We start from the raw sequence: 82,999 nt of genomic DNA on the forward strand, positions 1-82,999 counted from the left end.
AGCTTGGCTTGTAGCCGACCTGCCTGCCACGGTTCCGCCTCAGCTCCCGAGAGATCGTTGATGGCGGGCGATCCAAAGCTGCCGCGATTTGCCCGACCGAGTTGCCATTGGCCGAAAGGCGGGCAATCTCGCATCGATCGTCAAGGGAGAGCTGTTTGTAAGTCCGCCCCATGGCAACACCTCCAGTTGGAAGTGTTGCACTTCGTTTGTGAACTCAGGGGACCCATAACCACGGGCCGGCGTGGTTGCGGGGACTGGTGGCTCGCACGTCGCCCTACAACTGCGCCTTGGGGTAATGGGTCCTGGCTTTCGCCAGGATGACCGCGGAGAGGACGCTCGAAACCCTCAATCCCGGCTTGCCGTCGGCGAAATTCGCGGCTATGTCGTGTCCCTCACGCTCCCTTCGTCTAGCGGTTAGGACGCGGCCCTCTCAAGGCTGAAACAGGGGTTCGATTCCCCTAGGGAGCGCCAAGTCCCCGATATTCTGCGACATAATGCGATGCGACTTCGCTCGGGGAGTGCTACCCCGCTCGACAACGGATCGATCGCACAGCCCGCCCAGCATTTCGCGCCATGTTGGCTTGCCAATTCGCGAAGGATCGCGTGAGGCCTCGCCGGTACAGCCAGTGATGGATTGGAACGGGAGTTTAGGTACTTCAATTGGTTAGAAGGCAGCTTGTGCACGAAGTGTACCGCGACGCCCCTGCGCTGGCGTTATCGCGTGGCCGGCATGGACGTGCTTTCGCGCTCCCTGATCTGGAACCCAACATCGATCCTGCTTGATGGAGGAGGCTCTCCATTGATCCGCTGCAACAACACTTCCGCGATCTTTCGCCCCATGCCGACGCGATCGACCTGAACGGTGGTCAGAGTGGGAATCACGGATGATGCGATCGGCAGATCGTCGAAGCCCGCGATCGCCAGCCGATTGGGTACCTCGATGCCGCGCCGCTGACATTCGAGAAGGCCTCCGACCGCCATCACATCGGTCGCAAAGAACAATGCATCGATGGCATTGGAGGACTCCAGCGCCCAGGCGATGGCATCGGCTCCGCCCGTGAAGCTGTTCTCACATTCGATCACCAGCTCAGGCTGAGCGCTCTGTTGTTCGTTGCACGCTGCACGATAGCCTACCAATCGATCTCCGATGCGATCATTGAGATCGCGCTTGACGGTCACGTGCCCGATACGCCGATAGCCGCGCAACGCGAGCAACAGGGTCAGCTCCCTGGCGGCTGCGAAATTCGAATAGCCAACGACTGTGTCGATCGGATCGTCGGTCAAATTGCTTCCTTCGATGACCGGTATGCCGCTCGCGCCCAGCAACTCGCGGGTTCTTTGGCTATGCCATGTGCCGGTCACGTAGAAGGCGTCGGGACGCCGCGCGAGGAATGCCGCGACGATTTTTTCCTCCATGTCCTGCGAGTAGCCCGATGAGCCGATCATGACCGTCGCTCCGTGCTCATGGAGGACTTCCGTCATTCCCTGAATGACCTCGGAGTGCTGGGAGTACCCGATCACCGGGATGATCGCCGCGATGACGCCGGTCCGGTTGGCAGCCAGGCTGCGGGCCACGAGATTGGGCACGTAGCCGAGCTCGCGGATCGTCGCCAAAACCCGGTCGCGCGTTTCTGCCGCGACGTTTTGCGAGCCGTTGAGGACACGGGATACGGTTCCGGCGCCGACCTTGGCGTGGCGCGCAACATCCGCGATGCGGATCGTGGCATTTCCGCCTTTGACGGTCTCCTGGGTCAAACTTCACCCTTCGTCCAATTTGCCCGCATGACGCGGGCCCTTCCTTGGGCGCTCACAATAGTTCATGGAAGCGCTTCCAAAAAGGCTTGACTCGGCTTGAGGGTGTGGATATTAGGGCATGGAAGCGCTTCCATCAAAGTAAAAGCAGCGCAAATATCTGCCAACCGGCACCTAAGGGAAGAAACGAAGTCATGGCGATTACTCCGACACGCAGGAGTCTCGAAGGACAGACCGCCATCGTGACTGGAGGTGCTCGCGGCCTCGGTTTGGCCATTGCCCAGCGCCTGTCGGCCGACGGGTGCCGGATCATCCTCTGGGATCTGGATTTCCCAGACCTCGATGGATCGGCAGCGGGCTTCACGCCGCTGCTCCAGCAATCCGTTAATGTTGCCGATCTGTCGGCGGTTCAGCTCGGCTTCCAGGATGCGCTGGCTGCCGCGGGCTCCGTTGAGATCCTGGTCAACAATGCCGGGATCAACGGCCCGATTGCCGCCGCCTGGGAGTACCCGATCGAAAGCTGGGATCGCGTCCTCGCGATCGATCTGACGGGCGTGTTCTATTGCTGCCGCACCGTGGTTCCTCACATGCGTGAACGGGCCTACGGCCGCATCGTCAACGTAGCTTCGATCGCGGGCAAGGAAGGTAACGCTGGCGGCAGCGCCTACGCAGCCGCCAAAGGCGGCGTGATCGCCTATACGAAGTCGATTTCTAAAGAGCTCGCGAAATCCGGCGTGCTGGTGAATTGCGTCGCGCCGACAATGGCGGAGACCGATTTGCTTCGCGAGATGACTCCCGAATTTATCTCCACGATCAAGGCAAAGATACCGATGGGGCGCTTCATAACGGCTCCCGAAGTTGCCGCGATGGTCGCGTTTGCCGCGGGCCCCGATTGCAGCTTCACCACCGGCTTTACCTTTGATCTGACCGGCGGTCGCGCGACCTATTAGCCGTGCGCGTTGATGTGCGGCTCAGCCGCAGTTTCAGTCGCCGCGGAGCGAATAACAGAGCGAAACACATCGAACTTCGTGACGCCGCAACGTGATGTCTCTCGCAACACGGATTGGAAGTGAGGCCGAACACAAGATGCCTTCCATCTCCACGATAGCGCAGCGGTCGGATTCAGGGCGAGGCCGAAAAGTCTTTGCGGCGACACCATCGCGCGTCCTCGCGCAGAGAGGCTGGCTGACGCTGTTCTGTGTGGTCCTGGCCGTTTTTGCGTTGATGCCGCTCGTGGCCCTCGTGCTCCGCGGCTTCCTTGAACCGCAGGATGGACGCACCGTCTTCTCCTTCGACGCGCTGCGCAACGTGCTGAGCCAGTCCGGCTATTGGATGGCGACGTGGAACACCGTCGTGATCTCTATCGGCGCCATGATGCTCGCGACGGTGATAGGTGTCGTCCTGGCCTGGTGTCTCGTGCGCACCAACGTTCCGTTCGCACGCACGCTCGAGCAACTGGCGACGTTGCCGATCTTCATCCCGCCGTTCATTGGTGCCTTTGCCTGGGTCCTGATCGGCGCACCGCGGGTGGGGCTGTTCAACCTCCCGGCGCGGGGCCTCGGGCTCGGCGAGCCGATGGACATCTATACCTACACCGGCATCATCTGGACGACAGGCATCTACATCGCGCCCTACGTCATGATGATCGTGGCGGCGGCGCTGCGGAACATGGATCCGAGCCTCGAGGAGGCCGCGCAGGTGTGCGGGCTCAGCCGCGTGCGCACCATGCTGAGCGTCACGCTGCCGGTGGTCGCACCGTCGATCCTTTCTGGAGCCGTGCTCGCCTTTGTCATCAGCATTGGGTTGTTTGGCACGCCTGTGCTCCTCGGCATGACCAAAGAAATCTACCTGATCACGTCGCGGATCTATCTGGAATTGCAGCATTTCCCGCCGAGCTTCGGGATCGTTGCCGTGCTCGCTATTTACCTGATGCTGATGTCGACGGTCGCGAACATGTTGCAAAGCATTGCACTGCGCGGCCGTTCCTTCGTCACCGTAACCGGCAAGGGATTCCGGCCCAAAATCATCGAGCTCGCTGGCGGTCGCCATGTCGTCTCTGCGATCATTTGGCTCTATCTGGCGCTAACTGTCGTCGGACCAATCGTCATCATCACCGCGGCGGCTTTTTCGACCTTCACGTGGTCAGGCAAGTTCACATGGGGCAACGTTGCCTATCTGTGGCAGTCAGAAGATGTGCGGGCGACAGTCGTCAACAGCCTGCTGATTACGGTGATCGCTGCAACGGCGGCGACCGTGCTGGGGCTGGCGGTCGCCTGGATCACGACACGGACCCGGATGTGGGGGCGTCGGCTCGTTGAACACGTGGTGCTCCTGCCGATGTCCGTTCCGAGCCTCGCGTTCGCGCTCGGAGTCAGCTTCTTTTGGCTTTGGATGCCGTTGAGCATCTACGGAACGATCTGGATCATCATTGTCGGCCTCATCGGTCGTTATGTGAGTTATTCCGTTCGCACCATTACCAGCAGCCTCGTTCAAATCCATCCCGAACTCGAGGAGAGCGCACGCATCTCCGGATTCGGCTGGGGCAACACGATGTTCCGCGTGACGTTGCCGCTGGTGATGCCGGCGATCATTTCGAGCTGGGTCATGGTCTACAGCATTTTCATCTCCGAGCTGTCGATGGTTCTTCCGCTCTATACGGCGGATTCGCGGACCTTATCCATCCTCAGCTTCGACACCTGGGCGGTCGGTGAATTCTCCACGGTTGCCGCACTTTCATTGCTGCAACTCGTCATGGGCGTGGGCGTCATGTGGACGGTGACACTCATCACAAAGCAGCGGCAGGTCGCAGCGATTTGAGCGTGGAGCTCCACGGGAGAGGTAAGAGATGAGCGTTCGAGTGGAAGGGCTGACGAAGGCATTCGGTCCGTTGCGCGCGATCGACGATCTGAGCGTCGGATTTCAAACCGGAAAGATCTCTGTGTTGCTGGGAGCCAGCGGCTGCGGCAAGACGACGACACTCCGCTGCATTGCCGGGCTGGAGCGACCGAACAGTGGCTCCATCAAGATCGACGACGATACTGTTTTCAATTCTGACCGCGGCGTTGATGTCCTGCCGGAGAAGCGACGTCTCGGCATGGTGTTTCAATCGTATGCCGTCTGGCCGCACCTGACCGTTGCCGGCAACGTCGCCATGCCGCTGCGAGCGCAAAAGCTGGCCAAAACTGAAATTCAAAAGCGTGTGCGCGACACACTCGGGATCGTCGGTTTGAGCGATCAGGCGGAAAAGAGCGCCATGAAATTGTCCGGCGGCCAGCAGCAACGGGTTTCGATTGCCCGGTGTCTGGTGGGCAACCCGCGACTCATCCTGATGGACGAGCCTTTGAGCAATCTTGATGCGCGGCTGCGTGTCGAGATGCGCCATGAGATTCGGCAGCTGCAGCAACGGATCGGCGCCACGATCCTGTTCGTTACGCACGACCAGGAAGAGGCGATGTCACTGGGCGACGAGATCTTTCTCTTCAATAAAGGGAAGGTGGTCCAGAAGGGGCCGCCAGAGGACCTGTATTTCCGGCCAACGGCACGCTATGTCGCGGAATTCCTGGGCAAGGCAAACCTGTTTCGGGTGGCGATACGCCCAAACAACGACGGCGCAAGTGTCGCCGCGTTGCCGTCCGGTGAAATCATTTCGCAGGGGCGGATGGCGAATGCGTCCTCGCAGCGTGATGCCTTGTGCATGGTGCGGCCGGAATCCTGGCGCGTCACGAAGGGCACCGGTTCCGGGCTCTCGGCCAACGTTCAAGAAGTCACGTTTGTCGGCGACCGGCGGGAGTTGCGCGTCGACACGCCAATCGGACCGCAATTGGTTGTGACTTACGGATACGAACGGTTCGCCGTCAACGACCAGCTCTCACTCTCCATCGCGCCCGAGCAAGTCCATCTGTTCGACAGCGAGGTGTAGCCCTACGAGGCTTTGGAGTGTTCCGCGCCAGAGCGTCGTCCGAGCCCAAATCGTAGCGGGATAAGGCAACAACCAACCAAATCAATGCACAGGGAGAAGAGCGATGGAATTGGAAAAGTCGCGCCGTAAGGTACTTCACGGTTTTGCTGTCGCGGGGATCCTCGGCGCATTGGCCGGATTGCCGACAGCCCAGTTGGCTCGCGCCGCCGATGCGACACTCGTTGCGGCAGCGGAAAAAGAAGGCCAACTGGTCGTCTACGGCGATCCATTCACCGTTCCGTTGTTGCTCAAGGCGTTCGGCGCCAAATACCCGAATATCAAAGTAACGTCTGCCACGGGCGATGCGTGGCAGATATACAATCGCTTCGTCGCCGAGAATACCGCCGGAAGGCCGTTGTTGGACGTGATGTACCAGGCTGAGGATACCGTCATCACGGCGAAGACGTCTGGTTATTTGGCAGACTTCACCAGCGGCGAAGCCGGGAGCTTGAGCAAGCTGGGTCTGCCACCAGGTGGCGGCTATGTTCGTGGCAATGGCAACCTCATTCTGTTTGCCTACAATCACGAATCCATGGCCAAGAAGCCATTGCCGAAGGACTGGACGGATTACATCACCCCGCCGGCCGATTGGGACGGCCTCGGCGCCATGTCCAACCCGGGCTCGTCCTCGGCGACATTCGCGACCGTTGCGGCAATCTATCAGACATTCGGCGCTGAAAAAGGCGGTGCAATCCTCAAAGGCTTCCGCAGTACCAAGGGTGAACTGAACCCGTCGATGGGCGTGATGGCCACGAAGCTGCAAACGGGCGAAAGGCCGCTCGACTTCTTCAACATCACGACCGCGGTGTCCGGCATCATTGCCAAGGGAGCGCCGGTCACGATGGCTGTGCCGGCGTCCGGTGGCGTCGCTCAGTTCAACGCGATCGGCATCAGCAAGAACGCGCCGCATCCGAACGCGGCCCGTCTGCTGGCCGATTTCGCACTGGGTCACGAGATGCAGACGATCTTCGCCGAAGCCGGTGTGTATCCGGTGCGCAATGGCGTCGCCTCGCCAAAGGGCATCCCCGTGCTGGCCGACGTTAAGCTCCTCGATCTGGATCTGGAGAAAGCACTCAAGGATCGTGACACCATCTTGAACTGGTGGGCGGCAAGCACCGGCTTCAGCTATCGCTAAGAGTTGGCGGTGAGGCAGCCTGTGACCGAGATCATCGAGCCGCAGAGGGAATTGTAGATGAAAAGCGAAGTTGCACTCAGTCAGGTCTCGATCGCCAATCTCACTGTTGGTCGCGTTGATCCGGTCGAATTCATAGAAGGGGCTGCAGCAAGCGGCTTCGGCGCGGTGGGTCTCTTGTTAATGAGCGCCACCCCGCAACCGCTGCAGCACGAGATTGTCGGACGGCCTGAGGTTATCCGCAAAGTCAAATCTGCGTTGAAGGCGCACAACATGCGCGTATTCGATGTTGAAGCGTTTATCCTTTCGCCAGCCACCAATCTTGAAAAGTTCCGTCCTGCGCTTGAAGTTGGGGCGGAATTAGGTGCCACGCATATTTCTTCCATCGGGACAGAGGTGATCGGGAACACCGCATTTCTCGAACCGGCGCAGCGCATCGATCTGTTCGGCCGCCTCTGCGACGAGGCGGCCCGGTTCGCCTTGCATGTCGGCGTCGAGTTCATGCTCTACCGCGACATCCGCACCTGGAAGGATGCTCTCGATATGATCGAGGCTGCGGGCCGTCCGAATGCCGGATTGATCATCGATACGCTGCATCTCTACCGTGGGGGTGGCACGCCGAACGACGTCGCTGGCATTCCGGCCAACCGTATAGCCTATGCGCAGCTCTCCGATGCGGTTCAAACCTCTCCCGAACTGAAGGACCTGCCGACCGAGGCTCGCGGCTCACGTCTGCATCTCGGCGAAGGGAGCATGCCGCTTCACGAACTCGTGGACGCGCTTCCCGGGGCAACGCAGCTCGTGATCGAGACGCCGCTTGCGGCGGAAGCGAATTGGTCGACCACGCGGCGTATCCATTCCGCTGCCGATGCGTCCGGAAGGTTCTTCGAACGGCATGCAGCGAGGTAGCGCCGCCGCGGTGATCGCCGGACTGAGTGATCGCGGTGTATTCTGGCGCAAACGCGCGCCGAAAAAGGACACCATCATGCCCTTGACGTCAGACGGAAGCAGTCCGGATGAGTGCGATGTTCTCGTCATCGGCTCAGGGGCTGGCGGTTTGTCGGCGGCGGTCACCGCCGCGTGGCATGGGCTGAAGGTGATCGTCGTCGAGAAGGAATCCGTGTTCGGTGGCGCGACGGCATGGTCGGGCGGCTGGATGTGGGTCCCGGGTAATCCGCTTGCCCGCCGTGCCGGCATCCACGAAGATCCGGAGGGCCCGCGCACCTATCTCCGCAACGAACTCGGCAATCAATACGACCCCGTCAAGGTGGATGCGTTTCTCGATGCAGCACCGCATATGGTCGCGTTCTTCGAGCGTCACACCAAGCTCCAGTTCGTGGACGGCAATGCCATCCCGGATATGCACGGCGCGACACCGGGCGCCGCGACAGGCGGCCACCAGGTCTGCGCGGCGCCTCTTGACGGACGGAAGCTCGGAGCGCTGTTCGGCAAGCTGCGGCGGCCGCTGCGCGAAACGGCGTTCCTGGGATTGCCGATCATGGCGGGCGCGGACCTCGCGGCGTTCATGAGCGTCACGCGCTCGGCCCGCTCCGCGCTCCATGTTGCGAAGCGGGTCGGTCGCCACCTCATCGACCTCGCACTGTTTGGCCGGGCGACCCAGCTTGTGAACGGCAATGCATTGGCGGCGCGGCTCGGGCTCTCTGCCGCGGAACTCGGCGTCGAGATCCGCGTGTCGGCGCCGGCCAGGCATCTCCTCGTCGAGGACGGCGTGGTGACAGGCGCGTTGGTCGGTGGTCCGAACGGCGAGCACGCTATCCGGGCCCGTCGCGGGACAATTCTGGCGAGCGGCGGCTTTCCGCATGATCGGGAGCGTCGGCGCGAGCTGTTCGGCTACACGCCTTCCGGAGAGGAGCATTGGTCGGTCACGCCGGACTCCGCCTCCGGCGACGGTCTGCGTCTCGGCGAAGGGGCGGGCGGTCAGGTAGACAAATCCCTCGCTTCTCCGGGCGCCTGGTGCCCGGTGTCGCTGGTTCCCTATTCGGATGGCACGGTGGGCCGCTTTCCCCACATCATCGAGCGGGCGAAGCCCGGCATTGTTGCGGTCTTGGCTGACGGCCGCCGTTTCGTGAACGAGGCCGCAGGCTACTACGATTATGTCAGTGCCATGATCCGTGAAACGCCACCAGGTCGGGAGGTCGCCTCCTGGCTCGTCTGCACACGCGCCTTCCAGCGCCGCTACGGTCTCGGCATCTCGCGGCCGGCGCCCTTGCCGGTCGCGCCCTATCTTCGCTCCGGCTACATCAAGGCGGGCCGTACCCCGGAAGAACTGGCGCGCGCCTGCGGCATCGATCCGGCAGGCCTGCGCCGGACGCTGGACGACTACAATCGTGATGCGCGGCTCGGCGAGGATCCCGCCTTCGGACGCGGCTCGACGCCCTTCAACCGCAAGGGGGGCGATCCAGACGTGAAGCCCAATCCCTGCGTCGCGCCGATCGAAATCGGACCATTCTACGCTGTGAAGGTGCTGCCCGGCAGCTTCGGCACTTTTGCCGGCCTGAAGACTGACGAACGCACCCGGGTTCTCGACGGTGACGGACGACCGATACCGGGGCTGCACGCGGTCGGCGCCGACATGGCCAGCGTGATGGGCGGCTATTACCCCTCAGGCGGTATCAATCTCGGCCCGGCGATGACCTTTGGCTATATCGCCGGCCGTCACATCGCGGGCGCAACTGGTGACGACGATGCCGCGACAACCGTTTGACAAGGCCCGTTGGCGACGTCCGGGAGCGCCATGTCGCGCAATATCGGCGAGGTTTGCTGCGTTGCGCCCGCCGATTGGCCAATTCGCAGACGGTCAGCCGGGCGACCTGAACCGCCGGATGACACGGGCAAATCGACGTGCGCCTGCATCGTCTCAGTGATGCGCCGAAACACTCCTGACGGTCTCGGTCAGCATATCATTTGGCGCGGAACGGCTCAGGTCACCCAGGCTGATGATGCCGATCATCCGCTTGCTCTTGTTGATCACCGGCAACCTGCGGACCTGCAGCTTCTCCATATGATGCATCGCCTTTGCGAGGTCATCGTCCTCCCGGCAGCAATGGATGCCTTCAGTCATCACATCGCGCGCCGTCGCGCGGCCGGGATCGAAGCCGTGGCTCGCAAGCCCTTTGCAGACGATATCGCGGTCGGTCACCATCCCGACCAGTTTGTCGTCCTCGCCAACCGGAATGCAGCCGATGTCATGCGCCCGCATCAATTTGGCAAGCTCGGTGAGAGGCGTGTCGGGGCTGACCCAGTCGACACCCTTGTGCATCACGTCTTTGACTTTCATGGCGAGCCTCCGTTGGTGGGTTTCAAGTGCATTGATGCAACGCAGCAGCCCCCGTTCTCTGGATAGTACAACCGATCTGGCGCGAGATCGCAGCAGAAGGCATCATTCCGCGGCCGTCCGACCAGACAAGCGCAGACGTTGTCGCCGTCACCCTCCCAAAGACCTAACAGCGACTTCGCGACCCGAGTTCCCGCCTGGGATCGCAAAGGCAATGGGCAGTCTCCAAAATTCTCAGTCGTGCGCGCTAAACCGCCCGTGCGGCGCATTGGCCGTCAGGCGCGCAAACTGCGCGTTCCCCATATGAAGCAGCGTCTCATGATCGCCGGCTTCCATGTAGATATCCGGCTGCGCCTTGATGCTGTCGTCGACGATGGTATCCAGCCCGTAGCATTTGCCGACGGCAGGTACTGCACCGTGCGCACAGTCGCTGAACAGCCGATTGATCTCGGTTTCATCGGCCATGTGGACGTTGTCGCCGAGTTCTGTCCTCAGTTCCGACAGGTGGAGGTGGTGCGATGCGGGCAAGACGGCCAGCACGTATTCGCCGTCGCGCCGCAACACGATGCCCTTGGCGAGGCGATCGCCAGGGATGTGGCATACCTCGGCCGTGCGAGCGGACGTCATGCTGAGTTCGTGCGGGATCAACTCGTATTGGATGTTCTCAGCGGCTAGGTATTTCTGGAGCGTGGGAGCAATGGCCATGACATCACCTCCGATGCTGGATGCAAACGATCCACCGTAGGCGCTCCCGGCAGGCTCTCGCCATACGATGGGCGGCTGCCTGACTATAGACCCAACTGGGTCTTCCATCCGCAATTATATGCGAGCTCGCAGTCTTATTCGGGATGGCGCGCCACCTTACGCCGTTCCGCGATCCCGGCGATGCAGGTTCGAGGACCCGCGTCCTCGCTGAGGCGCTCATCCCGGCCGTGAAATCGAGCGGCGGGCGTCGCTCATTTCCGCTATAATGAAACCATGACGATCGGGATTACCGGACCCGGACGCAAGGTACCAAGGCAAAGTGCCGTGGTCAGGCTCATCGTTGCGGCCATCGTCATTGGGACTTGCCTCATCCTGTTCGCGCTCGCGAGCGACCTCCTGGTCGGCTGGCTGTGGTTTTCCTCGATCGGCTATCTGCAGGTTTTTTGGACGACAGTCGGCGCCGAGGCCGTCGTCTTTCTTGCTGTCTGGACGACAACCGCCGTCATCCTTTGGTTGAACGGATGGCTCGCACTGCGCTTTGCCCGACGACAGCCGACGCAGCCTGCCGCCGCGCCGGCGCAAAGCGCCGCGGGCAGCGTGCAACCGGATCTGCTTGCGCTCGTGCGCGATCAACTGCCGTTGCCCCGGTTGATCGCAGGCGGTGCAGCGTTGCTCGCCCTTCTTGTTGCGGCGGAGGAAGCCGGCAACTGGGGCGTCTTCCTGCGATTTGTCTATCAGGTCCCCTACGGCGCAGACGATCCGCTCTACAACAAGGACATCGGCTTCTACCTCTTCTCGCTGCCCGCCTATATCGTCATCAGGAACTGGATGATGCTCACGCTCGTTCTGAGCGGGCTTTTCGCCGCGGCTGTCTACTGGCTGCATGGCGACATCGAATACGACGTTCGCCACCGGTCAATATCGCCGGCGGCGATCGCTCATGGTTCCGCTCTGCTTGGTTTTCTCTTCGCCGTGAAAGCCTGGTCCTACGTTCTCGATCGCTATCTGCTGCTCTATGGGGACAATAGCGTCGTCGTCGGCGCAAGTTACACCGACGTGCATGTGGGGCTGCCGGCGTTGTGGCTGATGATCGGAATTTCGATCATCGCGGCGCTGGCCGCCTGGGCGAACGTCCGGGTTCGCACCTACCGGCTTCCAGCCGTGGCGATCGTGCTCGTCGGCGTCGGCATGTTCGTGCTGTCCGCCGTCGTTCCCGGGTTCTTCCGGCAGTTCTTCGTCAAGCCGAGCGAGCTGGAACTGGAGAGGCCCTATATCGAACACAACATCGCGCTCACCCGGCAGGCATATAATCTCGATCAGATTGCAGCCAAGCCGTTTGCCGCCGAGCAGAAGCTTACCCCCGAGGTGCTCGAAGCCAACAAGGCGACAATCGAAAATATCAGGCTGTGGGACTGGCTGCCGCTGTCGGATACCTATGCGCAACTGCAGGAAATCCGCACCTATTACAAATTCCATGACCTCGACGTTGATCGCTACTGGCTCGATGGCTCCTACCAGAGCGTGATGCTCTCGGCCCGCGAACTGCGGTCTTCCCTGTTGCCGCCGAACGCCCAGACCTGGGTCAATCGCCACGTGCTGTTCACCCACGGCAATGGCGCGGTGATGAGTCCGGTCACACGCAAGAGTGCCGAAGGACTGCCGCTGTTCTATCTGCGCGATATTCCTCCTGTCGCAGACGTCGGTCCCAGGATCGACGAGCCGCGCATCTACTTCGGCGAGCAGACCGACGACTACGTCATCGTGAAGGGCAGCACGCCGGAGTTCGATTATCCCAAGGGGAAAGAGAACGCCTATGCGGCTTATGGCGGCGCCGGCGGCATCCCGATCGGGGGAATGGCCGCGAGAATGCTGTTTGCCTACTACTTCAACGACCCGAACCTGATTCTTTCAAACTACATCACGACCGACAGCCGGATCATGATCCGGCGCAATATCCAGACGCGGGTGAGCACGATCGCTCCGTTCCTCAGGCTCGATCATGATCCTTATCTGGTCGTCAGCGGTGGGCGCATGTTCTGGATGCAGGACGCCTACACGACGAACTCCTATTTCCCGTATGCAGAGCCGGCACAGGGGCTCGATCTCAACTACATTCGCAATTCGGTGAAGGTTGTCGTTGATGCGTATAACGGGACCGTCGACTTCTACCTGGTTGATTCCGGCGACCCGATTGCGGCGACCTACCAGCGCATCTTCCCGAGCCTGTTCAAGCCGTTCACGACGATGCCGCCGGACTTGCGGAAGCACGTTCGCTATCCGGAAGACCTGTTCCTGATTCAGGCCCGGATGTACCAGGCCTACCACATGGAGGCGGCCGACGTTTTCTACAACCGCGAGGATCTCTGGCAATTCCCGCGTCAGCCGGGCGGCGACGGCATCTCGATGATGACCCCCTATTACATCATCATGCGGTTGCCCGGCGAACCGCAGGCCGAATTCTTCCTCATGCTGCCCATGGTACCGAGCCGCCGCGACAACATGATCGCGTGGCTCGCCGCGCGCTGCGACGCACCCGATTACGGCAAATTGATCGTCTACGAATTCCCCAAGGAGAAGCTCGTCTACGGGCCGTTCCAGATCGAGGCGCGGATCAATCAAAATACAGAGATCTCGCAACAGCTCACGCTGTGGAATCAGATGGGCTCGCGGGTGATCCGCGGTGCCAATCTGCTCGCGATTCCGATCGAGAACTCGATCCTTTACATATCGCCGCTCTATCTGCGAGCGCAGCAAGGACACCTGCCGGAGCTGAAGCGCGTGATCGCAGCCTATGGTGAGCATGTCGTGATGAAGGAAACGCTCGCCGAGGCATTGGCCGCCCTGTTCACGGAATCCGGTCCGGCGCCGGTCGCCCCGAGCAGGATGGAAGAGGCGCCCCTCGCAGGCCCGACGGCCAATCAGTCCAGGGCGGCGCTTGATCGCTACAACCAGGCCGTGGAGCGATTGAAGGCCGGAGATTGGAAAGGTTTCGGCACGCAATTCGATGCCATGCGCGAACTCCTGGAGGACATGAACCGGCGCCCCGTCGACCGATGATGCCTCGGGCTTTCCGCATCCTTGGCCGAGGCACTTATGTGCGCGGACGCATGCCTCAAGGGTGTGCCGTTAGGAATTACGGCGCAGTTTCGATAGTATGAGATTCCTCTGAGCCCGTCGGGCTTCTCCACTTGGAGATTGATTGCCTGTGGCACTAGCCATCAACATCCGCGCCGACAACAGTTCTGCAACCGAGATCGAACGGCTGTGGGACCAGGTTGCTGCCTTTGAGGTCGAGCCGTCGATGCGCGCCCTCGGCTACCGACCGCATTTTACTTTTGCGATCTACGATTCCCCTTCGATCAGCGAGAAGACTGCATGGGATGCCATGCTGGCGGCCGTCACCGGCGAGGCGCAACTGCGTATCGAATTCAGACAAATTCGTTGGTTCGAAGGTTCGCCTCTCGTCCTCTGGGCCGACCCAACGTCCAATGGAGCCCTGACCCGCATCCACAGCGCCATCAGCGCAGCAATTGATCCGGTGCATTGTCGCCCTCACTATCGGCCCGGAACATGGACGCCACACTGCACGCTCGGCACGCGCATCGCCGACGAACGGCACGATGACGCCATTGCCTTTGCACGGTCATACGACCGCAGGATCGAAGTGCTGTTCGATGTGGTGGATTGCGTCGCCTTTCCGCCGGTGCGAATTATATCCGAGCAGAGATTGCCATCGTAGTCGGTCGTCAATCGGGGTGATGTGTTTCGCGAGAGCTCAGCCCATCCTGCGTACCAAGCGACGCTTCGGACCTGATCCGCTGCAGGCGCGCCATCTCGCGACTGCGCGGGTGTCGGACAAAACAGCCGAAACAGATTGTCAACCCCGTCCTCCAAATATATTCCACTTTACCGAAATTCGGATTTGTCGTATGTGTCGGCCATCCCAGCCCGGCAAAAGGGGCGGTCGTACGTCGTCACGAACGCGGGCTGGGTTGCGGTGGACGCGGGCGGCGTTAAGGCGGTCGGTAGCGTGCAGGGCGAGATGAACCTCGTGAGCGCGCTACGGACCGCGAAGACGGACGGCGCCCAAGCTTTGCGGAGCCTTTGACGGAGCAGGGCTGTGCCCTGCGAAGCCTCTTGGCGAAGCAGGGTCAGCTCGCGTACGGCGAAACCGTGTGGTCCTGGCCGTCGTTGCTACGGTCAAGCCTTGGCGAAGGCGTCAATCGCGTCAACCGGCGCGGTGCCGTGCATTTCGCGAGGGCGAGGGAGGCCAGAACGAACTCGGCTCCCGGGAGAGCGCGGCATAGGCCGTTAAACCATCGCGCAGGGAAGGCCGGGTTTCGGCTGCCCTGTGTCTCCCCTGTGCATTGCGTGTGCATCTGTTCAGCGCAGGGGTCTTAATGGGTGCCAGCCGGCGCCCGGTCTTCCCTGCGCCCTTTCTTTCGAGGGGGTGTGAAGCGAAGCACAGCTCGGGCAGATCATGCCGCGAGACTGCAGGCGCGCGCCCGGACCTCCCGCCCCGGACCTCGCATGTAAGCATGCTGCATCGGCATCCGCGGCGGTGGTCGTCGTCCCGAAAATCTGCCTCTATGCGCCCCGACGTGCCTCCAAAGCTGCTGCCGGGTCTTTGGAGGTTTTGGCAATAGCATGCGGAGCGACGATATGAGCGGTTTGGTGATCTCTGGCGGCCGGGTGGTGGATCCGGCGAGCGGGATGGATGCCATCGGCGATGTGGCGGTGGTGGACGGCAAGATCGCCGCCGTCGGCGCCTCGCTCGGCGGCGCCGAGCGGGTGATCGACGCCACCGGCCTCGTGGTGGCACCCGGCTTCATCGACCTGCACGCGCACGGCCAGTCGATCCCGGCCGACCGCATGCAGGCGTTCGACGGGGTGACGACGACGCTCGATCTCGAGGCCGGCGTGCTGCCGGTCGCATCCTGGTATGAGCGTCAGGCCAGGAAGGGACGCGTGCTGAACTACGGCGCCGCCACCAACTGGGCCTTTGCACGCATCGGCGCGATGACGGGCTCCAATGCGGAAAGCTCGCTGGAGGCGTTCGGCAACGCCATGCGCGACCGCCGCTGGATGGACAACGTCGCGAGCGATACGGAGGTCGCCGGCATCCTCGATCGCCTCGCGCGCGGCCTGAACGAAGGCGGCATCGGCATCGGCATCTTGAACGCCTACGCGCCGGGCGCCGGCGTGCAGGAGCTGACCGCGGTCTGCCAGCTTGCAGCCGCCAAGGACGTGCCGACCTTCACCCACGTCGCCTACATGTCGCGCATCGATCCCGAGAGCGCGGCGGAGGCCTATATCCGCCTGATCGGCTATGCCGGCGCCACCGGCGCGCACATGCACATCTGCCATTTCAACTCGTCGAGCAAGACCGATATCGAGCGCTGCCGCGTGCTGGTCGAAAAGGCGCAGGCGCAGGGCCTGCCCATTACGGTCGAGGCCTATCCTTACGGCACCGGCTCGACCGTGCTGGCGGCGGCGTTCTTCAGCGACCCCCAATTCGTCGAGCGCAATGGCACCGGTTACGATTCCGTGCAGCGCGTGACCGACGGCTATCGCTTCCACGACCGCGAGGAGCTGCTCAAGGCGCAGGCCGAAGAGCCGTCCTCGCTGGTGCTCTGGCACATCCTCGACACCGAGAACAATTCGCATCACCGCGACCTGCTCGACATGTCGGTGCTCTATCCCGGCGGCGCCATCGCATCCGATGCGATGCCGTGGACGACGTCGGACGGCAAGACTTACACCGGCGACGCCTGGCCGCTGCCTGATGATGCGACGTCGCATCCGCGCTCGGCCGGCTGCTTCACGAAGTTCATCCGCGAGTGGGTGCGCGAACGCAAAACGGTGTCGCTGCTGGAAGGCGTGCGCAAATGCGCGCTGATCCCGGCGGAGATCCTGTCGCAGAGCACGCCCGCGATGCGCGCCAAGGGCCGGCTCGCGAAGGACGCCGATGCCGACATCGTCGTGTTCGACTACGAGAAGCTCAGCGACCGCGCCACATTCACGGCGATGAACCGTCCATCCGAGGGCGTGCGGCATCTCGTCGTCAGCGGCCAGGTGCTGATCAGCGACGGCGTGCTGGACGTGGCGGCGCGGCCGGGCAAACCCGTGCGCCGCCCCGTCGTCGAGAGCTGACCCATGCCGGTCCCCATTCTCCTGGTCACGGGCTTTCTGGGGGCGGGCAAGACCACGGTCGTCAACCATCTGCTGGCGCATGCGGAGGGACGGCGCATCGCCGCAATCGTCAACGATTTCGGCGCGATCAACATCGACGCGGAGCTGATCGCGGGCGCGAGCGACGGCGTGGTGAGCCTCGCCAACGGTTGCATCTGCTGCTCGCTCGAAGGCGACCTGCTCCGCACGCTCGCGACGCTGCTGCGGCGCGATCCGAAGCCGGAGTACATCGTCATCGAGACCAGCGGCGTCGCCGATCCCTCCGATATCGTGCGCAACCTGATGGATCCGGTGATCCTGCGCGAGGCGCCGCTGGAAACCGTGCTCTGCGTGATGGACGCAGATACACCGCCGTCAGCCTTCGATGACGCGCTGATGCGCGCGCAGCTGCGCGTCGCCGATATCGTGGCGCTGAGCAAGCTGGATCTGGCGGACGAGGGCGCAGGTGCCCGGATGCGCGAGGCCATCCGCGCGCTGCGCGTCCCCGCCGTGGTGGTCGATGCGCGGCACGGCGAGATTCCGTCCGTGCTGCTGTTTCCCGCAGCCATCGATCGCGCGCCTGCGCCGCGTGAGCCGGGGCCGAAGCGCCCGGCAGAAGAACGCTTCGAGACGCTGAGCTGGACCTCGGATCAGCCAATCTCGCTGCCGCGCCTGCAGCAGGCCATCGGCCGGCTCGCGCCAAAGCTCGCCCGCGCCAAGGGCCTGTTCGAGACCGTCGAGCAGCCCGGCCGCCTGACCGTGTTCCAGTTTGCCGGCGGCCGCGCGACGCTGGCGCCGGGTGAGGCGCCGACACCGGGCGTGCCGCGGTCGCGGATCGTCTTCATCGCCGAGCTCGGGGTGCTCTCGAAGGCCGAGCTCGACGGGATCATGGCGGGGTGCGTTGCCGGCGGCTGAGGCGCGTGCCGGGTCGCGATCCGTGTCGTATGCCCTCGGTCCGGCTACGGCGTATCGTTCAGCTACAGCCGCCGCATCCACCACCACCGCCGCCGCCACCTCCGCAACCCCCACCGCCGCTGTCGCCGCCTCTGCTGCTCATCGTCTGCGACGCGCTGTAGACGGAGGCGTGCGCCGTCCCCGTCAGCACGACGGCGCCCGTCAGCGCGACGGCGAGGAGCAGCTCGTGGTCGAGCGGCGCACGCGACGCGCGCTCATTCGAGGCCTGATAGGTTTCGAGGACGTTGGTGCCGGCCCGCGTGCGTCGCGGCGTTGTCGCCAGCACGACACCGGCGACTGCGGTGACCAGGATCAGGAACAGCAGAAAATCCACGGGATGATGCCGCAACGAGCCGACCACGGCCTTGGTGAGGCCAAACAGCATCAGCAGCCCGACGAAGGGCAGGACCGTCATGCGGAAGGACGCCATCTGCTCGCGGCTCGGGCAATAGCCGGACCGTTGCAGGCGTTGCTGGATGCGCTCGACGACCGGCTGGATGGCCGTCTGGAATTGCTGCCGCGTCATGTCGGGCTGAAGCTGCATCCGCGGCGGTTGGCCGATCAGGGTCGCCAGCGGTGCCTGGTCGACGACGGTGATCTTGCGACCGTCGGACTCGATGATGGCGCCGTTTCCGGAGGTGAGCCTGAACAGCACGGCATCACCAAGTCTTTTGGCGCCGCCGGCGAGATAGGCCAACTCCAGGATGCCCAGCCGGCCGCTCGCCTGCGCGCCCGGACCGATCTCCGACTTGAGGCGGAAGCTCAGCCAGAAGATCGTGAAGGCAAGTGCCAGATAGAGGGTGAGGAAAGGGCCGGCCGTCCAGTTGAAAGGATTCCATACCATCGGTTCACCTTTTGGATAGACGTCGGATCCAGGCCATCGGTCTCGGAACGATCAGCCAGTTGCTGCGGTCCGTCACGTGATAGCGCGGGCGTCCGAAGCGGAGATGCGTCGCCGGCCACAACTCAGCGGCCGGCGGCCCGAAGAACTGCTCGTGCAGCACCAGCGTCTCGGCATATTGCCGGCGATAGACCATCTGGGCCTCCGGCCCGCCCGGCGTCGGATCGTGATGCAGCGGGGCCTGGAGCGCCTCGCCGCACCAGATCGTCCAATAGTCGCGTGAATAGATCAGGTGTTGATGCCAGACCTCGTCGACCACCTCGCTCGGCGTCACCGGCGTCGGCGAGACGACGGCGAGAAAGCAGAAGCGTCGATAGGCGTCGACGGCTGCACGGGCATCCTCGAGGCTCCAGCCATGATCGCGCGCAAGCCGGCGGGTGAAGTTCAGCGGCGTGTCGGGCTCGAGATCATGCTGCGCAATGCGCTGCCACAAGGCCTGTCGCGGAGGCGTCCAAACCGGGGCATTCGACTGAAGATCGACCTTGATTGGCGTCCCCTGCAACGAAAGCTCCGAATGCTCCTCCATATACCAAGAATAGCACGTGCGATGGACCTGTACGAGGGGTTGAACGAGGACTTTCCGACCCAACATAGAGGGGATGGCGGCAAGGTCGGGCTTCAGTCCTCCGTCGGCAGTCCATCCCCGTGCACATACCATTCCGCCCGCGACGCCCACTGCACGTGCCGGTCCGGCGTCGCGCCCCTCGCGCCAAAGCTCGCCCGCGCCAAGGGCCTGTTCGAGACCGTCGAGCAGCCCGGCCGCCTGACCGTGTTCCAGTTTGCCGGCGGCCGCGCGACGCTGGCGCCGGGTGAGGCGCCAAGCCCAGGCGTGCCGCGGTCGCGTATCGTCTTCATCGCCGAGCTCGGGGTGCTCTCGAAGGCCGAGCTCGACGGGATCATGGCGGGGTGCGTTGCGAGCTGCTGAGATGAGGCGGTAGGATGGATTGCAGTCACAGGGATCAGCCTTGCATGTCGCCCATAATCGCACCCGCAGACGCCGCTTCGCGCCGCGCCGCCAAGGCGACGATCGTCTATCCGGCCGGCACGATGCCCGGGCCCGACTTGGCCGCGCTCAAGCAAGCCCGCCGCACGATGGTCAAGACGCACGAGCTCACCGTGCCGCCACGCGATGCCAGAACATTTCGCGTGGCGCGCGGCCAGTTTTTCCGCATCGTCAGCATCGATGGCCCTCAGGTCGGCGACCTCAATCTCTGGAATGCAGAGGATCTCTCCGAGCGCTTCTTCAGCGGCAAGACGCGGGCGCTCCACGGCACGCATGTCGGCATCGGGGACCGGCTCTGGAGCAATATGCCCTACCTTCGGCCGATGGCGACCATCAGTCACGACACGCTCGGCTGGTACGGCTTCGATGAGGACGGCGCCGGCATTCACGATGTCATCGGCACGCGCTGCGATCCCTATACAAATCTCCTGTTGAACGGCACGGCTTACGATTTCTGCTGCCATTCCAACCTGTCCCGCGCGCTTGCCGCCGAGCTCAAAATGGAGCCCCGCGCAATCGAGCATCATGTCCACGACGTGCTCAACGTCTTCATGTGCACCGGCTTCACGAAGGACACGCACCAATATTTCATGAAGGCAAGTCCGGTCCGTCCCGGCGACTTCATCGAGTTTCTCGCGGAGATCGACCTGCTCGGCGCGTTGTCGGCCTGTCCCGGTGGAGACTGTAGCGCAACCCATTCCAGCGATGCTGCGGCATGCCATGCGCTCAAGATCGAGATCTTCGAGCCGGATCGAACGACGCTGAAGAACTGGAGCTGGCCGTCGCCAAGTGCGTATCACCGTCGCCATGGTGGGCATGCGCAAGGCTGAGCTTCAATCCTCCACCGGCAATCCGTTGCCGTGCACATACCAATCCGCGCGAGACGTCCAGTGCACGTGCCGGCCGGGCGTCGCGCCCAGCGGCTCGTCGAACGCGCCGGGGCGGGTAACTCCGCGCCGGGCAAATTCACGCGAACTGCGCGAGGCCGTGGCCGACCGACCAGTTCTCCCTGGGGGCATCGAGCACGTTCACGAACACGTCTTCGGGCCGGATGCCCGGATTCTCGCCGAGCAGGTCCGCGATCCGGCGGTACAGCGCCTTCTTCTGCTCAGGGGTGCGCGAGGCGAACACGGTGATCTGGATCAGCACGGCGTCCTCGCTTCGCGCGACGCCATAAGCATTGCCGCAGCGGAAGTTCGCGGGGTCATGCTCGCTGATGGTCATGAACTCGTCGCCCTCGGGCACGTTCAGCGCCTCCCGCATGGCACGGTAGAGGCCGTCGAGGATCGCCTGCCGGTAGGCGTCGGGCTTTCCGGCGCGCATCGAGATGTGAAGGAGAGGCATGAGCTGGTCCCTTTGCATGCGGGCCGATCGGCCAAGGCGCTTGGTGCGCGCCGGCGGTCCGGCTCATTGACGAAACGGGCTATCAATCCCAACTAGTTTTTGACACCATGTCGAGAAAACACGTTCTTGACACCGTGTCAAATACATTCAGGCCGAGGACCGACATTTGAGACCGCGCGAGTTCGACCACGACGACGTCCTGCGCATCGCGTTCGACCAGTTCTGGCGCAAGGGCGTGCGCGGCACCTCGCTGTCGGACATTGCGCGCGATGCCGGCGTCCAGCGCGGCAGCCTCTACAATGCCTTCGGCAGCAAGGAGGCACTGTTCCTCCAAGCCTATGAACGCTATGCGGGCGATTATCTCCTCGCCCTGCAAAAGGCGCTCAGTGCGGGCAGTTTGCGAAAACGCCTCACGGCGTTTTTCGATCTGACCATCGTGAATTTCCGCTCGGGCTCGCCGCCGCGCGGATGCCCGACCACGCGCGGCCTGATGGAGCTCGGCGCGGTCGAAGGCGAGGGGCTCGACGAGGAAGCGCGCCAGGCCTTTGCGAACCTCATCTCGCGCATCACCGCGCTGGTTCAGGACGCATTGTCGGCAGGCGCGAAACGCGGCGAGTTCAACGGCAATCCCGCGGTCGCAGCGCTGCACATCATCACGGTGACGCGCGGCCTCGCCGTGCTCGAACGGGCCTTCGGCGACGAGGCGCAGCTGCGCAAGATCGCTGCCCACACGATCGATCTCGTGCTCGGCAAGGCGGGCGGTTAGGCGTCAGCAGCAGGCAAGCGCGTTGACCGCCCGCGTTGCCGCATCCTCGTTCCCGGAGCCGACGAACTGGCAGACGACAGACTCGAGTTCACCCGGCTGCTCGCTGCGGGCGACCGCCAGCAGCCGCATCAATTCCGCCTCGTCCTTCGACAGGCGCCGGCACGATGGCGGCATGAAGCACAGCTCGCACGGCCGGCCGCTGCGCAGGATCCTGACGAGCGCCGCAGCCCGTGCAACCAGCAACGGGCTGTCGGCAATGCCGGGCGCTTCATCGGCAAAGCGATAGGCCGCCTCCCAGCAATCGGAGGCGCCGGTCGCATAGGCAGCTCCAATGAAGCGGAACAGCGAAAGCGCGACGCGGCAGAATGGATCGTAGCTTTCGATGCTCGGACGGGTCGCAAGCGCGGCCTGGAGCGGGCAGGGTCGCGACTGGCGGGCCGGGTCAGGCACAGGATTGCTCGTAGCCTCCATCATGAACGATCTCGTCAATGCAATGTGGGACTGCCGACAAGCCAGCTCTTCATCACCATCGTCCGGTCCTGGTCAAAAGGCTCGACGTGCCGGTCAGGGAGAATGAGGCCGGCCATGCGGAAGATGGTCGCAAGTCCCCGCACCGGCGCCAGCGCCCAATCCGCGCCCACCGGCGGCAGCCAGCACTCGAACTGCTCGCGCGCGACATCGTCGCGCTCCTTCTGCGCGGCGGCGATCGCCCGCAGGATTCCGTGCTCGCTCTCCGACATGCGCGGACAGGTGGGGCAATGCACTTCGATCGCCGTATGCGCCGTGCAGGCGAAGATCTCGATGATCGCTTCCAGTGATGGCACGGCATCGCCCACGCGGAAGTGATCGTATACCTGCTGGATATCCGCCGCGGTCGGAACGGCACTTCCGCTGCGCGCCTTGGCGCGAAAGCCCCAGATGAAGAGCCGCTCGGCCGCGGTCAGTGCGGGAAGGTCGATGGGCTTGGCGTATGTCGATTGATGCATTGAGCCTCTGGCCTTTCGCTGCGGGCACGCCGCGTCTGGCGCTGACTGTTTGCGCCGATCGTTCTGCCAGAGCCTGTCGCAAGTCAACGCGTCGAAGGCCGATATCGAGGTCTTCTAGATTTGAAGCGTTTGGATATCGGATGCGTCCGGCCCCGCAAACCTGCCGGGCCGCACGCGGCATGCCGGCTGCCTGCCCACGCGATCTCAAGGGATTTGGGGAACCCGAATGCTTAAAGCTTTGCTAAGGGGAACGGGATAAACAGGCATATCAGCCCTTCCAATTTTGCGAGCCCCGATGATTTTCTCCCGCATCAGTTTCAAGCTGGTCCTGATTGTCGGCATCAGCCTCCTCGGCATGATTGCGCTGGCGCCGATCGCGCTTTCGACCCTGCGCACGCAGATGGTCGCCGATCGCCAGGCCAAGACGCAGCAGATGGTGGATGTCGGCTACGGCATCCTGGCGCACTATCAGAAGCTCGAGAGCGAAGGAAAACTCCCGCGCGAACAGGCGCAGGCCGCCGCGATGGCGGAGATCAAGAGCCTGCGCTACGACAAGGTCGAGTATTTCTGGATCAATGACATGACCCCCAGGATGGTCATGCACCCGATCAAGCCCGAGCTTGACGGCAAGGACCTTTCGGGGATGAAGGACCCCGCCGGCAACGCGCTGTTCATGGGCTTCGTTGACGTCGTCAACAAGCAGGGCGCCGGCTTCTACAGCTATCTCTGGCCGAAGCCCGGCTTCGACCAGCCGGTCGGGAAGATCTCCTATGTGAAGGGCTTTGCGCCCTGGGGCTGGATCATCGGCACCGGCATCTATCTCGACGACGTCGATGCCGTGTTCCGCCAGAACGCGACGACGTTCGCGCTGGTCTGTCTTGCCGTGCTCGTGCTGGTGCTCGGTGCCTCCTTCGTGATTGGCCGCAGCGTCACGAAGCCGCTCGCGAAAATCACCGCGCTGACCGAGCGTCTCGCCGCCGGCGACACTGCGTTCGATGTACCCTACGCCGATCGCCGCGACGAAGTCGGCGGACTCGCCAAGGCACTTGCCGTGTTCAAGGACAATGCGTCGGCCGTGGGCCGGATGCATGCCGAGCAGCAGGAGGCGAAGCAGCGGGCCGACGGCGAGAAGCGCAAGACGATGGCCGATCTCGCCGGCAAATTCGAGGCGAGCGTCCAGGCCGTGGTCCGCGACGTGTTCGACGAGGCGCGCGCGATGCAGCAGGCCGCGCAGGGCATGTCGGAGACCGCGAACAAGGCGACCGATCGCGCGAGCTTCGTCGCGACTGCCTGCCAGCAAGCCTCGAGCAACGTGCAGACGGTGGCCTCCGCCGCCGGCCAGCTGTCGTCCTCGATCACCGAGATCAGCCAGCGCGTCGCGCAGGCCGCGACGGTGGCCGACAAGGCGGCCGCCGACGGCCAGCGCACCAACGACACCGTGCAGGGGCTTGCCGCCGCCGCGCACAAGATCGGCGAGGTCATCGACCTCATCAACCAGATCGCCTCGCAGACCAACCTGCTCGCTCTCAACGCCACCATCGAGGCGGCGCGCGCGGGCGAATCCGGCAGGGGTTTTGCTGTGGTCGCGAGCGAGGTGAAGTCGCTGGCGAGCCAGACCGCGAAGGCGACCGACGAGATCGGCGCGCAGATCACCGCGATCCAGGCCGAGACCAACCAGGTCGTCGGCAACATCGAGAGCATCCGCAAGACCATCATGGAGGTCAACGAGATCTCCTCGTCGATCGCAGCCGCCGTCGAGGAGCAGGGCGCGGCGACCCAGGCGATCGCGCACAGCGTGCAGGAGGCGGCCTCCGGCACCGACCAGGTCTCGCAAAACATCTCCGGCGTGACCGATGCGACCGCCGAAACCGGCCAGGCCGCCGGTCTCGTGCTGCAATCCAGCGGCCGGTTGACGCAGAAACTGCAATCGCTCGAGGACGAGGTCAGCGCCTTCGTTGCCGGCGTGCGGGCGGCCTAGTATATCGGCAGGATGGACCCAAACTCCGATCGGCGCGTGCGCATCCTCCTGATCAATCCGAACAGTCTTGAGGCGACCACGGCGATGATGGTCGCCATCGCGAAGTCGGCCGCCGCGACCGGTTTCGACATCGACGGCGCCACGGCAACGCGCGCGCCGTCTATGATCGTGTCGGCGGAGGCGCTGGAGGCGGCCGCCCCCGAGGTCGAGGAGATCGCGCGGGCGCATCAAGCTACCTCGGACGGCATCATCGTCGCGGCGTTCGGCGATCCGGGCCTTGCCGGAATCAGGGCGGCGATCAGGCTGCCTGCGGTGGGCATCGGCGAGTCGTCGATGCTGGAGGCCGCCGAAGGAGGCCGCCGCTTCGGTGTGGCGACCACGACGCCGCTGCTCAAAGCGAAGATCGACGCATTGCCGGACACGCTGAGATTGCGATCGTGCTACACCGGCACGCGCTTTGCCGAAGGCGATCCGAACGAGCTGATGCGCGATCCGGCGCGGCTGCGTGCAGCCCTTGCCGGCGCGGTCGAGGCCTGCATCGCGCAGGACGGGGCGGAGGCTGTCATCATCGGCGGCGGGCCGCTGGGGGAAGCCGCGCGCGAGCTTCAGCCGATGTTCACTGTCCCCGTCATCGCGCCGATCCCGTCGGCCTTAAGGCGGATCGTTCGCCTCGTCACGGCGTAATGCCTGCTTTTTTCCGCGCCGCGGCATCGGCCGTGATGCGGAAAACTGTTTTCCTTGACATGACGTCAGCCGTGCTCGACGTGTAACGACATCGAGTGATGGCACGCGCGTGCCCTCGCGAAAAGAAAAACAGCACCGGGATGACGTCATGAACGCGGGCATCAGCGAAAAGGACTACCTCGCCACCCTGCGCGGCCTGTGGGACAAGGCCTGGCCGAAGGGCATGCCGCGTTCGCCGAACTATCTGCACGGCGAAGTTCCCTTGACGGAATATCTGCGCGTCTGGGCGAAGCGGAGCCCGGATCGTCCCGCGGTGATCTTCTACGGGCACGTCACCACCTACGCCGATCTCGACCGGCAGAGCGACCGCTTCGCGGCGCTGTTGCAGGCCAAGGGCGTGCGCAAGGGCGATCGCGTCGCCGTCTTCCTGCCGAACTGCCCGCAATTCCACATCGTGTTCTTCGGCATCTTGAAGCTCGGCGCGGTCCATGTCCCCGTCAGTCCGCTGTCGCGCGCGTTCGAGCTGTCCTACGAGCTGAACGACACCCAGGCCGATGTGATCGTGGCGCTGGACCAGCTCATCCCCGTCGTCGAGCAGGTGCGGGGCGAGGTACGGCTGCGCGAGATCATCGTCACCAGCTTTACCGATGTCGTGCCGGCATCGCCCGCATTTCCCGCACCGGACTCGATCCGCGCGCCGCGCATCGCAGTCGCAGGCGCGACCGATCTGCTGCCCGCGCTTGCCGCGCTGCCCGCGCCTGCGCCGCTGCCGCCGCCCGGCCTCGACGAGGTCGCCGCGCTGAACTACACCGGCGGCACCACCGGCATGCCGAAGGGCTGCGTCCATACCCATCGCGACATGGTCTACACCGCCGCCGCCAATTACGGCATCTCGGTGCTGTCAGACGAGAGCAGCGTGTTCCTGTCGTTCTTCCCGGAGTTCTGGATCGCGGGTGAGAACCTTGGTTTGATCTTCCCGCTGTTCTCCGGCGCGACGCTGGTCCTGCTCGCGCGCTGGGATGCCATCGGCGCGATGGCCGCGATCGACAAGTACAAGGTCACGATCACCGCGATGCCCGTCGATGGCGCGGTGGAGTTGATGGATCATCCGCGCTGGAGCGAGTTCGACCTGTCGTCGTTGAAGCAGGTGCGCGTTGTCTCCTTCGTCAAGAAGCTCAACGCCGACTATCGCAAACGCTGGAAGGATCTCACCGGCACGATCCTGATGGAGGCGGCCTGGGGCATGACCGAGACCCACACCTCCAACACCTTCACATCAGGCTTCCAGGACGACGATTTCGATCTCAACAACCAGCCGATCTTCGTCGGCCTGCCCGTCCCCGGCGCCGAATTCAAGATCACCGATTTCGAGACCGGCGCGCTGCTGCCGCTCGGTGCCGAAGGCGAGATCCGCGTGCGGACGCCGTCGCTGCTCAAGAGCTACTGGAACAAGCCGGAGGCGACCGCCGAGTCTCTCGTTGACGGCTGGCTGCGCACCGGCGACATCGGCAGCATCGACAAGGACGGCTTCCTGCACTTCCTCGGCCGCCGCAAGGAGATGCTCAAGGTCAAGGGCATGAGCGTTTTCCCGCCGGAGATCGAGGCGCTGCTGGGGCAGCACCCGAAGGTGCTGGGCTCGGGCGTGGTCGGACGCGACGATCCCGAGAAGGGGCAGGTGCCGGTGGCCTATATCCAGCTCAAGCCGGAAGCGGTCGGTACCATCTCGGCGGAAAGCCTGCGCGCCTGGTGCGCCGAGCGCATGGCCGTCTACAAGGTCCCGGAGATCCGCATCATTGCAGCCCTGCCCCTGACGGCGACGGGCAAGGTGAAGAAGCAGGACCTCGATCCAAATCTGCCTGCCGCAGTCTGAGTGAGAGACATCATGTCGTTCAAGAAACTCCTGATCGCCAATCGCGGCGAGATCGCCATCCGCATCGCGCGCGCGGCGGCCGATGCCGGCATCGCGACGGTTGCGATCCACCCAGCGGACGACGCGCTGTCGCTGCATGTGCGTGTCGCCGACGAGGCGGTCGAAATCCCCGGCCGCGGCGCGCGGGCCTATCTCGACATCGAGGCGGTGGTGACGGCGGCGAAGAGTGCCGGCTGCGATGCGGTGCATCCCGGCTATGGCTTCCTCAGCGAGAACGCGGCGTTCGCCAAGGCTTGCGGCGATGCGGGCATTGTTTTCGTCGGGCCGAAGGCTGCGGCGCTCGAGCTGTTCGGCGACAAGGTCGCGGCGCGGCAATTGGCAAAACGCTGCGGCGTGCCGATCATCGCCGGCACCAGCGGGCCGTCGTCGCTGGAGGAGATCACGGCGTTCTTCACATCGCTTGGCAACAATGCGGCGATCGTGATCAAGGCAATGGCCGGCGGCGGTGGCCGCGGCATGCGCGTGGTCGAGAGCGCAGCCGACCTCGCGGAAGCCTATGCGCGCTGCCAGTCCGAGGCCAAGGCGGCGTTCGGCTTCGACGGCGTCTATGCCGAGCGGCTGATCCGCCAGGCGCGCCATATCGAGGTGCAGATCATCGGCGACCGCCACGGCGCGATCTCTCATCTCTGGGAACGCGAATGCACCATCCAGCGCCGGCACCAGAAGCTGATCGAGGTGGCGCCGAGCCCGTCACTGAGCGAGCCCCTGCGTGGTCGGATCATCGAGGCGGCAAGGCAGCTTGCGACCGCCGCGGCGTACGACAATCTCGGTACCTTCGAGTTCCTGGTCGACGGCACGGCGGAGGACAGCTTTGCCTTCATCGAGGCCAATCCGCGGCTCCAGGTCGAACACACCGTGACGGAAGCGGTGCTCGGCCTCGACCTCGTCCGCGCCCAGCTTGCGGTCGCTGCGGGCAGCACGCTGGTCTCGCTCGACCTTGCGCAGGGATCGATCCCGAAGCCGCGCGGCTACGCCATGCAGCTCCGCGTCAACATGGAGACGCTGGACGAGACAGGCGCGACGCATCCGACCGGCGGCGTGCTCGCCGTGTTCGAGCCGCCGTCGGGACCCGGCGTCCGCGTCGATAGCTTTGGCTATGCGGGCTACAAGACCAGCGCGGCCTTCGACTCGCTGCTCGCAAAGGTCATCGTGCATACGCCGGGCGAGGCCTGGCATGACGTGGTCGCCAAAGCCTCGCGCGCCTTGCGCGAATTCCGGATCGACGGCGTCGTCACCAACATCGCGTTTCTCCAGGCCGTGCTCGCGCATCCCGACTTCAGGACCAATCGCATTGCGACCGATTTCATCGACCGCAACATTGCGAAGCTCGTGGAGGCCGCCGACGGCGCGGCCAAGCCGCTCTATTTTGCCGCGACCGAGCGAAGCGGCGGTCACGGCACCGAGGCACAAGTCGCGCAGGTCGTGCCTGAAGGCGCGGTGATGGTCGCGGCACCCTTGCAGGGGACTATCGTCACCATCCAGGTGAAGGAAGGCGAGATCGTGCGCCCCGGCCAGCAGCTCGCCGTGATCGAGTCCATGAAGATGGAACATCTCGTCATGGCCGAGCAGGGCGGCCGCGTGATGAAGCTCGTCGCCGGCGACGGCGTCACGCTGATGCATGGCGAAGCGATCATGTATCTCGAGCCGCTCGACGTCGCAGCCGATCATTCCGCGGCGGAGACCGATGTCGATCTCGACCATATCCGCCCCGACCTCGCCGAGCTGATCGCGCGCCAGGCCAACACGCTCGATGCGAACCGGCCGGCCTCGGTCGAGCGCCGCCGCAACACCAATCAGCGCACGGCCCGCGAGAACGTCGCCCAGCTCGTCGACGACGGCTCCTTCATGGAGTACGGCAGCCTCGCGATTGCGGCGCAGCGCCGCCGGCGCAAGCTCGATGATCTCATCAAGAACACGCCGGCCGACGGCCTCGTGATGGGCGTTGCCACCGTCAATGCGGAGAATTTCGGCCCGGAGGGTGCGCGCTGCATCGTCGTGGCCTACGACTACACCGTGCTCGCGGGCACGCAGGGCCACATGAACCACAAGAAGATCGACCGCATGCTGACATTGGCGGAAGATTGGCGCGTGCCGCTGGTGTTCTACGCCGAAGGCGGCGGTGGCCGGCCCGGCGACACCGACCGGCTCGGCATGACAGGTCTCGACGGCCCGTCCTTCGTGCAGTTCGCAAGGCTCTCCGGCCTTGTGCCTGTGATCGGCGTCGTCTCCGGCTATTGCTTTGCCGGCAATGCCGCGATGCTCGGCTGCTGCGACGTGATCATCGCGACCAAGAACGCTTCGATCGGCATGGGCGGCCCCGCCATGATCGAGGGCGGTGGTCTCGGCGTCTACCATCCGGCCGAGGTCGGCCCGGTCTCGTTCCAGTCGCCGAACGGCGTGATCGATATCCTCGTCGAGGACGAGGAGGAGGCGACGTCCGTTGCTCAGAAATACCTGTCCTATTTCCAGGGCGCGGTGACGGAGTGGCAAGCCGCCGATCAGCGCCTGCTCCGCCGCGCCATCCCGGAGAACCGCCTGCGCGTCTACGACATCCGCAGCGTGATCGATCTCGTCGCCGACAAGGATTCCGTGCTGGAGTTGCGCCGCGACTACGGCGTCGGCATGATCACCGCGCTGATCCGCATCGAGGGCAAGCCGTTCGGCCTGATCGCCAACAATCCGCGCCATCTCGGCGGCGCGATCGATGCCGACGCTGGCGATAAGGCCGCGCGCTTTCTCCAGCTGTGCGACGCCTTCGATCTGCCGATCGTCTCGCTCTGCGACACGCCCGGCTTCATGGTCGGTCCGGAGGCGGAGAAGACCGCGATCGTGCGCCACGTCTCGCGCATGTTCGTGACTGGCGCCAGCCTCACCGTCCCGCTGTTCGGCATCGTGCTGCGCAAGGGCTATGGGCTGGGCGCGCAGTCGATGATCGGCGGCGGCTTCCATGCCTCGTTCTTCACCGCGGCCTGGCCGACGGGCGAGTTCGGCGGCATGGGCCTCGAAGGCTATGTCCGCCTCGGCTTCCGCAAGGAGATGGAGGCGATCGCCGATCCCGAAGAGCGCGAGACCTATTACCGCAACAAGGTCGCCGAGCTCTACGCCAACGGCAAGGCGGTCTCGATCGCGTCCGTGTTCGAGATCGACAACGTCATCGACCCCGCGGAGACGCGGCGCTGGATCATGGCGGGGCTTAGGTCGGTGCCGAAGCCCGAGCCGAGGACGACGAAGAAGCGGCCCTGCATCGATACGTGGTGAGGGCGGTGCAGCAATTTATGGACGACGTCATTCCGGGGCGATGCGAAGCATCGAACCCGGAATCTCGAGATTCCGGGCTCGCGCTTACGCGCGCCCCGGAATGACGAAGGACCCCCGTTTCCGGTTCCCGATTGACATCCCCACCCGTGCTGCCAGACTTTGCACAATAATACAGGGTGGAGACGTCCGCGATGGCCAGCCTTTCGGCCTCGAACCATGTCGCCCGTGTCTTGTCCGTCGCCAATCACGTGGCCGACGTCGATGCCTCTTCGCGGATTGCCAATTCCTGGCGGCGCTGCCTGATCAGCCACAAGCTCGATCCCGCCCGCCAGGGCCCGCCGCAGACGCTGACCGAGGCCGAGATCCGGCAGGTCGCCGAACCGATGGAGGAGACGATCCGGCTCGCAACGCCCGAGCTCGACGACCTCGCCCGCGTGCTGCGCGACGCCGGCTACTGCGTGAATCTGGCCGATGTGAACGCGACCATGCTGTTCAGCCGGCTTCCGGGCGAAGCCGATGCCAGGATGTTTCTGGACTGGAAGATCTACACCGGCTCGAATTTCGCCGAAACTTGTGAGGGCACCAACGGGCTCGGCACCGCACTCGCCGAGCAGAAGCCGATCCTGGTGCATCGCGACGAGCATTTTCGCGCGCAGTGGCACATGTTCTCCTGCGCCGTGGCGCCGCTGTTCGACCAGGCCGGGCGGCTCGCCGGTGCGATCAACATCACCTCCTGCCGCGAGGATCTCGAACGCGCCGCGCATCAGCTCGCGCTCGCGGTGACCATGGAGGCGACGCGGCGGATGGAGGGCGCGATCTTCCGCGGCCATTTCCGCAACGCCTGGATCGCGACGGTGCCGGGTGACGGCGGCAGCGGCCTGCTCGCCTATGACGACGACCGCCGCATCGTCGGCGCCTGTCGTTCCGCGCGTGCGCTGCTCGGCCTCACCGACGGCATGATCGCATCGGGCATCGATCTGTCGCGTTACATCAAGTTCGATCATCACGCCGCGCGCAGCGCGGACGATGTTGTTGACCTGCGCCGAGCCGATGGCAGTCCGTTGGGCCAGGGCCATGTCGCTCCGCCGCTGCGCGCGAGATCACACGCTCCGCGCCGCGATGCGCCTGTCGATCGCTTCGATACTCTGAGCCGGCTCGCCGGCCGCGATCCCGGCCTGATCAGAAGCGTGAAGCGGCTCAGGAGCATCGGCGATCACAATCTGCCGGTGCTGCTGCATGGCGAGACCGGCGTCGGCAAGGACGTGTTCGCGCGCGCCATTCACGCCGCCAGCAACCGCGCGCGCAGCCACTATGTCGCGCTGAACTGCGCGGCGATGCCGGAGAGCCTGATCGACGCCGAGCTGTTCGGCTACGAGGCCGGGGCCTTCACCGGCGCGCGGCGCGAGGGCTCGAAGGGCCTGATCGTGCAGGCCGACGGCGGCACGCTGTTCCTCGACGAGATCGGCGACATGCCGATCGCGCTGCAGACGCGCCTCTTGCGCGTGCTGGAAAACCGCGAGGTCTGGCCGCTCGGCGCGCTCAAGCCGGTGCCGGTCGACATCCGCCTGATCAGCGCCACCCATCGCGATCTCGGCCGCATGGCGGAGGAGGGCGCCTTCCGCGCCGATCTCTATTTTCGTCTCCGCGGCATGGAGGTGAAGCTGCCAAGCTTGCGCGAGCGCGCCGACCGCGACGACATCATTCGCCAGATCGCACGCGAGGAAGCGCCCAATTGCCGCCTGTCGGACGAAGCCTGGGCGTTGCTCTCGGCCTATCACTATCCCGGCAACATGCGCCAGCTCCGACACGTGCTGCGGCTTGCCGGCTGCACCGCGGAGAATGGCGTCATCGCCGATGCCGATCTCGATCTGCCGCCGTTCGGTGGCCGTGCGGCGGAACCGGACCTCGCTGCGGCCGAGCGCGCGACGATCATCGAGGCGCTGCGCAAGCATGGCGGCCGTGTGACAGAAGCGGCGCGTGCGCTGAAGCTCAGTCGTGCCACGCTGTATCGCAAGATCAAGCAGCTGAAGATCGAGACCGCGCAGTAGGCGCTCAATTGCATGTGGCGAACGTCTTCCCCACTCCCCTTGTGTGAGAGGGTGGCTCGCCGAAACAGCGGCGGGACGGGTGAGGGGTTCTCTCGGTGAGTCCGGATTCGTAGGGTGGGCAAAGGCGCGCTTTGCGCCGTGCCCACCATCGATCCAACTCTGCAACAGAAGTGTGGGCACGCTTCGCTTTGCCCACCCTACGATATCCGTGTTCGTGGATAGAACCCCTCATCCGTCGCTTCGCGCCACCTTCTCCCACAAGGGGAGAAGGAAGAGCAGCACGCTTGGAGCGTGGCTCCCTTACGAAAAATCCGTCCAGCTCAGATGCCGCGAATCGAGGTCGCCGACTGAAACGGTGCCGCGGATTTCGTGGGGAACGTGGAAGCTGCTGCGCAGATAGACGAGCGGTGCAGCCCCGTCGGAATGCGACACCCCGCGGACCTCGCCGACGAAGATCGAATGCGTCTTGGTCTCGAACTCCTGCGCCAGTTCGCAATCGAACGCGGCGACCGCATCCGTCAGCACCGGTGCGCCGGTGGCCCCGCGCGTCCATTGCCCGAACGCAAAGCGGTCGTCGCCATTGACGCCCTTCTGGCCGCTGAAGGTGAGCGCCAGCAGCGCGTGGTCCTCGTGCAGGAAGTTGATCGCGAAGGCGCCTTCCTCGCGGATCCGCGCATGCGCGCTGGCGTTGCGGTTGACGCAGACGATCAGCGACGGTGGATTGTCCGACAGCGAGCAGGCCGAGGTGACCGTGAGTCCCGTTCGCTTGCCGTGCTCGGCACCGACCGTGACCAGCGCGACGGCGCCGGCACATTGGCGCATCGCCTGCTTGAAATCCTTTGCGTCCACGCTCACGCGGAAATCTCCGAAACGGGTGCGGATGCGGCACGATCGCGCCGCATCCGCGTCGGGTCAAGCCGCCTTCTTCGCGGAGCCGAGATGCTTCAGGCGCGGCATCACCTCGTTGCTGAGCAGCGAGAGCGAATGATGCCAGGCCTCGGCCTTGTGCTTGTAGTCGAAGCCGAACACCAGCAGCACGCCGAAACCGCCGACCTCCTCGTAGATCTTCTCGATCTTCTCGGCGACGGTCGCGGGCGAGCCGACGATCCAGTTCCGCTTGGCGCAATATTCGACGGTGACGTCGCTGTCGGGCACGTCGGGCGCGTGCTTCAGGTAGTCCTTGAAGCCGAAATGGCCGAGCAGGGGCAGGAAGTACTCATGCATCATCCGGCCCATCATGTCGCCGGTCGAAAGCTTCCAGGCCTCCGCGTCGGTGTCGGCGACGAAGACCTCGCGCACCAGACGCCAGTCCTGCCGGTTCGGCTTGCGGCCGGTCTTGGCAGCACCGATCTCGACCGAATCCCAATGGCTGCCGACATAGGCGGGATTGAGGTTGAGGCTCATCGGGATGAAGCCGCGTTCGCCGGCGAGCTTCAGCGTGTCCGAGTTCTTCGACAGCCCGGCGACGCCGATCGGCGGATGCGGTGCCTGCAACGGCTTGATGTGGGGCTTGAGGAAGTCGAACATCGTGTCCGGCTTGGTCACCGTCCAGAATTTGCCCTTGTAGGTCCAGGGCGCGGGATCGGTCCACATCTTCAGGATGATTTCCAGCGCTTCGCGGGTCATGTCGCGGTTCTGCCCACTCATGCCGTCGACGTTGAACATCGCCCAGTCGCTCGGCAAGCCGCTCGCCGCGACGCCGAAATTGAGCCGGCCTTCGGACATGTGGTCGAGCATGGCGACGCGGTTGGCGAGTTCGGCCGGGTGGTGATAGGGCAGCAAGAAGCCGCCGGGCCCGATGCGCAGGCGCTTGGTCTGCATCAAGGCCTGCGCGATCAGGAGGTCCGGCGTGGGATTGGGTTCCCATGGTGCGGTGTGGTGCTCGCCGACCCAGGCCTCCTGATAGCCGAGCTCGTCGAGCCAGCGCATGACTTGCAGGTCCCAGTCATTTCCTTCCTTCAGGCCGCACTCCGGCGGATGCGAAGGCATCGTGAAATAGCCGATCTCCATGGGTTTCCTCTCCATAATTGACGCGTCTTGCTGCGCGGTTCACGGATGTGAGCGGGGAGGCATGAGCAAGCGGTGTGCCAGCGCGGCAGCGTCTCAGGCCTGCGAGAAAACGCTGGTTTGCGGCGGCAATAGCCGATATCCCGGGGCGAATTTGCTGGCCGTCGTCTCATTGTCGCGAGACGGCGTCTTGCCGCTGAGACGAGGACGAGACCTGAGATGACCGAACCCGCCTATGTCGCGGTGGACTGGGGCACCAGCAGCTTCCGCCTGTGGTTGATCGATCGGGCCGGCCGGGTCCTGGCCGAGCGCCGTAGCGATGAAGGCATGCTGGCGGCGGCCAAGGCCGGATTTGCCGGCGTGCTGCAATCGCATCTTGCGGCGATCGAAGCGCCGGATCATCTGCCCGTTCTGGTCTGCGGCATGGCCGGCGCCAAAACCGGCTGGGTCGAGGCCGGCTATGTCGACACGCCGGCGCCGCTTTCCGCCATCCTGAAGCGGGCCGTGCGCGTGCCGGGCGAGGCGCGCGACATCCGCATCCTGCCCGGCATCGCGCAGCGCGACGTCAAGGCACCGGATGTGATGCGCGGCGAGGAGACGCAATTGCTCGGCGCGCTCGGCCTCGAGGCCGCCGGCGAAGCGCTGGTCTGCATGCCCGGCACGCATTCGAAATGGGTGCGGGTGAAGGACGGCACGGTCGCGCATTTCTCCACCTTCATGACCGGCGAGCTGTTCAGCGTCGTGTCGCGCGAGACGATCCTGTCGCTCGCGGTCGCCGGTGCCGATGACGCCGAGGATGTCGCGAGCTTCAAGACGGCGGTGAAAGCTGCGTTTGAGGCGCCGGCCTTTGCGGCCAATCTCCTCTTCGGTGCGCGGTCGCGCCAGCTGCTGTTCGGCGGCACGCCGGCTGCGGCGCGCGAGACGCTGTCGGGCACCTTGATCGGTGTCGAGCTGGCGGCGGGTCTCTCCGGCGCCGTGCCGAAAGCCGGCGTCACGTTGATTGCCTCGGGGCGGCTCGCCATGCTGTACCGGCTCGCCTTCGACGCGCTGCCGGTGATCGTGACGCCGATCGATGCGGATGAAGCCGTCCGCCGCGGCCTGTCGATGGCAGCCGCGGCCATCTGGACGAGTTAAGAAGGATCCTTGAGATGAGCGTTCCCTTTCCCCCGATGCAGCGTCCGCTGGTCGCGATCCTCCGTGGCGTGAAGCCGGAGGAGGCCGAGGCGATCGTCAGCGTGTTGATCGAGGCCGGCATGACGGCGATCGAGATCCCGCTGAATTCGCCCGACCCGTTCCGCTCGATCGCCACGGCCGCGAAGCTCGCGCCGGCCGGCGTGCTGATCGGCGCCGGCACGGTGCTGACCACGGCAGATGTCGATCGTCTCAATGACGTCGGCGGCAAGCTGATGGTCTCGCCGAATGTGGATACGCAGGTGCTCGCGCGTGCGCATCAATACGCCATGGTGACCTTGCCGGGCGTGTTCTCGCCCACCGAGGCGCTGCTTGCCGCGCGCTCTGGCGCATCGGGGCTGAAATTCTTTCCGGCGAGCGTGCTCGGCGCGTCCGGCATCGCCGCGATTCGCGCGGTGCTGCCGGCCGGCGTGATGATCGCAGCCGTCGGCGGCGTCTCCGACCAGAATTTTGCGGAGTATATCAAGGGCGGCGTCACCGCATTCGGGCTCGGCTCCAGCCTCTACAAGCCCGGCATGAATGCGGCGGATGTCGCAGCTCGCGCAAAGGTGACGATCGCGGCCTACGATCGGGCGATTGCGAAAGACTGACCTCGCAATAAACCAGCCGTGATCCCGTCACGGTCGCGCATTATCCTATCTTGCCGTAGCAGGCGAGATCAGGAGACCGACATGGCGATCAACAACGTGGCCGATCTGTTCGTGGCAACGCTCGAACAGGCCGGCGTCAAGCGGATCTACGGTATCGTCGGCGACAGCCTGAATGCTTTTACGGAGGCGCTGCGGCGCCGCGGCACCATCGAATGGGTTCATGTCCGGCATGAGGAGGTTGCGGCGTTCGCAGCCGCCGGCGAAGCCGAGATGACCGGAAGCCTTGCGGTGTGCGCGGGTTCCTGTGGCCCGGGCAATCTGCATCTCATCAACGGCCTGTTCGACGCGCATCGCAGCCGCGTCCCCGTACTGGCGATCGCGGCGCAGATCCCGTCGGCCGAAATCGGCGGCGGCTATTTTCAGGAAACCCATCCGCAAAACCTGTTCCGGGAATGCAGTCATTATTGCGAGCTGGTCTCGGATGCGAGCCAGCTTCCTTTCGTGATCGAGAACGCCATCCGCGCGGCCGTGGGCCTGCGCGGCGTCGCCGTCATCGCCATGCCCGGCGACGTCGCTTTCCGCGCCCCGCCGAAGCGCGCGCTCTCGACGGCGCGGGGACTCGCGCTGTCGGCGCCGAGGGTCTCACCTGAGGCCGATGAGCTGAAGGCGCTGGCCGACCTCCTGAACGGCGCCGAGCGCATCACGCTGTTCTGCGGCCGTGGCTGCGCCGGCGCGCATGCCCCGTTGATGCAGCTTGCGGAAGCCTTGAAGAGCCCGATCGTGCATGCGCTCGGCGGCAAGGAGCACGTCGAATACGAAAATCCCTACGATGTCGGCATGACCGGCTTCATCGGCTTCTCCTCCGGCTATGCCGCCATGCATGCCTGCGACGCCCTGTTGATGCTCGGCACCGATTTCCCCTATAAGCAGTTCTTCCCGACCGACTGCCAGATTGCGCAGATCGACATCCGCCCGGAAAATCTGGGACGGCGGTGCAGGATCGACCTCGGCCTCGTCGGTGATGTCAAGCAGACCATCGAGGCGCTGCTGCCGCTGTTGAAGACGAAGACGCAGCGCAAGCATCTCGACGATGCCGCTGCGCATTACAGGAAGGCGCGCGAAGGGTTGGACTCGCTCGCCAGGGGTACCCCGGGCAGCAAACCGATCCATCCGCAATATCTCGCAAAGGTCATCAGCGACCATGCGTCCGAGGATGCCGTGTTCACCGCCGATGTCGGCACGCCCACGGTGTGGGCGGCGCGCTATCTCGAGATGAACGGTCGACGCCGGCTGATCGGCTCCTTCGTGCACGGTTCGATGGCCAATGCGATGCCGCAGGCGATCGGGGCGCAGGCCTCGCAACCCGGCCGCCAGGTCATCTCGCTGTCGGGCGACGGCGGCTTCACCATGCTGATGGGCGATCTGATCACGCTGACGCAGATGAAGCTGCCGGTGAAGGTCGTCGTCTTCAACAACGGCGTGCTCGGCTTCGTCGCGCTGGAGATGAAAGCCGCCGGCTTCGTCGACACCAATGTCGACCTGCAAAACCCCGATTTCGCGGCGATGGCGCGCGCAATGGGGATATTTGCGAGGCGCGTCGAGGACCCCGGCGAGCTCCCGGGCGCGATGAAGGAGATGCTGGCCCACAACGGGCCGGCGCTGCTCGACGTCGTCACCGCCAAGCAGGAGCTGTCGATGCCGCCGACCATCACGCCCGAGCAGATCAAGGGTTTCAGCCTCTGGGTGCTGCGCGCGGTGATGAACGGCCGTGGCGACGAGGTGCTCGATCTCGCGAAGACCAACCTGCTGCCGCGCTAGGCGCGGCAACACGGCGGGGCCAGCTATTTTGTTGTGTCGCTCGGGCACGTGGCGACGAGCATCAGGGAGACCAGTTGTGGGGTTGGAAGCCTCCTTGCGTCGGGCTCGCTCCTGATCTTCAGGACCGTAGTGGCGCCGTCCAAAGCGGTCAGCTCTCCGCAAAGGGTCTCTTCTGGCTGTGTCGCTGTCGTACTGCGAACGGTTAGTTTTGCGAACGCGGGGGGCTTGCTCGCAGCCGTCGGCCCGTACCAGGAGAACGCAATCGCTGCCGCAAGCAGCACCGCACTGCCAACCGCTAGGTACCGCGCATGGGTCAGGTCATCCAATGCATCCGTGGTCAGGTTCACATTGCGAACGTCGACCCCTCCCTCATTGACTATGGACTGCACGCTCACAGTCCGCATTCTGCCATTGGCTGCCGAGAGAAACAGCCACAGCGAAGCGATCGCGGCGGCGACGGCGAGCAACGTCAGCACACCGAGCGTGTATTGGACCCAGGGTTCATAGGCAGTGATCGTGCCCTGACCTTTGAAAAGCAGCACGGTCGTGACGAGGGTGAGAAGGCCGGCCATCCCGGTTCGCCAGTCCTGAGCCGTCTTGCGTACCCGCTCGAGGGCAACCTTGAGTTCTTCGGCCATCCGGGCGCGGTCGTCGATTTCGGTCGCGCTGGGCATCGGATTGTGCGGCAGCACCGCTCTGACGCCAGGTCGCGCGGGTTTTGCGTTCGTGTTGGTGTCCACGGAGTCGCTCACGAATGCTCCTCGCCGAAGCTCTCGATGCGCATCTTCCAGGTCGCACCGCATCCGGTCAGCGCAGCGCGTCCGAGAGGGTCTGGATGCTTGACTTTGCAATTGCAGCGAACACTGAACTCGGCAGGAAGCAGCGACTCGCCGATCAGGCCTTTGTCCCGAAGCGCTTCGACCGCCGCGCGCAAGGTATCGGGGCTCGTCGGAGCCACGCCCTTGAACGCGATCAGGAATTCGGTGTGCTGCATGTGGTCTTCGCAGCGTGGGCAATGGCCATCAAGCTGCAGCATCATCGGATCATGGGCATCCGGATGCGGGGTCACCTCGAACTTTTCGACGGCGGCGACCGACCAGGCGGGATCGGGCTCGTCGATGTATTTGACCGGCTTCTTCATTCTTGGCCTCCTATGATCGGAAAGTGCACGCCGAGCGCCTGCTTCACCGGCTCGGGCGCGTATCGAGTGATGAAGTGTGCGATCTGGTGACGCCGCCAGCGATCGTCCTGCTCGAGCGCTTCGGCAGATCGGGCGCCTTCCAAGAGTTGCTTGTATGTGTCGGCATCGAGCAGGCTGGCGGCGAGCGCCTCTATGACCGCGCTCGGCGAATGTGACATCAGGGACTGCATCTCCTTCAGCAGGGCCGTATCGCGAACGATGTCACGTGGACCCGTGCTCCACGTCGTGGTGCTCAGAACCTCTTCAATGCGGGCGGTGGCGACTGTCCGCCGTCGATCCCGCTCCGCCAGCGCCTCTCTGGCGAGCCGTTCGAGCAATTCGTCGGTCGAGTGGGCCCACTGCCGAAAGACGGGCGCGTGCGATCCGTAGCGCTCGCCAATGACGTGATCGCAAATTGCGAGCCGTTCTTGGGCTGGCCGATGTGCCTCGTCGACCTCGATGGCGCCGACCAACTCTCCGAGCTGCAGGGCCCGGAAGAAGAAGTAGATGCCCGTGACGGCCGCACGCGGGTCGATGCCCTCGTGCTGCATGGACTCGATGGAGATGAAGGTGCCGCTCACGTCGGCCTCGATCTCCTGATCGACCGGCCGCCTGTCGAGCTCCGGGAGCGATGCCTGGCTGAGGTCCACCTTGGCCGAGTCGGCGATCAGATGCTTATGCAGGATATGCCCGACTTCGTGTGCAAGCACGAAGCGCTCGGCGGCAGTCGCGAAGTTCTCTGCTGTCCTTATTTCGCGCGATCCGGTTGGCCAGTCGTCAACGAGAGGTGCGCGCACCGGCGAGGCCATCCAGTCCAGCAGGGTGGCGATGATGCCGGCGGTCCGGCTTTCCGGTGGCGCGGGCGGATCAGCGGGCGTGCGATCGATCACGTGAGCGGCGAAAGCTCTGGCGAGCCGGTAGACAAAGAGTGCAAGACCCCGATTGAGGGCTACGACGTGCCGAGGTGCGATCCATATGGTTAGTGCTTCAATGCCCGCAGGCGGAATTGTTCGAACGAGGACGCGGTCCGGCTGCAGCAGCTGCGCCAGTTCGGCGTCCCTGAGCGTGGCGCCGACGTAGCGTAAGATACTCGCGTTGATCGTCTCGATGATGCGGGCTACGGGGTCGCTGTCGGGCGCGCCGATTTCGACCTTTCCCGGTTTGCCGCGCGTGAACAATTTGACGTAGACGTCGTCGATCTGTTGAGCTGCGCCTTGAGCAGGGGACATTCTCAACTCCGGGGGAACTGGCCCTGGCAGGTCTCCGTTAAAGTTGATATGTTACAGCAATGCACCCGCTGCGGATATCGGTTTCCTGCGGTCTCATCATAATTTTACGCCTAGTCGAGGTCCGCGCTGCTTCGATCCTGCGGCCGTGTTCGAACAGCGGCTCCCCTAGCCCCGCTTCGCCGACGGAACAGGCAGCCGCTCGTGGCGGTGCTGGAAGCGCTGCCAGTGCAGGACGCCGCCGATCAGCAGGGCCGGCACGAAGCCGAGCACGATCAGGAAATGCGGCAGCTCCTTCGGCGAGATGAAGGCGATGGCGATGTCCGAGATCAGCCACAGCGCGGCGAACATCACCGCGAAATCCGTGCGCGGGCAGCGCAGATAGTAGAACACCGCGGTGATGACCACGGCAGGCCCGATCGCGATGCCGATCATCACCGCGGTCAGCTCCTTCGGCGTCACCGCGTCGAGCACCATCGACGCCAGCAGCCAGAGCGCGGCGAACATGGCGACGATGTCGAGCGGATGCCGCAATCCAATACCTCTCGCAGGAACCACGCTATCGTTGTGGCCCGGTCCCTCGCCGTCAAGGGAAAATACGCCTATTCCTCGTCACTTCCGGGCGTTGGCCGCAGCATGAAATGACCGAAGGCAGTGGCGATCGGCTTGTCCGCGTCGTCCTGCCAGGCCCGCGCCTCGAAGGCGACGATGCGCCGGCCCTGCTTCACGATCGAGACATTGGCAAAGCTGTCGAGCGCGCGGCCGGAGCGCAGATAGTTGATGGTCAGCCCGATCGGCTTGGGCGGCGCGGCGGCGCCGAGCTCGCGCGCCACCCCGATGATCGCCGTGGTCTCGAGGAAGGCGCCGGTCATGCCGCCATGGATCGCGGGCAGGATCGGGTTACCAATGATCTTCGGCGAGAACGGCATCGTCAGCGTGCCGTCGTCGTTGACGCGGATGCCGAGGCAGCGCGCGAACGGGCTGCGGGCGAATGGGCCATCCGGATCCTCCGGCGCCTCCAGGGTCGGGATGCTGCGCGAGTCCATCCTGCGGTCGGCGAGCATGTTGGTGCGATTGGCTCCGATCATGAAGCAGGCGGTCGCGGTCGCGACCGGATCGTCCTCGGACTCCTGATACGCGGTGGAGCGCACGAAGGCGATCGAGCGCGTGGTGCGGTAGCAGATCGAATGCGCCTTGATGTCGAGGCCCGGCGTCGCCGGCTTCTGATAGTCGATACGCAGGTCGAGGGTTGCGATCGCGCGCGTGCCGTCGAGCGCGAGCTGCACCGCCATGCCGCAGCTCTCGTCCAGCATCGCGGTGACGACGCCGCCATGCAGCACCCCGGTCTCGGTGTCGCCGACGAAGACGGGACGGTAGGGCAGGCTGGACCAGGCCTCGCCGGGTGCGAAGCGGTCGAGCTGGAGCCCGCTGATATGGCCGTAATCGGAGCGGCGGCCCTTGATGGCCTCGGCGAGCTCCTCGAACGGGAGCGTGGCAGGCAGGCTTGGCGTCGATGAGCTGGACATGGCGATGTTCTAGACCAGTGCCGGGCGCCGCGCAAAACCCCGAATACGCGTCGTGTGCCAGGTCCGCCGGCGGTTGGGCCTCGACAGGGCGGGCCGAAGCGCCGATGGTGGGCGCCTCGTTCGTTCGACTAGCCGCAAGGAGCGCTTATGGCCGACCCCGAAACACCCGGCACCAATCAGGGGCCCGTCACCATTTCGAGCTCGAGCTCCGAGCGGGCGCCGATCATCTATTTCGACGGCGCATCCTGTTTCGGCCATCACAACGGCGCGATCCAGATCGAGCTCGCCGCGAACTTGCTGATGCCGGTTGGCGCCGCGGTCAGGGTCGACGTGATCCAGACCGCGCACTTGCGTTGCAGCGTGGCCGCGGCGCTTGCCTTGCGCGAAGCGCTCGACAAGGCGCTGGCGATGTACAAGCAGGGGCAGCAGCAGCCGAATGAGGAGATCCCGGCGGTGAAGAACTGAGGCGGCATCGCGTCGTATGTCGCCGCGATCGCAGCTCCTCAGCTCACATGCACCTTCGGCTTCCTGCCGCCGTTCCACTTGCCGTCGAGCGCGCGCTCGATCTGGGCGGCGAGTTGCAGGAGCAGGCCGTCATTGGCCTGCTTGGCGATCGCCTGGATGCCGAGCGGCAGGTCGTGGTCCTGGGTTGCCATCGGCATCGAGATCGCCGGCATGCCGCAGAGATTGGCGAGCGGCGTGAAGGCGAAGAAGCGCCAGAGATTGCCGAACCAGTCGAGCACATCGGGATTGTCGGAGATGGTGAGATATTCCCTGGTGCCGACCTTTGGCGTCGGCAGCGCGGTGATCGGCGTCAGGATCACGTCCCATTGCTCGAAGAACGCGCCGAAGCCGCGTGACGTCGTGTTGAACACGCCCTGCATCTTCGCCCGCTCGGCGAAGCTCGTGTGCCGGCCGGCTTCCCAGATCCTGATGTTCATGGGCTCGATGAGATCTTCCGGCGGCTTTTCCAGTCCGCGCGCGGCGAGCATGTTGGAGATCACCACCGCGAAATTCGAGATGTAGCAGGTCGTCTGCGCCGCGAACGCGGCGCGGAAATCGAGCTCGGGCAGCGCATAGTCGACGTGATGACCGAGGCCTTCGAGGAAGCGGCCGGTTTTCTCCAGCTCGGCCGCGATCTCAGGCGTCGCGGTGTAGTCGCCCCATGTGTGCGACAGCGCGATGCGAAGCTTGCCGGGATCGCGCTTGATCATCTCGGAATAGGGCTGCGCCGTGGTCCAGAACGGCATGAACTCGCCGGGCGCAGGCCCGCGGGCGTGATCGACGAAGGCGGCGGTGTCGCGCACCGAGCGCGACTGGCAGCCCTGGATCGACACGAGCCCGGTGAGGTCGGACATGTGCGGGGCGAGCGAGAACACGCCGCGCGAGACCTTCAGCCCGATATTGCCGTTGACGCCGGCGGGAATGCGGATCGAGCCGCCGCCGTCGGTCGCATGCGCGATCGGCACCACGCCGGCGGCAACCATCGCCGCGCTGCCCGCCGACGAGCCGCAGGTGGTGTAGTCGGTATTCCAGGGATTGCGCGTGACGTAGACGGCCGGATTGTCGGCCGAGCTGCACACGCCGAATTCCGGCGTCGTGGTGCGCCCGATCAGGTTCAGTCCGGCCTGGCGGAATTTGCCGGTCAGGAACGTATCGGCGGCGGCGCGATTGCCGCGCATCAGCAGCGAGCCCATCTCCTGGAGCCGGCCCTTCATGGTCGGCCCGAGATCCTTCATCAGGAAGGGCAGGCCGGCGAACGGGCCGGCGAGGTTGGCACCGTCCCTGGCCGGATCGGCGATCACGTCCTCGAACAGCTCGACCACGCCCGACAGCGCCGGATTGACCTTGGCGACGGCAGCAGCGGCTTGGCGGGCCAGGTCCTTCGGCGTTAGCTCGCCCTTGCGGACGCGTGCCGCCAGCCCCACGCCATCGTGCTGCGCCCACTCGTTCCAGCTCATCGGCAAAGTCATGAAATTCAAATCCCTAGATGCGACGTTCCTTCCTTTCGCATGGACCCTGCGTGAATCAACTGAGCCGGCGCGAAGGGCAGGGTTGCATGGGGCGGAGAGGTCCCACGACCAGGGAGGCCGGCCGTCTCAATCCGATAGTCGCGCGATCACCGCAACCGGCCCGCCGCCCGCGGGGCCCTGATGCTCGGCGCCACCGGACACGTAGACCGCGCCGGTGCCGGCAAGGCCTGCGATCAGGCCGCCGACCGCGGCGCGGGCGTGGCGCGTCGAGCTGATGTCGGTGTCCTCCAGCATGGTGTGGCGAAAGCCGCGCACGCTGCCATCAGGCGAGGCTTCCGCCTTGGCGAAGATGTTGACGAGCTCGCGGCCGGCTTCCGCTTGCGGCCCGACGCCAAGCCCGACGCTCTGCAGCGCCGACGTCACGGCGGCGGCGTCGATCGCATCGCTCATCACGGCGTGGCCGATCTCGAATTCGCTGACCGATGCCGCCGAATTGCCGAGCACGATGACGACGTTGTGCATCAGCTCGATTCCGGCCGAGGTGGACGCCACCTTCGAGAACAGATCGTAGCGGCGCAGCACGTCCCCGTCGCTGATGTCGGAGCCGGTCTCGCCGAGCGCAACCGCAACGCCGAGCGCGGAGGCGCCGCGCGAATAGGCCATCGAGCCGTAGGCGCTGGTCGTCGCCGTCTTGTTGCCGCGTACGCTTGCGGCCTCGACGCGATCGCTGGTGAGCAGCGGGCATTTGATCTGCACGAAATGGACGTCGGCGGGGTCGGTGATGCCGGCGTCCGCCATCGCGGCCTTCACGGCCGCGGCCGTCTCCGCGATCTGCGCGGCGCGTCCGAGTTCCTCGGGCAGGAAGTCCCGCGTGTGCGCCATGCCGATGCTCAGGCGCTTGCCCGATAAGCCCGCCGGCGGCCGCTCGACCTCGCGGCGTGTGAACACGGTGATGTGCGGGCTGAGCACGCCTTCGGTGCCACCCGACATCACGAAGGCGATGCGCTGCTCGACCTCCTCCGGGGACAGGCTGAGCTGTGGCGCCAGAGCCGTGCACAGCGCGGCGACGGCATATTCCCGGGTAAAGTCGTTGACGCCGCCATTGCCCTCGGTCTTGCCGAGGATGGCCAGGATCTCCCTCGGGTCGATCGCGCCGGCGCCGATCATGGCCATGAGGCCGGAGACGTCGCCCGGGCCCTTGGTGACGATCTTGATGACGCCGACCGATGTGGTGCGCATGATTGGTCCTTACATGCAGTTCGGTGGTCCGGCAGAACAAACAGCCGTGGAACGAGGCTGCATGTCAAGATGCAACAATCCGCGTCATTCCGGGGCGCGACGAAGTCGCGAGCCCGGAATCCATCGGGCGGCAGAGACGTGGAAAAATGGATTCCGGGCTCGCGCCAAGAGGCGCGCCCCGGAATGACGCAGAGCTACGCTTGCACGCTGCAGCGCGACAGGGACACGAACACAATGGTCGATGCGGCGCCATCCCCACGATTGTGGCGAGATCGCATCGGTTCGACAAAAAAATCGTCTGTCGACGGTTGCGCGCGGCACCTTGATGAATCAACCTCGGTTGGTCCATAAGCGGCGTCCCGCGACCGGATTTCGGTTTGCGTCGCGTGCTTGGAGAGAGGGATTCTCGCGTGGCAAATATCAACCAGAAAATTGCGCAGGAGCTTGGGGTACGGGCGGAGCAGGTCGAGGCGACGGTGACGTTGCTCGACGGCGGCGCCACGGTTCCCTTCATCGCCCGCTACCGCAAGGAAGCGACCGGTGCGCTCGACGATGCGCAATTGCGCACCCTGGAGGAGCGCCTGGGCTACCTGCGCGAGCTCGAAGACCGCCGCAAGGCGATCCTCGAATCGGTCCGCGAGCAGGGCAAGCTCGATGCCGCACTCGAAGCCACGATCATGGCCGCCGACAGCAAGGCGCGCCTGGAAGACATCTATCTGCCGTTCAAGCCGAAGCGCCGCACCAAGGCCGAGATCGCCAAGGAAGCCGGCCTGGAGCCGCTCGCCAATCAGCTGATGGCAGAGCCGGGCAACGATCCCAAGGTCGTGGCAGAAGGCTTCATCAACGCCGAGAAAGGCGTGGCTGACGCCGCCGCCGCGCTTGACGGCGCCCGCGCCATCCTGGTCGAGCGGTTCGACGAAGACGCCGACCTGATCGGTGCCTTGCGCGAGGAGATGTGGACCAACGCGCGCATGGCCTCCAAGGTGCGCGATGGCAAGAAGACCGAGGGCGAGAAATTCGCCGACTATTTCGAGTTCTCCGAGCCGCTGACCAGGCTGCCCTCGCACCGCATCCTGGCGATGTTCCGCGGCGAGAAGGAAGAAATCCTCGATCTGCAGATTCAGGCCGAGGCGGAAGCGCCGCCGCCGGGCGTGCCGAGCGCCTACGAATTGAAGATCATGAAGCGTTTCGGCATCGCCGACCTCAAGCGCGCCGGCGACCGCTGGCTGATCGACACCGTGCGCTGGGCCTGGCGCACCAAGATCCAGGTGCATCTCAACATCGACCTGCGCATGCGGCTGTGGAATGCGGCCGAGACCGAGGCCGTGCGCGTGTTCGCGTCCAATTTGCGTGACCTGCTGCTGGCCGCGCCCGCCGGCACCCGCGTCACCATGGGGCTCGATCCCGGCTACCGCACCGGCGTCAAGGTCGCCGTCACCGACGCGACCGGCAAGGTCGTCGATACCGCCGTGATCTATCCGCACGAGCCGCAGCGGCAGTGGAACGAGTCGCTCGCGATTCTCGGCAAGCTTGCGCTGAAGCACCGTGTCGAGCTGATCGCGATCGGCAACGGCACGGCCTCGCGCGAGACCGACAAGCTCGCAGGCGATCTCGTCAAGGGCCTGGCCGAGCTGAAGATGAACAAGATCGTGGTGTCGGAAGCCGGCGCGTCGGTCTATTCGGCCTCGGCCTTTGCCTCGGAGGAGCTGCCCGGTCTCGACGTCACCCTGCGCGGCGCGGTCTCGATCGCGCGGCGGCTCCAGGATCCGCTCGCCGAGCTCGTCAAGATCGAGCCGAAGGCGATCGGCGTCGGCCAGTATCAGCACGACCTCGGCCAGGCCAAGCTCGCCAAGTCGCTCGATGCCGTGGTCGAAGACTGCGTGAACGCCGTCGGCGTCGACGTCAACACCGCCTCGGCGCCGCTGCTCGCGCGCGTGTCGGGCGTGGGTTCGGGCCTTGCGCAGAGCATCGTGGCACATCGTGACGCCAATGGCCCGTTCAAGTCGCGCAAGGCGCTCAAGGACGTGCCGCGGCTCGGGCCGAAGGCGTTCGAGCAGTGCGCAGGCTTTTTGCGCATCCTCGGCGGCGAGGATCCGCTCGATGCCTCCGGCGTGCATCCGGAAGCCTATCCGGTGGTGCGCCGGATTCTCAGCGCCACCAAGAGCGACATCAAGGCGCTGATCGGCAGCAGCGAGATCGTGCGCACGCTGAAGCCGAAGGATTTCGTCGACGAGACCTTCGGTCTGCCGACCGTCACCGACATCCTGCGCGAGCTCGAAAAGCCCGGCCGCGACCCCCGTCCGGCGTTCAAGGCCGCCGTGTTCAAGGAAGGTGTCGAGGAGATCAAGGATCTCAAGAAGGGCATGATCCTCGAGGGCACCGTGACCAACGTCGCCGCCTTCGGCGCCTTCGTCGACATCGGCGTGCACCAGGACGGTCTCGTGCACATCTCGGCGATGTCGAAGACCTTCATCAAGGATCCGCGCGAGGTGGTGAAGCCCGGCGACATCGTCAAGGTGAAGGTGCTGGACTTCGAGGTCGCCCGCAAGCGCATCTCGCTGACCCTGCGGCTCGACGACGAGGTCGGTGCCAAGAAGGACGCCCCCGGCATGCAGCGCGACAATGGCGCGCGCAATCCATCCCGCATGACCTCGTCGGCGCCGCGCAAGCAGGAATCCTCCGGCGGTGGCGCACTCGCCGAAGCCCTGCGCCGCGCGGCGGAGAAGAACAACGGTAAGCGGGCGTGAGGCTCTATCTGAACCTCTCCCCGCTCTTTGCGGGGAGAGGTCGGAAAGCCTCCGCGAGTTGAGCTCGTCGACGTACGGCGAATTCTACCCACGTCGTCATTGCGAGCCAACGGGTCCGCGCAAAGCGCGGCCCGATGACAGGCTCCGCGAAGCAATCCAGACTGGCTCCGCCTGGACGGTCTGGATTGCTTCGTCGCATCAGCGCAAAATTGCTTCGCAATTTTGTCGCGAGCTCCTCGCAATGACGAGGAGAGGTCGCCGGTCCGCCTCCCTAACACCCGCGTCAGAATCTGGCGCATTTGTAAGTTGAAGGTGAGGGCGCATTTTCCTCATCTGATCCCCTGGAGCGGCGCGACCGTCGCCGCGACAAGGAGGATCTTCAGATGAACAGCAGGCTTCTCACCGGCATCGTCGCGGCGGCCATGGCTGCGACGTTGGCGGTCGCTTCGCCCGTTCTCGCCCGAGGTGGTGGTTTCGGCGGCGGAGGACACGGCGGCTTCGGCGGCGGAGGACATGGCGGCTTTGGCGGCGGTGGCCACTTCGGTGGTGGCGGCATGCATGTCGGTGGTGGCGGCATGGGTGGCGGGGGCATGCGAGTTGGCGGGATGGGCGGCGCTCATTTCGGTGGTGCCCGCTTCGTCGGTTCGCCAATGGCCGCCCACGCCGCCATTGGACCTCGCTTTGCCGCGGCTCCGCTAGCGACCCGCGCCGCCTTTGGGCCGCGCTTCGCCGGCGCGGGCTGGCACGGCAGGCACTTCATCGGCCGCCACGCCTTCTTCCGGCACCACCATCGCTTCTTCTTCGGAGCACCGTTCATCTACGCCGGCTACTACGACGGTTGCTGGCGCAGGAGCTGGACGCCCTATGGGTGGCAATGGGTCAATGTGTGCGGAGACTATTGGTAGTCGCATCGCCGTACCGCACCATTGTCGCGATCGCCATCAGGCGGTTCCGCTCAGCCCCGGAACGGGATAGTCTGGTGGCGATCGTCGCGTGGAGTTTTGCATGACCGGAGGTCACCGCCGCATCCTGGTCGTCGAGGACGATCCGGAAACCGCAGGCCAGCTCGTCGAAGAGTTGACGACCTCCGGCTATGAGGTCGATCTCGCCGCCACGGGGCGCGAAGCCCTGAGCCAGGGCGCCGCGCGCGACTATGCCGTGATCACGATCGACCGCATGCTGCCCGACATCGACGGCATCGCCGTGATGCGCCAATTGCGCGACGACGGCATCGCCGCGCCCTTCCTGATCATTTCGGCGCTCGGCGAGGTCGACGACCGCGTGCGCGGCCTGCGCGCCGGCGGGGACGACTATCTCGTCAAGCCGTTCTCCTTCGTCGAGCTGCTTGCGCGGCTGGAGGCGCTCGGCCGCCGCAGCGAGACCATCGCCAAGGAGACGCTGCTGCGCGTCGGCGACCTCGCCATCGACCTGATCTCGCGCAACGCCAGCCGCCGCGGCCGCAAAATTCCGCTGCTGCCGCGCGAGTTTCAGCTGCTCGAATATCTCGTCCGCAACGAGGGCCGCGTCGTCTCGCGCGCGATGCTGCTCCAGCACGTCTGGGACCTGCATTTCGATCCCTCCACCAACATCATCGACGTCTATGTCGGGCGCGTCCGCCGCAAGGTCGACGATGCCCAGGCCTATCCGCTGATCCATACCATCCGCGGCATCGGATATTGTCTCCGTGCTCCTGGCTAAGACGCTTCGTTCCTCGACCTTCCGCCTGGCGCTGATCGCGATCGCGGCGTTCGGGCTGATCGTCGCGGCGATCATGGCTTATGTCTATTTCGGCACGCTCGCCTATGTCGAGAGCCGGCTCGGCACCGCCGGCGATCACGACGGCTTCACCGGCACGATCGAACTCGCCATGGTCGCGGTCGCGGTGCTGCTCCTGGTGCTCGCCGGGCTCGCAGCCGTGCTGGTGACCCGGCGCACGGTGGGGCGGATCGAGGAGATCAACGCCACCAGCCGCGCCATCATGCTGTCCGGTCTCGACCGCCGTATTCCCTTGCGCGGCAGCCACGACGAGTGGGACCGCGTCGCCGAAAACCTCAACCAGATGCTCGACCGCATCGAGACGCTGATGGGCGAGGTCAAGCAGGTCAGCGACAACGTCGCCCACGATCTGCGCACCCCGCTGACGCGCATGCGCGGCCGGCTGGAAAAGGCCTATCATACTCAGCGCAACAGCGAGGCAGATGCCGTGCTGATCGGCGACACCATCGCCGATCTCGATGCCGTGCTCGGCATGTTCGCCTCCATCACCCGGATCTCGGAGATCGAGACCCGCGCCCGCAGGAGCGCCTTCCGCGCACTTGATCTCGCCGAGATCGCCGGCGAGGTCGTCGAGCTCTACGACGCCGCCGCCGAGCAGGTTTCGACGCGTCTCAGCCTCGGCGGCGACCGCGAGGTCGCGATCACGGGCGACCGCGACCTGCTGTTCGACGCCGTCGCCAATCTCGTCGACAACGCGATCAAGCACGGCTGCAAAGGCGGGCAGGTGGCGGTGACCTGCCGCAGCGGCGATGGCGGCGCCGTGATCGCGATCGCCGACGACGGTCCGGGCATTCCGGCCGACCAGCGCGATCACGTCTTCAAGCGGTTCTACCGGCTCGAACAGAGCCGCTACACGCCGGGCAACGGCCTGGGCCTCAGCCTCGTCGCCGCGGTCGCGCGCCTTCATGGCGCCGAGATTGCGCTGCATGACAATGCGCCGGGCCTGACGGTCCAACTCCGGTTTCCGCCGCCTGCGCAGCCCGGCACCCAACTTGCATGATGGCATCGGTACCGAGTGGAAGTCCTGCAATGTCCCGCCTGCCAGACCTCGTCATCACCAATGCTCGCACGCGCGGCCGCGAGATCGTCGACATTGCGATCACCGATGGCGTGATCACCGCGATCGGCAATCGGCTCGATCCCGGTGCACAGGCCTTTGTCGATGCCAAAGGCGGCCTGGTGACGCCGGCCTTTGTCAATCCGCACCTGCACCTCTGCAAGGTCTGGACCCTGCCCATGATGTCGGAGGCGGCGCTCGAGGCCTATCAGGGCGGCGGCATGAGCGAGGCGGCGAAGGCGGTCGATCTCGCTGCAGTGGTGAAGAGCAATTACGACGCGTCCTGGATCGTCCCGAACGCACGGCGCGCGGTGGCGCTCGCCGCGCTTCACGGCAATCTCCACATCCGCGCCTTCGCCGATGTCGACACCAAGGCCCGGCTGGAGGGCGTCAAGGCGCTGCTCGCGATCCGCGAGGAGTTTCGCGGCATCGTCGACATCCAGGTCGTGGCTTTCCCGCAGGACGGCCTGTTTCGCGAGCCCGGCGCCGACGGTCTGATGCGCAAGGCGATGGCGCTCGGGGCCGACGTCGTCGGCGGGATTCCCTGGATCGAAGCCGATGAAGAGGACATGCGCCGCCATGTCGCGTTCTGCTTCGACCTCGCGGCCGAACACGGCGCCGAAATCTCGATGCTGCTGGACGACGTCGGCGACGCCAACATGCGCACGCTCGACATGATGGCGCGCGCGGTGATCGCGCGCGGCGTCGAGGGCCGGGCGCTCGCCCATCATTGCAGGGCGATGGCGCTCTATCCCGAGAACTATCTCCGCGAGCTGATGGTGCTGCTCGGAAAGGCCCGTGTCAGCGTCGTCAGCAATCCGCACAACGGTCCGCTGCACGCGCGGGTGAAGGAATTGCTGGGCGCGGACATCAATGTCTGCCTCGGCCAGGACGACATTTCCGACGCCTATTATCCGTTCGGCCGCAACAACATGCTGGAGGTGGCGTTCCTCGCCTCGCATCTGTTGTGGATGACGAAGAAGAGCGAGTTCGAGACGCTCTACGACATGATCACCACGCGCGCCGCCACGGCGATCAACCTCGAGCGCTATGGCCTCGGGCTCGGCTGCGCAGCCAATCTGGTCGTGCTCGAGCAGGCCGACGTCACCGAGGCGCTGCGCTTCCACGCCCCGCCCAGCATCGTGATCAGCCATGGCCGCGTCGTCGATACCGACCGCATGCGCGCCCTGGCACAGACCGCGGTCGGCGATTGATCCGCGCCGCTCAGAGCTCGATCACGCCGCGGCGCGCGGCATGCGCCACCGCATCGGTGCGGCCGGTGGCGTCCAGCTTGTCGAGCAGCGAGCCGACGTGGAATTTCACGGTGTGCACGGAGATTCCGAGCTGGCGCGCGATCATCTTGTTGGAGGCGCCCTCGGCCATCAACGCCAGCACGTCGAGCTCGCGCTGCGTCAACGCGATGTCCTCAGGTCTCGCGCGCGGATCGCGGGCAACGACCGTGGCGGCGGCCCGCTCGCCGGGCGCGGCAAGGCGCAACCCGGCGACATTGCCGAGCAGCGCAGCCAGGCGGTCGGCGAGAGCGGCATCGTCGATCTCCAGGGACAGCAGGATCTCCGGCAGCTTGTCCTCGCTCACGCCTCCGGCCTCTCGCCGACCGTGACCTTGAAGTTGACCGGCTCGCCGCCGCGGCGCACCGCGACATCGACCACGGTGCCGACGCTCGCAGGTCCCAGCGTTCGCGACAGCGCGCGCACACCGGACAGTTTCTGGTCGTTGACCGCCACGATCACATCGCCCTGGCGAATGCCGGCGGCCGCCGAAGGCCCGGCCTTGTCGACACTCATCACCATCGCGCCGATACCGTCGTCGAGCCGCACCGGCTGGAGTCCGAGCCCGAGATATCCGCGCGCGATGCGGCCGCGCGCCTCTAACTGCGGCGCGATGCGCTCGATCGTCGCCGTCGGGATCACCAGCACGCGCCGCGGTCCAAGCACAGCCATGCCGAAAGCTTCACCCGTCGCATCGAGCGCGAGGCCGCCTTCCTGGCCGGGACGCAGGCGAACGTCGAGCTCGATCCGCGCATCGATGTCGCCGCCGCGCAAGGAGCGCCAGCTCCTGCCGGACGCCGACACCATGCCGAGCGCGGCGCTCGGCGCATCACGGTTGGTGGCCACGACAACCGACAAGGTGCCGAGGGGCGGGACCGTCGCGGCCAGCTTGACCGGCGCGACGCCAATCTCGGCACGCAGCAGCGCGATGTCGGTCGTATGGTCGCGGCCGGCGATCGTGGCGGCGACCCGGCTGCCGTCGGGGAGGCCGATCTCGACCTCGCCCTCGTCGGCCAGCGCCTCGTCGGCGGTGACGATCAGGCCGGGCTTCCAGACGAAGCCGGCCGCGCGGGAGCGATGCGAATGCACGGAGACGACGGAGGGCGCGGTACGCGCCACGACGTCCGCGAGCGCGGACGACAGTGAAGACAGAGGAGTTGGAGCGGTCATGGCGGTCTCCTGTAAGTTGTCCTCAATCTGGGATGTCGCGGGCGATTGCGAAACTGCCCGGGTGGCCAGGACAGAGCCGGCGCCGGCCGACGAACATGTGATTGGGAGCCGCTCACGGGAACGTGTAGCAATCGGCCGACATTGCGCCGCACGGCCCTAAACGTTTCCAGCGAGCCCTGACCGATGACCATCGACCTCACCCGCCGCACCCTGCTTCAACTTGCCGGCGCCACCTCGCTCGCGATGGCTGCCGCGGCAGCTGCACGCGCCGAGGGCACTGCGCAAGGCACCGGGCCGACCTATGCCAGCCGCACGCCGATGCGGGTCGGCATGGTGACGCTCCGGGTGAAGAATCTCGACACGGTTGCCGACTACTACCGCGACGTGATCGGGCTGGCCGTGATGGAGCGCTCCGCGACAGTTGCAAAGCTCGGCACGGCCGGCATCACGCTGCTCGTGCTCGAGGCGCGTCCCGATGCTGCAATCGAGCCGCGCAATGCCGCCGGCCTCTACCACACCGCTTTCCTGATGCCGTCCCGGAAGGACCTGGCGCGCTGGCTGGTAGCAGCCGCCTCGCATCGCGTGCCGCTGTCGGGCTTTGCCGATCATCTCGTCAGTGAATCCGTCTATCTCGACGATCCCGAAGGCAACGGCATCGAGGTCTATGCCGACCGCGATCCCTCGCAATGGCAGTGGAGCGAGGGCAGCGTGAAGATGGCGACCGACGAGCTCAACATCCCCGACCTGCTGTCGCTGACCAACTCGCGCATTCCCGACTACGCCAAGGCGCCGGACGGAATGCGCATCGGCCACATGCATCTGCGCGTCGGCGATCTCGCGCAGGCGGAAAGCTTCTACCACGGCACGGTCGGCCTCGACCCGACCCGCAAGCGCAATGGTGCCGCGTTCCTGTCGTCGGGCCGCTATCACCATCACCTCGGCATGAATGTCTGGCAGAGCCAGGGCGCCGGCCAACGCGACGATCAGACCACGGGTCTCGCCTGGTTCTCGCTGGTGATGGCCAAGCAGGACATTCTCGCCGCCCAGGTGGAGCGCCTGCGCAAGGGCGGCACGCAAGTCACGGCGCTTGCGGACGGTGTGGAGGCGATCGACCCCTGGGGCACGCGGGTGCGGCTGCTCAGGGTTTGATCGCCTGCGCAGGCATTGCTAAGACCCGTCAGGCGCAAACCAGTTTCCGGGACCCCTGACATGCCCGATTTCCACGGTGTCTTCCCCTATCTCGTCTCGCCCGTCGATGCCGACGGCGCGGTGCGCGGGAACGTGCTCGCGAAACTCTGCGACGACCTGATTGGCGCCGGCGTTCATGGGTTGACGCCGCTCGGCTCGACCGGCGAGTTCGCCTATCTCAACGCCGCGCAGCGGACGGCAATCGTGCAGACCACCATCGAGGCCGCGAAGGGCCGCGTGCCCGTGGTGGCCGGTGTGGCCTCCACCTCGACGGCCGATGCGGTGGCGCAGGCGAGGGCCTATCAGAAGTGTGGGGCCGACGGCATTCTGGCGATCCTGGAGGCGTACTTCCCGCTCGCCGACGCCCAGGTCGAATCCTACTTCCGCGCCATCGCGGATGCCGTGGACATTCCTGTCGTCATCTACACCAACCCGCAATTCCAGCGCTCCGACCTCACCCTCGACACCATCGCGCGCCTCGCCGGGCATCCGCGCATCGGCTACATCAAGGACGCCTCGACCAACACCGGCCGGCTGCTCTCGATCATGAACCGCTGCGGCGATTCCTTGCGCGTGTTCTCGGCCTCTGCCCACATTCCGGCCGCGGTGATGCTGATCGGCGGGCTCGGCTGGATGGCGGGACCTGCCTGCATCATCCCGCGCCAGAGCGTGGCGCTCTACGACCTCTGCCGGGCCGGCCGCTGGGACGAGGCCATGGCGCTCCAGCGCAGGCTGTGGCGCATCAACGAGGCCTTCGCCCGCTTCAACCTCGCCGCCTGCATCAAGGCCGGCCTTTCGATCCAGGGCTACGACGTCGGCGACCCCATCCCGCCGCAGGCTGCGCTGACGGCCGACGCGCGCAAGGTGGTGGAAGCGGCACTCAGGGAGCTGGCATAGCCGTCATTCCGGGGCGATGCGCAGCATCGAACCCGGAATCTCGAGATTCCGGGTCTGGTCCTTCGGACCATCCCGGAATGACGATTCCAACGGCATGACGAATGTGTGGGTTCATCGCCCAAAACCTCGGCTGGTATGCCCCCGGTCGATCCGCTAAAAGGCTGCCCGCAGTTTCGAAAAGACCTCGAGGACCCCACGGAATGAACATTCTTCCCGGCAATTTGCGTTTCGGAGCGGGCCAGCCCGTCAAGCGTTTGGAAGACCTGAGGCTGCTGACCGGGAAGGGGCAATTCATCGACGACAAGCCGCAAGACGGCGCGCTGTGGTTGCACGTGCTGCGCTCGCCGCATGCGCACGCCAGGATCGTTTCGATCGACACCAGCGCTGCGGCCGCGATGCCCGGCGTCACCGCCATCTATACCGGCGCGGACCTCGTCAAGGACGACGTCGGCAGCATCCCGACGCTGAGCATCTTCAAGCGCCCCGACGGCAAGCCGATGACGGTGCCGCCGCGCCGGCTGCTCGCCCATGAGATCGTGCGTTACACCGGCGAGGCGGTGGCGGCGGTGGTGGCGGCCTCCCGCGCGGAAGCGCAGAGCGCGGCCGAGGCGATCGTGGTCGAATACGACGTGCAGCCCGCGGTGGTCGACCCGGTCGAGGCGGTGAAGCCCGGCGCGCCCGTGGTGTGGCCGGAGGCGCCCGACAACATCGTCGGCGCGATGGCTTACGGCGATGCCGCCAAGGTGGACGAGGCCTTCGCCAGGGCCGCGCACACGGTCGAGCTCGACATCGTCAGCCAGCGCCTGGTGCCCTCCGCGATGGAGCCGCGCTCCACCATCGCCGAGATCGACAAGAAGACCGGACGTCTCCTGCTGCACGTGCAGTCGCAGACGCCGGCCTCGACCCGCGACGTGCTGGCGGAAGCCGTGCTCAAGCGGCCCAAGGACAGCGTGCGCGTGCTGGTCGGCGACATCGGCGGCGGCTTCGGCCAGAAGACCAACCTCTATCCCGAGGACGGTATCGTCGCCTACGCAGCGACCAAGCTGAGCAAGAAGATCCGCTGGCGCGGCGACCGCACCGACGAGTTCGTCGGCGGCACCCATGGCCGCGACCTCACCTCGACCGCGTCCTTCGCGCTCGATGAGAAGGGCAAGGTGCTGGCCTATCGCGTCAAGTCGATCGGCTGCACCGGCGCCTATTCCTCGGGTGCGGCGAACATCATCCCGCTGGTGCTCGGGCCGTTCGTGCAGACCGGCGTCTACGACCTGCCGCTGGTGCATTTCGAGGTGAAGTCGGTGATGACGCATACCGCGCCGGTCGGCGCCTATCGCGGTGCGGGCCGGCCCGAGGCGGTCTTCATCGTCGAGCGCCTGTTCGACGCCGCCGCGCGAAGGATCGGCATGGATCCGCGCGCGATCCGCAAAGCCAACTACATCAAGCCGGCGCAGCTGCCCTACACCAACGCGGCGGGCCAGGTGTACGATTCCGGCGCGTTCGCCCACATGCTCGATCGCGCCGTGAAGCTTGCCGACTGGGACGGCTTCGCCGCGCGCAAGAAGGCCGCCAAGAAGAAGGGCCTGCTCTACGGCCGCGGGCTCACCTCCTACATCGAATGGACCGGCGGCCGCGCCCATACCGAGAAGGTCAGCCTGCACGCGACCTCGCAGGGCCGCGTCGTCCTGCATTCCGGCACCATGGCGATGGGGCAGGGGCTTCAAACCACCTACACCCAGATGATCTCCGACACGCTCGGCATTGCCATGGACAAGATCGACGTGGTCCAGGGCGATACCGATCTGGCGATGGGTTTTGGCAGCGTCGGCTCGCGCTCGCTGTTCGTCGGCGGCACGGCTGTGGCCGTCTCGTCGAATGACCTGATCCAGAAGGCGCGCGAGAAGGCGGCGAACGTGCTGGAGACTTCGGTCGAGGACATCGAATATCAGGGCGGCATGCTCACCGTGGTCGGCACCGACCGCCGCATCAGCCTGTTCGACCTTGCCGAGAAGGAGAGCGGCGCAAAACTCAGCGTCGATTCCGAAGGCGAGGTCGACGGTCCGAGCTGGCCGAACGGAACGCATATTTGCGAGGTCGAGATCGACCCGGAGACCGGCGTCTCCCGCGTCGTGCGCTACACCACCGTCGACGACGTCGGCGTCGCCGTGAACCCGATGCTGGTGACGGGGCAGATCCATGGCGGCGTCGCGCAGGGAATCGGCCAGGCGCTCTATGAGGGCGTCTCCTACGATGCCGACGGTCAGCTCCTCACCGCGAGCTACCAGGACTACTGCATCCCGCGCGCCGACGACGTGCCGCCGATCGTGGTGACGCTCGATGACTCCGCGCCGTGCCGCACCAACCCGCTCGGCGCCAAGGGCTGCGGCGAATCCGGCGCCATCGGCGGCCCGCCCTGCGTCACCAACGGCGTGATGGACGCACTCGCCGAGCTCGGCATCACCCAGCTCAACACGCCCCTGACGCCGCAGAAGATCTGGCAGGCGATCAGGGACGCGAAGGTGGGTTAATTGTAGCCTGCGCTGCTGCGGCAATTTCAGCTCGTCGTCCCGGCGAAGGCCGGGACCCATACCCACCGAGCGGAATTTGGCGAAGATCGGTAATTGCCAGCTTCGCGCCACACCTCTTCCCGGCGTATGGGTCCCGGCCTTCGCCGGGACGACAGCGAGTGTGTGGCGCCAGCTTGTGGCTCAAATCCCCAGCATCATCTTCGCAATGATGTCGCGCTGGATCTCGGACGTACCGCCGAAGATCGTGTAGGCCCGGCCGTTGAGATATTCCGGCACCACCGTCAGCATCTCCTCAGGCGTCGCCGGCTCGCGGTTGAGCTTGTAGAGCGGGCGCATCGGCTCGACGGCGAGGGCGTCGTGGCCGATCACGTCGGCGCCCAGCCGCGTCACGGCTTGGCGGATCTCGCTGTTGCGCAGCTTCAGGATCGACGACACCGCGCCGGGATTCTGCCCGGTCTGGAGCGCCGAGAGCACCCGCAGCTCGGTCATCTCCAGCGCGTCGATGTCGACCTCGACCTCCGAGATGCGCGTCGCGATATCCGGACTGTCGATCGCGCGCCCGGTCAGGTCCGACTCGGCGAGGTCCGCGATCGCCTTCAGCCCCTCGCGCAGCTTGGCGGATGCGATGCCCGAGCCGCGTTCGAATTCGAGCAGGTATTTGCCGTAGGTCCAGCCCTTGCCTTCCTCGCCGACGCGGTTGGCGACGGGCACGCGCACGTCGTCGAAGAACACCTGGTTGACCTCGTGGTCGCCGCCGATGGTGAGGATCGGGCGCGTCGTGATGCCCGGCGTCTTCATGTCGATCAGGATGAAGCTGATGCCGTCCTGCTGCCGCGGTCCGTCGCTGGTGCGCACCAGCGCGAACATGCGGCTCGCGTGGTGGGCATGCGTGGTCCAGATCTTGGTGCCGTTGATGATGTAGTCGTCGCCGTCGCGCACCGCGCGCGTCTTCAGCGAGGACAGGTCGGAGCCGGAGCCCGGCTCGGAGTAACCCTGGCACCAATAATCCTCGCCGGAGAGGATGCGCGGCAGGTAGAAGTTCTTCTGCTCCGGCGAGCCAAAGCCGATGATGACGGGCCCGACCATCTTGACGCCCATCACGTTGACGTTCGGCACGCCGGCCCGAGCGGATTCTGTCTCGAAAATCCAGCGCTGCGCCGGCGTCCAGTCCGGCCCGCCATATTCGACCGGCCAGCCCGGCGCGCCCCAGCCCTGCTTGTGCAATGCGCGCTGCCAGGCCATGCCGATGTCAGGATCGGAGAACACCGACGGCGTCAGCGCGGTCGCGCGCTTCATCTCCTCGGTGAGATTTTTGGCGATGAAGCCGCGCACCTCGTCCTGGAAGGCGCGCTCCTCGGCATTGAACGACAGGTCCATGATGCGCTCCTTTCGGTTCAGGCCGATACGCCGGCGCGGCCAAGCCGGGCGTGGCGGGCATAGTGGTGCGCGCTGCCGCCGAACAGCGTGTCGAAGGCGACGAGCCGCTTGAAATAGGCGCCGACCTCGAGCTCCTCGGTGACGCCCATGCCGCCGTGAAGCTGGATCGACTGCTCGCCGACAAAGCGCGCGCATTTGCCGATCTTCGCCTTCGCGCCCGATGCGGCCCGCGCGCGCTCGATCGGCGCGCCGTCTGCCTTCAGCGCGGCGCGCAGCGCCATCGAGCGCGCCTCGTCCACCTGCATCGCCATGTCGGCGAGGCGGTGGCGGATCACCTGGTTGGCGGACAGCGGCCGGCCGAACTGTTTCCGGATCTTGGTGTATTCCAGCGTGGTCTCCAGCAGCGTCTGCATGATGCCGACGGCTTCCGCGCCGAGCGCGGCCATGGCGCGATCGACGGCCCATTCGATGGCCGGGAGCGCGTCGCGGCCGTCGCCGAGCAGGGCGTCCTCCGGAAGATGCACGTCGGGCAGCTCGATGTTGCAGGCGCGCCCGCCGCCGAGCCGCGGATAGTCGGTGATCGAGAGGCCCGGCGCCGTTGCCGGCACCAGGAACAGGCCGATCCGCCCCGATGGCCCGCGATGATCGTGAATATGCGCGGACACGATGATCTCGTCGGCGGCATGGCCGTCGAGCACGGCGATCTTGCTGCCGGCAAGGCGCCAGCCCTGCGCGGTCTTGTTGGCGGCGGTCGCGACCTTTGCGAGATCGAACCGCGCTGCGCGTTCGGAATGCGCAAGAGCCAGCTTCAACGATCCGTCCGCGATCTTTGGCAGGCTCGCCTGCTTCTGCGCGGTGCTGCCGCATCGCTCGATCAGCGCGGCTCCAAGCACGACCGTCGCGACATAAGGCTCCGACACCAGTCCGCGGCCGAAGGCTTCCATCAAGATGCCCATCTCGACCGCACCACCGCCGAGCCCATCAAACTCCTCCGGGATCGGCAAGGCCAGCCAGCCGAGCTCGGCGAACTGCGCCCAGACCGCCGGGCTGAAGCCGAGCGGGTCGTTCGCCATCTTGCGGCGATGATCGGCATCGTAGCTCTCGGCCACAAAGCGTTCCGCGCTTTCGCGCAGCAGCCGTTGCTCGTCACTGAGATTGAGATCCATGTCGCTACTCCGCGGCCGCCGGCGGCTTGCGCACCGAGGGATGCAGGCCGGATGGATCGACGATCATGCCGAACTCCTGGAGGTTATGGGCGTGACAGAGCTGATGCAGGGCAAAGGCCTGGTCGATTGCGGCCGGCTGACCCATCACGTCGACCGAACGATTGACCGCCTCCTTGGTCAGTTTCAGCGCGAAGGACGGTTTTGATGCGATCCGGCGCGCCAGCTCCAGCACGCGCGATGACAACTCCGCGCGCGGCACGACCTGGTTGACCATGCCGAGCTGATGCGCCTCCTGCGCGCTCCAGCTGTCGGCCGTGAACAGGAATTCCTTGGCCTTGCGCGGGCCGAGCTCCCAGGGATGCACGAACCATTCGACGCCGCAGACGCCCATGGTGACCACGGGATCGCAGAACTGCGCATCGTCGCTGGCGACGATGAGGTCGCAGGCCCAGGCCAGCATCAAGCCGCCGGCGATGCACTTGCCGTGCACCTCGGCGATTACAGGTTTTGCCAGATTGCGCCAACGGCGCGTGATCTGGAGATATATTTCCTGCTCGCGCGCGAAGCGGCCATGGGCATTGGCTTCGGCAAAGCCACCCCAATTTCCGATCGGCGGAAAATCGACGCCCGCTTCATTCTTGCCGCCCGGGCGCAGATCGTGGCCCGACGAGAAGTGCGGCCCGTTGCCGGCGAGGATGATCACCTTGACCGTGTCGTCCTGCACCGCGGCATCGAAGGCGGCGTTGAGATCGTAGGTCATTTGCAGGTTCTGCGCGTTGCGCGCATCGGGCCGGTTCATCACGACCCGGGCAATCGCCGGCTCCGGCCGCTCCACGAGGATGGTCTCGAACGAGGACATCGCGTTCCCCCTGGCGTTTCCGTTTGGTCTTGTTGTTTCGTTGAGTTGACTATGTTGGCCAGTGATAGGCAAGGGGCTTGCGTCAATCGGCTGGCGATGGGGCGCGCATATGCTTGTTGCAGTCATTCCGGGGCGCGAAGCGAACCCGGAATCTCAAGATTCCGGGTTCGATGCACCGGTCCGCGCTTGCGCGGTCCCGTCGCATCGCCCCGGAATGACGAGAAGAAATCTCGACACTCGCCATGGCCCTTCTGGTAGTTTGCACCGGATTCCACCGGGAGAAATTTGATGCGCAAGATCCTGACCGTGCTGGCGGCGCTGGCCTCGCTCAGCCTCACCAATTGCGGCTACAACGCGATCCAGAGCGAGGACGAGCAGATCAAGGCCAACTGGTCCGAAGTCGTGAACCAGTATCAGCGCCGCGCCGATCTCGTGCCCAACCTCGTCAACTCGGTGAAGGGCTTTGCGCAGCAGGAGAAGGACGTGCTGCTCGGCGTGACCAATGCACGCGCCAAGGTCGGCAGCATCCAGGCGACGCCGGAGGTGCTGAACGACCCCGCGGCCTTCCAGAAGTTCCAGGCCGCCCAGGGCGAGCTCTCCAGCGCGCTGTCACGCCTTCTGGTCGTCACCGAAAACTACCCGCAGCTCAAGTCGGACGCTCTGTTCAAGGACCTGATGTCCCAGCTCGAAGGCACCGAGAACCGCATCACCGTGGCGCGCAACCGCTACATCAAGGCGGTGCAGGATTACAACGTCACCATCCGCTCGTTCCCGAGCAATCTCACGGCGATGATGTTCGGCTATAAGGAGAAGCCGAACTTCTCGGTGGAGAACGAGAAGGCGATCTCGACCGCACCGAAGGTCGATTTCAATCCGGCGCCTGCGCCGTCGAAGTAAGCGCGTTCAGCCCCGATGCGCACCACATCCTCCGCTGTCATTCCCCGCGAAAGCGGGGAATCCAGTACGCCGCGGCTTCTCCGTAATCCACCGGCGTCTCTGGAATACTGGATCGCCCGGTCAAGCCGGGCGATGACGGCGGGGTTGTGGCGAACGATTGCGGTATTCGCACTCGTCCTCGCCTTCGCCCTCCCAGCCTTCGCCGACGTCGCGGTGCCGCAGCTCACCGGCCGCGTGGTCGACCAGACCGGCACGCTCTCCAGCCGCGATATCGCCGCGCTCACGCAAAAACTGCGCGACTTCGAGACGCGCAAGGGCAGCCAGGTCGCCGTTCTGATCGTGCCGACCTCGCAGCCGGAGACGATCGAGCAGTTCTCGATCCGGGTTGCGGAGGCCTGGAAGCTCGGCCGCAAGAAGGTCGACGACGGCGCGATCCTCGTCGTTGCCAAGAACGACCGGCATCTGCGCATCGAGGTCGGCTACGGCCTCGAAGGCGCGCTCACCGACGTCACCTCGCGGCGGATTATCGACGAGATCATCACACCGAAATTCAGAACGGGCGATTTCAGCGGCGGCATCTCGGACGGCGTCGATCGGATGATCCGCGTCATCGACGGCGAGCCGCTGCCAGTACCTTCGCCGACTGTGAATTTCGGCAATCTGGACGATATCGGGCCGCTCTTCTTCGTGACGGTGTTCGCCTCGATCGGGGTCGGCGGGTTCTTCCGGGCCATGCTGGGGCGACTGCTCGGATCATTGGCGACCGGAGGCATCATCGCAGCGCTGACCTGGCTCATTCTCGGTTCTTTCGCGCTTGCCATGGTGCTCGGCGTCGCCGGCTTCATCATCGGATTCATCGCCGATGTGGTTTCCGCGATGGGACCAGGCACGGGGTCGTCGCGCCGGGGCTCGTGGTCGGGCGGCTCGTCGGGCGGTGGCTGGAGCAGCGGCTCGTCGAGCAGCAGCGACAGCGGCAGCTTCAGCGGCGGCGGTGGCAGTTTTGGCGGCGGCGGCGCCTCGGGGAGCTGGTAGCGGTCATGGGCATCAAGCGCATTGCCAGACATCTGGTGCAGCATCATTGGCGGGCAAAGCGGATCTTTCCGCCAAAGGTGCTCAGCCGCATCGAGCAGGCGATCAGGCAGGGTGAGACCACGCATTCTGGCCAGGTCCGCTTCGTCGTCGAAGGTGCGCTTGACGGCGGCCCCCTGTTCCGCAACCAGCCGGCGCGCGAGCGCGCGCTCGACGTGTTCTCGCACCTGCGCGTCTGGGACACCGCGCACAACAACGGTGTCCTCATTTATCTCCTGCTCGCCGACCGCGACGTCGAGATCATTGCCGACCGCGGCATCGACGCGAAGGTGGGCGCGGCGGGCTGGGAGACCATCTGCCGCGCTATGGAGGCGGAGTTCAGGTCCGGCGCGTTCGAGCGCGGCGTGATCGACGGCATCGCGTCGGTGTCGCGCGAACTGGCCAGGCATTTTCCGCCAGGCGGCCCGCATCGCAACGAGCTGCCGGATGCGCCGGTGGTGATGTGACGGACGGGCAGTAATCCGCACTCCGTCATTGCGAGCCAACGGGTCCGCGCAAAGCGCGGCCCGATGACAGGCTCCGCGAAGCAATCCAGAGTCTTTCCGCGGTGGCAGTCTGGATTGCTTCGCTGCGCTCGCAATGACGACGTGGATGGGCGATGGCCCGGCTGTTGCGCGGCCGTTCATCTTCCCCCGGTTACAATTTGTTTCACGCCCGCCACACCGGTTCCACTTTCCCGGCCCAATTCGGCCCCTGATGACTTCCTAAAATTTCGGTAAGCGGGTCCCGAAGTAAGGATTTCGCAAGCAATGAAAGTTACCAAAAGGTCAATCCAGCGTGGAGTATTTGAGCCGTGAGCGAACCAATGGCTGAGCAGGCTGCCCAAGACACGAGCGTCGTCGAAGCTGCGACCGCGCCGCAGGCCGTCGAAGCTGCCGGGATCGAGGCGCCCTCGATCGCCCCCGACCATGAGGCGCCGCCCAAGCCCGATCCGGTCAAGATCGAGCCGCCGCGGATCGAGGTGCCGAAGTTTGAGGCCAAGGTTGAGCCGAAGGCCGAGAGCAAGCCCGAGCCGAAGCCCGGCAAGCTCATCGTGATGGCCCCCTCCGACCGGTCCTGGGACCGCGAGGATTTCGCCCCGCACGTGAAGGCGGACGAGCCGCGCGAGGCCGGCGGCAAGCGCCGTCTGTCGGCGATGGTCGCAGTGGTGGCGATTGCCGCCAGCGTCGGTGCGATCAGCGGTGCGCTTGCAACTGCCGGCATGATGCACTTTGCCGCGCCGGCGCCGGCGCAGGTCGCCGACACCAGCGCGCTGGATGCCTCCGTCGCGCGGATCGATGCCGACCTCGTCGCGCTCAAGGCGAATGTCGAGCACACCTCCAAGACCGGTCTCAGCCAGGTCAACCGGGCCAACGACCGCCTCGACAAGCTCGAGAAGGCGCAGGCCGAGCCGATGGCCAGGATCGCAAAACTGTCCGAGACCGTGGACAAGCTCCGTGCGACGCCGCCCGCCGCTCCCGCGCAGGCCGCAGCCGCGGCGCCCGCCAGGGAAACCACCGGCTCGATCGCACCGACCCAGGTCGCGACCGCGGCCGCCGCACCGGCTCCCGTGCCCGCCGCGCCCAGGACCGAGGTCGGCCGACTCCCGACGATCGACGGGTGGGTCCTGCGTGACGTCTCGAACGGCGGCGCGCTGATCGAGGGCCGCGGCGGCCTCTACGAGGTCTATGCCGGCGATCCCATTCCCGGCGTCGGCCGCGTCGATGCGATCCGCCGTCAGGACGGCCGCTGGGTGGTCGTCACCAGCAAGGGCCTGATCGTCGCGCGCTAAGCTGCCGACATTCGACTTCCGAAGAGGCGCTTCACCACCATGTGAAGCGCCTTTTTGCTTGAATAGGCGTCCCCGCGCGGTGTTACTGAAGGCATGAACCGCGCGTTGCGAATTCTCCTTGCTGTCGTCGTGCTTTTGGGTGGCGCCATGTCGCTGCCGGCAGCCGAGAATGCACAGCTCACGCGCGGCACCGCCATCACCGATCCCGATGTCCTGCGCAAGCTCGACCAGAACGATGCGCTCACCATCTCGCGCCTGGTGTGGCCGCAGCGGAACGCGGATTTTCCGCTCACGAACGATCTGCTGTTCTCCTCGATGCCGCAGCTTGCGCCAATTCCGCCGGCAGTCGATGCGGAGTTCGATCGCTACATCGCCGGACACAAGGCGGCATGGCCGAGCGAGACCATCGGCGTCGGCGAAGGTTTTGACGTCCAGTTGTTCGATCGGGCCGCGCTGAAATCCCCCAACACGCGTTTCGTGCTGGCCGGCATCGTCAACCGCATGGACCGCGCCTATGTGGCGGAGGACTCTTGCGGCGAGATCCGCTTGATCTATCGGCTCACCCGTTTCGACGCCGGACCGGATGGAACCAGGACGGCGACGCGCCTGCCGATGACGTTCAATCTGGTGATGAAGGCGCGCGATGCCCGCCAGGTCGCTTCGAACGGCAAGCCGATCACCTGCGCCGAGGTCGCGCGGCGCTGGCTCGACAATGGCGATTGGCAGGGGCTGATCGGCGGCGGCTTCCATCCTTACGATGCCATGCTCGATCGCATCGAGACCAACATCCAGGTCTCCATCGCGCCGAAATCGGCGCTGCACGACTTCCGCTCGGACTATTTGCTCAAGGTGTTCAAGTATGATGCCGCGACGAAGACGTTCGAGGAATCGACGCTGGAGAACCAGATCGACCGCGAGCGGATTTTTGCGGACAATGATCTCCGGCGCGACTTCAAGGCGTGGCTGCTCGCGCCCGACCATCTGCGCGAATTCGATCGCGGCACGGTGCTGATCCCCGAGAAATTCCTGGCCAAGGCCGCGGTCGTGCCGACACCCGCGGGCCTTGATGCCTCCGCGTTGCAGCCGGAGTTCGGCATGATGCAAGGGGAGGGCAACAGCGATCCCGTTTTCAGCGACAGCGACGTGGTCGGCGCGTTGAAGCAAGCGACCGCGCGCGGTGACATGCAGAACATCCGTTCGGTCGCAGGCTTCCAGCGCCGTCTCAACGACGTCACCTGCGCCGGCTGTCACCAGACCCGCGGCATCGGCGGCTTCCATTTTCCGGGCGTCGACTGGCTGGCGGACAGGCCGTCCAATTCCACCATCGTGCCGGCCTCGCCGCATTTCCTCGGCGACCAGCTTCGCCGCCGCGACATCCTGACCGCGTTCGCGGCCGGACAGCGCCCTGATTTCTCACGTGGATTTGCCAGCCGGCCGCAGGCCCGCGGCAGCCAGGAGCTGGCCGGCACCGAATATCAGGACGGCTGGGGCGCGCATTGTTCCCTGCAGGATGCGGGATCGGGAACGCTCGACAAGAGTTTTACGTCATGGAGCTGTGCCAAAGGGTTGACCTGTCAGGCTGCCGCGGCCTCGCGCCGCATCGGCATGTGCTTCATCAAGACGCGCTAATCCTCGAGCGATTAGGAATCCACGCTCGGCTGGCTGTCGCTGCGGTAGCTGCGCCTTCTCTCGTCATGCCCGGGCTTGTCCCGGGCACCCACGTTCTGGTTTCCGCGCTCAAGATCGTGGATGGCCGGGACAAGCCCGGCCATGACGGCCCGGAGGGTTGGCTCGCCAATGACAGAGTTTGTGCGGGCGAGTTATCTCCACAGCGGCGTGTGAGCGCTGGCGCGCCTCTTACCCCACCGCTCCCGAACCCCGCAGCTGCTTGATCGCGGCCTCGTCGTATCCCGCTCCGCGCAAGATCTCGTCACTGTGTTCGCCGACGCCGGGCGGCTTGCGCGGCTGCACCTTCTTGGCGCCGTCGACCCAGATCGGGCTGGAGATGGTGAGCATGGTGTCGTTCTCGAACGGCACCAGCACCTCGTTGTCCAGCATCTGCTTGTCGTTCGGGATGTCGTCGAGAATGCCGACGATGCCGAACACGAGGCCGTTGCCGTCGAGAATCTTGCGCCATTCGGCAAGATCCCTGGTGGCGAAGGTCTCGTCAAAAATCTTGATCAGTTCGACCGAACGGGCGTGACGGTCGGCCTTGGTGGCGAAGCGCGGATCGTCAATCAGGTCCTCGCGTCCCAGGCATCTGGCCAGTATCGGAAACTGCTTCTCCTCGCTCAGCAGCGACAGGATCAACCAGCGGCCGTCCTTGCACTGGTAGTGGTTGGCCACGGCGTTCAGCGCACGTTCGCGCGGCCGCCTCTCGGCGAACTTGGAGCCGCATAGTTTTGCCTGCGCCAGCGTGCCCGCGGCCCACACCCCGTTCGCCATCAGATTGGAGGCGACATGCGAGCCCTTGCCGGTCTTCTCGCGCTGATAGAGCGCGGTGACGATCGCGCTGTACAACGCCATGGCGCAGGGATGGTCGCCCATGCCGGCGACCGAGCGCGCCGGCGTGGTGTCGGTATCGGCGCGGACGAGGTCCATCAGGCCGGAGCGCGCCCAATAGGCATTGCTGTCGAAGCCGGGCTTGTTGGCCTCTTCGCCCTTCTCGCCATAGCCGGTGAAGGAGGCGTAGATCAGCCGGTCGTTGAGATGGGCGAGGTGGTCATAGGTGATGCCGAGCTTGGCGCGCACCGGCGGCGGCATGTTGGTGATGAAGACGTCGGCCTCTTCGACGAGCTTGTAGAGCACGGCTTGCGCCTCCGGCTTGGAGAGGTCGAGCGCGATGCTCTTCTTGTTGCGGGCCTCCAGCAGCCAGGCGAAATTGTGCTCCCCAGTGGGATAGCCCGGTATGTTCGGCAGATTGCGGTAGGGATCGCCGGCGCCGGGCGGCTCGATCTTGATGACGTCGGCGCCGAAATCCGACAGCACGGTCGCGGCCGCGGGCGCTGCGATGAAGCTCGCGCAGTCCAGAACCTTCAGCCCCGCAAAAATGCCTTTTTCCATCGCGGCGTTGCTCCCTCGCTCTTGTTGTTTCCCGCGTGCTGGAATTAGCGCGGCCACATCATGGGAGCATTAGACCGATGTTTTGGCGGGATGCAACGCTCCTCGCTGGCCTCACTCCTCCCCTGCGAGCAAGGCAGCGTTGCCGCCGGCCGCCGCGGTGTTGATCGTCACGGTCTGCTCGGTGGCGAAGCGCGCGAGGTAGTGCGGGCCGCCGGCCTTCGGGCCGGTTCCGGACAGGCCGTTGCCGCCGAACGGCTGCACGCCGACCACGGCGCCGATCATGTTGCGGTTGACGTAGATGTTGCCGACCTGGACGCGGTCGATGATCGCCTCGATGCTGTCGTCGATGCGGGAGTGGACGCCGAGCGTGAGCCCGTAGCCGGTGCGCTCGATCGCCTGCAACACGTGTTCGAGGTTCTCGGCCCGATAGCGCACGACATGCAGGATCGGGCCGAACACTTCCTCGGTGAGCTGGCCGGCCTCCTTGAGTTCGAAGATGTGCGGCGCGACGAAGCAGCCCTCGGGCGCGGGGCCGGAAAAGTGCAGCCGCGCCTCCGTCTTCATCCGCGCGATATGCGCCTCGAGGCGCTGCTTGGCCTCGAGGTCGATCACCGGCCCGACATGGGTTGCGACATCGGAGGGATCGCCGATCTTCAATTCCCGCGCGGCGCCCGCGATCATCTCGATCATGCGGTCGGCGACGTCCTCCTGCACGAACAGGAGCCGCAGCGCCGAGCAGCGCTGGCCGGCGGAACGAAACGCCGAGGTCACGACGTCGTCGGCGACCTGCTCCGGCAGCGCGGTGGCATCGGCGATCATCGCATTGATTCCGCCGGTCTCCGCGATCAGCGGCACGATCGGCCCGTCCTTGGCCGCGAGCGTTCGGTTGATGCTGCGGGCGACGTCGGTCGAGCCGGTGAAGACGACACCGGCGATATCAGCGTGCGCGGTCAGCACGGCGCCGATGCGGCCGTCACCGGTGACGAGATGCAGCGCGCTCTTGGGAATACCGGCCTCGTGCAGCAGGGCTACGGCCTCGCGCGCGATGCGCGGCGTCTGCTCGGCAGGTTTTGCGACGACGCTGTTGCCGGCCATCAGCGCTGCCGTGACCTGGCCGAGGAAGATCGCCAGCGGGAAATTCCACGGCGAGATCGCGACGAAGACGCCGCGGCCGCGCATGGCGAGCGCGTTGCTCTCGCCGGTCGGGCCCGGCATCGCCGTCTCGCTGCCGAACAGCTTGCGGCCCTGCGCGGCATAGTAGCGGCAGAAGTCGGCGGCTTCGCGCAGCTCCGAGAGCGCATCGTCGAGCGTCTTGCCGCCCTCGCGCTGGAGCAGCGCGATGAAACGGGCGCTGCGGCTCTCCAGGAGATAGGCGGCCTGCTCCAGCGCGGCCGCGCGCGTTCCCGCCGGCGTCCGGCTCCAGGCCGCAAAACCCGCACGGGCGGCGGCCACCGCTGCGTTGGCCTGGTCCGGCGTTGCATCGGCGATCGGCTTGGGATCGGCTGCCGCGGCCTTGACGTCGGTCAGTAGCTGGTCGAGCGCGGCACGTGCGCCGAATTCGACGCCGCGCGAATTGCGCCGCTCCGGCGCGAACAGATCGCAGGGGAGCGGAATCCTCGGATGGGCCGCCGCTTGCGGCCGGACGATGGCATCCACCGGGCGCTGCAACAGCGCCGGGACCGGGACGCGATAATCGGCCGCCTGCGCCACGAAGGAGGAGTTGGCGCCGTTCTCCAGCAGCCGCCGCACCAGATAGGCGAGCAGGTCGCGATGGCTGCCGACCGGGGCATAGGTGCGGTAGGCGATGTCAGGGTGGTCCTTGGCGAGCTGCTCGTAGAGCGCCTCGCCCATGCCGTGCAGGCGCTGGAATTCGAAGCCGCCGCCGTCCCCGGCCATCTCCAGCACGGTCGCGACCGTCAGCGCGTTGTGGGTGGCGAATTGCGGGAAGATGCGCGGCCGCAGACCGAGCAGCTTCGAGGCGCAGGCGACGTAGTTCAGGTCCGTCATCGCCTTGCGCGTGAACACGGGATAGCCGTCGAGCCCGCGCTCCTGCGCGCGCTTGATCTCGGTGTCCCAATAGGCGCCCTTGACCAGCCGCACCATCAGCTTGCGGTCATGCGCCCGCGCCAGCGCATCGACATAGTCGATCACCGCGCTGGCGCGCTTCTGATAGGCCTGGATGGCCAGCCCAAAACCGTCCCAGCCTGCAAGCGAGGGATCGGCCAGCGTTGCCGCGATCACGTCGAGCGACAATTCCAGCCGGTCCGCTTCCTCGGCATCGACGGTGAAGTTGAGATCATGGGCCTTGGCGCGCTGCGCCAGATCGAGCAGCTGCGGCACCAGCTCGGCCATCACGCGCGCGTGGCTGATCGCCTCGAAGCGCGGATGCAGCGCCGAGAGCTTGACGGAGATGCCGGGCCGGTCGGGCAGGGGATGGTTGCCGGCCGCCTTTCCGATGGTCTCGATCGCGCTGGCATAGGCGTCGAAATAGCGCCTGGCATCCGCCGCGGTGCGCGCACCTTCGCCGAGCATGTCGAAGGAGTAGCGCGTCTTCTGGCCGGAGCGCGGCTTGCCCCGCTCCAGCGCCTGCTCGATGGTCTCACCCAGCACGAAGTGATTGCCCATCAGCCGCATCGCCTGGCGCGTGGCGGTGCGCACCGCCGGCGCCCCTAACCGCTTCACCAGCCGGCCGATGGTGCCGTCGGGCGTCTCGCCGGGCTGGATCACCCGCGCCGACAGGCCGAGCGCCCAGGCCGAGGCGTTGACCAGGAAGGCGGTGGACTTGGTCTCGTGATGGATGAAGTCGCCCTCGCCGAGCTTGTCCTCGATGAACTGGTCGGCGGTGCGCGCGTCCGGCACGCGCAGCAGCGCCTCCGCCAGCACCATCAGTGCGAGGCCTTCCTTGGTCGAGAGCGCGAACTCCCGCAGCATGTCCTCGACCCCGCCAAGCCGGTCGTCGCGCTTGCGGATCGCCTCGATCAGCCGCGTCGCGGTGCGGTCGATCCGCGCCTCCTGCGGCGGGGACAGATGCGCCGCCGGCAGGAGGCGGGCGGCGATGTCGGTATCATCGGGCGCGTAGGCGGCGGTGAAGGAAGGCGGAATGTTCGGCATGGCATGTCCTGTGGCTCAAATCCAGGATAAGGCCGGCATGACCGTAGTTCGATAGACAAGTTAGCCTGTTTGCCTTAGAAAATGAAGATACGTGCCATGATAGCCAGATAAAATATGGAACTTGATCGGATCGACCGGAGAATCCTCGCGATTTTGCAGGAGGATGGGCGAATCGCCAATGTGGAGCTCGCCGAACGCATCGGCTTGTCGCCGACGTCGATCGGCGAGCGGCTGAAGCGCTTGCAGCGCGAGGGCTTTGTCGAGGGCTATGGCGCGCGGCTCAATCCGCACCGGCTTGGCCTCGGGCTTCTGGTGTTCGTCGAGGTGCTGCTCGACAAGACCACGCCCGACAATTTCGAGCGCTTTGCGCGCGCGGTGAAACTCGCGCCTGAGGTGCTGGAGTGTCACATGGTTGCCGGCGGCTTCGACTATCTTGTGAAGGCGCGGCTTGCGGACATGACGGCGTATCGGCGCTTCCTCGGCGAGACCCTGCTGTCGATGCCGGGCGTGCGCGAGACGCGAACCTACGCGGTGATGGAGGAGATCAAGCGCGACGCACCGTTGCCGGTGGGCTGACGAAGTGCCGTCGCGATTGTCATTGCCATGGCGCTGAACAAGCGGTCTTGCAAGGAAAATAGCTCTCCGTGTGCAATCGCAACGCCTGTCGTCGAATGCACTGGCCGTCTTCTAAAATTTTTTTTGGCCCCGCTCCCGGATTGATCCGGGAGGCAGCAAACGCTGGCGGGCTTATACTTTGAGGTTTTCTGCGGAGGTCTTGCCCCGGTTTGCGATCTCTTCGTATTCCACCGTCTGTCCCTCGTTGAGGGTGGACAGACCGGCTTTCTGCACCGCCGAGATATGCACGAACACATCCTTGCCCCCCGACGCAGGCTGGATAAATCCATAACCCTTCGTCGGGTTGAACCACTTGACCGTACCTTTAGCCATCACGACTTCTCCGCGGGTCTTCCTCCGAGATCTCGAACCGCCAGTCCCCGCCAACCGGCCGGTTCGGTCCTAACAGGATACGCGGAATGTGGCAGGCTTGGTAGCTCAAACCACATCAGGCTTTTGCCGAATTCCGCTCAACTTCGCGGCGTTTTTGCCGATTTTGCCCGTTTGGCGGTCAATCGGCCTACGCGCCGTCAATACGTCGTGGCCAGATAATCGACGATCTTGCCGACATCGGCGTCGTCGATCGGTGCGCCATAGACCTTGATCATCTTGGTCACCTCGGCTTGCCAGAAGCCTTTCTTGTCCTTCATCGGCGGCTGCGTGTTGACGTAGTCGGCCGAGTGGCAGGCGCTGCAATTGCCCTGTACGACCTCGAGATTGGGGCCGGGCTTGAAGGCGGCGACCTCGTCCGGCGTCTTGTAGTTGATCGGCGCCGCAAATGCCGAACCCACCATTGCGGCGAAAGCGAGCGAGATGGCGAGGAGGACGGTGCGCTGCATGATCATTCTCCCCTCAGGCCACGCTGACGCGGACGGTTTCGACGACGTTGCGCAAATAACCCGCCGGGTTCCAGCGCGGCGTGTCCGGCTGGGTCTCGCCGCCATTGCCGGTGGCGCGGACCTTGAGCTCGTACGAGCCGGCCGCGAGCTTCACCGGCAGCTTCCATTCGCGGAACGCGTATTTGCCGAGATCCTTGCCGAGCCTGGCGCTCGTCCAGGTCTTGCCGCCGTCGGTGGAGACCGCGACGTCCTTGATGCCCTTGCCGCCGTCGAAGGCGATGCCGCGCAGTGTCGTGCTACCCGCCTTCAGCCTGGCGCCGTCAGGCACGCTGGTGATGAAGGAGCGGATGGTGAAGCGGTTGATCGGGATCGTCGCCTTCGGCGCGGTGCCGGGCTCGATCGCATTGTTCGGGGTATCAGGAATGCGATAGGCCGACTTCATCCAGAAGCCGTCGTAGACATTGTCGATGACGGTGATCTCGTTGAGGTGCTTGACCCAGTAGGTGCCGAAATAGCCGGGCACGATCAGGCGCAGCGGGAAGCCGTTGAGGAACGGCAGGTCCTCGCCGTTCATGCCATAGGCCAGCATCACCTCGCCGTCGCTGGCATGATCGATGTCGAGCGCCTTGATGAAGTCAGGCGTCTTGTCGCTGACCGGACCGTCCATGCCGTTGAACGTGACCTGCCTGGCGCCGCTCTGCACACCCGCCATCTCGAGCACGGTCTTCAGCGGCACGCCGCGCCAGCGCGCGCAGCCCATGGCGCCGTTGGCGAGCTGACCGCCGGCGACACGCGGCTCGAAGAAGCCGCGGCTGTTGCCTGAGCATTGATTGACGGCGACGGTCTCGGTCGCCTTCATCTTGCGGATGTCCTTGAGCGACAGCTTGAGCGGCTTGTCGACCTTGCCCTTGATCTCGAGCGTGAACTTGTCGGGGTCGAGATTGTAGGGCAGGTCGGAGAGGTGATAGCGCACGAAGAACGCGTTGTTCGGCGTGATCGGGCCGTCGTTGAACACGGTGAACGGCGTCTCGAGCTGCGGCGGCCGGCTGGTCAGGCCGATCATCGGCCGCTTCTGCGGATATTTCACCAGCGGCCGTTCGCCATTGGCGAAGGGCAGGGTGACGGTGTCGAGTGCCAGCGCTTTGGTGGAGTTCAGTGTGGCCACCATGGCGGCAAGCCCCGCTCCTCTGAGCAGGTCGCGTCGATCGAACATCTGGTCCCCTCCCGGAGCTTTTCGTTGAATCGCGGTCATCACCGCGATCCTGCGTTCATCTGTCGCGACGATGCCGATGAAGTCAATTCGTGCTTTCGCAGCAGGCCCATGCCGCTGCATTGCAGCAAGCTGGTGTTACGCTTGTAACGAGATTGAGCCGAGCTGTTGCGGCGCAGGCAGAGCGCTCCCTCGCCCCGTTCTTACGGGGAGAGGTGAAGAATCAGGCCGCGACGCGCGCGCTGCCCTCGACGAGCCCCGACAGCTCCCTGGCATCCGCAACCACGCGCACGGCCATCGGCTCGTCGCGGCCGCGGATCGCGACCTCCTGCTGCGGCAGTGCGTCGTCGGCAAGGCCGGCGGTGCGGCGGACCTCTTCCGAGACGATGGCTTCACAGGCCAGCGTCTTGGTCATGTCCTGGAGGCGGGCGGCGACGTTGACGGCGTCGCCCAGCGCCGTGAACACGATGTGATCGCGATAGCCGATGTCGCCGATGATGACCTCGCCGCCGTGAATGCCGATGCCGAAGCGGATCGGCTGGCGCAGATCGTGGCTCAGCAGCTCGTTGAGCTCGTCGATATGCGTGGCGATGCCTGCGGCCGCTTTCAGCGCCTGCCGGCAGGCCGCTTGCGGATCGGATGACAGGCCGAACAGCGCCAGCATGCCGTCGCCGACGAACTGGTTCGGCTGGCCGCCGTTCTCGACCACGGCCTGCGAGACCGCGCCGAGGAAGCGGTTGACGATGAAGACGGTGTCGAACGGCAGCCGCTTTTCGGCGAGCTGGGTCGAGCCGCGCATGTCCACGAACAGGCTGACGAGATAGCGCTCCTGGCCGATTCGGGCCGGCGTCGAAGCAGCCGCTGACACGGTGTGCGAGGTGAAGAGCTGGAAGAAGGAGAGATCCGACGTCGGCCGCAGCTGGCAGGCGAGGCGGATCGAAGGGTCGGTGGTGCCGACGCGGGTGAGCACGAAGGCCTCGCGCTGTGACGGCTCGGGCAGGGCGCCATGGTCGCCGATGATGCGGATGCGGCAGGTCGAGCAGCGGGCGCGGCCGCCGCAGACGCTGGCATGCGGCACATTGTGGCGCAGGCTCGCTTCCAGCACGGAGAGGCCCTTGGGGACCCGCACCGTCTTGCCGTTGCCGTAGGACAGCGCGATCATGCCGCCGCGCCGCTCGCGCCAGGCGCGCACGCCGCGCGCGGCCAGCGCCAGTCCGAGCAGCCCGACATAGCCGATGGTGAGGCCGCCGGTGATGCGGTCGAGCGTGTTGGCTTCCGCGACCGTGCCGACCTGGCGGCGGGTGAGATTATGCGTGCGCCATTCCCCGTCGTCGGCTTCGACCATGACGCTGCGGCCGCCCTGATAGACGCCGAGCAGCGCCAGCGTCGGGATCACCACCGCGGCCGCGAGCAGATAGGGCGCGGCGCGCGTGAAGAACGGCTTGAGGCGGAGCCAGAAATAGATGCCGATGCAGCCGTGGACCCAGGCGATGATCAGCAGGATCGTCATGGTCCAGATGCGGTTCGACGCGACGAAGAACAGATAGAGTTCCTGCGGATAGAGTTTTTGGTGTCCGTACAGCGTCTGGCCGAGCCGCACGCCGATCACGTGCGCCATGACCAGGGCGGGGATGCTTAGGCCCAGCACGAGCTGGAGCGGCTCGATCGTCCGCCAGCGGAACTGCCGCCGCTGATACAGCGCATAGATGCCGAGCCCCATATGGGTGAGCGCGGCGGTGTAGAACACGATCGCAACAGGCAGGAACTGCCAGAATGCGGTGTGGTAGTAGACCCCGACCTCCATGGCATCGACCGAGACGTTGCCGAGCGCATGGTTGAGGAAATGGCTGACCACGTAGGAGAACAGGATGACGCCGCAGATGAGCCGCACCTGCCGCACGCCGGTCGCGCGGACGAGTTCGGGCATGTGTATGGGTGCGGTGGCCATGATTCGGTTGTATCAGTTCATGAAGGAGAACAGCCAGCCTAGCGTTTAATTCCCGCGGTGGACAGTTTCCGGGATCACATGCGCGGCAAGGTTACAAAACCGTAGGGTGGGCAAAGGCGCGCTGCCACACCCACCGCTGTCGTCCCGGACAAGCGCGCCCTCAGGCGCGCGCCGATCCGGGACCCATAACCACAGGGAGACGTTGCGGGCAGGCTGGTAACTCCGAGTCTTCGCCAAACTCCTCCCTGGGGTTATGGGTCCCGGCCTTCGCCGGGACGACTCGGGGAGAGAGCTTGCCCTACATTGACTCCCCCTCCCAAGTCGGGGAAAAGCGCGGCCGTGACGATCGCTCCCGACATCTCTGCGAAGCCGGACGGCGCCGAACGCCGTCTCATCCTTGCTGCCGTGCTGGTCATCGCCGCGATGACGCTGCTGCGCATCGTCTACGCCTCCGCGATCGAGCTGCGCACCGACGAGGCCTATTACTGGACCTGGTCGAAGGAGGCGGCGCTCAGCTTCCTCGATCATCCCCCGGGCATCGCCTGGCTCATCCGTTTTGGCACCGCGATCTTCGGCGACACTGCGCTCGGTGTCCGTTTCGGCGGCATTGTCGCCATGCTGGTGACGCAGCTGCTGCTTGCCGACATCGTCCGCCGCCTCACCCATGACGCGCGTGCGGTCATGATCGCGGTGCTGATGCCGGAGGCCGCGCTCTATTACGGCCTCTTGATGGCCAAGATCGCGCCCGACGTCGCCATGATCCCGTTCGCGGTGGCGATGATGTGGTCCCTGGTGCGGCTGGCGCAGAGCGATGACGGACGCTGGTGGCTGGCAGCGGGGCTGTTCGCCGGGCTGGCGATGCTGTCGAAATTCACCGTGGTCATGTTCGCACCGGCGGTGGCCGCTTTTCTTCTCGTGCCGGATTGGCGCTGGCGCTGGCTGCGCAGTCCTTACCCCTATCTCGCCGTGCTGGTCGCGATCGCAATATTCTCGCCGGTGCTGATCTGGAATGCGCAGCACGACTGGGCCTCGTTCCGGTTCCAGGGCGTACGCGCCACCGCCAATTACGGCATCTCGCTCCGCACAGTCGGTGATTACATCGGCCTGCAATTCGGTCTCGTCGGTTTCGTCATGTTGCCGGTGGTGCTGTGGGGGCTCGTGATGACGGCATGGCGCGGCTATCGCACGCGCGAGCCGGTCGCGATCCTGCTGTCGACCGCGGTGCTGGTGCCGTTTCTCTATTTCTTCATGAAATCGCTGACGCTCCGGGTCGGCGATACCTGGCCGATGTTCATGTGGCCGGTCGGCTTCGCGGCGGCGGCGGTGAACCTCGTCATGCTGTCGCGTGAAAAACGGTCGGCGCGGGTGATCCGGTCGAGCCTGTTCTGGGCGAAGACGGCGATCATCTCGGGCATCGCCTTCGTCGTCATCGTGTTCCTCTACTACGTCGCCGCGCCCTGGAATTTTCTCGGCAAGATCGATCCGATCGGCGGCGAGGCCGGCTATGAGCAGGTCGCAGCGCGCGCGCAGGCTGCGCTGGATGAGACCGGCGCGACCTGGATCGCAACCACGGACTACCGCACCTATGCCATGATGCGCTGGCTGTTCAGGGGCCGCGTGCCCGTCATCGAGATCAGCGAGCGCGGCCGTTTTCAGGATTTCCGCGATCCCGGCATGGACCGGATCAAGGGACATGCCGGCATCTATGTCGGCCGCGAGCCTGACAACCGTTTCTCGCTGTGGGAGAATATCCCTGCGAAGCGCGAGCAGCTCGGTCAGGTCGAACGCCGCTGGCGCGGCGTACTGACGGATACCTACGTGCTTGAAAAGCTCACCGGCTGGACCCCGGAACTGTCCCCGCCGAAGGACTCGCCGCTGTTTCAGTGGCGGGTGCTGGCGGGGGAATTCGAAGCGCGTGCGCTCGGTTAGCGGTGCGCGCCTCTTCCCTTCTCCGCTTGTGGGAGAAGGTGGCACAGGCGGCCGTCGGCCGCCGTTCTTGAGAACGCCGAAGCAAAGCTTCGGCTACGGCGCCGGATGAGGGGTATCTCTCCGCATATTCCACTGTGAGAGCTTCATTCGCGGAGAGATACCCCTCACCCGTCTCGCCGCTTTGCGGCGAGCCACCCTCTCCCGCAAGGGGAGAGGGTGCACCGAGCTTGTGGCTCGCGCTACTCCTCGTCCTCTTTCTTCCGCAACAGATCCGTTGCGAGATCCGACAGCTTCGGCGGCGGCAGCGCCGCGAAGGGCAGCGGGCGTGTCACCTCGATCGCGGCCAATCCGAGCCGCGCAGTCAGCAATCCGTTGAGCACGCCTTCGCCCAGCCGCTGCGACAGCTTCGCTGCAATCCCGTGGCCCAGCATCTGCTGCACCAGGCTGTCGCTCGCGGCCATGCCGCCGGTGATGGCGAGATGGGCGATGACGTGGCGGAGCAGGCGGATCATGCCCAGCGCGCCGGGCCGGCCGCCATAGAGATACGCAAGCTGGCGGATCAGACGCAGCGCGGCGACGAAAACGAACATCACGTCGATCGCCGCGCGGGGCGAAACCGCCGTGACGATCGAGACCTTTTGCGCGGCTGACGACACCAGCCGTCGCGCCTCCGCATCCAGGGGCGACATCAATTCGCGCTCGGCGAGGCGGATCATGTCGGCGCCGTCGATGATCTCGCCGGTGTGGCTCTCCAGCGTGGCGCGGGCGCGGGCGAGCTGCGGATTCTGGTGCGCGATCTTCAGGAGATCCTGCACGATGACGCGGCTCTCCTTGCGGTCGTCGCTCGCAAGCACTGCGGCGGCGCGCTGATGCAGCTTCTCGATCGTCGCGAGGCGCGCCAGCCCATACGCCTCGCGCCCGATCACCACCGCGAGCGCAAGCGCGGTGACGAACGCGAAGGCGAGCCCCACGAAGCCGAGGCTTTCGCTGCGTGCAAACAAATCCTCGATCAGATGAACCACACCGAGCCCGACGCCGAGCAGCGTCAGCCCGGCAAGGCCGGACCAGAACAGCGCGCCCCAGGGGAGGCCGCGTCGTGCGGGCAGCACGGCTTCAATCGGTACCGGCAATGTCGCTGGATCGTGCTCCGGCGTGATCTGGATGGTGGCGCGACCGAGCCGCGCCGTCTCGTCGGCTTCGGTGACGACGACGCCGGGATCGTCGAGGCGGAACGTCGCCGGCCGCCGCGGCGGGGATCGCTCGTTCATGAGAGCTTGTCTCCGATCAGGAACTGCAGGGCACGGTCGAGGCGGATGTGTGGCAGCGTCGGCTCGTCCGTCCCATCGCGTTCGAGCTTTGGCGGGCGGAAGCGCAGGAAGCGGAAGTCGCTTTTCTCGGCGGCCCCGGTCGCGAGGCCGCGGAACGCATCCGTGCCGTTGAACAGCGGCTCGGGATCCAGGGGCAGGTCGCCGGGAAAGGTCGCAACCTCTGTGTTGCCGTCGAAGAACTCGCCGCCGGCGCTTTCGCCTGCGGCCGGCGTTCCCAGGATCGACGGCAATTTGTCGCGGCCATGCGCGACCTGCGCTTCGCGCGTGGCGCGGACGGCGGCAAGCGCCACCACGTCGATCGCCGCGCCGGTATTTTCCGCGCGCGCCACCGCCTGCGTCACGGCGCGGCGCAGCACCGCCTCGAGCCGGTCGTGGCTGGAATGATGCAAATGGTCCGCCTTGGTCGCCGCGAACAGGATGCGGTCGATGCGCGGCCGGAACAGGCTGGAGAGCAAGGTGCTGCGGCCGATGTTGAAGCAATCGAGAATGCCGGCGAGCGCGGCTTCGAGATCGTGCAGCGCCTCGGGTCCGGAGTTGAACGCGGCGAGCGCGTCGGCCAGCACGATCTGGCGATCGAGGCGCGCAAAGTGATCGCGGAAGAACGGGCGCACCACGACGTCCTTGTAGGCTTCGAAGCGGCGCACCATCATCGCCCACAGCGAGCCGTCCGGCGCCTGGCCGCCGACGGGCACGTCGAGCGGCGCAAAGGTCAGCGCCGGGGAGCCTGCGAGATTGCCGGGCATCAGGAAGCGGCCGGGCGGCAGCAGGCTCATGGCAAAGCGCTCGTCGCGGCACGCGCGCAAGTAATTGGTGAAGAGCTTTGCCGCTGTCAGCGTCGCCTGCTCGTCCTCGCGCGCCTCGGGCTTGAGCGCGGCGAGATGGGCGTGCCAGTCGGCGGCAAGATGCGCGCGCGGCGCCTCGCGCGACAGCGCAAGACTCTCCGCCGACCATTGCTCGTAGCTCTTTTGCAGCAGCGGCAGGTCGAGCAGCCACTCGCCGGGATAGTCGACGATGTCGAGCGTCAGGGTGCGGTCGGCGCCGTTGTGGCGCTGATAGTCGATGACGAGGCGCAGCTCGCTGATGTCAACGGTCGAGGTCGGCCAGTGCCGTTCCTCGACCAGCGCACGCAGATGAGTCTCATAGGCAAAGCGCGGCACGGCATCGTCGGGCTGTGGCGCGAGATGCGCCCGCGCGATTCGGCCCGAGGCATAGGCTTCGAACACCGGAAACCGGCCGCCGCGCGTCAGCCCATGGATCAGCGCGGTGATGAACACCGTCTTGCCGGCCCGTGACAGGCCGGTGACCCCGAGCCGCACCGTCGGATTGAAGAAGTGCTCGCCATAGTCGATCAGCGCCCGGGCCGACAGGCGCGCCTCTTCGACCATATCCTGAAAACTGAATGCCATGTGAACGTTAGGGGATCTCGGCGGGCGGAAACGTGAAGCTGTTCACAAAGGTGGCAATTGCGTGGGGAAAATCAAGCTTCATACTTCCACCGCCTTTGTCGTTAAATCAGTCGATTGAACGACGCGCCGATCCCGAAAGACCCATACAACGAGAGATTGACTCGCTTTGTGGATTGCCATGACCGTCTTCCAACTGAAACAGCTTGCATCCGATTCCGTCCATGCCGCAGCCGACGCGATCGGCTGGAACTACGACCGCGCAGAACTGATCGCCGACGGGGTCATTCATGCAGTCGGTGTGTTTTTCGGTACCGTCGCCGCGACCGTTCTGGTGGTGCTTGCGGTGCTTTATGCCGACGCTACCGACATCGTCGGCGTCTCGATCTATGTCGCCGGCCTGCTCTCGATGCTGGTGTTGTCGGCGAGCTATAATCTCTGGCCGGTCTCGCCGGTCAAATGGCTGCTGCGGCGCTTCGACCATTCGGCGATCTATCTCCTGATCGCTGCGACCTACACGCCGTTCATCCTGGAGCTGAAGGACAGCGTCTTCGCGCTGGCGCTGCTCGTCTGCGTCTGGTGCGTGGCGATCGTCGGTATCGTGCTGAAGCTTCGCTATCCCGGCCGGTTCGACCGCGTCGCGGTCGGCATCTACCTCGCGATGGGCTGGAGCGGCGTGATGCTCTACGACGCCGTGGTCAAGGCGCTGCCCGCGCTGGTGCTGGGCTTCATACTTGCGGGCGGGCTGCTCTACAGCTTTGGCGTGATCTTCCATGCCTGGCGGCGGCTGCGCTTCCAGAATGCGATCTGGCATGGCTTTGTCTTGGCCGGTGCGGCGTGCCATTATACCGCGGTGCTCGACCTCGTGTTGAGCTGAGCAAGCTCCGCGAAGCGGAATAAGCCGAGCGGTATAAGAGCGGTACGGGACAAGAGGAGACGTCGCATGCAGGTGACCGGGAAGGTCGTGGTCGTCACGGGCGGCGCAAACGGCATCGGCAAGGCGCTGTGCGAGGCCTTTCACAAGGCGGGCGCCGCCAAGGTCGTCGTCGCGGACATGGACGCCGCCAACGCAAGAGCCGTCGCTGCCATGGTTGATGGCGCGGCCTTCAGATGCGACGTCGCGCAGGAAAAAGAAATCGCCCACGTCATCGAGGAGACCGAGCGGCAGTTCGGCCCGATCGAGTTGTTCTGCTCCAATGCCGGCATCGGCGGCGGTTTCGATCCGATGTCGGTCAATGCCGGCGGCGCCTCGGACGAGCCCTGGCAGCGGAGCTGGGCAATCCATGTCATGGCCCATGTCTATGCGGCCCGGCATCTCATTCCCCGTATGAAGGCGCGGGGCGGCGGCTATTTCCTCAACACGATCTCGGCCGCGGGCCTGCTGTCGCAGGTCGGCAGCCCCGCTTATTCCACCACCAAGCACGCCGCAGTGGGGTTTGCCGAGAACCTCGCGATCTCGCACAAGGCTGACAATATCAAGGTCTCGATCCTCTGCCCGCAGGGCGTCGACACCAACATGCTGCGCTCGATCCCAAAGGGCCCGCAATCCGGCGACGGCGATCTCACGCCCGAGCAGGTCGCTAGTGATGTGCTCGCGGGCCTCGCGCAGGAAACGTTCCTGATCCTGCCGCACCCCCAGGTGCTCGGCTACATGCGCAAGAAGACCGAGAACTACGACCGCTGGATCGGCGGCATGGCGAAGATCCAGGCGAAGATGCGGGAAGAGTTCGGGAAGTGACCGTTAGGTCATCCCGGGGCGGTCCATAGGACCGAACCCGGGATCTCGAGATTCCGGCCAAGTGTTTCGAGCCACCGCTCGCGCCAAACACTCGCCGTCGTCCCGGCGAAGGCCGGGAGGTGGATTCACACTCGAAGTGCAACAGTTGAGAGGAGAAGGCCTCTGCCGGGGTTCTGAAGTCAAGGCATTTGCGCGGGGTGTTGTTGTAGGTGGCAACGGACTGGCGGAAGCGCTTGGTTGGGAGCTTTTCGAGGTCGGTCTTTCGGGGGATGAAGCGGCGCAAGCGGCCGATGGCGTTCTCGATGCCGCCCTTTTGCCACGGCGCGTGGGGGTCGCAGAAGAAGGTCTTCATCAAGAGGCTCTGCAAGGAAAGGTGGGCGGCGAACTCGGTGCCG

70 protein-coding genes, 1 tRNA gene and 1 pseudogene are annotated in these 82,999 nt (G+C 65.3%); 41 read left to right on the forward strand and 31 right to left on the reverse strand.

The genetic code is table 11. The annotated features are described in order from the left end of the window. The coding region (locus A3M7_RS47295) for a helix-turn-helix domain-containing protein (RefSeq protein WP_156937000.1) at positions 1-172 on the reverse strand (172 nt) is incomplete at its 3' end. Positions 173-396: 224 nt separating this feature from the next. Here A3M7_RS47295 and A3M7_RS0129110 point away from each other — a divergent pair. Further along, positions 397-471 (forward strand) — tRNA-Glu (locus tag A3M7_RS0129110). Between the two features lie 243 nt (positions 472-714). Here the strand turns inward: A3M7_RS0129110 and A3M7_RS0129115 are convergent. Further along, positions 715-1,755 (reverse strand): LacI family DNA-binding transcriptional regulator, encoded by a 1,041-nt coding sequence (locus A3M7_RS0129115; protein ID WP_027547088.1) that lies wholly within the window; start codon positions 1,753-1,755, stop codon positions 715-717. 191 nt (positions 1,756-1,946) lie between these two features. Here A3M7_RS0129115 and A3M7_RS0129120 point away from each other — a divergent pair, with 191 nt between their 5' ends. The 6 genes from A3M7_RS0129120 (at position 1,947) to A3M7_RS0129145 (ending at position 9,567) form a co-directional block, all read left to right on the forward strand. Further along, positions 1,947-2,702 carry an SDR family NAD(P)-dependent oxidoreductase gene (locus tag A3M7_RS0129120; RefSeq protein WP_027547089.1) on the forward strand — a complete coding sequence of 252 codons (756 nt, stop codon included), beginning with the start codon at positions 1,947-1,949 and terminating at the stop codon, positions 2,700-2,702. 136 nt (positions 2,703-2,838) lie between these two features. Continuing rightward, entirely contained in the window at positions 2,839-4,569 is a 1,731-nt protein-coding gene (locus tag A3M7_RS0129125) for an iron ABC transporter permease (RefSeq protein WP_049823742.1), read from the forward strand. Between the two features lie 28 nt (positions 4,570-4,597). Continuing rightward, the gene (locus A3M7_RS0129130; protein ID WP_027547091.1) at positions 4,598-5,671 is read left to right on the forward strand and encodes an ABC transporter ATP-binding protein; all 1,074 of its coding nucleotides are present in this window, start codon (positions 4,598-4,600) and stop codon (positions 5,669-5,671) included. Positions 5,672-5,774: 103 nt separating this feature from the next. After that, positions 5,775-6,845 carry an ABC transporter substrate-binding protein gene (locus A3M7_RS0129135; protein WP_027547092.1) on the forward strand — a complete coding sequence of 357 codons (1,071 nt, stop codon included), beginning with the start codon at positions 5,775-5,777 and terminating at the stop codon, positions 6,843-6,845. A 57-nt stretch (positions 6,846-6,902) separates the two neighbouring features. Further along, a complete protein-coding gene (locus A3M7_RS0129140) occupies positions 6,903-7,751 on the forward strand; it encodes a sugar phosphate isomerase/epimerase (protein WP_027547093.1) in 849 nt (282 codons plus the stop codon). Between the two features lie 76 nt (positions 7,752-7,827). Further along, positions 7,828-9,567: an FAD-dependent oxidoreductase gene (locus A3M7_RS0129145; protein ID WP_027547094.1), complete on the forward strand. Its 1,740-nt coding sequence runs from the start codon at positions 7,828-7,830 to the stop codon at positions 9,565-9,567. Between the two features lie 153 nt (positions 9,568-9,720). Here the strand turns inward: A3M7_RS0129145 and A3M7_RS0129150 are convergent, their stop codons facing one another. Together A3M7_RS0129150 and A3M7_RS0129155 are read right to left on the reverse strand one after the other, a co-directional pair. Beyond that, a complete protein-coding gene (locus A3M7_RS0129150) occupies positions 9,721-10,140 on the reverse strand; it encodes a CBS domain-containing protein (RefSeq protein WP_027547095.1) in 420 nt (139 codons plus the stop codon). A gap of 231 nt (positions 10,141-10,371) precedes the next feature. Then, on the reverse strand, positions 10,372-10,842 hold the full coding sequence (locus A3M7_RS0129155) for an aminoacyl-tRNA deacylase (protein ID WP_027547096.1): 471 nt from the start codon (positions 10,840-10,842) through the stop codon (positions 10,372-10,374). A gap of 273 nt (positions 10,843-11,115) precedes the next feature. On the opposite strand from A3M7_RS0129155, the gene A3M7_RS0129160 reads away from it, so the two are divergent. From A3M7_RS0129160 to A3M7_RS0129180, 4 genes are all read left to right on the forward strand, one after another. After that, positions 11,116-13,899, forward strand: coding sequence for a UPF0182 family protein (locus A3M7_RS0129160; protein WP_049823743.1), 2,784 nt, complete (start codon positions 11,116-11,118; stop codon positions 13,897-13,899). A 148-nt stretch (positions 13,900-14,047) separates the two neighbouring features. Then, positions 14,048-14,581 (forward strand): 2'-5' RNA ligase family protein, encoded by a 534-nt coding sequence (locus tag A3M7_RS0129165; RefSeq protein WP_027547098.1) that lies wholly within the window; start codon positions 14,048-14,050, stop codon positions 14,579-14,581. A 908-nt stretch (positions 14,582-15,489) separates the two neighbouring features. Further along, positions 15,490-16,995 (forward strand): amidohydrolase family protein, encoded by a 1,506-nt coding sequence (locus A3M7_RS0129175; protein ID WP_245284345.1) that lies wholly within the window; start codon positions 15,490-15,492, stop codon positions 16,993-16,995. A 3-nt stretch (positions 16,996-16,998) separates the two neighbouring features. Continuing rightward, positions 16,999-17,928, forward strand: coding sequence for a GTP-binding protein (locus A3M7_RS0129180; RefSeq protein ID WP_027547101.1), 930 nt, complete (start codon positions 16,999-17,001; stop codon positions 17,926-17,928). 58 nt (positions 17,929-17,986) lie between these two features. Here A3M7_RS0129180 and A3M7_RS0129185 read toward each other — a convergent pair whose 3' ends face one another. Then, complete coding sequence (locus A3M7_RS0129185) at positions 17,987-18,811, reverse strand: TIGR04222 domain-containing membrane protein (protein WP_027547102.1); 825 nt, start codon at positions 18,809-18,811, stop codon at positions 17,987-17,989. Positions 18,812-18,815: 4 nt separating this feature from the next. Continuing rightward, complete coding sequence (locus tag A3M7_RS0129190) at positions 18,816-19,370, reverse strand: hypothetical protein (RefSeq protein ID WP_245284346.1); 555 nt, start codon at positions 19,368-19,370, stop codon at positions 18,816-18,818. Between the two features lie 198 nt (positions 19,371-19,568). Between A3M7_RS0129190 and A3M7_RS48940 the strand changes: the two are divergent. Together A3M7_RS48940 and A3M7_RS0129200 are read left to right on the forward strand one after the other, a co-directional pair. Beyond that, positions 19,569-19,793: pseudogene (locus A3M7_RS48940) on the forward strand (GTP-binding protein); the annotation flags it as partial. 44 nt (positions 19,794-19,837) lie between these two features. Continuing rightward, positions 19,838-20,701 (forward strand): DUF1989 domain-containing protein, encoded by an 864-nt coding sequence (locus A3M7_RS0129200; protein WP_049823744.1) that lies wholly within the window; start codon positions 19,838-19,840, stop codon positions 20,699-20,701. Between the two features lie 136 nt (positions 20,702-20,837). On the opposite strand, the gene A3M7_RS0129205 is transcribed toward A3M7_RS0129200, so the two are convergent. Further along, positions 20,838-21,215 (reverse strand): tautomerase family protein, encoded by a 378-nt coding sequence (locus A3M7_RS0129205; protein ID WP_027547106.1) that lies wholly within the window; start codon positions 21,213-21,215, stop codon positions 20,838-20,840. Positions 21,216-21,381: 166 nt separating this feature from the next. On the opposite strand from A3M7_RS0129205, the gene A3M7_RS0129210 reads away from it, so the two are divergent. Further along, a complete protein-coding gene (locus A3M7_RS0129210) occupies positions 21,382-21,981 on the forward strand; it encodes a TetR/AcrR family transcriptional regulator (RefSeq protein ID WP_027547107.1) in 600 nt (199 codons plus the stop codon). A gap of 3 nt (positions 21,982-21,984) precedes the next feature. Here the strand turns inward: A3M7_RS0129210 and A3M7_RS0129215 are convergent, their stop codons facing one another. Together A3M7_RS0129215 and A3M7_RS0129220 are read right to left on the reverse strand one after the other, a co-directional pair. Continuing rightward, positions 21,985-22,455, reverse strand: coding sequence for a hypothetical protein (locus tag A3M7_RS0129215; protein ID WP_027547108.1), 471 nt, complete (start codon positions 22,453-22,455; stop codon positions 21,985-21,987). Between the two features lie 11 nt (positions 22,456-22,466). Continuing rightward, on the reverse strand, positions 22,467-22,967 hold the full coding sequence (locus tag A3M7_RS0129220) for a hypothetical protein (RefSeq protein WP_027547109.1): 501 nt from the start codon (positions 22,965-22,967) through the stop codon (positions 22,467-22,469). Between the two features lie 295 nt (positions 22,968-23,262). On the opposite strand from A3M7_RS0129220, the gene A3M7_RS0129225 reads away from it, so the two are divergent. The 5 genes from A3M7_RS0129225 to A3M7_RS0129250 all read left to right on the forward strand — a co-directional run bounded on the left by A3M7_RS0129225 (position 23,263) and on the right by A3M7_RS0129250 (position 32,865). Beyond that, on the forward strand, positions 23,263-24,945 hold the full coding sequence (locus A3M7_RS0129225) for a methyl-accepting chemotaxis protein (RefSeq protein ID WP_027547110.1): 1,683 nt from the start codon (positions 23,263-23,265) through the stop codon (positions 24,943-24,945). A gap of 12 nt (positions 24,946-24,957) precedes the next feature. Further along, entirely contained in the window at positions 24,958-25,629 is a 672-nt protein-coding gene (locus A3M7_RS0129230) for an aspartate/glutamate racemase family protein (RefSeq protein ID WP_027547111.1), read from the forward strand. Between the two features lie 148 nt (positions 25,630-25,777). After that, positions 25,778-27,499 (forward strand): AMP-binding protein, encoded by a 1,722-nt coding sequence (locus A3M7_RS0129240; protein WP_027547112.1) that lies wholly within the window; start codon positions 25,778-25,780, stop codon positions 27,497-27,499. 12 nt (positions 27,500-27,511) lie between these two features. Next, positions 27,512-30,817 (forward strand): carboxyl transferase domain-containing protein, encoded by a 3,306-nt coding sequence (locus A3M7_RS0129245; RefSeq protein ID WP_027547113.1) that lies wholly within the window; start codon positions 27,512-27,514, stop codon positions 30,815-30,817. A gap of 191 nt (positions 30,818-31,008) precedes the next feature. After that, on the forward strand, positions 31,009-32,865 hold the full coding sequence (locus A3M7_RS0129250) for a sigma-54-dependent Fis family transcriptional regulator (RefSeq protein ID WP_027547114.1): 1,857 nt from the start codon (positions 31,009-31,011) through the stop codon (positions 32,863-32,865). 300 nt (positions 32,866-33,165) lie between these two features. Here A3M7_RS0129250 and A3M7_RS0129255 read toward each other — a convergent pair whose 3' ends face one another. Together A3M7_RS0129255 and A3M7_RS0129260 are read right to left on the reverse strand one after the other, a co-directional pair. Next, on the reverse strand, positions 33,166-33,720 hold the full coding sequence (locus A3M7_RS0129255; RefSeq protein WP_027547115.1) for a flavin reductase family protein: 555 nt from the start codon (positions 33,718-33,720) through the stop codon (positions 33,166-33,168). A gap of 57 nt (positions 33,721-33,777) precedes the next feature. Further along, positions 33,778-34,875, reverse strand: a complete 1,098-nt coding sequence (locus tag A3M7_RS0129260; protein WP_027547116.1) for an LLM class flavin-dependent oxidoreductase — start codon at positions 34,873-34,875, stop codon at positions 33,778-33,780. 216 nt (positions 34,876-35,091) lie between these two features. Between A3M7_RS0129260 and A3M7_RS0129265 the strand changes: the two genes are divergently transcribed. From A3M7_RS0129265 to poxB, 3 genes are all read left to right on the forward strand, one after another. Beyond that, entirely contained in the window at positions 35,092-36,006 is a 915-nt protein-coding gene (locus tag A3M7_RS0129265; RefSeq protein WP_027547117.1) for a 2-dehydro-3-deoxygalactonokinase, read from the forward strand. Positions 36,007-36,020: 14 nt separating this feature from the next. After that, positions 36,021-36,653 carry a 2-dehydro-3-deoxy-6-phosphogalactonate aldolase gene (locus tag A3M7_RS0129270; RefSeq protein WP_027547118.1) on the forward strand — a complete coding sequence of 211 codons (633 nt, stop codon included), beginning with the start codon at positions 36,021-36,023 and terminating at the stop codon, positions 36,651-36,653. Between the two features lie 81 nt (positions 36,654-36,734). Further along, positions 36,735-38,471 (forward strand): ubiquinone-dependent pyruvate dehydrogenase, encoded by a 1,737-nt coding sequence (poxB, locus tag A3M7_RS0129275; RefSeq protein ID WP_027547119.1) that lies wholly within the window; start codon positions 36,735-36,737, stop codon positions 38,469-38,471. A gap of 23 nt (positions 38,472-38,494) precedes the next feature. Here poxB and A3M7_RS0129280 read toward each other — a convergent pair whose 3' ends face one another. From A3M7_RS0129280 to A3M7_RS0129300, 5 genes are all read right to left on the reverse strand, one after another. Beyond that, positions 38,495-39,223 (reverse strand): hypothetical protein, encoded by a 729-nt coding sequence (locus tag A3M7_RS0129280; protein WP_156937001.1) that lies wholly within the window; start codon positions 39,221-39,223, stop codon positions 38,495-38,497. Further along, positions 39,220-39,612, reverse strand: coding sequence for a hypothetical protein (locus A3M7_RS0129285; protein ID WP_027547121.1), 393 nt, complete (start codon positions 39,610-39,612; stop codon positions 39,220-39,222). Before A3M7_RS0129285 ends, A3M7_RS0129280 begins: the two co-directional genes overlap by 4 nt. Continuing rightward, the gene (locus A3M7_RS0129290; RefSeq protein WP_027547122.1) at positions 39,609-40,880 is read right to left on the reverse strand and encodes a hypothetical protein; all 1,272 of its coding nucleotides are present in this window, start codon (positions 40,878-40,880) and stop codon (positions 39,609-39,611) included. The genes A3M7_RS0129285 and A3M7_RS0129290 overlap by 4 nt, the downstream gene beginning before the upstream one ends. 165 nt (positions 40,881-41,045) lie before the next feature. Further along, on the reverse strand, positions 41,046-41,411 hold the full coding sequence (locus A3M7_RS0129295) for a hypothetical protein (protein WP_027547123.1): 366 nt from the start codon (positions 41,409-41,411) through the stop codon (positions 41,046-41,048). A gap of 68 nt (positions 41,412-41,479) precedes the next feature. Further along, the gene (locus A3M7_RS0129300) at positions 41,480-42,403 is read right to left on the reverse strand and encodes a PaaI family thioesterase (protein WP_027547124.1); all 924 of its coding nucleotides are present in this window, start codon (positions 42,401-42,403) and stop codon (positions 41,480-41,482) included. A 147-nt stretch (positions 42,404-42,550) separates the two neighbouring features. Here A3M7_RS0129300 and A3M7_RS49920 point away from each other — a divergent pair, with 147 nt between their 5' ends. Next, positions 42,551-42,868: a hypothetical protein gene (locus A3M7_RS49920; RefSeq protein ID WP_027547125.1), complete on the forward strand. Its 318-nt coding sequence runs from the start codon at positions 42,551-42,553 to the stop codon at positions 42,866-42,868. Between the two features lie 38 nt (positions 42,869-42,906). Here the strand turns inward: A3M7_RS49920 and A3M7_RS0129310 are convergent, their stop codons facing one another. Together A3M7_RS0129310 and A3M7_RS0129315 are read right to left on the reverse strand one after the other, a co-directional pair. Then, positions 42,907-44,376: an amidase gene (locus A3M7_RS0129310; protein WP_027547126.1), complete on the reverse strand. Its 1,470-nt coding sequence runs from the start codon at positions 44,374-44,376 to the stop codon at positions 42,907-42,909. A 126-nt stretch (positions 44,377-44,502) separates the two neighbouring features. Beyond that, the gene (locus A3M7_RS0129315) at positions 44,503-45,615 is read right to left on the reverse strand and encodes a ring-opening amidohydrolase (RefSeq protein ID WP_027547127.1); all 1,113 of its coding nucleotides are present in this window, start codon (positions 45,613-45,615) and stop codon (positions 44,503-44,505) included. Positions 45,616-46,025: 410 nt separating this feature from the next. Between A3M7_RS0129315 and A3M7_RS0129320 the strand changes: the two genes are divergently transcribed. From A3M7_RS0129320 to A3M7_RS0129345, 5 genes are all read left to right on the forward strand, one after another. Next, positions 46,026-48,362, forward strand: a complete 2,337-nt coding sequence (locus tag A3M7_RS0129320) for a Tex family protein (protein ID WP_027547128.1) — start codon at positions 46,026-46,028, stop codon at positions 48,360-48,362. A gap of 383 nt (positions 48,363-48,745) precedes the next feature. Continuing rightward, complete coding sequence (locus A3M7_RS47310; RefSeq protein ID WP_084302614.1) at positions 48,746-49,267, forward strand: hypothetical protein; 522 nt, start codon at positions 48,746-48,748, stop codon at positions 49,265-49,267. 100 nt (positions 49,268-49,367) lie between these two features. Beyond that, positions 49,368-50,060 (forward strand): response regulator transcription factor, encoded by a 693-nt coding sequence (locus A3M7_RS0129335; RefSeq protein WP_027547130.1) that lies wholly within the window; start codon positions 49,368-49,370, stop codon positions 50,058-50,060. Then, complete coding sequence (locus A3M7_RS0129340; RefSeq protein WP_027547131.1) at positions 50,047-51,138, forward strand: HAMP domain-containing sensor histidine kinase; 1,092 nt, start codon at positions 50,047-50,049, stop codon at positions 51,136-51,138. Before A3M7_RS0129335 ends, A3M7_RS0129340 begins: the two co-directional genes overlap by 14 nt. A gap of 29 nt (positions 51,139-51,167) precedes the next feature. Continuing rightward, on the forward strand, positions 51,168-52,409 hold the full coding sequence (locus A3M7_RS0129345) for an amidohydrolase family protein (RefSeq protein WP_245284347.1): 1,242 nt from the start codon (positions 51,168-51,170) through the stop codon (positions 52,407-52,409). A 10-nt stretch (positions 52,410-52,419) separates the two neighbouring features. Here the strand turns inward: A3M7_RS0129345 and A3M7_RS0129350 are convergent, their stop codons facing one another. Next, positions 52,420-52,791 carry a response regulator transcription factor gene (locus tag A3M7_RS0129350; RefSeq protein ID WP_027547133.1) on the reverse strand — a complete coding sequence of 124 codons (372 nt, stop codon included), beginning with the start codon at positions 52,789-52,791 and terminating at the stop codon, positions 52,420-52,422. Continuing rightward, entirely contained in the window at positions 52,788-53,654 is an 867-nt protein-coding gene (locus A3M7_RS0129355; protein WP_027547134.1) for a S1C family serine protease, read from the reverse strand. The genes A3M7_RS0129350 and A3M7_RS0129355 overlap by 4 nt, the downstream gene beginning before the upstream one ends. Before the next feature lie 183 nt (positions 53,655-53,837). Between A3M7_RS0129355 and A3M7_RS0129360 the strand changes: the two genes are divergently transcribed. The 3 genes from A3M7_RS0129360 (at position 53,838) to A3M7_RS0129370 (ending at position 58,261) form a co-directional block, all read left to right on the forward strand. After that, complete coding sequence (locus tag A3M7_RS0129360) at positions 53,838-54,803, forward strand: VOC family protein (RefSeq protein WP_027547135.1); 966 nt, start codon at positions 53,838-53,840, stop codon at positions 54,801-54,803. Between the two features lie 60 nt (positions 54,804-54,863). Then, on the forward strand, positions 54,864-55,739 hold the full coding sequence (locus tag A3M7_RS0129365) for a dihydrodipicolinate synthase family protein (RefSeq protein WP_027547136.1): 876 nt from the start codon (positions 54,864-54,866) through the stop codon (positions 55,737-55,739). A 200-nt stretch (positions 55,740-55,939) separates the two neighbouring features. Beyond that, a complete protein-coding gene (locus A3M7_RS0129370) occupies positions 55,940-58,261 on the forward strand; it encodes a xanthine dehydrogenase family protein molybdopterin-binding subunit (RefSeq protein ID WP_027547137.1) in 2,322 nt (773 codons plus the stop codon). Positions 58,262-58,441: 180 nt separating this feature from the next. Here the strand turns inward: A3M7_RS0129370 and A3M7_RS0129375 are convergent, their stop codons facing one another. From A3M7_RS0129375 to A3M7_RS0129385, 3 genes are read right to left on the reverse strand one after another with little or no spacing between them, the layout of a single operon-like run. Further along, complete coding sequence (locus tag A3M7_RS0129375; protein WP_027547138.1) at positions 58,442-59,638, reverse strand: acyl-CoA dehydrogenase family protein; 1,197 nt, start codon at positions 59,636-59,638, stop codon at positions 58,442-58,444. Positions 59,639-59,655: 17 nt separating this feature from the next. After that, positions 59,656-60,804, reverse strand: coding sequence for an acyl-CoA dehydrogenase family protein (locus A3M7_RS0129380; RefSeq protein WP_027547139.1), 1,149 nt, complete (start codon positions 60,802-60,804; stop codon positions 59,656-59,658). A gap of 4 nt (positions 60,805-60,808) precedes the next feature. Continuing rightward, positions 60,809-61,663, reverse strand: a complete 855-nt coding sequence (locus A3M7_RS0129385) for an enoyl-CoA hydratase (RefSeq protein WP_027547140.1) — start codon at positions 61,661-61,663, stop codon at positions 60,809-60,811. 288 nt (positions 61,664-61,951) lie between these two features. On the opposite strand from A3M7_RS0129385, the gene A3M7_RS0129390 reads away from it, so the two are divergent. From A3M7_RS0129390 to A3M7_RS0129410, 5 genes are all read left to right on the forward strand, one after another. Then, a complete protein-coding gene (locus A3M7_RS0129390; protein ID WP_008563456.1) occupies positions 61,952-62,560 on the forward strand; it encodes a LemA family protein in 609 nt (202 codons plus the stop codon). Between the two features lie 132 nt (positions 62,561-62,692). Beyond that, positions 62,693-63,592, forward strand: a complete 900-nt coding sequence (locus A3M7_RS0129395) for a YgcG family protein (protein ID WP_027547141.1) — start codon at positions 62,693-62,695, stop codon at positions 63,590-63,592. Positions 63,593-63,597: 5 nt separating this feature from the next. Further along, positions 63,598-64,095, forward strand: a complete 498-nt coding sequence (locus A3M7_RS0129400) for a TPM domain-containing protein (RefSeq protein WP_027547142.1) — start codon at positions 63,598-63,600, stop codon at positions 64,093-64,095. Positions 64,096-64,454: 359 nt separating this feature from the next. Further along, positions 64,455-65,420: a hypothetical protein gene (locus A3M7_RS0129405; protein WP_027547143.1), complete on the forward strand. Its 966-nt coding sequence runs from the start codon at positions 64,455-64,457 to the stop codon at positions 65,418-65,420. Positions 65,421-65,513: 93 nt separating this feature from the next. Beyond that, positions 65,514-67,049, forward strand: coding sequence for a hypothetical protein (locus A3M7_RS0129410; protein ID WP_027547144.1), 1,536 nt, complete (start codon positions 65,514-65,516; stop codon positions 67,047-67,049). A 228-nt stretch (positions 67,050-67,277) separates the two neighbouring features. Here the strand turns inward: A3M7_RS0129410 and A3M7_RS0129420 are convergent, their stop codons facing one another. After that, a complete protein-coding gene (locus tag A3M7_RS0129420) occupies positions 67,278-68,483 on the reverse strand; it encodes a CaiB/BaiF CoA-transferase family protein (protein WP_027547145.1) in 1,206 nt (401 codons plus the stop codon). A 111-nt stretch (positions 68,484-68,594) separates the two neighbouring features. Continuing rightward, positions 68,595-71,594, reverse strand: a complete 3,000-nt coding sequence (gene putA, locus A3M7_RS0129425; protein ID WP_027547146.1) for a bifunctional proline dehydrogenase/L-glutamate gamma-semialdehyde dehydrogenase PutA — start codon at positions 71,592-71,594, stop codon at positions 68,595-68,597. A 114-nt stretch (positions 71,595-71,708) separates the two neighbouring features. Here putA and A3M7_RS0129430 point away from each other — a divergent pair, with 114 nt between their 5' ends. Then, the gene (locus A3M7_RS0129430) at positions 71,709-72,170 is read left to right on the forward strand and encodes an Lrp/AsnC ligand binding domain-containing protein (protein ID WP_027547147.1); all 462 of its coding nucleotides are present in this window, start codon (positions 71,709-71,711) and stop codon (positions 72,168-72,170) included. 171 nt (positions 72,171-72,341) lie between these two features. Here A3M7_RS0129430 and A3M7_RS0129435 read toward each other — a convergent pair whose 3' ends face one another. From A3M7_RS0129435 to A3M7_RS0129450, 4 genes are all read right to left on the reverse strand, one after another. After that, positions 72,342-72,542 carry a cold-shock protein gene (locus tag A3M7_RS0129435; protein ID WP_008563500.1) on the reverse strand — a complete coding sequence of 67 codons (201 nt, stop codon included), beginning with the start codon at positions 72,540-72,542 and terminating at the stop codon, positions 72,342-72,344. A 197-nt stretch (positions 72,543-72,739) separates the two neighbouring features. After that, on the reverse strand, positions 72,740-73,048 hold the full coding sequence (locus A3M7_RS0129440; protein ID WP_027547148.1) for a sulfite:cytochrome C oxidoreductase subunit B: 309 nt from the start codon (positions 73,046-73,048) through the stop codon (positions 72,740-72,742). Between the two features lie 13 nt (positions 73,049-73,061). Beyond that, a complete protein-coding gene (locus tag A3M7_RS0129445; RefSeq protein WP_027547149.1) occupies positions 73,062-74,261 on the reverse strand; it encodes a molybdopterin-dependent oxidoreductase in 1,200 nt (399 codons plus the stop codon). 220 nt (positions 74,262-74,481) lie between these two features. Beyond that, complete coding sequence (locus A3M7_RS0129450) at positions 74,482-76,206, reverse strand: adenylate/guanylate cyclase domain-containing protein (RefSeq protein WP_027547150.1); 1,725 nt, start codon at positions 76,204-76,206, stop codon at positions 74,482-74,484. A 423-nt stretch (positions 76,207-76,629) separates the two neighbouring features. Here A3M7_RS0129450 and A3M7_RS0129455 point away from each other — a divergent pair, with 423 nt between their 5' ends. Then, the gene (locus A3M7_RS0129455) at positions 76,630-78,135 is read left to right on the forward strand and encodes a glycosyltransferase family 39 protein (RefSeq protein WP_049823747.1); all 1,506 of its coding nucleotides are present in this window, start codon (positions 76,630-76,632) and stop codon (positions 78,133-78,135) included. A 239-nt stretch (positions 78,136-78,374) separates the two neighbouring features. On the opposite strand, the gene A3M7_RS0129460 is transcribed toward A3M7_RS0129455, so the two are convergent. Both A3M7_RS0129460 and A3M7_RS0129465 read right to left on the reverse strand, forming a co-directional pair. Continuing rightward, positions 78,375-79,403, reverse strand: a complete 1,029-nt coding sequence (locus tag A3M7_RS0129460) for a YcjF family protein (RefSeq protein WP_027547152.1) — start codon at positions 79,401-79,403, stop codon at positions 78,375-78,377. Further along, positions 79,400-80,869, reverse strand: a complete 1,470-nt coding sequence (locus A3M7_RS0129465) for a YcjX family protein (RefSeq protein WP_027547153.1) — start codon at positions 80,867-80,869, stop codon at positions 79,400-79,402. Before A3M7_RS0129465 ends, A3M7_RS0129460 begins: the two co-directional genes overlap by 4 nt. Positions 80,870-81,047: 178 nt before the next feature. Between A3M7_RS0129465 and A3M7_RS0129470 the strand changes: the two genes are divergently transcribed. From A3M7_RS0129470 to A3M7_RS50300, 3 genes are all read left to right on the forward strand, one after another. After that, positions 81,048-81,743: a hemolysin III family protein gene (locus tag A3M7_RS0129470; RefSeq protein WP_027547154.1), complete on the forward strand. Its 696-nt coding sequence runs from the start codon at positions 81,048-81,050 to the stop codon at positions 81,741-81,743. 66 nt (positions 81,744-81,809) lie between these two features. Beyond that, entirely contained in the window at positions 81,810-82,604 is a 795-nt protein-coding gene (locus A3M7_RS0129475; protein WP_027547155.1) for an SDR family oxidoreductase, read from the forward strand. A 136-nt stretch (positions 82,605-82,740) separates the two neighbouring features. Continuing rightward, positions 82,741-82,999 (forward strand): hypothetical protein (locus A3M7_RS50300; RefSeq protein WP_210164302.1); only part of this gene is annotated, 259 nt, incomplete at its 3' end.

It is taken from the genome of Bradyrhizobium sp. WSM2254, from assembly GCF_000472645.1.
In the GTDB taxonomy this organism is placed as follows: domain Bacteria; phylum Pseudomonadota; class Alphaproteobacteria; order Rhizobiales; family Xanthobacteraceae; genus Bradyrhizobium; species Bradyrhizobium niftali.

Bases quoted from the DNA above. Each gene is read 5' to 3' on its own strand.
- A3M7_RS0129120 (WP_027547089.1), top strand. From the start codon at position 1,947: ATGGCGATTACTCCGACACGCAGGAGTCTCGAAGGACAGACCGCCATC.
- A3M7_RS0129125 (WP_049823742.1), top strand. From the start codon at position 2,839: ATGCCTTCCATCTCCACGATAGCGCAGCGGTCGGATTCAGGGCGAGGC.
- A3M7_RS0129130 (WP_027547091.1), top strand. From the start codon at position 4,598: ATGAGCGTTCGAGTGGAAGGGCTGACGAAGGCATTCGGTCCGTTGCGC.
- A3M7_RS0129135 (WP_027547092.1), top strand. From the start codon at position 5,775: ATGGAATTGGAAAAGTCGCGCCGTAAGGTACTTCACGGTTTTGCTGTC.
- A3M7_RS0129140 (WP_027547093.1), top strand. From the start codon at position 6,903: ATGAAAAGCGAAGTTGCACTCAGTCAGGTCTCGATCGCCAATCTCACT.
- A3M7_RS0129145 (WP_027547094.1), top strand. From the start codon at position 7,828: ATGCCCTTGACGTCAGACGGAAGCAGTCCGGATGAGTGCGATGTTCTC.
- A3M7_RS0129150 (WP_027547095.1), bottom strand. From the start codon at position 10,140: ATGAAAGTCAAAGACGTGATGCACAAGGGTGTCGACTGGGTCAGCCCC.
- A3M7_RS0129155 (WP_027547096.1), bottom strand. From the start codon at position 10,842: ATGGCCATTGCTCCCACGCTCCAGAAATACCTAGCCGCTGAGAACATC.
- A3M7_RS0129160 (WP_049823743.1), top strand. From the start codon at position 11,116: ATGACGATCGGGATTACCGGACCCGGACGCAAGGTACCAAGGCAAAGT.
- A3M7_RS0129175 (WP_245284345.1), top strand. From the start codon at position 15,490: ATGCGGAGCGACGATATGAGCGGTTTGGTGATCTCTGGCGGCCGGGTG.
- A3M7_RS0129180 (WP_027547101.1), top strand. From the start codon at position 16,999: ATGCCGGTCCCCATTCTCCTGGTCACGGGCTTTCTGGGGGCGGGCAAG.
- A3M7_RS0129185 (WP_027547102.1), bottom strand. From the start codon at position 18,811: ATGGTATGGAATCCTTTCAACTGGACGGCCGGCCCTTTCCTCACCCTC.
- A3M7_RS0129200 (WP_049823744.1), top strand. From the start codon at position 19,838: ATGTCGCCCATAATCGCACCCGCAGACGCCGCTTCGCGCCGCGCCGCC.
- A3M7_RS0129205 (WP_027547106.1), bottom strand. From the start codon at position 21,215: ATGCCTCTCCTTCACATCTCGATGCGCGCCGGAAAGCCCGACGCCTAC.
- A3M7_RS0129215 (WP_027547108.1), bottom strand. From the start codon at position 22,455: ATGATGGAGGCTACGAGCAATCCTGTGCCTGACCCGGCCCGCCAGTCG.
- A3M7_RS0129220 (WP_027547109.1), bottom strand. From the start codon at position 22,967: ATGCATCAATCGACATACGCCAAGCCCATCGACCTTCCCGCACTGACC.
- A3M7_RS0129225 (WP_027547110.1), top strand. From the start codon at position 23,263: ATGATTTTCTCCCGCATCAGTTTCAAGCTGGTCCTGATTGTCGGCATC.
- A3M7_RS0129230 (WP_027547111.1), top strand. From the start codon at position 24,958: ATGGACCCAAACTCCGATCGGCGCGTGCGCATCCTCCTGATCAATCCG.
- A3M7_RS0129240 (WP_027547112.1), top strand. From the start codon at position 25,778: ATGAACGCGGGCATCAGCGAAAAGGACTACCTCGCCACCCTGCGCGGC.
- A3M7_RS0129245 (WP_027547113.1), top strand. From the start codon at position 27,512: ATGTCGTTCAAGAAACTCCTGATCGCCAATCGCGGCGAGATCGCCATC.
- A3M7_RS0129250 (WP_027547114.1), top strand. From the start codon at position 31,009: ATGGCCAGCCTTTCGGCCTCGAACCATGTCGCCCGTGTCTTGTCCGTC.
- A3M7_RS0129260 (WP_027547116.1), bottom strand. From the start codon at position 34,875: ATGGAGATCGGCTATTTCACGATGCCTTCGCATCCGCCGGAGTGCGGC.
- A3M7_RS0129265 (WP_027547117.1), top strand. From the start codon at position 35,092: ATGACCGAACCCGCCTATGTCGCGGTGGACTGGGGCACCAGCAGCTTC.
- A3M7_RS0129270 (WP_027547118.1), top strand. From the start codon at position 36,021: ATGAGCGTTCCCTTTCCCCCGATGCAGCGTCCGCTGGTCGCGATCCTC.
- poxB (WP_027547119.1), top strand. From the start codon at position 36,735: ATGGCGATCAACAACGTGGCCGATCTGTTCGTGGCAACGCTCGAACAG.
- A3M7_RS0129285 (WP_027547121.1), bottom strand. From the start codon at position 39,612: ATGAAGAAGCCGGTCAAATACATCGACGAGCCCGATCCCGCCTGGTCG.
- A3M7_RS0129290 (WP_027547122.1), bottom strand. From the start codon at position 40,880: ATGTCCCCTGCTCAAGGCGCAGCTCAACAGATCGACGACGTCTACGTC.
- A3M7_RS0129300 (WP_027547124.1), bottom strand. From the start codon at position 42,403: ATGTCCAGCTCATCGACGCCAAGCCTGCCTGCCACGCTCCCGTTCGAG.
- A3M7_RS49920 (WP_027547125.1), top strand. From the start codon at position 42,551: ATGGCCGACCCCGAAACACCCGGCACCAATCAGGGGCCCGTCACCATT.
- A3M7_RS0129310 (WP_027547126.1), bottom strand. From the start codon at position 44,376: ATGACTTTGCCGATGAGCTGGAACGAGTGGGCGCAGCACGATGGCGTG.
- A3M7_RS0129315 (WP_027547127.1), bottom strand. From the start codon at position 45,615: ATGCGCACCACATCGGTCGGCGTCATCAAGATCGTCACCAAGGGCCCG.
- A3M7_RS47310 (WP_084302614.1), top strand. From the start codon at position 48,746: ATGAACAGCAGGCTTCTCACCGGCATCGTCGCGGCGGCCATGGCTGCG.
- A3M7_RS0129335 (WP_027547130.1), top strand. From the start codon at position 49,368: ATGACCGGAGGTCACCGCCGCATCCTGGTCGTCGAGGACGATCCGGAA.
- A3M7_RS0129345 (WP_245284347.1), top strand. From the start codon at position 51,168: ATGTCCCGCCTGCCAGACCTCGTCATCACCAATGCTCGCACGCGCGGC.
- A3M7_RS0129355 (WP_027547134.1), bottom strand. From the start codon at position 53,654: ATGACCGCTCCAACTCCTCTGTCTTCACTGTCGTCCGCGCTCGCGGAC.
- A3M7_RS0129360 (WP_027547135.1), top strand. From the start codon at position 53,838: ATGACCATCGACCTCACCCGCCGCACCCTGCTTCAACTTGCCGGCGCC.
- A3M7_RS0129365 (WP_027547136.1), top strand. From the start codon at position 54,864: ATGCCCGATTTCCACGGTGTCTTCCCCTATCTCGTCTCGCCCGTCGAT.
- A3M7_RS0129370 (WP_027547137.1), top strand. From the start codon at position 55,940: ATGAACATTCTTCCCGGCAATTTGCGTTTCGGAGCGGGCCAGCCCGTC.
- A3M7_RS0129375 (WP_027547138.1), bottom strand. From the start codon at position 59,638: ATGGACCTGTCGTTCAATGCCGAGGAGCGCGCCTTCCAGGACGAGGTG.
- A3M7_RS0129380 (WP_027547139.1), bottom strand. From the start codon at position 60,804: ATGGATCTCAATCTCAGTGACGAGCAACGGCTGCTGCGCGAAAGCGCG.
- A3M7_RS0129385 (WP_027547140.1), bottom strand. From the start codon at position 61,663: ATGTCCTCGTTCGAGACCATCCTCGTGGAGCGGCCGGAGCCGGCGATT.
- A3M7_RS0129390 (WP_008563456.1), top strand. From the start codon at position 61,952: ATGCGCAAGATCCTGACCGTGCTGGCGGCGCTGGCCTCGCTCAGCCTC.
- A3M7_RS0129395 (WP_027547141.1), top strand. From the start codon at position 62,693: ATGACGGCGGGGTTGTGGCGAACGATTGCGGTATTCGCACTCGTCCTC.
- A3M7_RS0129400 (WP_027547142.1), top strand. From the start codon at position 63,598: ATGGGCATCAAGCGCATTGCCAGACATCTGGTGCAGCATCATTGGCGG.
- A3M7_RS0129405 (WP_027547143.1), top strand. From the start codon at position 64,455: ATGGCTGAGCAGGCTGCCCAAGACACGAGCGTCGTCGAAGCTGCGACC.
- A3M7_RS0129410 (WP_027547144.1), top strand. From the start codon at position 65,514: ATGAACCGCGCGTTGCGAATTCTCCTTGCTGTCGTCGTGCTTTTGGGT.
- A3M7_RS0129420 (WP_027547145.1), bottom strand. From the start codon at position 68,483: ATGGAAAAAGGCATTTTTGCGGGGCTGAAGGTTCTGGACTGCGCGAGC.
- putA (WP_027547146.1), bottom strand. From the start codon at position 71,594: ATGCCGAACATTCCGCCTTCCTTCACCGCCGCCTACGCGCCCGATGAT.
- A3M7_RS0129430 (WP_027547147.1), top strand. From the start codon at position 71,709: ATGGAACTTGATCGGATCGACCGGAGAATCCTCGCGATTTTGCAGGAG.
- A3M7_RS0129435 (WP_008563500.1), bottom strand. From the start codon at position 72,542: ATGGCTAAAGGTACGGTCAAGTGGTTCAACCCGACGAAGGGTTATGGA.
- A3M7_RS0129440 (WP_027547148.1), bottom strand. From the start codon at position 73,048: ATGCAGCGCACCGTCCTCCTCGCCATCTCGCTCGCTTTCGCCGCAATG.
- A3M7_RS0129445 (WP_027547149.1), bottom strand. From the start codon at position 74,261: ATGTTCGATCGACGCGACCTGCTCAGAGGAGCGGGGCTTGCCGCCATG.
- A3M7_RS0129450 (WP_027547150.1), bottom strand. From the start codon at position 76,206: ATGGCCACCGCACCCATACACATGCCCGAACTCGTCCGCGCGACCGGC.
- A3M7_RS0129455 (WP_049823747.1), top strand. From the start codon at position 76,630: ATGACGCTGCTGCGCATCGTCTACGCCTCCGCGATCGAGCTGCGCACC.
- A3M7_RS0129460 (WP_027547152.1), bottom strand. From the start codon at position 79,403: ATGAACGAGCGATCCCCGCCGCGGCGGCCGGCGACGTTCCGCCTCGAC.
- A3M7_RS0129465 (WP_027547153.1), bottom strand. From the start codon at position 80,869: ATGGCATTCAGTTTTCAGGATATGGTCGAAGAGGCGCGCCTGTCGGCC.
- A3M7_RS0129470 (WP_027547154.1), top strand. From the start codon at position 81,048: ATGACCGTCTTCCAACTGAAACAGCTTGCATCCGATTCCGTCCATGCC.
- A3M7_RS0129475 (WP_027547155.1), top strand. From the start codon at position 81,810: ATGCAGGTGACCGGGAAGGTCGTGGTCGTCACGGGCGGCGCAAACGGC.